The sequence below is a fragment of the Bacteroides luti genome (assembly GCF_900128905.1).
Lineage (GTDB): Bacteria > Bacteroidota > Bacteroidia > Bacteroidales > Bacteroidaceae > Bacteroides > Bacteroides luti.
In genome coordinates, this window is the sequence record NZ_FQTV01000002.1 from 173,015 (window position 1) to 288,357 (window position 115,343).

At 36.7% G+C, this 115,343-nt stretch carries 93 protein-coding genes, 2 tRNA genes and 3 pseudogenes (2 of these 98 running past the window's edge); 51 read left to right on the plus strand and 47 right to left on the minus strand.

The genetic code is table 11. The annotated features are described in order from the left end of the window. The 5 genes in view from BUC21_RS02505 to BUC21_RS02525 are tightly spaced (at most 25 nt apart) and all read right to left on the minus strand, a layout consistent with a single transcriptional unit that may run on beyond the window. Positions 1-326: the start of a rhamnogalacturonidase gene (locus tag BUC21_RS02505; protein WP_073398946.1), read on the minus strand. It extends 1,102 nt beyond the left edge of the window; 326 of the gene's 1,428 nt are visible here — the first part of the coding sequence; its start codon is at positions 324-326; the stop codon falls past the left edge of the window. Next, positions 323-1,090: a DUF4450 domain-containing protein gene (locus BUC21_RS02510; protein ID WP_083547565.1), complete on the minus strand. Its 768-nt coding sequence runs from the start codon at positions 1,088-1,090 to the stop codon at positions 323-325. The genes BUC21_RS02505 and BUC21_RS02510 overlap by 4 nt, the downstream gene beginning before the upstream one ends. Beyond that, positions 1,083-2,552: a glycoside hydrolase family 28 protein gene (locus BUC21_RS02515; RefSeq protein ID WP_073398947.1), complete on the minus strand. Its 1,470-nt coding sequence runs from the start codon at positions 2,550-2,552 to the stop codon at positions 1,083-1,085. The genes BUC21_RS02510 and BUC21_RS02515 overlap by 8 nt, the downstream gene beginning before the upstream one ends. Before the next feature lie 21 nt (positions 2,553-2,573). Then, entirely contained in the window at positions 2,574-3,845 is a 1,272-nt protein-coding gene (locus BUC21_RS02520) for a rhamnogalacturonan acetylesterase (RefSeq protein WP_073398948.1), read from the minus strand. A gap of 25 nt (positions 3,846-3,870) precedes the next feature. After that, positions 3,871-6,759, minus strand: a complete 2,889-nt coding sequence (locus tag BUC21_RS02525; RefSeq protein WP_073398949.1) for an exo-beta-1,4-galactosidase — start codon at positions 6,757-6,759, stop codon at positions 3,871-3,873. 239 nt (positions 6,760-6,998) lie between these two features. On the opposite strand from BUC21_RS02525, the pseudogene BUC21_RS02530 reads away from it, so the two are divergent. Further along, positions 6,999-7,931: pseudogene (locus BUC21_RS02530) on the plus strand (glycoside hydrolase family 43 protein); the annotation flags it as partial. Between the two features lie 25 nt (positions 7,932-7,956). Further along, positions 7,957-10,032, plus strand: a complete 2,076-nt coding sequence (locus tag BUC21_RS02535; protein ID WP_073398951.1) for a beta-galactosidase — start codon at positions 7,957-7,959, stop codon at positions 10,030-10,032. 970 nt (positions 10,033-11,002) lie between these two features. Here the strand turns inward: BUC21_RS02535 and BUC21_RS02540 are convergent. Further along, positions 11,003-12,133 carry a glycoside hydrolase family 88/105 protein gene (locus tag BUC21_RS02540; protein ID WP_073398952.1) on the minus strand — a complete coding sequence of 377 codons (1,131 nt, stop codon included), beginning with the start codon at positions 12,131-12,133 and terminating at the stop codon, positions 11,003-11,005. Positions 12,134-12,357: 224 nt separating this feature from the next. On the opposite strand from BUC21_RS02540, the gene BUC21_RS02545 reads away from it, so the two are divergent. The 12 genes and pseudogenes from BUC21_RS02545 (at position 12,358) to BUC21_RS02595 (ending at position 32,408) form a co-directional block, all read left to right on the plus strand. Beyond that, on the plus strand, positions 12,358-13,092 hold the full coding sequence (locus tag BUC21_RS02545) for a rhamnogalacturonan acetylesterase (protein WP_073398953.1): 735 nt from the start codon (positions 12,358-12,360) through the stop codon (positions 13,090-13,092). A gap of 157 nt (positions 13,093-13,249) precedes the next feature. Next, complete coding sequence (locus BUC21_RS02550; RefSeq protein ID WP_073398954.1) at positions 13,250-16,393, plus strand: SusC/RagA family TonB-linked outer membrane protein; 3,144 nt, start codon at positions 13,250-13,252, stop codon at positions 16,391-16,393. Positions 16,394-16,413: 20 nt separating this feature from the next. After that, a complete protein-coding gene (locus tag BUC21_RS02555) occupies positions 16,414-18,477 on the plus strand; it encodes a RagB/SusD family nutrient uptake outer membrane protein (RefSeq protein WP_073398955.1) in 2,064 nt (687 codons plus the stop codon). Between the two features lie 160 nt (positions 18,478-18,637). Further along, positions 18,638-21,058, plus strand: coding sequence for a glycoside hydrolase family 95 protein (locus BUC21_RS02560; protein ID WP_073398956.1), 2,421 nt, complete (start codon positions 18,638-18,640; stop codon positions 21,056-21,058). Between the two features lie 11 nt (positions 21,059-21,069). Next, complete coding sequence (locus BUC21_RS02565) at positions 21,070-22,923, plus strand: rhamnogalacturonan lyase (RefSeq protein WP_073398957.1); 1,854 nt, start codon at positions 21,070-21,072, stop codon at positions 22,921-22,923. Between the two features lie 36 nt (positions 22,924-22,959). Beyond that, positions 22,960-24,339: pseudogene (locus BUC21_RS16565) on the plus strand (glycoside hydrolase family 88/105 protein); the annotation flags it as partial. 81 nt (positions 24,340-24,420) lie between these two features. Continuing rightward, positions 24,421-26,046 (plus strand): family 43 glycosylhydrolase, encoded by a 1,626-nt coding sequence (locus BUC21_RS16570; protein WP_262483226.1) that lies wholly within the window; start codon positions 24,421-24,423, stop codon positions 26,044-26,046. A 24-nt stretch (positions 26,047-26,070) separates the two neighbouring features. Further along, on the plus strand, positions 26,071-26,382 hold the full coding sequence (gene rhaM / locus BUC21_RS02575; RefSeq protein ID WP_073398959.1) for an L-rhamnose mutarotase: 312 nt from the start codon (positions 26,071-26,073) through the stop codon (positions 26,380-26,382). Positions 26,383-26,516: 134 nt separating this feature from the next. Further along, positions 26,517-30,770: a two-component regulator propeller domain-containing protein gene (locus BUC21_RS02580; RefSeq protein ID WP_073398960.1), complete on the plus strand. Its 4,254-nt coding sequence runs from the start codon at positions 26,517-26,519 to the stop codon at positions 30,768-30,770. A 106-nt stretch (positions 30,771-30,876) separates the two neighbouring features. After that, the gene (locus BUC21_RS02585) at positions 30,877-31,296 is read left to right on the plus strand and encodes a Fur family transcriptional regulator (protein WP_073398961.1); all 420 of its coding nucleotides are present in this window, start codon (positions 30,877-30,879) and stop codon (positions 31,294-31,296) included. Between the two features lie 20 nt (positions 31,297-31,316). Further along, entirely contained in the window at positions 31,317-31,865 is a 549-nt protein-coding gene (locus tag BUC21_RS02590; RefSeq protein ID WP_073398962.1) for an NADH peroxidase, read from the plus strand. Between the two features lie 249 nt (positions 31,866-32,114). After that, a complete protein-coding gene (locus BUC21_RS02595; RefSeq protein WP_073398963.1) occupies positions 32,115-32,408 on the plus strand; it encodes a nitrous oxide-stimulated promoter family protein in 294 nt (97 codons plus the stop codon). A 27-nt stretch (positions 32,409-32,435) separates the two neighbouring features. Here BUC21_RS02595 and trxA (BUC21_RS02600) read toward each other — a convergent pair whose 3' ends face one another. From trxA (BUC21_RS02600) to BUC21_RS02615, 4 genes are all read right to left on the minus strand, one after another. Continuing rightward, positions 32,436-32,903, minus strand: coding sequence for a thioredoxin (gene trxA, locus BUC21_RS02600; RefSeq protein ID WP_073398964.1), 468 nt, complete (start codon positions 32,901-32,903; stop codon positions 32,436-32,438). A 6-nt stretch (positions 32,904-32,909) separates the two neighbouring features. Continuing rightward, positions 32,910-33,206: a thioredoxin gene (gene trxA / locus BUC21_RS02605; RefSeq protein ID WP_073398965.1), complete on the minus strand. Its 297-nt coding sequence runs from the start codon at positions 33,204-33,206 to the stop codon at positions 32,910-32,912. A gap of 159 nt (positions 33,207-33,365) precedes the next feature. Further along, positions 33,366-34,610 carry an Nramp family divalent metal transporter gene (locus BUC21_RS02610; protein ID WP_073398966.1) on the minus strand — a complete coding sequence of 415 codons (1,245 nt, stop codon included), beginning with the start codon at positions 34,608-34,610 and terminating at the stop codon, positions 33,366-33,368. 19 nt (positions 34,611-34,629) lie between these two features. Then, positions 34,630-35,895 carry a magnesium transporter MgtE N-terminal domain-containing protein gene (locus BUC21_RS02615; protein WP_073398967.1) on the minus strand — a complete coding sequence of 422 codons (1,266 nt, stop codon included), beginning with the start codon at positions 35,893-35,895 and terminating at the stop codon, positions 34,630-34,632. Positions 35,896-36,259: 364 nt separating this feature from the next. On the opposite strand from BUC21_RS02615, the gene BUC21_RS02620 reads away from it, so the two are divergent. The 6 genes from BUC21_RS02620 (at position 36,260) to BUC21_RS02645 (ending at position 41,602) form a co-directional block, all read left to right on the plus strand. Continuing rightward, positions 36,260-37,183, plus strand: coding sequence for a magnesium transporter CorA family protein (locus BUC21_RS02620; protein ID WP_073398968.1), 924 nt, complete (start codon positions 36,260-36,262; stop codon positions 37,181-37,183). 90 nt (positions 37,184-37,273) lie between these two features. After that, positions 37,274-38,032, plus strand: a complete 759-nt coding sequence (locus BUC21_RS02625) for a UDP-2,3-diacylglucosamine diphosphatase (RefSeq protein WP_073398969.1) — start codon at positions 37,274-37,276, stop codon at positions 38,030-38,032. A 185-nt stretch (positions 38,033-38,217) separates the two neighbouring features. Beyond that, positions 38,218-39,018: a UDP-2,3-diacylglucosamine diphosphatase gene (locus tag BUC21_RS02630; RefSeq protein WP_073398970.1), complete on the plus strand. Its 801-nt coding sequence runs from the start codon at positions 38,218-38,220 to the stop codon at positions 39,016-39,018. Further along, positions 39,015-40,133, plus strand: a complete 1,119-nt coding sequence (locus tag BUC21_RS02635) for a glycosyltransferase family protein (protein WP_073398971.1) — start codon at positions 39,015-39,017, stop codon at positions 40,131-40,133. The genes BUC21_RS02630 and BUC21_RS02635 overlap by 4 nt, the downstream gene beginning before the upstream one ends. A 2-nt stretch (positions 40,134-40,135) precedes the next feature. Beyond that, a complete protein-coding gene (locus tag BUC21_RS02640; protein WP_073398972.1) occupies positions 40,136-40,318 on the plus strand; it encodes a type II toxin-antitoxin system HicB family antitoxin in 183 nt (60 codons plus the stop codon). A 159-nt stretch (positions 40,319-40,477) separates the two neighbouring features. Then, positions 40,478-41,602, plus strand: coding sequence for a helix-turn-helix domain-containing protein (locus BUC21_RS02645; RefSeq protein ID WP_073398973.1), 1,125 nt, complete (start codon positions 40,478-40,480; stop codon positions 41,600-41,602). A 125-nt stretch (positions 41,603-41,727) separates the two neighbouring features. Here the strand turns inward: BUC21_RS02645 and BUC21_RS02650 are convergent, their stop codons facing one another. The 9 genes and pseudogenes from BUC21_RS02650 to coaD all read right to left on the minus strand — a co-directional run bounded on the left by BUC21_RS02650 (position 41,728) and on the right by coaD (position 49,287). Continuing rightward, the gene (locus BUC21_RS02650) at positions 41,728-42,462 is read right to left on the minus strand and encodes a hypothetical protein (RefSeq protein WP_073398974.1); all 735 of its coding nucleotides are present in this window, start codon (positions 42,460-42,462) and stop codon (positions 41,728-41,730) included. A gap of 150 nt (positions 42,463-42,612) precedes the next feature. After that, positions 42,613-43,215 (minus strand): HU family DNA-binding protein, encoded by a 603-nt coding sequence (locus tag BUC21_RS02655; RefSeq protein ID WP_073398975.1) that lies wholly within the window; start codon positions 43,213-43,215, stop codon positions 42,613-42,615. A gap of 676 nt (positions 43,216-43,891) precedes the next feature. Next, a complete protein-coding gene (locus BUC21_RS02660; RefSeq protein WP_073398976.1) occupies positions 43,892-44,947 on the minus strand; it encodes a YbjQ family protein in 1,056 nt (351 codons plus the stop codon). Between the two features lie 246 nt (positions 44,948-45,193). After that, positions 45,194-45,748, minus strand: coding sequence for a DUF4357 domain-containing protein (locus BUC21_RS02665; RefSeq protein WP_073398977.1), 555 nt, complete (start codon positions 45,746-45,748; stop codon positions 45,194-45,196). A gap of 200 nt (positions 45,749-45,948) precedes the next feature. After that, complete coding sequence (locus tag BUC21_RS02670; protein ID WP_073398978.1) at positions 45,949-46,779, minus strand: nucleotidyl transferase AbiEii/AbiGii toxin family protein; 831 nt, start codon at positions 46,777-46,779, stop codon at positions 45,949-45,951. Continuing rightward, the gene (locus BUC21_RS02675) at positions 46,766-47,404 is read right to left on the minus strand and encodes a type IV toxin-antitoxin system AbiEi family antitoxin domain-containing protein (RefSeq protein WP_073398979.1); all 639 of its coding nucleotides are present in this window, start codon (positions 47,402-47,404) and stop codon (positions 46,766-46,768) included. Before BUC21_RS02675 ends, BUC21_RS02670 begins: the two co-directional genes overlap by 14 nt. Positions 47,405-47,494: 90 nt before the next feature. Continuing rightward, positions 47,495-48,664 carry an ATP-binding protein gene (locus BUC21_RS02680; RefSeq protein ID WP_073398980.1) on the minus strand — a complete coding sequence of 390 codons (1,170 nt, stop codon included), beginning with the start codon at positions 48,662-48,664 and terminating at the stop codon, positions 47,495-47,497. 213 nt (positions 48,665-48,877) lie between these two features. Further along, positions 48,878-49,015 (minus strand): annotated as a pseudogene (locus BUC21_RS16275) (S46 family peptidase); the annotation flags it as partial. Then, positions 48,970-49,287 carry a pantetheine-phosphate adenylyltransferase gene (gene coaD / locus BUC21_RS16750; protein ID WP_073398981.1) on the minus strand — a complete coding sequence of 106 codons (318 nt, stop codon included), beginning with the start codon at positions 49,285-49,287 and terminating at the stop codon, positions 48,970-48,972. The gene coaD and the pseudogene BUC21_RS16275, both read right to left, overlap by 46 nt. 423 nt (positions 49,288-49,710) lie before the next feature. On the opposite strand from coaD, the gene BUC21_RS02695 reads away from it, so the two are divergent. Then, the gene (locus BUC21_RS02695; RefSeq protein ID WP_073398982.1) at positions 49,711-50,271 is read left to right on the plus strand and encodes a hypothetical protein; all 561 of its coding nucleotides are present in this window, start codon (positions 49,711-49,713) and stop codon (positions 50,269-50,271) included. Between the two features lie 73 nt (positions 50,272-50,344). Here the strand turns inward: BUC21_RS02695 and BUC21_RS02700 are convergent, their stop codons facing one another. The 3 genes from BUC21_RS02700 to BUC21_RS02710 form a co-directional block, all read right to left on the minus strand. Continuing rightward, the gene (locus BUC21_RS02700) at positions 50,345-51,073 is read right to left on the minus strand and encodes a hypothetical protein (RefSeq protein WP_073398983.1); all 729 of its coding nucleotides are present in this window, start codon (positions 51,071-51,073) and stop codon (positions 50,345-50,347) included. Positions 51,074-51,455: 382 nt separating this feature from the next. Then, positions 51,456-53,618, minus strand: coding sequence for a S46 family peptidase (locus tag BUC21_RS02705; protein WP_073398984.1), 2,163 nt, complete (start codon positions 53,616-53,618; stop codon positions 51,456-51,458). A 9-nt stretch (positions 53,619-53,627) separates the two neighbouring features. Beyond that, on the minus strand, positions 53,628-55,793 hold the full coding sequence (locus tag BUC21_RS02710; RefSeq protein ID WP_073398985.1) for a S46 family peptidase: 2,166 nt from the start codon (positions 55,791-55,793) through the stop codon (positions 53,628-53,630). Between the two features lie 413 nt (positions 55,794-56,206). Here BUC21_RS02710 and BUC21_RS02715 point away from each other — a divergent pair, with 413 nt between their 5' ends. Further along, positions 56,207-56,977: a DUF4369 domain-containing protein gene (locus BUC21_RS02715; protein WP_073398986.1), complete on the plus strand. Its 771-nt coding sequence runs from the start codon at positions 56,207-56,209 to the stop codon at positions 56,975-56,977. Here the strand turns inward: BUC21_RS02715 and BUC21_RS02720 are convergent. Both BUC21_RS02720 and kbl read right to left on the minus strand, forming a co-directional pair. After that, entirely contained in the window at positions 56,974-57,729 is a 756-nt protein-coding gene (locus BUC21_RS02720; RefSeq protein ID WP_073398987.1) for a lysophospholipid acyltransferase family protein, read from the minus strand. The two genes, BUC21_RS02715 and BUC21_RS02720, sit on opposite strands and share 4 nt — an antisense overlap. Before the next feature lie 5 nt (positions 57,730-57,734). Then, a complete protein-coding gene (gene kbl, locus BUC21_RS02725) occupies positions 57,735-58,922 on the minus strand; it encodes a glycine C-acetyltransferase (RefSeq protein ID WP_073399195.1) in 1,188 nt (395 codons plus the stop codon). A 178-nt stretch (positions 58,923-59,100) separates the two neighbouring features. On the opposite strand from kbl, the gene BUC21_RS02730 reads away from it, so the two are divergent. Continuing rightward, positions 59,101-60,054: an NAD-dependent epimerase/dehydratase family protein gene (locus BUC21_RS02730; protein ID WP_073398988.1), complete on the plus strand. Its 954-nt coding sequence runs from the start codon at positions 59,101-59,103 to the stop codon at positions 60,052-60,054. A gap of 103 nt (positions 60,055-60,157) precedes the next feature. Here BUC21_RS02730 and BUC21_RS02735 read toward each other — a convergent pair whose 3' ends face one another. The 6 genes from BUC21_RS02735 to BUC21_RS02760 form a co-directional block, all read right to left on the minus strand. Then, positions 60,158-60,550, minus strand: coding sequence for a Spy/CpxP family protein refolding chaperone (locus tag BUC21_RS02735; RefSeq protein ID WP_073398989.1), 393 nt, complete (start codon positions 60,548-60,550; stop codon positions 60,158-60,160). 343 nt (positions 60,551-60,893) lie between these two features. Further along, the gene (locus tag BUC21_RS02740) at positions 60,894-61,364 is read right to left on the minus strand and encodes a serine--tRNA ligase (RefSeq protein ID WP_139261209.1); all 471 of its coding nucleotides are present in this window, start codon (positions 61,362-61,364) and stop codon (positions 60,894-60,896) included. Positions 61,365-61,436: 72 nt separating this feature from the next. Continuing rightward, a complete protein-coding gene (locus tag BUC21_RS02745) occupies positions 61,437-62,198 on the minus strand; it encodes an MBL fold metallo-hydrolase (protein WP_073398991.1) in 762 nt (253 codons plus the stop codon). 4 nt (positions 62,199-62,202) lie between these two features. Beyond that, positions 62,203-63,219 carry a UDP-N-acetylmuramate dehydrogenase gene (gene murB / locus BUC21_RS02750; protein ID WP_073398992.1) on the minus strand — a complete coding sequence of 339 codons (1,017 nt, stop codon included), beginning with the start codon at positions 63,217-63,219 and terminating at the stop codon, positions 62,203-62,205. A gap of 132 nt (positions 63,220-63,351) precedes the next feature. After that, a complete protein-coding gene (locus BUC21_RS02755; protein WP_073398993.1) occupies positions 63,352-64,200 on the minus strand; it encodes a DUF4348 domain-containing protein in 849 nt (282 codons plus the stop codon). Between the two features lie 212 nt (positions 64,201-64,412). Beyond that, a complete protein-coding gene (locus BUC21_RS02760) occupies positions 64,413-64,766 on the minus strand; it encodes a DUF3127 domain-containing protein (protein WP_073398994.1) in 354 nt (117 codons plus the stop codon). 154 nt (positions 64,767-64,920) lie between these two features. On the opposite strand from BUC21_RS02760, the gene dnaN reads away from it, so the two are divergent. Genes dnaN through BUC21_RS02795 form a run of 7 tightly spaced genes read left to right on the plus strand, consistent with a single transcriptional unit; the run spans position 64,921 to position 73,110 of the window. After that, complete coding sequence (gene dnaN, locus BUC21_RS02765; RefSeq protein ID WP_073398995.1) at positions 64,921-66,045, plus strand: DNA polymerase III subunit beta; 1,125 nt, start codon at positions 64,921-64,923, stop codon at positions 66,043-66,045. Positions 66,046-66,054: 9 nt separating this feature from the next. Further along, entirely contained in the window at positions 66,055-66,825 is a 771-nt protein-coding gene (locus BUC21_RS02770; RefSeq protein WP_073398996.1) for a 3'-5' exonuclease, read from the plus strand. An 18-nt stretch (positions 66,826-66,843) separates the two neighbouring features. Beyond that, on the plus strand, positions 66,844-68,040 hold the full coding sequence (coaBC, locus tag BUC21_RS02775; protein WP_073398997.1) for a bifunctional phosphopantothenoylcysteine decarboxylase/phosphopantothenate--cysteine ligase CoaBC: 1,197 nt from the start codon (positions 66,844-66,846) through the stop codon (positions 68,038-68,040). Between the two features lie 12 nt (positions 68,041-68,052). Then, on the plus strand, positions 68,053-68,979 hold the full coding sequence (gene porD, locus BUC21_RS02780; RefSeq protein WP_073398998.1) for a type IX secretion system protein PorD: 927 nt from the start codon (positions 68,053-68,055) through the stop codon (positions 68,977-68,979). Between the two features lie 4 nt (positions 68,980-68,983). Further along, the gene (gene recN / locus BUC21_RS02785) at positions 68,984-70,654 is read left to right on the plus strand and encodes a DNA repair protein RecN (RefSeq protein ID WP_073398999.1); all 1,671 of its coding nucleotides are present in this window, start codon (positions 68,984-68,986) and stop codon (positions 70,652-70,654) included. Beyond that, positions 70,641-71,387: a 23S rRNA (guanosine(2251)-2'-O)-methyltransferase RlmB gene (gene rlmB, locus BUC21_RS02790; RefSeq protein ID WP_073399000.1), complete on the plus strand. Its 747-nt coding sequence runs from the start codon at positions 70,641-70,643 to the stop codon at positions 71,385-71,387. The genes recN and rlmB overlap by 14 nt, the downstream gene beginning before the upstream one ends. A gap of 22 nt (positions 71,388-71,409) precedes the next feature. Beyond that, complete coding sequence (locus tag BUC21_RS02795) at positions 71,410-73,110, plus strand: tetratricopeptide repeat protein (RefSeq protein WP_073399001.1); 1,701 nt, start codon at positions 71,410-71,412, stop codon at positions 73,108-73,110. 127 nt (positions 73,111-73,237) lie between these two features. Here BUC21_RS02795 and BUC21_RS02800 read toward each other — a convergent pair whose 3' ends face one another. Further along, positions 73,238-74,593 carry an outer membrane beta-barrel protein gene (locus tag BUC21_RS02800; protein WP_073399002.1) on the minus strand — a complete coding sequence of 452 codons (1,356 nt, stop codon included), beginning with the start codon at positions 74,591-74,593 and terminating at the stop codon, positions 73,238-73,240. Next, the gene (locus BUC21_RS02805) at positions 74,590-75,141 is read right to left on the minus strand and encodes an RNA polymerase sigma factor (protein ID WP_073399003.1); all 552 of its coding nucleotides are present in this window, start codon (positions 75,139-75,141) and stop codon (positions 74,590-74,592) included. Before BUC21_RS02805 ends, BUC21_RS02800 begins: the two co-directional genes overlap by 4 nt. A 460-nt stretch (positions 75,142-75,601) precedes the next feature. Between BUC21_RS02805 and BUC21_RS02810 the strand changes: the two genes are divergently transcribed. Next, positions 75,602-75,979, plus strand: a complete 378-nt coding sequence (locus BUC21_RS02810) for a RidA family protein (RefSeq protein WP_073399004.1) — start codon at positions 75,602-75,604, stop codon at positions 75,977-75,979. A gap of 97 nt (positions 75,980-76,076) precedes the next feature. Here the strand turns inward: BUC21_RS02810 and BUC21_RS02815 are convergent, their stop codons facing one another. Continuing rightward, positions 76,077-77,393: a bifunctional folylpolyglutamate synthase/dihydrofolate synthase gene (locus tag BUC21_RS02815; protein ID WP_073399005.1), complete on the minus strand. Its 1,317-nt coding sequence runs from the start codon at positions 77,391-77,393 to the stop codon at positions 76,077-76,079. A gap of 90 nt (positions 77,394-77,483) precedes the next feature. Between BUC21_RS02815 and BUC21_RS02820 the strand changes: the two genes are divergently transcribed. Continuing rightward, the gene (locus tag BUC21_RS02820; RefSeq protein ID WP_073399197.1) at positions 77,484-78,809 is read left to right on the plus strand and encodes a PhoH family protein; all 1,326 of its coding nucleotides are present in this window, start codon (positions 77,484-77,486) and stop codon (positions 78,807-78,809) included. Positions 78,810-79,040: 231 nt separating this feature from the next. Here the strand turns inward: BUC21_RS02820 and dnaJ are convergent, their stop codons facing one another. Continuing rightward, positions 79,041-80,222, minus strand: coding sequence for a molecular chaperone DnaJ (gene dnaJ, locus BUC21_RS02825; RefSeq protein WP_073399006.1), 1,182 nt, complete (start codon positions 80,220-80,222; stop codon positions 79,041-79,043). A 20-nt stretch (positions 80,223-80,242) separates the two neighbouring features. Continuing rightward, on the minus strand, positions 80,243-80,836 hold the full coding sequence (locus tag BUC21_RS02830) for a nucleotide exchange factor GrpE (protein WP_394332743.1): 594 nt from the start codon (positions 80,834-80,836) through the stop codon (positions 80,243-80,245). Between the two features lie 246 nt (positions 80,837-81,082). On the opposite strand from BUC21_RS02830, the gene BUC21_RS02835 reads away from it, so the two are divergent. Then, positions 81,083-82,705 carry an ABC-F family ATP-binding cassette domain-containing protein gene (locus BUC21_RS02835; RefSeq protein ID WP_073399008.1) on the plus strand — a complete coding sequence of 541 codons (1,623 nt, stop codon included), beginning with the start codon at positions 81,083-81,085 and terminating at the stop codon, positions 82,703-82,705. 272 nt (positions 82,706-82,977) lie between these two features. On the opposite strand, the gene BUC21_RS02840 is transcribed toward BUC21_RS02835, so the two are convergent. The 4 genes from BUC21_RS02840 to BUC21_RS02855 all read right to left on the minus strand — a co-directional run bounded on the left by BUC21_RS02840 (position 82,978) and on the right by BUC21_RS02855 (position 88,976). Further along, positions 82,978-83,673 carry a hypothetical protein gene (locus BUC21_RS02840; protein ID WP_073399009.1) on the minus strand — a complete coding sequence of 232 codons (696 nt, stop codon included), beginning with the start codon at positions 83,671-83,673 and terminating at the stop codon, positions 82,978-82,980. Further along, positions 83,673-85,541 (minus strand): hypothetical protein, encoded by a 1,869-nt coding sequence (locus BUC21_RS02845; RefSeq protein WP_073399010.1) that lies wholly within the window; start codon positions 85,539-85,541, stop codon positions 83,673-83,675. Before BUC21_RS02845 ends, BUC21_RS02840 begins: the two co-directional genes overlap by 1 nt. A gap of 241 nt (positions 85,542-85,782) precedes the next feature. Further along, entirely contained in the window at positions 85,783-86,829 is a 1,047-nt protein-coding gene (locus BUC21_RS02850; protein WP_073399011.1) for a leucine-rich repeat domain-containing protein, read from the minus strand. An 8-nt stretch (positions 86,830-86,837) separates the two neighbouring features. Beyond that, positions 86,838-88,976 (minus strand): Tex family protein, encoded by a 2,139-nt coding sequence (locus tag BUC21_RS02855; RefSeq protein WP_073399012.1) that lies wholly within the window; start codon positions 88,974-88,976, stop codon positions 86,838-86,840. 462 nt (positions 88,977-89,438) lie between these two features. Here BUC21_RS02855 and BUC21_RS02860 point away from each other — a divergent pair, with 462 nt between their 5' ends. From BUC21_RS02860 to BUC21_RS02920, 13 genes are all read left to right on the plus strand, one after another. Continuing rightward, positions 89,439-91,166 carry a bifunctional metallophosphatase/5'-nucleotidase gene (locus tag BUC21_RS02860; protein WP_073399013.1) on the plus strand — a complete coding sequence of 576 codons (1,728 nt, stop codon included), beginning with the start codon at positions 89,439-89,441 and terminating at the stop codon, positions 91,164-91,166. 1 nt (position 91,167) lies between these two features. Continuing rightward, complete coding sequence (locus BUC21_RS02865) at positions 91,168-91,662, plus strand: GAF domain-containing protein (RefSeq protein WP_073399014.1); 495 nt, start codon at positions 91,168-91,170, stop codon at positions 91,660-91,662. Positions 91,663-91,793: 131 nt separating this feature from the next. Next, on the plus strand, positions 91,794-92,942 hold the full coding sequence (locus tag BUC21_RS02870; RefSeq protein WP_073399015.1) for a carbohydrate porin: 1,149 nt from the start codon (positions 91,794-91,796) through the stop codon (positions 92,940-92,942). A gap of 30 nt (positions 92,943-92,972) precedes the next feature. Continuing rightward, on the plus strand, positions 92,973-95,441 hold the full coding sequence (gene feoB / locus BUC21_RS02875) for a ferrous iron transport protein B (RefSeq protein ID WP_073399199.1): 2,469 nt from the start codon (positions 92,973-92,975) through the stop codon (positions 95,439-95,441). Positions 95,442-95,451: 10 nt separating this feature from the next. Then, positions 95,452-95,637 (plus strand): FeoB-associated Cys-rich membrane protein, encoded by a 186-nt coding sequence (locus tag BUC21_RS02880; RefSeq protein WP_073399016.1) that lies wholly within the window; start codon positions 95,452-95,454, stop codon positions 95,635-95,637. A gap of 73 nt (positions 95,638-95,710) precedes the next feature. After that, positions 95,711-96,415: a hemerythrin domain-containing protein gene (locus BUC21_RS02885; protein ID WP_073399017.1), complete on the plus strand. Its 705-nt coding sequence runs from the start codon at positions 95,711-95,713 to the stop codon at positions 96,413-96,415. Beyond that, entirely contained in the window at positions 96,408-97,016 is a 609-nt protein-coding gene (locus BUC21_RS02890) for a response regulator transcription factor (protein ID WP_394332744.1), read from the plus strand. The genes BUC21_RS02885 and BUC21_RS02890 overlap by 8 nt, the downstream gene beginning before the upstream one ends. Before the next feature lie 293 nt (positions 97,017-97,309). Continuing rightward, complete coding sequence (gene rho / locus BUC21_RS02895; RefSeq protein ID WP_073399018.1) at positions 97,310-99,448, plus strand: transcription termination factor Rho; 2,139 nt, start codon at positions 97,310-97,312, stop codon at positions 99,446-99,448. A 155-nt stretch (positions 99,449-99,603) separates the two neighbouring features. Beyond that, positions 99,604-100,926: an MATE family efflux transporter gene (locus BUC21_RS02900; protein ID WP_073399019.1), complete on the plus strand. Its 1,323-nt coding sequence runs from the start codon at positions 99,604-99,606 to the stop codon at positions 100,924-100,926. A 60-nt stretch (positions 100,927-100,986) separates the two neighbouring features. Further along, positions 100,987-102,309 (plus strand): signal recognition particle protein, encoded by a 1,323-nt coding sequence (ffh, locus tag BUC21_RS02905; RefSeq protein ID WP_073399020.1) that lies wholly within the window; start codon positions 100,987-100,989, stop codon positions 102,307-102,309. 21 nt (positions 102,310-102,330) lie between these two features. Continuing rightward, the gene (folD, locus tag BUC21_RS02910) at positions 102,331-103,212 is read left to right on the plus strand and encodes a bifunctional methylenetetrahydrofolate dehydrogenase/methenyltetrahydrofolate cyclohydrolase FolD (RefSeq protein WP_073399021.1); all 882 of its coding nucleotides are present in this window, start codon (positions 102,331-102,333) and stop codon (positions 103,210-103,212) included. A gap of 10 nt (positions 103,213-103,222) precedes the next feature. Then, entirely contained in the window at positions 103,223-104,335 is a 1,113-nt protein-coding gene (locus BUC21_RS02915) for a CapA family protein (RefSeq protein WP_073399022.1), read from the plus strand. Between the two features lie 76 nt (positions 104,336-104,411). Then, positions 104,412-104,488 (plus strand) — tRNA-His (locus tag BUC21_RS02920). 115 nt (positions 104,489-104,603) lie between these two features. Here the strand turns inward: BUC21_RS02920 and BUC21_RS16280 are convergent. Beyond that, complete coding sequence (locus BUC21_RS16280) at positions 104,604-104,873, minus strand: transposase (RefSeq protein WP_073399023.1); 270 nt, start codon at positions 104,871-104,873, stop codon at positions 104,604-104,606. A gap of 231 nt (positions 104,874-105,104) precedes the next feature. Here BUC21_RS16280 and BUC21_RS16690 point away from each other — a divergent pair, with 231 nt between their 5' ends. Continuing rightward, on the plus strand, positions 105,105-105,236 hold the full coding sequence (locus tag BUC21_RS16690) for a hypothetical protein (protein ID WP_262483225.1): 132 nt from the start codon (positions 105,105-105,107) through the stop codon (positions 105,234-105,236). A 188-nt stretch (positions 105,237-105,424) separates the two neighbouring features. Then, positions 105,425-105,598 (plus strand): hypothetical protein, encoded by a 174-nt coding sequence (locus tag BUC21_RS16370; protein WP_175550463.1) that lies wholly within the window; start codon positions 105,425-105,427, stop codon positions 105,596-105,598. A gap of 48 nt (positions 105,599-105,646) precedes the next feature. On the opposite strand, the gene xpt is transcribed toward BUC21_RS16370, so the two are convergent. The 6 genes from xpt to BUC21_RS02955 form a co-directional block, all read right to left on the minus strand. After that, entirely contained in the window at positions 105,647-106,216 is a 570-nt protein-coding gene (xpt, locus tag BUC21_RS02930; RefSeq protein ID WP_073399024.1) for a xanthine phosphoribosyltransferase, read from the minus strand. Positions 106,217-106,227: 11 nt separating this feature from the next. After that, a complete protein-coding gene (locus tag BUC21_RS02935; protein ID WP_073399025.1) occupies positions 106,228-107,529 on the minus strand; it encodes a phenylacetate--CoA ligase family protein in 1,302 nt (433 codons plus the stop codon). A 41-nt stretch (positions 107,530-107,570) separates the two neighbouring features. After that, positions 107,571-108,152: an indolepyruvate oxidoreductase subunit beta gene (locus BUC21_RS02940; protein WP_073399026.1), complete on the minus strand. Its 582-nt coding sequence runs from the start codon at positions 108,150-108,152 to the stop codon at positions 107,571-107,573. Then, complete coding sequence (locus tag BUC21_RS02945; RefSeq protein WP_073399027.1) at positions 108,149-109,747, minus strand: thiamine pyrophosphate-dependent enzyme; 1,599 nt, start codon at positions 109,745-109,747, stop codon at positions 108,149-108,151. The genes BUC21_RS02940 and BUC21_RS02945 overlap by 4 nt, the downstream gene beginning before the upstream one ends. A gap of 86 nt (positions 109,748-109,833) precedes the next feature. Next, complete coding sequence (mltG, locus tag BUC21_RS02950) at positions 109,834-110,868, minus strand: endolytic transglycosylase MltG (protein ID WP_073399028.1); 1,035 nt, start codon at positions 110,866-110,868, stop codon at positions 109,834-109,836. Between the two features lie 202 nt (positions 110,869-111,070). Continuing rightward, positions 111,071-111,937: a DNA/RNA non-specific endonuclease gene (locus tag BUC21_RS02955; protein WP_073399029.1), complete on the minus strand. Its 867-nt coding sequence runs from the start codon at positions 111,935-111,937 to the stop codon at positions 111,071-111,073. 101 nt (positions 111,938-112,038) lie between these two features. Here BUC21_RS02955 and BUC21_RS02960 point away from each other — a divergent pair, with 101 nt between their 5' ends. The 3 genes from BUC21_RS02960 (at position 112,039) to tpx (ending at position 114,247) form a co-directional block, all read left to right on the plus strand. Continuing rightward, positions 112,039-113,322, plus strand: a complete 1,284-nt coding sequence (locus BUC21_RS02960; RefSeq protein ID WP_073399030.1) for a nucleotide sugar dehydrogenase — start codon at positions 112,039-112,041, stop codon at positions 113,320-113,322. A 78-nt stretch (positions 113,323-113,400) separates the two neighbouring features. Further along, positions 113,401-113,473 (plus strand) — tRNA-Thr (locus BUC21_RS02965). A 273-nt stretch (positions 113,474-113,746) separates the two neighbouring features. Then, positions 113,747-114,247: a thiol peroxidase gene (gene tpx, locus BUC21_RS02970; protein ID WP_073399031.1), complete on the plus strand. Its 501-nt coding sequence runs from the start codon at positions 113,747-113,749 to the stop codon at positions 114,245-114,247. 220 nt (positions 114,248-114,467) lie between these two features. Here tpx and BUC21_RS02975 read toward each other — a convergent pair whose 3' ends face one another. Beyond that, on the minus strand, positions 114,468-115,343 hold the 3' portion of the coding sequence (locus BUC21_RS02975) for a tetratricopeptide repeat protein (RefSeq protein WP_073399032.1). It continues 582 nt past the right edge of the window; 876 of the gene's 1,458 nt are visible here — the last part of the coding sequence; the start codon falls outside the window, past its right edge — the gene reads right to left on this strand; its stop codon occupies positions 114,468-114,470.

Here is a 115,343-nt window from a genome sequence, read left to right on the forward strand (position 1 = left end):
TTGTAGAATTCATTTGGCTCAGCGACATCATATCCCTGATCTTTAGTTGGAAAAGCTGCTACGATACGAGCCCCTGATTCCAGAAAAATAGTGATATGACTTTTTAAACGGATAGAATAACAGGCATATTCGCCCGAAGGTATATATACCGTTCCTCCTCCTTCATTAGAAGCATTCTCTATAGCTTGGTTGATGGAAGGAGAATCAATTGTTTTTCCGTCTGCTTTAGCACCGAAATCTTTTACATTGTAAATCTTAGCTTGAAGCTGGAAGGATCCTGCTATCATAAAGAGTGCGAACAGGAAATATATTTTAATCTGTTTCATAGCTTAAATTCTTTTTTAAAGAGTTCGGGTATAATAAAGCTGTTGTAATCGGCCTTTGCATTCTGAAGATAAAAACAGAAATAGAGTTTACCGTTTATCAGTTTGCTGGTGCCAGTTAGGGCAGGAGCATCTGTTTTCTTACCAGATTCATGAAATACAAGTGGGGAAGTCTGCTTATGTGCATCAGATAGTCTGATATCAGAGTTTTCAGGAACAACAGCCTGAACAACTTTCAGATTAAGACTTTCATCGTAATAAACGGTGAATGCACTACCTTCTACACTAAATACATTGTCTTTACAATATTCAGGTTTTAGATCACTTTCTGCTTTATTGGGAAGCACCTTTGCATAACAACCTCCAAAACTCCAGAATAAATCTATACCATCTGGTAAATTTAGTCCTTCAACTTCCATAACGAATCCGTCGCTATCTGTTAGTTTGGCAACACGGACAATTACTTTTCCATCTTTCAATAGATTATCTTCCAAAGTGTAAATCAGCTTGTTTTCCTCTTTTTTTAGCTTCACACTTTTTAGTTCGTTACCCCAAAGACTTTTCTGACCAGCAATGAGTCCTAGTTTGAAGTTTCCCGCCATTTGCGGAAAATGAAAAGAAAATTCAGGAGTTTTACATGCCAGTATCCGAGGTGCTGTTTGTGTACCGCTCAGTACATAAGAAAACTTACTCTCTCCACCGGCATAAGCGTGAATGCCAGCAAAGAGAGTAAGCAATACAAAAAATACTTTTTTAAGTTTACTCATATTGAATATTACTCTTAAGGTTTATATTCTCTTTAAGTTCTATTTTACTTTTATCTGCAACTTTTAAACGTATATTTCGCAAATTGAAATTATTAGTAAAAGTTATTTTTCCAGCATTGCCAACATCAGCTTTGATATTGTTAAGGTAAAAGTTTTCTAGCCTCAATTTTTTATTCCATCCAATTGCTGTGATAAATTGTTTTGAGTTCTTAGCTTTTACATTCCAAAAATAGACATTTTTAAAATGTGGATAACCTTTTTCAGCAGGAACTACTTGAGTAAGCATTGTTTTCCAATGCTCGGGAATCTCTTTCCCTACATATTTTTCTGGTAAGGTAGAATAGCTATAGCTCGGATTCCAGTTTAAATCGACTGCTAAGACACTACCTACACTGTCAGCTTTAACATCTGTCATATAAATATTCTCTACAGTACCGCCTCTGTTCATTGCCGATTTAATACGAAGAGCAGATGTAGTTCCGCATGCGTTCATATTATAAGCTAGAATATTTCTTATAGAGCCTGAGGTTTCACTTCCACAAGTAATTAATCCAGCTCCTTTACGGGTAGTGCAGTTACGAACTACTATATATTCAGTAGGACGATTTACACGTAATCCATCAGCATCTCTTCCCGATTTGAGACAAATATTGTCATCGTTACAGTCAATATCGCAATTCTCAATCAGAATCCTTTTAGAAGAATCAATATCAAGGCCATCGGTACTTGGTCCGTGTCCACCAATATTATTGTTTACATTTACACCATTGATGGTACAGTATGAAGAATACAATACCTGAACAGCCCAGAATCCGGTTCTCATTATATGAATATCCTTCAGAGTGATATCCGAACTATTTGAAATCAAAATACCTCTTACCCGTTTGCAGTCGTAATCTACAATCCAGCGGAGTCCTTCTTTTTCGTATTCCTTGCGCATCTCCCAATATTTATCCCAGAACACCTTTCCTTGACAATCTAGTCTGCCTTCCCCTGAAATAGCCGCATTTTTTTGGTCGGTTACATTAATAACAGCCGATGGCCATACCATTTCTATGCCGGCAACTCGTGTCTTGAACTCAGGATAATCATTAATGTTTGTACTAGCCATTAAAGTAACCCCTTTTCCGATGCAGAAATTAACTCCTTTTTTTATAAATAGAGCTCCCGTCAGATAGTTTCCTGGTTCAAAGGTTACAGTTCCTCCGCCAGCCAGACTGCATGCATCAATGGCATTTTGTATTTGCTTGGTACACATTGTCTTTCCATCGTTTATAGCCTGGTAATCTTTTACATTAAAAGTTTTACCAGCCGGGAATGTTTTTGCTCCTACATCTAAAGCCCAAGAAAGCTTATGTTTCACTTTTTCCCCAGTCCAGTTAATGGAAGGAATTGTTTTATTTTGAGCTACACATCCGGTTGTTAAAATTGTGAATAGATATATAAGTAAGCTTTTTTTCATATTTTATTTCGTTGTTATATTTTAGTTTCCGTCTGGTTTCTCAACTTCAGTAAAGGGGCTTTGGTTCCAGTGAAAAGAGGCAAGGCTATCCGGCTGTTTTGGATTAAATGGCTTGTAATCTTTTCTTAGATACTTTACGATATCCAATTTGTTGGCTTTCATTCCTTCGATAATGCATTTGGATATTTCGTATGCCCCGTAAGGATTAAAGTGTGTGTTGTCTGCTAAAGGCTGTGTTTGTCCTGGGTAAGTGTTTGCCGGATAATGTACAAATGCATTTTTAGATGGCTCTATTCCCCATGTTTCATAAAGTGTTCGTGTTGTGGCGTTGAGATCAATTAATGGTATATTTTCTTCAATAGCTAATTTTTTCATTGCATTTGGATATTCTCCATGAGTATCCATGATTTTACCTTCTTCATTAAAGCTTCTTCGTTGAGTAGGAGTAACCAGAACTGGATGTGCTCCTCTTACTTTTGCTTCCTGTATGAATGTGCGAAGACTTGATGTGAATGAAAGGTATGGACCTTTACCCGGACCTTTTTGCTTCTGATCGTTGTGACCAAATTCCATAAATATATAGTCACCTGCTTTCATTTGTGTAAGTGCTTTGGCTAATCTTCCAGCAGAGATAAATGTATTGGCCGATTCGCCAGATTCTGCATAATTAGCAAAGCATACATGTTTGTCAAAGAACCGTGGAATCATTTGCCCCCAGCTAGCCCAAGGTTCATTGTCCTGATCTACTACGGTAGAGTTTCCACAAAGGAATATTGTTGGAACGTTATTTACTTTTTCAATAGTAAGTGTCTCTAAAAGAGGTGCATCACCATTAAATTCCAAAGTTAGTTTATCATCCCAGTTAAGTTTCTTCTTCTCTCGCGCTTTAATCTGTACAAATTCGTTCTCGCTTATTTTAGTATTGCGCTTATTGATAATAAAAGTTTCTTCAATACTTTCGCCTTTTTTTGTGGGAAGATTCTCAATAAAAAGACGGCGTGATTCTCCTCTTACGGTTGTTATTCCGGCTTTATTTGCAGAACCTATTTTAACGGTTACTTTATAGTTTCCATCAGGAACCTGAACCGAAAAATAGAACGGTTTATTTTCTCCTGCAGAAGAAGGTTGCAAATCATACCCATAACCTTTTTCAGCAGAAAATCTATCCTTAGAAGTGATAGCGGTATACCCTTTTAAGGTTTTTCCTTGTTCAAAGTCAAACTTATATTCTACCTTTTGTGCTGCACAAAAAGTGCTTATTAGCAAAGTGGTAGCTAGTAACTTAAGTTTCATGTTATTTTTTATTAATCTATTATAATTATAGTCCTTTATCTCCTTTTTTCGGTTTTAGCTCATCCGGTGAATCCTTGGAATATGTATCTACCTTCTTTGCTACTTTTGTGTACAGATCTTTAATGGTTTCAAGTGAAACTTCGGTTTGTGGACGGAAGTTGTCCGAATTCATATAATCCAGAATAGCTTTATTCATCTGACGAGCAACAATTCTTTTGTCCAGATTGGAAGTAATATCCATACTTGTCATCATAAGCTTTCCGTTCAAAACTTTGGCTTCGAAAAGCATACCAATTTTGCGACTTATAAACCAAGTGTCTATGCTTTGTACCAATGGTTGGAAATCTGCAGGGAAATCAGTGAACAGCATAACTTGTGCTCTGTTAAGAAGTTCCCACCATTGCAGATTACTGTGACAATCGGTAGGGAAGTTTTTGAAAAGAGGATGATAATTGTTCACGAATATACCTGTTGTATGAGGAGGACGCATTTTAAACCATGATGTGTTCCAGAATACAGGAGTGAAATATTGCTGTACATCTTTTCCGTATGATATTTTTCCGGCAGCTGTAAGTAATACGTTTCCACCCTTTTTCAATATCTCAGTAGCTTTTGCATCAACCGTGTCGGTTACATAAACCGATCCTTTATCAATAGTAACCGTTTCAGGATATACCCAGAAGTTCCAGTCGTTCATAGCTTCGGTTCCTTCAATAGAAACTTCTAAGTTCAGTTTCTGAGCTTTTTCAATAGAATTTAGAGGGAAATTTACAGAACCAAGAGTGAAGCAGTTACCTACCGGAATGTCTTTAGTGCTAAGCAAACCTTTTGCAAGGACTTTTCCCCATTTATCTGTAATTTTATAGATTGTATTGGCATTTTTTATTGCTGTCTTTCCAAAATGAGCAACTTCTATATTTGCCTGGAATGTTTCGTTATTCTTGTATACAAACTTTTCAATTCTTGCAAGAGGTACAGTTGGGCTGCAGAAACGACGGAATTCAGGAGCATTAATATAGCCTTTTTCTTCAAAGAATACATTTAATAAACCAACTAATGCAGTTCCCTGACCCGAATAATCGTTCAGAGCTAATAATTGGAATCCGGCATAATTAGGTGTGCGGAGAGTCTTTTCTATTTCGTTTTTGTAGCATAAAGCCTGTAGTTTTCCTGATGCCATCATAAATTCATGTCCCAGATCTCCCATTTTACCATCTTCCAGCAAATCTTTGAATATTTCAAAGTTTTTAGCTTTATTTACTCCGGTATATTTCTTTATTTCGTTAAAATCGGGGAAAGCACACCATTGTCCGGTTTCATGAGATACATAAGGTTGAGAAACAGTGTCAATCATAGCACGATAGTCGGACATCGACTCCGGCATTGAGCTTGCCCAGTCCAGCCCACGTGCACCTGCTTTTACATGATATTGATTCTTTGGTTGCCATTGCCAGCTACCACCAACAGAAGCTCCCGTGTATACTCTTCGTGGATCGTTTTCTTTCCAGTAATCAACAAATTTGCTTACCCATGCTACCCAGCGTCCGGCAGGTTCATTACCACATGCAAGCATACAGAAAGATGCATAATTACCATATTCCTTAGCCATGCGGATTGTTTCATCCATCAAATAATTATCAATAGGTTGTCCCATTCCAAGTTTCGGACCATGGTTAGGCCAGCTTGGTCCTTCCGGTTGAATGTAGAATCCAACTAAGTCGGCAGCTTCAAATGCAGCCTTTGGAGGACAAAAAGAGTGAAAACGCATGTGATTTAATCCATAATTCTTGCAAATACGAAATACTCTTTCCCAGTCTTCAACTTGCATAGGAGCATATCCAGTTAGAGGGAAATCGCAGTTTTCAACAGTTCCGCGAAGCATTGTTTTATTGCCGTTTACATAGAAGTATTTTCCTTTGATTGTAAATTCACGCATACCAAACTGAACTTCCTTTTCATCGCTATTTTTACCGCATTCAATTTTGGCTTTCAATTTGTATAAAGCAGGATCAAATTCATCCCAGGTAAGCATTTTATCACCCATTGGAAGCTCCATTTCTAAAGAAAGTGTATTGTTTTTAATCACAATATCTTTTGATATGGGTAGAAGCGTATGACTCTTTTCTGTATTAAAGCTTTGAGCTGATAGTGTTACTTTTGCCGATACATTTTTTAGCTTATCTGATTTAAGCAGAATCTTAACCACGGCTTTTTTATTTGCAACATCAGGATATACCTGAATATCATCAAAATGAATGATTGAGCCGGCTGTGAGATTCATTTTGCCAACAATGCCATTCCAGTTACCTTGAGTTTGGTCGGTTACACTGTGTGAATCCGGTCCAACATTAATATCTTTCAAACGATTGTCTACCCTGATGGAAATTTTACATTTTCCCGGATGTATATAGCTGGTAAGATCGTATTCGTGAGGCACACAAAGACTATTTTGCATGCCAACCTGCTTGTCATTCACCCAAACTGTAGTTTCTATGTGAGGACGTTCAAGAAAGAGGACTACTCGTTTTCCTTTCCATGATGAAGGTATAGTAACTTCTTTCTGATACCATGCCACACCTATATAATGTTTATCCGGAGTAAGGAAAAAGGGTAGTTTAACCTTTCCATCTACTCTGTATTTTTCCATGTATGGATTATAGTAGTAAGAACTGTCGTAAAGACTGCCTGTCCATTTAGTTCGTACAGTTACATCATCTCCCTTTAATTTTTCAGGCATTGAACCTGGTAGGTTAATTTCTTCATTCAGTCGTTTTTTGAACCACTGTTCAACAACACCCGCATCTGTCCTGTCTATCTGGAAATTCCATTTTCCAGAAAGATCAATGCTATTCTGAGCAAAAATTACATGTGTGAATATTAAAGATAAAATGATTGATGAAATTATTTTTTTCATAATTTAATTGTATAGTTTACAAGTTGCTAAGATACAGGCATTCTAAATTTGTATAAATAGAAAGTAGTACATAAACCTAGAATTTCGTATAATCATGCTTTAATTTAAAGCCATTTGTACAATTTTACATCTGTTTTGCCTTTCTTTCTATGAGATTCTTATATATCTCCTTTTTCCTTTCATTTTAATAAGTGTATATTTGTACACTTATTAATTCTTACGTCTAATTTTATTGTTTTATGAAAAAATTATTCGCTTTTTCTTTTCTGTTTTTATTTGCCGTAACATTTCTTCATGCAAAGGGGAAAATATATCTATTTTCATATTTTACAGGCAATAGTGAAGATGGACTTCATTTGGCTTATAGTAATGATGGATTAACATGGAACGCTCTGAAAAATGGAAAGTCATTTTTATCGGCTACAGTTGGCAAAGATAAATTAATGAGAGATCCAAGCATTTGTCAAGCACCCGACGGAACTTTTCACATGGTGTGGACTTCAAGTTGGACAGATCGTATTATTGGTTATGCCTCTTCAAAAGATTTGATACACTGGTCGGAGCAAAAAGCTATTCCGGTAATGATGCACGAACCTACTGCACACAATTGCTGGGCTCCGGAACTATTTTATGATGAACCTTCAAAAACTTATTATATATTCTGGGCTACTACCATTCCAGGCAGGCATAAAGAAGTGCAGACCAGTGCAAGTGAAAAAGGATTGAATCACCGCATTTACTATGTTACAACCAAAGATTTTGAAACATTTTCGGAAACAAAGATGTTCTTTGATCCTGATTTTAGTGTGATTGACGCTGCTATTGTAAAGGATAAGAATAAAGAACTGATAATGGTTGTTAAGAATGAAAATTCCAATCCTCCCGAAAAGAATCTTCGTATAACTAAAACAAAAAATATTCAGGATGGATTTCCTGTTGAAGTATCGGCTCCAATTACCGGTGATTATTGGGCAGAAGGACCTTCTCCACTATTGGTAGGCGATTATTTATATGTTTACTTTGATAAATATCGCAATCATAAATATGGTGCAGTACGTACAAAAGATCGTATTCATTGGGAAGATGTGTCTGATGAAGTTACATTCCCAAAAGGAACTCGTCACGGAACTGCATTTCCGGTTAAGAAATCGGTATTAAAAAAGCTCCTTAAAGAAAATTGAATTAAATAATAATACTATGAAAAGATTTTGTTTACTTTCATTCTGTTTGTTTGCGAGCATTCTTTTCTCGTTTTCACAGAATAAAAAAGCATGGTTTTCAGACAAAGATCTGATTCAGACAGGAGTTTATTATTATCCCGAACATTGGAACGAAAGTCAGTGGGAGAAGGATTTTAAGCAAATGCACGATCTGGGCTTTGAGTTTACTCATTTTGCCGAATTTGCCTGGGCGCAACTGGAACCCGAAGAAGGAAAATACGATTTTGCTTGGCTTGACAGAGCTGTTGCTTTGGCCGCCAAGTATAAGCTTAAAGTTGTAATGTGTACTTCTACAGCAACTCCTCCGGTATGGCTCAGTAGAAAATATCCGGAAATTCTTCTCAAACAGGAAGATGGTACGGTTCTTGATCATGGTTCCCGTCAGCATGCATCTTTTGCATCTCCACTTTACAGGGAACTCTCTTTCAAGATGATTGAGAAACTTGCTCAGCATTATGGTAACGATTTGCGCATTGTAGGTTGGCAGTTGGATAATGAACCTGCTGTTCAGTTCGACTTTAATCCAAAGGCTGAACTGAGATACCGAGATTTCCTGCGTAAAAAGTATAATAATGATATCAAAGCATTGAATGATGCCTGGGGAACAGCGTTCTGGAGTGAACAATATAGTTCATTTGATGAAATTACGCTTCCTAAAATGCGTCAGATGTTTATGAATCATCACCAGATTCTCGATTATTGCCGTTTTGCTGCAGAACAAACAAACTCATTCCTGAACGAACAATGTTTGCTGATTAAGAAATACGCTAAGAATCAGTGGGTAACTACTAATTATATTCCTAATTACGAAGAGGGACATATTGGTGGAAGTAAGGATCTCGATTTTGTATCATATACCCGTTACATGGTTTATGGAGACAATGAAGGCATAGGCAGAAGAGGATACCGTGTGGGAAATCCCCTACGTATAGCTTATGCAAATGATTTTTTCCGTCCGGTAAACGGAACATACGGTGTGATGGAACTTCAGCCTGGCCAGGTAAACTGGGGAGGAATTAATCCTCAGCCACTTCCCGGTGCAGTCCGACTCTGGTTATGGAGCGTATTTGCTGGAGGTAGTGATTTTGTTTGCACTTACCGTTATCGTCAACCTTTGTATGGAACGGAGCAATATCACTACGGAATAGTTGGAACAGACGGAATAACTGTAACTCCTGGTGGAAAAGAGTACCAGCAGTTTATGCAGGAAGTAAAGCAATTGCGTAAAGAGTATTCTCCACGGGAAAATAAGCCAAAAGAGTATATCGCACGTAAGACTGCTATTCTTTACAATTATGATAATTCATGGAGCATAGAACGCCAGAAACAAAACCAGACCTGGAATACCATGGCACATGTAGAGAAATACTATCGCCAGCTGAAAGCCTTTGGTGCACCTGTTGATTTTATTACTGAAGATAAGGATTTCAGTGCATATCCGGTGATGATAGCTCCTGCATATCAGTTAGTTGATGATGCTTTGATTGCCCGCTGGACTGAATATGTAAAGAATGGTGGTAATCTGATACTTACTTGCCGCACCGGACATAAAGATCGTAGTGGAAGATTGTTTGAAGCACCATTCCGTTCTAAAATCGATAATTTAGCTGGCAATAAAATGGATTTTTATGATCTGCTTTTGCCACAAGATCCGGGAACTGTTGCGATGGACGGAAAAAGCTATCCTTGGAACACTTGGGGAGAAATGTTGATACCTGATAAAGGTACAGAAGTTTGGGCTAATTATACCGGCGAATTCTATGAGGGTAAACCTGCTGTAACTATGCGCCATCTGGGTAAAGGAACTGTAACTTACGTTGGTGTTGATTCAAAAGATGGTTCACTGGAGAAAGATGTACTCACAAAGCTTTATGCAGAGTTGAAGATTCCGGTAATGAATCTTCCTTATGGAGTGACCATGGAGTATAGAAACGGGTTGGGTATAGTGCTTAATTATTTCGATAGGCCTTATGAATTTCAGTTACCAAAAGGAAGTAAAGTCTTGATTGGTGAAACAACAATTCCTACTGCTGGTGTTTTAGTATTTAAATAGAGATACAATACATACTTGAAAAGAAGGGTGAATATCACTTATGTGATTTTCATCCTTTTTTAATTGTGTAATGCATGATTTAATATAGATCACTTTCCTACTGTAATATACAAAAAATATTTTCAACCCTCACTCCCTCAATTTTTTACACAATATTCTAAATAACAATCAATTAGAAGGTGATGGTAGCATTTTGAACCCTCATTAAACCATCACCAAAATGCATGAACCCTCACCTTTTTGAGCATAATCAGCAGATTTCAGACTTAATTTGTCTTGAGTAACAATTTCAGGTTGAGTTTTATTCTATTTGGATAAAAACTATTCGAAAAGGTGAGGGATGCCTCAAAAAGTGAGGGTCTGGTGAGGGTTCAAAACGTTACCCTCACTTTTTAATATACTATATTTAAATACATTACATGAAAGAATGATGGAGTGAGGGATGATTTTTATTTTTCTGTAAGATTGTACAAAACACAATGTAAAAACATCTCGCCTGCTTTTTCAGAAATGTAACCGGATGTTGAACAAACTCCCGCCGGCTTTTTTAAAAAGCTGGCGGGAGTTTAGGCCTTTATTGAGTTGAATTGACTTTTTCTGGATTGAGTTTACAGTTTCTATGGTTATTCCTTGAACTGATTTACAATATTTTTCTTATTCCTAAGCCGGCTTGGCATTAAATGTTTTATTTCAAAATTCGGTTTATATTATTTCAATGGGTAAAGTGGAATGGAAGTGTTGTTGTTGACCTTTCCATGAATAGGTTATTTATTCACCATTGATTTTTATTTATAGGACAATAAATATTGTTTATTGGCGAATGGATTTTTTTTATTCACCAATAAAAAAAAGAGGAAAAATCTCACGATTGTTCCTCTCTGTCATCTAATCTAAATAATCTAATAATCTAATAATCTAATAATTTAATAATCAATCACTGATTATTTCAACTTTAACACTAATGAATCTATTATTTAAGTTTGTAAACTTCAGTTCCTGCTAAAATAAAGCAACCTATACCATAATCTTCAAAATCGGGAGCGTGATCGTAGGTTACCGGTTGTCCATCTTTAGGTTCTTTACCTGTTCCCTGAACATAACCAAGGAAACCATTAGGATGAACAGCATCTTTAACCATTGCATTCCAGGCTTTTACTACTATAGGAAGATATTCGGCTCTATTCAGATAACCATTATTAATACCCCATGCCATTCCATAAACAAAGAGCGATGTTCCCGAAGTTTCTTTTCCTCCAAAGTTTGATGGATCGAGCAGACTAGCATTCCAAAATCCATCTTCGCGCTGACATTTCTTTAAAGCCTTACTCATCGCTAAAAAGTCGTTCATATAATCTTGTCGGTGAGTTTCGTTAGCCGGAATTTCATTCATTACACGCACCAACGCAGCATATACCCATCCATTACCTCTTGACCAGTAACAATTAGCTCCGTTAGGCTCTTTGTAAGGAGGAACAAAATCTTTATCTCTCCACCACAAGCCTTCTTTAGCATTATACAATCCGTTTACTCCATGTTTGTTGCGGCTATACGAATACATATCCCACATTTTATTGAAATATTTCTGTTCTTTATACGTATTGCCAAGCTTAGCTAAAATAGGCATGCCCATCTGAATGGCATCAATCCACGACCAGTCATCATTCTGTTGAGTATTAACCAGCATGTCCATTGTTATCTTTATATTTTTAATTTTCTCGGGAGAAGGGCAAATGTTATATAAATCAATATAAGTTTGTCCGCAGCACTGGTCATCAGCATTTCTGGTTGTGTTTCCATATCTTGGACTCCATTTGTGGAAAGATGCCCATGTATATGCATAATCGTAATAATCCTCGCGTGGGTATATTTTATGCAGTTCCATTAGTCCCTCATAATATACAGCACGTGTCCAAAGGTTGCTGGATCTTAATTTTCCAACATAAGTAGGAGTGGTGCAGTCTGCATATTTCTTCATGAAATAATCATTCACCAGCATTGTTGTTTTCAGAGTTTCTTTCTGATCAGGAACCGTTTGAGCAAATGCATTACCAAGATTCAAAGTAAAGAGTAGAAATAGAGCTACTATTTTTTTCTTTTTCATAAAAATGTATTTATCGTATTATTATTAACATTCTCAATTAATCAATTAGTATAGAAATATTGTTTTATATTCTGTGATATTTAGCAAAAGTATGAAATAAGATGAATAAATAAAATGGAATATTATACGTATTTATTCATTATTATACAGATGTACGAAAGTCTATTGTTTGAAATGAATTATCATCATACTTTTGTTGAACAGTTATTTTAAATGTTAGTTCTATGAAAAAAATCTTCTTATTCTTTTTTATTCCTTTTTTATTTTCTTTTCAGGTAAATCCAGATAAGATACATATATATATTGCCGGCGATTCGACTGCGCAGACGTACGATACAACAAAAACTTTGCAGAGAGGTTGGGGGCAATTCTTATCTCTCTATTTTAATGATAAAGTCGAAGTAATTAATAAGGCAAAAGCAGGAAGGAGCACAAAGTCTTTTCAGGATGAAGGACGATGGGCTGAAATTGTTTCGAATATAAGAAAAGGCGACTGGGTTATTATTCAATTTGGTCATAATGATACTTCTGACAAACCAGAACGCCATGCTTCTCCCGAAGATTTCAAAAATAATCTCATTAAGTTTATTACAGATGTTCGTCAGAAGAAGGCGAATCCAATCCTTCTTACTCCTGTAGTTATGCGTACATTCAAAGATGGAACTTTAGTAGACGATCGCCTTAAGCAATATCCTGGTATTACACGAGAAGTTGCAAAAGAATATAATGTTCCTTTGATTGATGTTAATCAAAAAACAAGAGACCTAATATTAAAATTAGGGGATGAAAAATCAAAGTCTTTATATATGTGGCTTGAACCCGGCGTAGATCCTTCAAAACCCGATGGGGCCAAGGATGATACTCATTCTTTAGAGGCAGGAGCTATGCAAATAGCAAAATTTGTGTCAGGAGGAATTAAAGATTTGAAATTAAGAGGATTATGTAAATATGTTAAGTGAGTTAAAATCATCCATTCTGTGAATATTCCATGCAAATGTACAATTGTCTATTGTATGTAATTAGTGTTTAATCTATTTTTGCAACATAATTTAATAATTAAGGTTCTTACAATTAACAAAAGTGAACTTTTTAAAAACCAGTTAAACTTATAAATTTATGGAAAACAAAAAGCAAGTAAAACAGCTGAGTCTTCTTGGATCTTATCCAAGGCTTTTGCTCGTTGTCCTATTTTCTATGGTTGCTTCATTTGCGTTTGCTCAGAATAAATCCGTATCGGGTTCTGTAGTTGATGCAAAAGGCGAACCAATCATTGGTGCCAGTGTATTAGTTAAAGGTACTTCAAATGGTACTATTTCTGATATGGATGGTAATTTCTCTCTTAAAAATGTTCCCAACAATGCAACTTTACAAGTTAGCTTCATTGGTTATGTAGCTCAAACAATATCTGTTGCTGGAAAGAATACTATTAAAGTAGTATTACAGGAAAATTCTCAGGTTTTGGAAGAAGTAGTTGTAGTAGGTTATGGTACAGCAAAGAAAAGTGATGTAACTGGCGCTATGGCACGCGTTGGTGACAAAGAACTGAAAGCAATGCCGGTTAAGGATGCTTTCCAGGCAATGCAAGGAAAAGTGGCAGGTGTTGATATCACAAGTAACCAACGTCCGGGTGAAACTGGAAGCATTAAGATTCGTGGTGTTCGTTCTTTAAGTGCAGACAATGATCCGTTATGTGTTGTTGATGGAATGGTTATCCAAAGTGGTGGTATTGATAATATTAACCCAAGCGATATAGAGTCAATTGATATATTGAAAGATGCTTCTGCAACCGCTATTTATGGTTCTCGTGGTGCTAATGGTGTTATTCTGGTAACTACAAAGCATGGTAAAGAAGGCAAAATATCTTTAAACTACTCTGGTTCAGTAACCATGGAGAAAATGTATGATGTTACTGAATATATGGATGCTGCAGAATGGCTAGATTATGCTCGTTTGGCAAAATACAATATTGGTACTTACAAATCTGCAACACCTTCTTATGCCGCAGATTATGCTGCATGGGGGTCGGTAGCTGCTTCTTTTGCTAATATAGCAAAAGCCTGGACAGATAATAATACTGTATATGATAGAACTAAAGTAGGTAATTTTGACTGGAGTAAATATGGTAAACAAACAGGTATTTCAACAGAACATACATTGAGCGCGTCTGGTGGTACTGATAAGTTCCAGGGTTATGGTTCATTTGGCTATTTACGTCAGGAAGGTACACAACCAGGTGAGCTGTTTCAACGTTATACTGCAAAGACAAGCTTTGACGCTTCTCCATTAAAATGGTTCAAAATGGGAACATCCATGAACTTATCATGGGGTGATCAGGATTATGGCTATAACTTTGCAAAATCAGTGACAGGTGCTGGTGATTTGTATTCTGCTTTGAAAGGAATGCTTCCTTGGACAGTTCCTTATGATGAAAATGGTGATTATATTCGTAACCCAGCAGCAGGTGATGTTAATATCATCAACCCTATCAATGAACTTAAATATACAGTAAATAATCGTAAGACACTTCGTGCAGCAGGTAGCTTTTATGCACAGATGGATCTTGGAGAATTATGGGCTCCTTTGAAAGGTTTAAAAGTTCGTACCCAGTTTGGACCTGAATTCAAATATTATCGTACAGGTACTTTCTATGATAAAAGAGGTATAAATGGTGATGGTAACAATACTGCTACTTACAATAATTATCAGACACTTGCCTGGACATTAGATAATTTGATGTATTACGATCGTACTATTGCTAAAGATCACAAAATTGGTCTTACTTTGATGCAGTCATCATCAGCAAGTCATTATGAATATGGAACTATGAAAGCTCTCGGTGTTGCTACTGCTTCTGAGCTATGGTACAATATGAGTTCTGTTAGTTCTTTAAATTCATTTGGTACAGGGTTAACTGAGTCTCAGATGGAATCATATATGATGCGTGCTAACTATAGCTTTAAAGATAGGTATTTATTAACAGCTTCAATTCGTTGGGATGGTGCTTCTCGATTAGCTGATGGTAACAAATGGTCTAGTTTCCCATCTTTGGCTTTAGGTTGGCGTATTGATCAGGAAAGTTTTATGAAAGACATTAAATGGGTGGATGCATTAAAACTTCGTTTAGGTGTAGGTACAACAGGTAACTCTGCAGTACCAGTTTATGGAACTAAGGGTGGTGTATCTACTTTATATTATAATTGGGGTGCTACAACATCTTCTATAGGTTATGTTGCATCTGACCCTTCACAGGCATCTCCAGCAAAAATGGCAAATCCTAAATTAGGCTGGGAAAGAACTACACAGTATAACTTAGGTTTGGATTATGGTTTTTTAAAGGGACGCATCAATGGTAATATTGATGTTTATAAAACCCAAACAAACGATTTGCTAATGGCAATGTCTATTCCTTCATTGACTGGTTATACATCTACTTATGCTAATGTTGGTAAAACTGAAGGTTGGGGTATTGATTTACAGATTAATACAGTAAATGTTAAAACGAAAGATTTTACATGGACAACAGGTTTAACATGGTCAAAAGATAAGAGTAAGATTACAGAACTTGCGAATGGAAACAAAGAAAATATAGGTAGTGCATGGTTTGTTGGCAAAGAAATTGGTGTTTTCTATGACTGGGTATATGATGGAATCTGGAAGACTTCCGAAGCTACTGAAGCTGCCAAGTATGGCCGTCAACCAGGACAAATTAAAGTGAAGGATTTAAATAAAGATGGAAAAATAGATGCCAACAATGATAAAAAAATTGTAGGTTCTATACGTCCAGCATGGTCTGGTGGTATGACCAATACATTCAATTACATGAATCTTGAGCTTTCATTCTTTATCTACACTCGTTGGGGTTCAACATTCAAGGGTGGTGCAGTAACATTGGATGGACGATATATGCAGCGTAAAGTTGATTATTGGGTAGCAGGAACAAATGAAAATGCTAAATATTATTCTCCAGGTTCAACTAAAAGTGAAAGCGCCGATACTTATAATTCTGCAATGAATTACCAGGATGGTTCATTCATTAAAGTACGTAATATCAATCTTGGATATAATTTTAGTCAAAAACAGCTGAAGAGCATAGGTTTTAGTTCTTTGAAAGTTTATGCTCAATGTATGAATCCATTCATGATTTATAAAAAATGCGATTTCTTGGATACAGATCTTTCTAGCTATGATAACAACACTGTAACTACAGGTTCTGCAACGACTACAAGAGGTCTTGTGTTTGGTGTTAATGTTGGATTCTAACTTTAAAACAGAAAATTAAGATGAAAATAAATAAATTTTTATTAGCAGCAGTGATGGCAGGTACAGTAGGTGCGTCCATCACATCTTGTAGCAGTGATTTCTTGAATGAAGATCTGACTACGCAATATAGTACTCAACGTTTCACCACTCAGGATGGTCTTGATGAGTTGGTTACAGGTACTTATCAAAAATTAAAATTCAAATTCAACTATATCTGGGGTATTGAAATGTTTAACTTGGGGGTTGATGAATTTACTGATGCCAATAACTCTATACCAAGTTTCAACTGCTACAGTGCTGACTTGAATTCTGCAGAAACTGGAGCTAATGCTCCTCTTTGGGATAATATGTATGGAGGTATTGAATCTGCTAATACTTTGATTCAGAATATTCCTCTCTATTACGATAAGAATAATGCAAATTATAATACTCGTTTAGGTGAAGGTTATTTCTTGAGAGCATTCTTCTATTTACAGTTAGTTTCTCAATATGGTGGTGTACCTTTGAAATTGCAACCTTCTACAAGTGTTGAAACTTACTTTACCCGTGCTACTGAAGAGGAATGTTTCACTCAAATTATATCGGATCTGGAACAGGCATATAGTTTATTACCTACTACTCCTGCTCAGACTGGCCGTATAACTAAATGGGCTGCAGCTCACTATTTGGCAAAAGCTCACTTAACACGTTCTAGTGAATTGCATTCATCATGGAACTCTTCATACATTTCTGACGATTTAGCAAAAGTCATTAAATATGGAACAGAAGTAGTTGCTGCCCATCCATTATGTAATGATTATGTTAATCTATGGGACTATACAAAGGCAAATAGTGCTAACGAAAAAGTATCTGAAGTAGTTTTAGCTGCTCAGTTCTCGGATGACCAAACTACATGGGGACGTTATGGTAACCAGATGCACTTGTATTATCCTTCTGTTTATCAGGATCTTGCAGGAACAAAACGTGATATCTCTGGTGATCGTGAATTCTCTTATGCATGTGCTACAAATTATTCGATGGATGTATTTGACCGTGTAAACGATTCACGTTTCTGGAAATCTTTCATTACGACTTATGGTTGTAATACCAATTCTGGTGCTCCTGCATGGACTGCTGCAAATGCTCCACTTGGTCCAACAGGAACTGTTGTCGGAGCAAAACGTTTTAAAGGTGGTGAACTGGCTATTAAATATATAGTTAATAACGCAGGTGATTCTCGTTATGCAGCTGTTTCTGGTGACCCAACTGGCGTTCTGAAAGATGGTGTTATGCAGAATACTCACACTTTTGTTCGATACTTCAAAGATGAATCACAGGCATGGGTTGGTCAACACGGAAACGAAGGATATTATGGTATACAGAAACGTTCTGTTGCTTTGTCTAAATATCGTGATGGTTATCGTAATGCTGTAGCATCTCAGTTTGGTACACGTGATGCTATTTTAGCTCGTTCTGCTGAAGATGTTTTAATGGTAGCAGAAGCTTATATCCGTCAAGGTGAATCTCAATACAGTAATGCAATTACCTGGATTAATAAACTAAGAGATCGTGCTGCATACAAGGCTGGTGAAGATCGTACTAAACACGTAGATGGTGGACAGGCTTATAAGAATAATTCATATTGTAATGGTTTAGGTGGAGGTTTCTCTGCTGATGGAGCTATCTATTGGGATAAGAATACTTATTATGAATCAAATAATATGGCTGTAACAACAGATGCTACTGCAACTGCATTGCATATTAATTCTGTTTCAGATGTATATAATTCTACTGTTGATTCTCCAATATATCAAAAATTAGGTTGCACAACCAACGCTCAAAAGATGATGTGCTTCCTTTTAAATGAACGTACTCGTGAACTTTGCGGTGAAACATTACGTTGGGAAGACTTAGCTCGCACAAAAACTCTTGAAGCTAGATGGAAAGCATTCAACGATGGTTTTGTAAGAGGTAACACGGTGTTTAATGCTTCAACTCATTATTATCGTCCAATACCTCAGTCTTTCTTAGATAACATTACCGATCAAAATGGAAAAGCATTAACTGCTGAACAAAAACAGGCAATGCAGAATCCTGGATATTAATATTTAATCTTAATTTAATAAACGCCTTGTATACAAAATGTATACAAGGCGTTTTTGCTTGTTTTTACATGTATTTGTACGTAAATACATTCCCTGATACAGTAAGATGAACTATTTTTGAATACAATAATAACTGTTACAGCTAATACTATTTTTAAAAATGAAAAATGTTTCTAGAAGATTATATTTTGTTTCATTAGTAGCTTTTTCTATAAATCTGTTTGCTCAGAAAGAGTATAGAGATATGAAACTATGGTACGAAAAACCTGCGACTCGTTTTGAAGAAGCTCTTCCTTTAGGTAATGGAAGAATAGGTGTAATGGTTTATGGTGATGTAAATCATGAAACTCTTAATTTGAATGAATCAACTTTGTGGGGAGGCGGCCCAACAAATACTAACCCAACTCCTGATGCCCCTTCTTATCTTCCAAAAGTTCGTGAACAACTGTTTAAAGAAAACTGGGATGGTGCTTCTGCAATATTAAGAAATATTCAGGGTGGAAACTGTCAGTCATTTGTTCCGATGGGTAATCTTTATATTAATCAGGATTTTACCTCCAAAGCAACTTCATATTATCGTGAACTAGATTTGAATCGTGCCATTTCTCTTACTCGTTTTACTATAGATAGTGTTGAGTATACTCGTGAAATATTTGTATCAGCAAAACAACAAGTTGCTGTTATTCATCTTACAGCTTCAAAACCTGGTAATCTGAACTTTTCTGTAAATGCTGATACTCCTTTTGAGAATGCAATGATTCGTAGTATTTCAAATAATGAATTTGTTTTATCAGGTCAACTTCCTTATCAGATTAATTCAGCTAGGAATTTCCCATTAGAATATGTTGGCCCTAATGGTGAAAAGGGAATGAGATATCAATATAGGGTAAAGGCTCTTAGCTCTGATGGATCCATAACTACTGCACCTTATCTTCAAATAAGTAAAGCATCAGATGTAACTCTTTATATTTCTGCTGCCACAAGTTTTAATGGATTTACTATGCGTCCTGATACTCAAGGAAAAGATGAAGATAGCATTGCTTCTAATTATCTTAAAAAAGCGTTAGAGGTTCCTTACGAACAGATAAAGCAAGAACATATATTAGATTATCAAAACTATTTCAATAGAGTATTTTTAAATATCGGAAGTAATAGCGCTTCAGAGTTTCCAACAGATGAGCGTCTCCTGGCTTATGCTAAAGGTAAGGCTGATCCATCTCTGGAAGCTCTTTATTTCCAGTTTGGTCGTTATTTACTTATCTCTTCTTCTCGTCCTGGTGGTACCCCAGCCAATTTACAAGGAATCTGGAATAAAAATCAACGTCCTTCTTGGGGGAGTAACTATACCACGAACATTAATCTGGAAATGAACTATTGGCCGGCAGAAACATTAGGATTAAGTGAGCTTACTCAACCTTTGATCAATTTTATCGGCAATCTGTCAGTTACAGGAAAAGAAATTGCAAAGAATTTTTATAATATGAGTGGATGGGCAGTGCATCATAATTCTGATATTTGGGCGCATGCAAATCCTGTAGGTCACCAAAAGGGGGATCCGAAATGGGCAAATTGGGCGCTGGGCTCACCTTGGTTATCTCAACATTTATATGAACATTATCGTTTTACTAAGGATGTGAATTTTCTACGAGAAACTGCTTATCCTTTGATGAAAGGTGCAGCTTCTTTTTGCAAGGATTGGCTGGTTGAAAAAGACGGTTACTTAATTACAGCTCCTTCTACTTCCCCCGAAAATGTGTTTATTGATGATAATGGTAATAAAGGTGTGGTTACCATTGCTTCAACTATGGATATGGAAATTATATGGGATTTGTTTACTAATCTTGTAGAGGCATCGGAAGTGCTGAATGTAGATAAGAGTGAACGTACTGAATGGGAAAATATTATAAAAAGGCTTTATCCATTACATATTGGAAAAGATGGAAATTTGATTGAATGGTATAAAGACTGGAAGGATGCTGAACCACAACATCGTCATGTTTCTCACTTGTTTGGTTTGCATCCGGGAAGAGAAATTTCTCCTCTTTTTACTCCAGAGTTAGCTGCTGCTTGTAAGAAGACATTAGATGTTCGTGGTGACGGAGGAACAGGCTGGAGTAAAGCTTGGAAAATTAATTTTCAGGCTCGCTTGTTTGATGGTGATCATGCATATAAAATGTATCGTGAGTTATTGTCGACTTCTACTTTACCTAATCTTTTTGATACTCATCCTCCTTTCCAAATTGATGGTAATTTTGGTAGCATCGCAGGAATAGGAGAAATGTTACTCCAAAGTCAAAATAATGAATTACATTTACTACCAGCTTTACCTTCTGCATGGTCTGTTGGCGAAGTAAAAGGTTTATGTGCACGTGGTGGTTTTGTTGTAGACTTACAATGGAAAAATCAGAAATTGACGGGAGCAACTTTACTTTCTAAAATAGGAGGTACTTGCACCTTGCGTACTTCTGTTCCATTGAAAGTTGCCGGTGTATCTGTAAAAAGTCACAAAGATGGTGCATATTATGTTACAAAACTAAATACTAAAACAGGGAAACAATATAAATTGTTACCTAAAATTTAATAGAATAAATAATGAAAAGAGTTCTAACAACACTGTTCTTATTATCCTCTTTAGTAATAGCAGCTCAGCCAAACTATAACTTTTCTACAATGAAGCGTGAAAAGCTTGGACGAGGAATTGTAGCTGTTCGTGAAAATTCAAAAGATGTATTTGTTTCGTGGAGGTATCTTTCTTCTGATCCGATGAATGTAGGATTTAATGTTTATCGTGATGGAATTAAATTAACAAAGGAACCGATTGTGAAAGGTACATTTTTCAGAGATTCGGATTCTAATTCGGAAAAGAAAAACTATACTGTAAAACCTGTAATACAGGGAAAAGAAAGTGAAGAATTATCAGGTTCATATACACTTCCAGCCAATGCTCCAGTTGGCTATATAAATATACCTCTTGATAAGCCGGCTGATGGTGTTACTCCGGATGTTCAAAAATATACTTATTCTCCGAATGATGCTAGTGTTGGCGATGTTGATGGAGATGGTCAATATGAAATTATTTTGAAATGGGATCCTTCCAATGCTCATGATAATGCACACAATGGATATACCGGCAACGTTTACTTTGATTGTTATCGCCTGAATGGAGAAAAACTTTGGAGAATTGATTTGGGAAAGAATATTCGTGCTGGAGCTCATTATACCCAGTTTATGGTCTTTGATCTGGATGGAGACAATAAAGCTGAGGTTGTAATGAAAACCTCTGATGGAACTGTTGATGGTAAAGGCCAAATTATAGGAAATGCAAATGCCGATTATCGTTCGGAGAGTGGTCGTATCCTTACTGGATCTGAGTATCTGACTGTTTTTAATGGACAGACAGGAGCTGCCATGTCTACAATTGATTATGTTCCGCAACGTGGAGATCTAATGGGATGGGGTGATGATCATGCTAACAGATCAGATCGTTACCTGGCTTGTGTAGCTTATCTGGATGGGGTTCACCCTAGTGTTGTAATGTGTCGTGGATATTACACACGTACTGTGCTTGCAGCTTTTGACTGGAATGGGAAAGAGTTGAAAAATCGTTGGACCTTTGACTCTAATATTCCAGGAAATGAAGGTTATGCCGGACAAGGAAATCATAATCTTCGTGTTGGAGACGTAGATGGTGATGGTTGTGATGAAATTATCTATGGAGCTTGTGCCATAGATAATAATGGTAAAGGACTGTACACTACTGGAATGGGGCATGGTGATGCAATGCATATGACAGCCTTTGATCCTTCCAGTAAAGAGCTTCAGGTATGGGATTGTCATGAGAATCATCGCGATGGATCTTCTTTCAGAGATGCGCGCACCGGAAAAGTTATTTTTCAGGTAAAGAGCTCTGTCGATGTGGGGCGTGCTATGGCTGCTGATATAGATCCATGGAATCCTGGAGTAGAAATGTGGTCTTTGGAAAGTGGTGGAATACGTAATTTTAAAGGTGGAGTAGTTAATCCTGATAAAAAAACTCTTCCAGTAAATTCTGCAGTGTGGTGGGATGGTGATTTATTGCGTGAGCTCCTTGATAAGATAACTATTAGTAAATATTACTGGAATGAAGGTGAATGCCGACCTCTTTTTGTTGCCGATGGCTGTTCCTGGAATAATGGAACAAAATCAACCCCTTGTTTGCAGGGAGATATTGTTGGCGACTGGAGAGAAGAAGTATTACTCAGAACTTCAGACAATACTGCTTTGAGGTTATATGTTTCAACCATTCCTACAGAATATCGTTTTCACACATTCCTTGAAGATCCGGTTTATCGAATCAGTATTGCTACACAGAATGTGGCATATAATCAACCAACTCAACCAGGGTTTTATTTTGGCCCAGATTTGAAAGGAATATTTAGAGGATATGATTTTATTTTGAATAAATAGTACTAATTTTATCCAAATAACAGCTTATACATGTATATGAAAAAAGTAATACTACTGATTGCTGCAATGCAGATAATTTCCGGATTTTCATTGTATGCTCAGAAAAAAGAAAAAATAAACGATTCCAATTCACCTCTTCATTTATTGCAACCAGCTTACAAAGTTCCATACGGTGAACTTTCAACCGGGGCAATTAAAAAAGATCTTTCCCGTATTCTTACTTATCTGGAAACTGAAACTCCAGCGCGTGTTATTGATAAAAACACGCAAAAAACGATAACCGATTATAGTAAAATTGATGAGAATGCTCAGTTAGATAAAGGAGCTTTCAGACTTGCCAGCTATGAATGGGGAGTAACTTATGCTGCAATGCTTGATGCTGGTCTGGCAACATGTGATAGTCGCTTTTCCGACTATGTTTATAATCGATTCCGCTTTTTATCAGAAGTAGCTCCATCGTTTAAAAAAGTATTGGAAAATACTGGATCAACAGATCCTCAGATGAGACAAATCCTTGCTCCTCATGCTCTTGATGATGCAGGAGCTATGTGTGCGGCTATGATTAAAGCCAGCAGACTGAATGCTTCATTACAGCTTAATCCATTGATCAACAATTACATGAATTACATAATGTATCATGAATATCGTCTTTCTGATGGAACCTTTGCACGTAATCGTCCTCTGAAAAATACTCTTTGGCTGGATGATATGTTTATGTCTGTGCCTGCTATTGCTCAGATGGGAAAACTTACAGGAGAGGAGAAATACTATAATGAAGCCGTAAAACAGATTCTGCAATTTTCATCACGAATGTTTGTCAAAGAGAAAGGACTTTATCGTCATGGTTGGGTAGAGGGCATGAAACAGCATCCTTCTTTTCATTGGGCAAGAGCTAACGGATGGGCTTTACTCACATTAGTAGAGACTCTTGATGTGTTGCCTCAGTCTCATCCTCAGTATGATGCAATAATGGAACAATTGCAAGCTCATATTGCAGGTTTGGCTGCATGTCAATCGGGTGAAGGTTTCTGGCACCAGCTTTTGGATAGAAATGATTCTTATCTGGAAACTTCAGCTACTGCAATATACGTTTATTGCATTGCACATGCAATAAATAAGGGATGGGTTGATGCTGCAGCTTATGGTCCTGTTGTTCAGCTTGGATGGCATGCTATTTCTACAAAGATTAATGCACAAGGTGAAGTTGAAGGTACTTGTGTAGGTACGGGTATGGGATTTGATCCGGCATATTATTGTTATCGTCCGGTAAATACATTCGCAGCACATGGTTACGGGCCAGTAATCTGGGCTGGAGCAGAGATGATTAAGTTATTGAATAGTCAATATCCCAGAGTGAATGATAGTGCTGTGCAATATTATTCAACTCCACAAAATACAGCATCTCCAATTTTTAGTGCAGATGCAAATGTTGGACGTCCGGAAACAATTGTTGCTGGCAGTAGCCGAAAAAATGAAATTGCTCCTGTTGTATTTGTAATTGGTGATTCAACAGCGAAAAATGGTCAGGGAAAAGGTGACGGCGACATGTGGGGATGGGCTGCTTTTTTTGATAATTTCTTTGATACAAACAAAATTACAGTTGAGAATCATGCCCTTGGTGGAATGAGTAGTCGTACTTTTCTAACAGCTGGTTTATGGGAAAAGGTTCTTTCAGGTATTAAAAAAGGAGATTATCTCATTATCCAGTTTGGTCATAATGATGGAGGCCCGTTGAATACCGGTCGTGCCCGCGCTTCTTTGAAAGGTACCGGTGAAGAATCAGAAACTGTAATAATGGAACGTACCGGAGGTCCTGAGGATGTATTTTCTTTTGGACATTATATTCGTTTGTATATTCGCCAGGCAAAAGCACATGGGGCTATACCTATTGTTCTTTCTCATACTCCAGGTAATAAATGGACAGGAGAAAAGATGGATCGTTGCGACGAAACTTATGGTAAATGGTCAAAAGAGGTTGCAGAACAAGAAGGTGCATATTATATTGACGTGAATGACCGTAGTGCCCGTAAGTTCGAGTCTCTTGGAATAGAAAAAACAAAAGCATATTATAAAGATAATGTGCATACTACTTTTGATGGAGCTATTTTAAATGCAAAGTCGGTTGTTGAAGGGTTACTTGATTTACCAAACTGCCCTTTAAATCAATACATAAATAAGTCAGCTTTATCCAAAGATTATAAAGCTGCTGATAAGCCGTTATTCAGAGATCCGATTTTTGATGGAGCAGCAGATCCTATTGTTGTATGGAATAAACAAGAACAAAAATGGTTTATGTTCTATACAAACCGACGGGCAAATATGACTAATAGCAAAGGCGTTGACTGGGTGCATGGAACTCCAATTGGAATAGCAGAATCAACAGATGGCTCTTCCTGGAAATATCGTGGAACAGCCAATATTAATTATGGCTCAAAAGATGCAACTTACTGGGCTCCGGATATTGTTGAGAACAATGGAATTTATCACATGTTCCTTACTGTTGTTCCAGGCATCTTTACTGACTGGAGTCATCCAAGAGAGATTGTTCATCTAACCAGTTCAAACCTGATAGATTGGAAGTTTGTATCTAAATTATCTTTAGCTTCGGATAAGGTGATTGATGCTTGTATTGTTAAAGCTCCTGATGGAATGTGGCGTATGTATTACAACAATGAAAAAGATCATAAATCTATTTATTACGCACAAAGTAAGGATCTGAATACATGGGAAGATAAAGGTAAAGTTATTGGCGATAGGGCAGGTGAGGGACCTAAGGTTTTTGCATGGAAAGGAAAATATTTTATGATTGTAGATAACTGGAATGGTCAGGCTGTTTATTCATCAAATGATATGGATAATTGGAGACGTCAGGAACATAATATTCTTAAAGAACCTGGTAAAGGTATCGATGATGGAACCAATGGCTTGCATGCTGATGTTGTTGTTAATAATGGGAATGCGTATATTTTCTATTTCACTCATCCGGGAAGAGTTGCTACACCATCCGGGAAATTGGATAATTACGAAACCAGACGTAGTTCTGTTCAGGTAGGAAAACTGGAATATGAAAATGGAGAGATAAAATGTGACAGAGATAAACCTGTTTACATTAACCTAAGATAAAAACAAATTAAAAAGAAAAACACAATGAAAAGAGAAGCTTTTAAAATGTATCTGAAGCCAGGTTTTGAAGAAGAGTATGAAAAAAGACATGCAGCTATTTGGCCTGAATTGAAAAAAATGCTTCAGGAAAATGGCGTTTCAGATTATTCCATATATTGGGATAAAGATACAAATATTCTTTTTGCATGTCAAAAAACAGAAGGTGGTAGTTCGCAAGATCAGGGAGATAACCCGATAGTTCAGAAATGGTGGGATTACATGGCCGATATAATGGATACAAACCCGGATAATTCTCCGGTTTCAATACCTCTGAAGGAAGTCTTTCACATGGATTGATATTGTATTTTAGATGAAGTTTGTTAATAATACGATTTAGATTTTTACTTTCTGAAAAGATTTATATTGTTAGGCAAAAGCTAATGATTATTTTTTATACTTTTGCTTAGCAATATAATCTTAATGTTTTTAACATGAAAAAGCAATCCCTTTTTTTACTTCTTTTTTTATTCTTTATACTGCGTTCTTTTGCGTCAATAGAAATACGCTCCAAACAGATTACTACAAGTAATGGCTTAGCTAACAATTCTGTCCGATATATTTTTCAGGATAGTAAAGGCTTTATTTGGATGGGTACTCTTAATGGCTTATGTCGTTATGATGGAAACTCATTTCTTACCTTTAAACCACAGTTTGGAAATAATCTCTCATTGGTTGACCATCGGATTTATGATCTGGAAGAAGATAAAAATGGTTTCCTTTGGATAAACACCTCGGCAGAGCTTTATAGTTGCTATGATTTGAAGCATGATTGTTTTGTTGATTTCACAGGAAAGGGAGAATTAAAACAAAGCTATTCAAAAAAGTATATTGCTAAAAACGGAGATGTATGGTTATGGCATTCCGGAAACGGTTGCAGGCAGGTGAAATATGAAAATGGCGCTTTCACGTCTGTTACTTATAAGAAAAAGAATGGAAACCTGACAAGTGATTTGGTTATATTTGTTTCTGAAGATTCAAGAGGAAATATATGGATTGGAACGCAACGTGGACTTACAAAAGTAACCGGAGGAAGTAGTACTATAGTAGATCGAAGTAGATCGTATTTCAAGTTGTCAACTTACAAAGGACAAACTTATTTTCTAACCGACAGAAATGAGATTCTTTGGTATAATCCGGTTAGTAATAAGTTGCAATCTATTACCTCATCTTCTCTTGTTGAAGGAATTGCAACTCCTACCGGCTGTCTAGAATTAAATAATGAATGGATAATCTTTACCAACAATGGTATCTATGTCTTTAATTTTGACACCAAAAAATTATATAAGAATAATAGTCTATTTAGTGAAACAATTCTTTCTGGTTCTACTCTGATCGATAATAAAGGTAACTGCTGGGTATATAACCATACAGGTAAAGTGTGGTATGTTAATGTTCGAACAAAAAGAGTAAAAAGCTTCCAGTTGATTCCGCAAAATAAAATAAACTATATCGATAATGAGCGATACCATTTTGTACAGGATTCCAGAAATATAATATGGATATCAACTTATGGTAATGGCTTGTTTGCTTATAATATAGCAAAGGATGAATTAGATCATTTTACTTCTAATATTAATGGCTTTAGTCATATCAGTTCTGATTTTCTTCAGTACGTTATGGAAGATAAATCTGGTGAAATCTGGGTGAGTTCTGAATTTGCTGGACTTTCTAAAATAACAGTTCTGAATGAAAGTACTAACCGTATTTATCCGGAAGATAAATCTTTATCCGACCGCTCAAATACCATTCGAATGATATCGAAGATGAATAACGGAGATATATGGATAGGTACTAGAAAAGGCTCTGTTTATGTTTACGATTCTCATTTAAACATGAAGTCGGTTATGCATAACTTTCACACAAATATCTATGCAGTAAAGGAAGATGCTTCAGGCAAAATATGGATTGGAAGTAGAGGAGATGGATTATGTATTGATAATGTGTGGTATAAACATGATTCTAGTAATCCTAATTCAATTTCTGAGAATAATATCTTTGCTATATTAAAAGACAGCAAAAACAGAATGTGGATAGCTACATTTGGAGGTGGACTTGATTTGGCTGTACCACAGAATGGCAAGTATATTTTTAAGCATTTCTTAAATCAGTTCTATGGTCAGAAGCAGGTTAGAGTACTTTTACAAGACCGAAATGGAATGATTTGGATGGGAACCAGTGCTGGCGTTTATGTTTTTAATCCCGATTTACTAATAAAAAACCCAAGTGCTTATTATACCTTTAACTATAATAATGGCAAACTGAAGAGTAATGAAATTCGTTCCATTATGGAAGATAAGAATGGACGTATATGGATTGGAACTTCGGGTGCTGGATTTAGTACTTGCCAGCTAAGTAAGGATTATCAATCGATTGTTTTTGACCATTATACAACTCAGAATGGATTGGTGAATGATGTTGTTCAGTCAATAAACGAAGATAAAAGCGGTAACTTATGGATTGCTACTGAATATGGAATGTCTAAATTTTATCCGAATTCTAAAATTTTTGAGAATTATTTTTTCTCAAGTTATGCGTTAGGCAATGTTTATGGTGAAAATAGTACCAGTACATGTGCTGATGGGAAACTTATTTTTGGAACAAATTATGGCTTATTAGTCTTTGATTCAAGAAAGATAAAAAGATCTTTTACTTCTTCACCTGTCGTCTTTACAAGTCTTAAAATTAATGGTATCAACGTTAGTCCGGAAGATCAGGATTCTCCATTGAAACAATCAATTTCTTATTCAGATAAGATAAAGTTGCACTACTCTCAAAACTCTTTTGTGCTCGATTTTTCTTCATTTAATTTCTATGAATCAGAGCTTACAAGATATTCATATAAGCTAGAAAATTATGATAAAGATTGGAGTGTTCCTACATCTTTGAACTTTGCTGCATACAAAAATCTGCCTCCGGGTGAATACGTATTAAAGGTTAAAGTATGTAATGGCTCGGGTGTGTGGGATTCACGTATAACAACGCTTGAGATTGAAATTGCTCCTCCTTTCTGGCGTACTACATGGGCTTTCCTTATTTATATTATTGTTTTTGGAGCAGCTTTATATTTTGCTTATAAAATAGCACGTGATTTTACACGGCTTCATAATAAGATTCAGGTAGAAAAGCAACTTACAGATTATAAACTGGTATTCTTTACCAATATCTCTCATGAATTCCGTACACCGCTAACTCTTATAAAAGGTGCTTTGGAGAGAATTCAGCGAATGGATCGTATTCCTAATGAATTTGAACATCCATTGCAAACTATGGAGAAAAGTACAAATCGTATGGTTCGATTAATAGATCAGTTACTTGAGTTCAGAAAGATGCAGAATAATAAACTGGCACTTTCATTGGAAAATACGGATGTTATTGCATTTATAAATGAAATATTCTTGAGTTTTAACGACACTTCGGAATCAAAGAATATGGATTTTCAGTTTAATTCTTCTGTAGATTCCTGTAAGATGTTTATAGATAAGGAAAAACTCGATAAGATAGTCTATAATCTCCTTTCAAATGCATTTAAATACACACCTTCCAAGGGAAAAGTGAGTTTGATTGTTACTGTAGATAATGAGACGAATAATCTTCTTATTCAGGTAAAAGATACCGGTGTAGGAATTCCTAAGGAGAAACGTTCGGAACTGTTCAACCGTTTTATGCAAAGTAATTTCTCAGGCAATAGTATTGGTATCGGACTACATTTGGTTCACGAGTTGGTAGGAGTACATAAAGGTACAATATGGTATGAAGAAAATGTGGGTGGCGGGTCTGTCTTTAGTGTAACTCTGCCGCTAGATGAAAAAGTTTATAATGAAGCAGACTTCCTGATTCCTAATAATGTGCTATTGAAAGAGGAGCATATTATGAATAATGTGAAGCTCACTGCTCAGGAATCTCAGGAAATGGAAGCAGTAGCTCCTTTAAATAATTATAAAATACTTATCATTGAGGATGACAACGATGTGCGTCAGTTCTTAAAAGAAGAAATCGGTGTTTATTTTGAAGTTGAAACTGCCGAAGATGGTCTTGCCGGAATTGAAAAGTTGCAGGAATATGATGCGGATTTAATTGTATGTGACGTGTTAATGCCGAGAATGAATGGTTATGAAGTAACAAAGAAACTGAAAGAAGATTTCCAAACCAGTCATATTCCTATTATTTTGCTTACAGCCTTAGGTACTCCCGAAAATCATTTAGAAGGAATTCAAAGTGGTGCTGATGCATACATATCTAAACCTTTCAGCGTAAAATTACTATTAACTCGAATCACTAAGCTGATTGAACAGCGTGAAAAACTTAGAGATAAGTTTTCAAGTGAACCGGGAGTAAAGCGTCCAGCCATCTGTTCTACAGATAGAGATAAAGAATTTATTGACAAACTGCATGAAATTCTTGAGAAAGAAATTGCTAATGCAGAGTTCTCAGTTGATGATTTTGCAGCAAAAATGGAATTAGGTAGAACTGTATTCTATAAAAAGGTAAAAGGTATCACTGGACATTCTCCGAATGAATATCTTCGAATTATTCGTATGAAGAAAGCTGCGGAATTGCTTATCTCTACAAACTTGACTGTAGCAGAAGTGTCTTATAAAGTGGGAATTAACGATCCTTTCTACTTTAGTAAATGCTTTAAATCACAGTTTGGTATGGCACCTTCTATTTATCAAAAACAAGGCTAATTAAAAAAATAATTCAAAATTCTTTGGTAGATTCAGAAATGTTTCTACCTTTGCAATTGTTATAAGATTGTAATGATTACAATTTTAGAAATAAAACTAAAAAGGAATGAATGCATACGATAAATTAATTACATATAACATTAAACCATCAGTGCAAAGAATTGCCATAATGGATTATTTGTTGAAACATCGTACGCACCCAAGTGCTGATGTTGTTTATTCAGCTCTAAGCAAATCAATACCAACTTTGTCAAAAACAACAGTATACAACACGCTGAAGCTTTTGGCAGAGCAAGGAGCTGCATTAATGCTCACAATTGATGAAAACAATGTTTGTTTCGATGGTGATACTTCACCTCATTCTCACTTTCTGTGTAAAAAATGTATGAAGATTTATGATTTACCTATATCTTCATCGGAGCAAGAGGTTAGTGGTTTGAACTCGGATGGGCATGTTATAACAGAAATACATTACTATTTTAAAGGCATTTGTAAGAATTGCCTAAACGATAAAAATATTGATTAACTCATTAAAACACAACGAAAATGAAAAAATTTAGATGTACAGTTTGCGGTTACGTTCATGAAGGTGATTCAGCTCCAGAAAAATGCCCATTATGCAAGGCTCCTGCCAGCAAGTTTGTAGAAGTAGAAGAAACTGTAGGTGCTTTAACTTTTGCTGACGAGCACGTTGTTGGTGTTGCAAAAGGTTGCGACGAAGAAATGATTAAAGACCTTAACAATCATTTCATGGGAGAATGTACTGAAGTTGGTATGTACTTGGCTATGAGTCGCCAGGCTGATCGTGAAGGATATCCTGAAATTGCCGAAGCTTTCAAAAGATATGCATGGGAAGAAGCTGAACATGCTTCAAAATTTGCTGAATTGCTAGGTGATGTTGTTTGGGATACTAAAACAAACTTACAGAAACGTAAAGATGCAGAACAAGGCGCTTGCGAAGATAAAAAACGTATTGCTACACGTGCAAAACAACTAAACTTAGATGCTATTCACGATACTGTTCATGAAATGTGTAAAGACGAAGCTCGTCATGGTAAAGGCTTTGAAGGTTTATATAACAGATACTTCAAATAATAACCAGAGCTAATAGATTGCATTATATTAGATTTGTTTTAAGGTCTACTTCTTATTTATAAAGGGAGTAGACCTTCCTGTTTTTAGATGTACACTTTTTCATGATAATCTGTACAGTCTTTATTTGTTGTATCCTGATATTTAAGTTTGGCTTAGCTCAATCATTGCACTAAAGATCTATTTCCTTGTAATTCTTAGCAGGATACTTTATTTTTGCATTTTATAAATTATTAATCAGATAGAGGTTTAATGGGTAAAATTGTTTATGAAAAGAGGATCGTAGAAAAGATGATCCGAATTTATTGCAGGTCGAATCATGATCAGGAAGAACTTTGCGATGAATGCAGAGAGTTGCTTGATTATGCTTTGTTGCGGTTAGATAAATGTAAGTATGGAGACAAAAAGAGTGCTTGCGGTAAATGTACAACCCATTGTTATAAGCCTGTGATGCGGGAAAAAATAAAGAGAGTGATGAAATTCTCCGGTCCTCGAATGCTTTTTCATCACCCTCTCGATGCTTTTCGTCATTTATTGAATAAATAAACTCTTTAATAAATTTCCGGGTACTATTTATTTAGCCGGTTTTCCAAGAAGAACCTGATCAATAGCTCTTTTAAAGGTAGACTTGTCTGCAGATCCTACAATTACTTGAGGATCACCTTTCTTTGGAATAAACAATATAGTAGGCAGATTTTTGATACCAAGAGCGCTTGCTAATTCACTTTCATTGTCAACGTTTACCTTGTAAATTACAATTTGGTCTTCGTATTCTTTTGCCAATTCTTTCATAAGCGGAGCTACCATTCTGCAAGGGCCACACCAGTCTGCATAGAAATCAATAACTACTGGTTTATCTCCTTTGAATTTCCATTCTTTAGTATCTTTGTAATCGGCTACGTTTTTCAGATATAAGTCATTGTTCATCTGAATAACGACTCCTTTTTCCGGTTTGTCTTTCTTCTCATTTTGAGGAACGGCAAAGGAATAAATAACTATAGCAATAACAGCTATAGCAGCAATTAATAGTATTTTTTTCATGTAATCTTATTTATATTTTTCTATTATTTCTTTTAGATCTTCAGCCTGCATAACTCCAGATTGCCTCCACAATGGTTCGCCGTTTTTGAATAACATTAAGGTCGGGATTGATTGAATGCGGTATTTTGCAGCGAGATCTTCATTTTGATCCACATCTATTTTAATGATTCTGGCAGAATCACCAATTTCTCTTTTCAAGTTCTCGAGAATCGGTTTCATTGTTTTGCATGGTCCGCACCATTCTGCAAAGAAATCAACTAAAACCGGATTATTGCTTTTTATTACATCGTTGAATTTTTCCATAGTTACTTTATATTTGAAATAAAAATAACTGTTTATTTTTAAATAAGAGCTTAGAACTTATAAATTATTAAGGGAAAACATCTGAAATTATTCATTTGTTCTCCCTATTAATATTTTATAAGCCTAATGGCATTTATTTTCAACGATATGGAAATTCTTTTATTTGCTGAATAACGGTAGCACCAGAAGTACTACAGACAGAACAATCAGGATGGTTATTGTACCCCATCCGATAATATTATTAAGAGGCTTGTTTACGTATTTACCCATTATCTTCTTGTTGTTTACAAGCAGAATCATACAGATAAGCACAACCGGAAGAAGCATTCCATTGATAACCTGAGACCATAACGAAATAGCTATAAGCGGTGCGTTAGGAACCAGAATTATAAGAACCGAGAAAATCAATATCCCTGTATAAAGTATATAAAATTCTTTGGCTTCATCCCATTTCTTATCTATACCAGCTTCGAAACCGAAGGCCTCGCACACATAGAATGCAGTTGCCAGTGGAAGAATAGTAGCCGAGAAGATAGATGCGACAAATAAACCAAATGCAAATAACTGAGAAGACAATTCTCCGGCAAGAGGTTTCAATGCTAGTGCCGCGTCTTTAGCTTCGTTAATCTGTACTCCATTTGTATGCAGGGTAGAGGCACACGCCACAATAATAAAGAAAGCAACAACTACGGTCGCAATACATCCTACAACAATATCGATGAGAGAATATTTGTAATTCTTCATGGTCAGTCCTTTTTCAATGACAGACGACTGCATGTAGAACTGCATCCACGGAGCGATTGTGGTACCGATAATACCGATTACCATAGCCAAACTCTGAGAATTGACCTTCAAATCAGGATGAACCATTGCATGTCCTATTTCTCCCCAATGTGGTTTACCCATGATGGCTGCAACCACGTACATTAATAGCGAAAGACTGAATATTAGGAATATCCTTTCTGCAATCTGATACGTGCCTTTTACAACAAGTACCCATACCATTATACCTACTATGGGCACAGATATATATTTGCTTACACCAAATACTTCCATACTTCCCGCTACACCGGCAAACTCAGTTGTTGTATTACCAATATCAGCTACAAGAAGACCGATAAAGATAAAGAAAGTAACCTTTACACCGGCGTTTTCGCGGATTAGGTCGGCCAATCCTTTACCGGTAACGATACCCATGCGGGCATTCATTTCCTGAATAACGATCAATACAATGAATGACGGTATAAGAGTCCAGAGAAGATTATATCCGTAAACAGCACCGGCTACAGAATAGGTGGTGATACCACCTGCGTCGTTATCTACACTTCCTGTAATAATACCTGGTCCGAGAATAGCCAGAAACATTGCAATCTGGCTGAACATATTCTTTTTATTTTTAAACATGAGAAATAGCTGTTTTTTCTTATTTGTTTGTTCTGCGTTTGTTAATTAAGTCTTCAATTACGTCGTCAATAACAACCATACCTTGCAGTACATCGGCATTATCGACAACAGGAATTGCAAGCATATTGTACTTTGATACAATTTTCGCAATCTCGTCAATATCCTGATCATCTCGCAGACAAACAGGCGAAGGCTTCATAATCTCATTGATTGTAGCCTCGGGCGAGGAAACTACTATGTCTCTTAACGACACGGTTGCAATCAATACTTCTTTTTCGTCAGTTACAAACAAATTATATAATGTGGCAGCTTCTGGCTTTTTCTCTCTCAATTCGTTGAGTACATCATTAACCGTCTTCTCCTTGCTGAAAGAAATAATTTCGGTTGCCATAAGACTACCCACAGAATCTTCAGGATAATCTAGCAATTCACGCACTTCTTCGGAAGTTTTCTTCTCCATTTCGTTAAGAAGAAGTTCGGCTTTTTCTTCCTCTAGAGCATTAAGGATATCGGCAACTTCATCGGCCGGCATCTTGTCGAGCACGTCGGCCGCCTTTTCAATGGAAAGACTTTCAATGATATGCACCTGTGCATCAGCTTCCATCTCTTCAAGTACGTCGGCAGCCCTTTCTTCATCCAATGATAAGAATACATCGGCACTGGCTTTCTTGCCTAAGTCCTCAATAATATCGGCTAAGTCCGATGGGTGAAGAGTTTGTAGTTTGGAATGGCTCTTCGATAGCTTGATATTCAGATTTGAAAAGTCGATAGCTTCAACATCTTCCCATAAAATAAATTTAGCAGGGATGCTTACTTTGAAGTAAGAAAGGAAAATCTTAAGCGGTTTGGCAATCCCGATTCTTCTTAACAGACCTTCGATACCTATATCAACCGCAACGGCAAAAGTGCCATTAGCTACAGAAACAAGACGTATGTCGTTTACACGAACCAGCTTTCTTCCGTTCAAATCAACAATCTGTTTGTCCAGAACCACACTAGCTAAATAGAGATCGTTATCAATGTTTTCCTGAGGCAATTGAATAAGTTGAGAACAGCTGACCTTGAGTTTACCATTGATTTTCTGAACTTTAAAATGCTCAAAAGAGTAAAATTCGGTTTTATCAGGGCTTTTTATTTTAATACCTGTAACAAGGGGTCTTTCTGTCTGATTCGTATTGTCTGCATTAACCAGCAGATCTTTTACGATACCAATATACTGTCCGTTTACATCAAAGATCTTTCTTCCGATTACACGGCTCAGATAGAACGTCATAAAAGAGTTCATATGCTTCTTTTCTTTTTATGATATAGATTAAGAAGCATGCACAAGCGGATGCTAACCTAACTACATCAGGTTAATAATAAACTAAATATATCCGCAGGGCCTTCGTCCATTTTTTAATGATTTTTGGTTTGCGCCGCAAAAGTAATTCTTTTAATTTAAAAAGCAAGGCTAAATAATAGAATATTCAAAGAATTTAAATTTTTATTTTTTCTTTTTTAAAGCCCGATATTCTTTATTTTTATCTATTTTTGTTGCTGTAATCATTTTAATTTCAAAATGGACGATTATCATAGTAAGGACTAAAATCTGAACAGAGGCATTTCGTGACTGAATCCCTTTGTTCATAATGAATGGAGGGTAAAGCATGAAAACTTTTCTAAGGGGAGCCTTTGGATTAGAGGTTATTTCAAAATGGGAGCCAAATTGTTGGATTAAAATTGATTGTCCCGATACTGAGGACTATAATTACTTACAAAAAACACTTAACGTTCCGGAATATTTCCTATCGGATATAGCCGATATTGACGAACGTCCGCGTGTAGAAACAGAAGATGAATGGACGTTTATTATCTTACGAATCCCTCATCGTCAGGATGATTCCAAAATGCCTTTTATTACTGTTCCATTAGGTATAATATTTAAAGATAACATCTGTATTTCCATATGTCATTATCAGACTGTGATGCTTAAGGATTTCTTGACGTATTATGAACGTAAGAACCTTGGTTTTACAGATTCGGTAGATCTTATTTTTAAACTATTTCTTTCTTCATCAGTGTGGTATCTAAAATCACTTAAAATTATAAATCAACGGATTGATGTTGTAAAACGAGAGTTGGAACGTTCCATTGAAAATAAGGAATTGCTGGCACTTTTCCATCTGGAAAACTGTCTTACCTATTTTATTACTTCTCTTAAGGGGAATGAAATATTGCTTTCAAAACTGAAATTCAAATTGCCGGTAGACGAGCTCGATGTGGAACTTATTGAAGATGTTGAGATTGAATTGAAACAGGCTCACGAATCGGCCAATATATACAGCAATATACTTAGTGGAATGATGGATGCATACTCTTCAATTATAAGTAATAATGTGAATAGCATCATGCGTATATTGACATCTATCTCTATTATTTTAATGTTTCCAACACTTATATCAAGTATGTTTGGTATGAATATTAAAAATGGTATTGAGAACTCTAACTGGGGTTTTGCTTTTGTAGTAGGATTCTCAGTTGTTGTTTGTGCCGGATTCCTTTGGATCTTTAAGAAAAAACGCTGGATGTAATTAAAAAAAAAGAAAGTTCTATAACAATAGTAATCTGATATTCAATATTATACGTAATTGCATTACCTTTGCAGTGCTAAACTAAAGCTTATGCAATTACGTACATATTACCCCACTGTGGTTCTCTCTGACATTCATTTAGGAACGCCTCATTCTAAGAAAGAGGAGGTGAGTAAATTCCTGAAATCCATAAAATGCGATAAATTGATTCTTAATGGAGACATTATTGATGGGTGGCACTTCAGTAAAGAGGGACTCAGTAACTTGAAACTAAAACATATTCAGTTCTTTAAAGACGTCATGAAAATGATGGATAGTTTTAGTACTGAAGTAATATATATCCGTGGAAACCATGATGATTTTCTGGATAATTTTATTTCGAAGACACTCGATAATATCAAAATAGTAAAGGATTACGTTTACGAAAGTCATGGTAAACGCTATTATGTTACTCACGGAGACGTATTCGACACTGTAACTTCCCGTATGAAATGGTTGGCAAAGCTTGGAGATCTGGGTTATTCGGCTCTTCTTTGGTTAAACGAAAAATACAATGCCCGTAGAATTAAGCATGGCAAACCTTATCATTCTTTTTCAAAGGTTATTAAACGGAAATTTAAGAAAGCTGTTTCTTTTATGTCTGATTTTGAAAATAAACTAGTATCTCTGGCTAGGGTTAATCAATGTAATGGCGTTATTTGTGGTCATATCCATCATCCAGAAAACAGATATTACGAAGATATTCATTATCTGAACTCCGGCGATTGGGTGGAATCTTTGTCTGCTTTGGTTGAAGACGAACACGGAAACTGGAGAGTACACCATTATTATGAAGACTCAAGAGTATAATTGAGCCAGAATAGTTGAATCTGAAAATAGCAAGATTATATTTGAACGCAGGTAATTGAATAATCAGTTGCCTGCGTTCATTTTTTTAGAGCATTTAACTGCTTAAACTTAACAGGATAGTAATATTGCATTCACTCTTCTGTAATATAATAAGATGATATTTGTAGAGCAAAAAATAAAATCTTATGCAATTACGAAACTATTACCCCACAGTAGTCCTATCAGACATTCACTTGGGAACTCCTCACTCCAAAACAGAGGAAGTAACTAAATTCCTTAAATCAATTAATTGTGATAAACTGATTCTTAACGGAGACATTATTGACGGTTGGCATTTACAAAAAGGCGGGCTGAATAAGTGGAAGCCTAAGCATACCGAGTTCTTTAAAGTAATCATGAAAATGATGGAGAACTTTGGCACGGAAGTTATTTATGTAAGAGGAAATCACGATGATTTTCTAGATAATCTGGCCCCACTGACACTCTATAATATTAGTATAGTAAAAGATTATATTTATGAAAGTCACGGCAAACGCTATTATGTTACTCACGGCGATGTTTTCGATACAGTAACCACTCAGATGAAATGGCTGGCTAAGCTGGGAGATATTGGTTATTCCATGCTTCTTTGGTTGAACAAAATCTATAATATTCGCAGAGTGAAACAGGGGAAGCCTTATTACTCACTTTCACAAACAATTAAGCAAAGAGTAAAATCTGCAGTATCTTATATTTCCGATTTTGAAAAAGAGCTGGTTGATCTTGCCCGGATAAAACGATGTAATGGCATTATTTGCGGCCACATTCATCATCCGGAAAATACCTATTATGAAGAGATACATTACCTTAATTCTGGAGACTGGGTGGAAACATTGTCTGCTTTGGTTGAGGATGAAAAAGGAAACTGGAGTGTGCGCTACTATGAAGGAGTGCTGATACAAGAGAATTTGAATGATATAACAGAAGAAATATACATAGCCTCATGAAATTCTTATTTATTGTTCAAGGAGAGGGTAGGGGGCACTTTACCCAAGCAATTACATTAGAAGAAATGTTGCTTAAAAACGGACATGAAGTGGTGGAGGTTTTAGTTGGAAAAAGTACTTCACGCTCACTTCCGGGATTCTTTAATAGAAGTGTTAAAGCGCCGGTTAAGCGATTCTTAAGTCCTAACTTCCTGCCATCTGCACAAAATAAAAGAGCCGATATTGGAAGAAGTGTAGTCTATAACTTGCTTCAGACTCCTGCTTATATTAAAAGTATGATTTATATAAAACAACGCATAGAAGAATCCGGCGCCGACGTGGTTATAAACTTCTACGAACTACTTACGGGACTTACCTACACCTTTCTGCGTCCCCGGATTCCTTATGTGTGCATTGGCCATCAGTATCTTTTTCTGCATCGTGATTTTGAATTCCCTCCCGAACAAAACTTTAGTCTTTTCCTGTTACGTTTATTTACACGACTTACAAGTATAGGAAGCTCTAAGAGATTGGCTCTCTCATTTTACAGATTGAGCGATGATAAAAGAGAAAATGTAACAGTCGTACCTCCATTGTTGCGCAGTGAAGTTTTCTCTCTTCAACCCCAAAAAGGAAGTTATATTCACGGGTATATGGTAAACTCCGGTTATGCGGATTATATTACCGAGTTTAATTCCAACCACCCGGAATTGCAGCTACATTTTTTCTGGGATAAACCCGATGCACCTGACGAGATGAAAGTAACAGATACTCTTTCTTTTCATACATTAAACGATGTCGACTTTCTGAAATATATGAGTGGTTGCAAGGCATATGCAAGTACCGCAGGGTTCGAATCTATTTGTGAAGCAATGTACATAGGCAAACCGGTAATGATGGTTCCCGTACATATAGAGCAGGATTGCAATGCTTATGATGCCGTACGCGCAGGTGCCGGTATTACTTCCGACTCTTTCGATCTTGACGAGCTTATAGAATTCTCAAAGAATTATACTCCCGACCGTTCTTTTGTTTATTGGGTGAATAGTTGTGAAAGAGTACTACTTGAGGAACTTGAAGAGAAAAAAGATAAACATACAATTTTTGCTATTCCGGCACTATCTAATTATTTTTAGCTATGAAACTTAAAAAAGAAGATTATGTTCTTGAGCATACCACTGATGGTGGGTATTACGCTTATCTTACCTGCAATATGCAATGTTGTGCTTATGGAGATACTCCAGATGAAGCATTGGAATATCTTCAGGAAGGTATAAACGAATATGTTAGTGATATGTATCTGGTGGAAGATTATGTATAACTTTACAATTGTGTATCATAAATATAATTCTTACAACCAAATAGGATTTATAAATTTAATCAAAATTTATAAATCCTATTTTTATTTTTTTATCTTTGTTCTAAGTTTAAATATAAAGAACACAAACTAAAATCATAAAATAAGGGACTTAAACTATTTATGTGGGATTTTTATTCAGATACAATTTTTGCTGCAATAATTGTTTGCTTCTTAACAGCTATTTATCTTTTTGCAAGACGGGATGAGGGTGAGCGTTCACGAATCTTTTTATCAGTTATTATCTTTTTTTCAGTATTGAATTACATTCCTCGTTATTGGGATGCTACTCATGGAATGGTTCCAATGTTAGTGGTATCTGTTCCAGTGCTTTTAATAGCCTTATTTATGATCACATCTTATATAATCTATCCCATAGAAGTTGTTTCACCCGGCTGGCTAAATTTTAAGAATATTGTTTTGCTATATACTCCTGTTGTAGCGCTATATGTAATATGGCTAATTACATTGTGGAGTGGAGTTAAGTATACTAATTATAGCTCATTGCAAGAAATGCTCCCCTATATAACGGAATTTAATGTGTGGTTTCGGTTTATATTATGCTTATTGATACTGTGTCCTGTATTCTTCATTTTTTTTGTGCCTTACACTAAAAAATATTGTAATGTAGACAATAGGTGGAAGTGGATATACATGATTATTTTTTCAATAAACACGATTGCCTTTTTATGGATATTATGGGATAGGAGTTTAATTTCCAGCACATTATATTATTATATCAGCGTAGGATGCAGTTTGCTAATAGCTTATAGAGAATTATCAACCCGCTTTATCCGAAATCCGATGTCTGAAAGTCCTTTTCCTGAAATGCCAAGTAAAGTTTTCGAGGAAGCACCATATAATTCGAGCGAAGTTGATACTCCTTATGATGAACTAGAAAATAACAATTCCGAACTTTTTTGTAGGCTGGATGAATATATGAAGAAAAATGCGGCATGGCGAGATCCGGAACTTACTTTAAACAACCTTTCATCAATAATGAATACTAACCGAACCTCTCTTTCACTGGCTATCCAGAAAAGTGAATACGGGAATTACACTACATATATAAACAAATTGCGCTTCGACGATTTTGTATATTGTGTAACATCTAATTGTTCAGGTAATTTTCAGCAGGCTTTTTACGATGCAGGTTTCCGCTCACGTGCTACTGCTTTGCGTAATTTCCGCCAAATAACAGGTATGACGCCTACAGAATATTTTATGAAAATGGGAACTGAAGATTAAAAAAAATCATCTCCCACTTGCTACTAAATATATGTTAATGGGTTGGCTTTTAATTAAATATGTTGGTGAAAGATAAATTTTTATACATTTTATCTTCCACTAATGTTTGGCATCTGCTACTTGATTTACGGTTTTTTAATGTCTTCTTGTTGTAGCGTAGGTGTCATAGCCTTTATTTCTAATTGAATTCTTGCTCTTTGTATATTGTCGTTTACTTTTTCTATTAATTTTTTGTTTCCACTTCTTTTAAGGAAGTTTATTTCGTCTTGATCCATATTTTGCCATATTATTCCAAGACTCTGATCTTCCCTAAGCATTTTACTGGTAATAAAGGTTTTCATCATAGTTAGATTGTATTCCCTGCTTAAAACTTCTCCTAATGCATATCCTTCTCTTAAAGCAGATTCTGCTATATTGTCTCTACGTGCAATTATACCATCGAAATTATTCTTGAAAAATTGGATAATCACTTCTTCTGTTGTTAATGAATTGTCTTTTAGCTGACGAGAACGATAACGGGAAAAGAAGTGTGGCGGATAGACTGTTATCAGCATATCGAATGATCCCATATCTTTTCTATAAACATATACTCCTTCGGGCGTATTTACGGTAAGCAGAATAACACAGGATGCATCATGCGCAAGTTTTTTATCAATAGCATAATACATAATTATCCAACGATTTTGTCGTTTACTAGTATAATAGACAGGATTGAAGATAATAGGAAATTTAGTCGTTTTTAGTATTGCTCTTTTAGCTCTTTTATCATACACTTTTATTAAATGTGGTAAAAGAAGATTGTTCATGTCATAAAAAAACTCTTCTTGCATTTGTTTGTATGTCATGGTATGTGTAAGCATAATATAATGTGGCTGTTTCTGTATATTAAATTAAGTTATGGTTTTCAATAGTTTATCTGAATTTGAAATGTGCATTTTTTGCACATTCCAAAGAACTAATAAAGAATGGAAAAGATTATTGATAGAGTATTTCACTATTCTTCGTCCCGCTTATTTCTTCTGAGCCCGTAGAAAAATCATCTGATTTCTGTGACCACTTGAAATGAGGATTCCCTGGTTTACAAACTCTTTTAAATCCTTCATTGCATTATTCTTTAATAGCCCTGTAAGTTTTGTGTAGTCTGTCCGGGTGATGTAAGTATTCTCATCCAGATATTTATCAAGCAAACTTCTTCGTTCTTCTTCACTAAGCTTTGCCGATGTTTGGAACCCTCTGCTAGAACGTTCCAAATCTCCACGCGTATTTTTCTTAAGCCAGGCAGAAGCGCGAAAGTTTACATTATCAAATTCAACAGAAGCCGCGCGTATTTCATCCTTCTCCATTACCGGGCGAGCTTTTAGTTTGGCCGAAAAATAGCCAATATTTCCAAGTTCCACATTATATCCATTCTTCAGATGAGTTGCCATTTTCTCAGCCAGCGCACTAATTGCGCCCTCAAGATCGGCTACAGTAAAAGTTGTTCCCGAAGAGATATCCTCTAGCAATTCGCGCGAAGTAATTGTTCCTTTCGATACGATGCGTGCGTATAATGGTTGTTTCTTTCCGTCTTTCTTAGGGTTTGGGTTCTCTCTTAAATCATAGGTTGCTGCCATAGTATTTTATTTAGTTAATTATTAGATTTTTACTTCAGAACTAAGTAAGCCTTCGGCCGAGAACCGATAAGCCCTCGGTCGAGAACTTATGGGTCTTTATTCATGAACTCATAGGCACTCTGTCGAGGGCTTACTTATATTCTTTTACAAATATAGTAAAACTATTTCATTTATGCAAATGTGTCTATAGTTGCTTATGATTCATTGCTTTAGATGAATTATATTTCCTGAAAGAAGTTGTAAAGACAATATTTGATACTGATACATGTAAGAATGTAGAATACAATAGCAGATGTAACTGTTTAGTGGTAGATAAACGAGATTTAGTAGCAGATGATTTTGTATCTGCCACTAGTTGAAAGTGCTTACTGTAAGGCTTTTTGTTTGTTTTGGTGGTAGATGTGGGAGATGATTTTGCGAAAATGTTTTTTTTCTAGGTTATTTTGATTTACCTAACCATAAATTCAACCTAGCTTCAATTTCTCTCGAAGGTAATCTGTTGTTTATGCTACTTAGCTCAGCTAGTTTTTTACCGGCAATATGCAATATTCTCCATTATACTAAGCTTAGTGACAATTTCAATTCTTGAATTGGAGCATTAAGTAATACTGATGCTTTTGATAATGAAATTCTTCTTACATCATATCTCATTCTCCAAAACCTTAAATATGATTTTCTACTTTTTTAATCCTAGCAATTCTTGTAAGGCTTCAATTTTTACAGAGAATTTATTTATGCAAGTTAGTTGCTTTTTGGTTAATCCTTTAATATTTAACCCACATTCATAACAGAATTTGGTATCTGCATCATTTTTGTGTCCATTTGGGCATAAATATTTTTCTTCTCTCTTTGAAAATAACCCTTTCACAATTTCAATTTTGCCTTTATCAGGAATATTAGTAATAGCATCAACTAAATCCTGCATCAAGACTATATCCTTATCTGTATAATAATCTTTATCAGATTCTAGTAAATTAATAGCGATATTAATTTTATAATTTCTGATAATATCAATAATACCCTTTGCATCAAATAACTTATTCCGAATGATAAGGTCAGCAACAGCTCTATCATTTGTTCCGTTTAACTTACTATATGCAAGATCTATTTGGAGTTTTTTATTTAGTCTGATATAGTATTGCGGGAAGTTTTTAAAAAGTGATTTTTCTTCTTCTGTCATCATCTCGGCTGATTTTTTACCTGTTAAAAGAAATAAATCAAATAGTTTCTCTGAAATTTCCGGAACATCATATACTGCTAATAAATTCCATTCTTCTTCAGATGGGAATGCACCTTTAGTTATATTACTGGTAAGTATTTTTTTAAGATATTCTTTATTTAGTGCATCAGCAGATATTTGCCCTATAGATTTTATGTTTGTTGCATCAGTCTCAGCTATATCAATTTGGGCTGCTGTACCAATTGCAGAAATCATAAACATTGATTTACTCTTACCTGATATTTCATCAAAGTCAATGTTTAATCCTATTATGCAATTTGCTCCAAGACTTACAGCCTTTTTAGATAATTCATCAATTGCTTCTTTATATATTATTTGAAGTTTGTTTTGATATGTGTTAGAGAATCCTCCAAAAAAATCAGTAAATGATGCTGCAAAGTCAGAAAAAAAATTCGTACCAAGTACTACATTGGTAGATATTATACCCATATATTCTTTAATGTTAGCATTTTCTACTGTGTTAGTAGTAGTTATTAAAATATTTCTGTTCATATATTAGTTTTTAAGATTTCAATTAATACAAACCATTCTTTGTTTATGAGCAAAGTTTTAATAAATTTGACGGTAATCTTCTTTGTTAACAAATATATATGTTTTATTTTAATAGTAAATCATAAGGACTGTTTTTCTGTTACTTCTAAAGTGTGTTTTCTAATCCTTTATTGATTTGTTGGCAGTTATCCACATTTATTGGATAACTGGATACTTGATATTTGTTACATTATTTATTTTGTAAAGTTAGTTGTTTGATTCAATAGATTTTAAGATCCTTCCATCTTCCGTTTTCCATTCAGTCAATCCGTTAGCGCTTCTACCCATAACAATTGCTGCTGCAGAAGAGGGGCTACTAAATAGGTAATCTTTAGTAAATACGTTCTGCTCTATGATCTTATTTTTAATCAAAGTACTTCTTAACTTTTCCCAATTTTGAGGAAATGAGTTTGTAGTAGAGTCTGCAATAGCAGAATCTTTGAACACAACAAAACCGTCAGAAGTACTTTGTCCGGTAGCATTTGCACCTCTTGCTGCTTTTATATAAAATGTATTCTTTTCTTCTTCTTCTTTATTGATACTAGCTTTTCTTAGTGGTTCAAATATTTTAAAACCTAAAGAATTTACCAGAAGCTTAATATTCTCAATAAATTCCTCCATTTCTGATTGGTCTGATTCAGATATACTAGATTTCGTTGGTGAATTTGAATTGGTTAAATTATATCTATCAGTGTCTTTTGCTATTTCATATAATCTGCTTTCTAAGTATTTTACATGAGCTTTATTAAGATTATTATCCATGCTTATAAAAGTAATAGCTTCGTTCCAGAAATCTTTTTGTGCGAGATGGTTTTCCAATCTATTTCTTATACCTTCAGCTTCACCAATATAGGCAAGATCTTTTTCTTCTATATTGTCAGTTCTTCCAAATAAGATGTATACTCAAGTGTTGTCTAGGTCTGGCCTATTTGCTGATTCTTTAATAAGTTTTCTTGGTAACTTTACTCAAACCGAATCATATTCACTAATTGCATAAAATAGTCTGCAGACCAGATATCCATTTCTTGAGGATTCTTTATAAAAGGTTTCACATCAGCCTTTACCATTTCAATGTTAGTATGGGCAATCTTTTCATTGAGTAATGATTTAAAATTGTCTTGCGTCAATTCACCCTCCTTTAGTGAACCAAATTGATCTGTTCGTTCGCAGAGATGTTTGAAGTCCAGTGTAACATTGTTACGGACATACCATTCAAAGTCATACCAGTCACGTCCCTTTACCCGGTTTTTCCAGTTACGGAAAAGAAGTGCGTGCATCTTGCCCGCATACAGATTGGGCAATGTGTAGCAACGAGTCATAAATGAATAGGGTAGAAGTAACAGTTTGGACTCAGTTGAGAAACCCAACGGGGGATTTATATCTACCTCTATTTTAATCTTTATAGCATGTTCTGTTGTAAACTGTAAATTGTATATAGCGGTATCGTCCTTTAGAAAAGCCGATTCAACATTGCTTTCATTTTTCTTTATCTTTCTATTGATTACCACATTTCGCCCCAAAGCTTTGAATTCATTAATGATAGATTCAAAGTAGTTTTCAAGCATAAAACTTTCATCTGATTGCAATAATGAGAAGTCCATATCTTCTGAAAACCGTTGAACTCCGTGAAAGATACGTAAACAAGTGCCACCATAAAATGCTGCTTTATCAAAGAATCCGCCTCGATGTAATCCTGCAAGTGTAACCTGTTGCATTACTTCGTGTAGTGCATTGGTATAGTCGTTATTGGTTTGTATCTCGTAACGAGACATCATTTGATCAAATAGATTCATTGCTTAATAGGTTATATAATAGCATTAATTCGGGTTTCCTTTTGTTGCTGATAGTTGCACATGCTTTGATGATCTCTAGATTTGCATTTTCCAGGGCAGATAAATCAACTCTTAAATCTTCTTCCAAAAAGATCTGCATTGCTTTAACGGATTGTATTCTTATTCCCTTTGTGGAAATAATCATATCGCACAATGCTTTTTCGGGTGTGGCTATAACAAACGCATATTTGTTTTCATAAATCTCTTGTCGCAATCCAATAGAATAATAACTGGGGTTTATCTGTATATAATCAAAATGGCCTAGTGGGGTAGCAAAGTTTTTACTTCGCTTTAAAGATGCTGATTTTACAGTGTAAACTCTCTCGGGGATTATTTTATAAAAGGACAAGGCGCTTTCAAAAGATACATAAGATGGGCCATAAAGATGGTTTGCAATTAGTTCAGTAGATAAAGGTTGCCCATGTACTTTAGGTGTTACTACAAACATTCCTCTCTTTAACCTTACCAGATATCCGGCTTCTTCCATACGCATAACCTTATCCTTGGGTGATTTGTAATCTCCCAAAGTAGAGATCAGTGTACTGAAGTCTATCGGTATGATGCCAAATTGCTTTAGAATATCCATACGAACTTTGTTTTATAGGCTGTAAATATAGTAATTTCTGCATATATAATAGACTTTTTGTCGATTATCTGTGCAAAAATTGCTATAATCTTAGTAACTCATACCAAACTGCCAAAGCGGAATAACATTAGTATAGCCAAACTCAATATCATCCTTTACTACAAAACTATTTTCTATTCCTTGAATCTGCTTCTGCCCTTTGTTTTTGCCCCCAATTTCAAAAGTTATATTATCTATCAGAAAATCGGATATGGGAGATGTTATTACATCGTAGTTTACCTTGGTCTGATTAAAGAAAAAAGTTTCTCTTATATTACCAATATTGGGTGTGTCTTGGGCCAGATTATAAATCAGGTTTGTATTATCTAAATAAATCTTATCAACTTTTCCTAATCCTCGGATACCTCCGGTGCTGTCACGTAGCTGTGCTATAAGTCCGGCTTCTTCAATGTAAAGGCAATAATCAGCAATACTATTGCGACTTGCTCCAAGCATTGTGGCAATACTGCTTATATTTGGTTTAAAAGGTACACTCTTAGAAATGATTGCAAGCAATTGTTTTAGTTTCCGCCCTGTAGATACATTCATATCCGCGTATTGAGGAATATCCGATTCCAATGTTTGATTGATGATTTGCTGAATACGCAAGTCAAATTCATCTTCTTTTGCAAACGGATAATAACCTTTTTTCAAATAGTCTTCGAAGAGAGGGAGTGGATGGTCAACACCAGGTATTTTTACTTTGTGAGTTAAAATATCCTGTAAGGTATATACATCTGCTGTAATGCCATGAAATAGTTGCAGGTATTCTCGAAAAGATAATCCTTGCATCTGGTACATTACAGCCCGACGGCTTAAATCAGATGCACCTTTATTTATATCCAACACGGATGAGCCGGTAAAAACAATCTTTAGTTCGGGGTGATAGTCATAAATAAGTTTCAGTTCTTTTGACCAATCCTTATATTTATGAATTTCGTCAATGAATAGATATTTAATCCCCCTTTTTGTAAGCAGGTCTGCTAAATCAGTTAGCTTACTATCTGCAAAATAAAAATCTTCTGCAGTAACATACAAAGATTGGTCAGGATTCAGATCTTTTTTGATATGTTGCAGCACAAGGGTTGTTTTACCAACACCTCTTGGTCCGGTTAGCCCAATCATTCTGCTATTCCAGTTGATTCTTGAATAGATATAGCGATGGAAATCTGTGTTCAGTTCTCGCAATAACTTGTGGAAGTGTTCGAATAGTTTATCCATGTCTTATAAATTTAGAGAACAAATATATAAATAATTGCACTATGATAGTGCAAAAAACAACAATAATTGCACTATCATAGTGCAATTGGACTAAATAGTATAAAAATAATTAGCTGTTATATAATAATATAGGTTTTAAATCAGAATAAAATCTCTATAAAAACAAAAAAGGAGAAGATTAACTCTTCCCCTTTAATATTGTTGGCTTTTTTAGCGTCCGAAGTCCTTGTGGTTATATAATTCTTTCAGTTTAGTCGGAACAACAAACTCGAAGTTATTTGGATCTTCTTTCTGCATCACACCTTTCAGTGTTGTATAGTAATTGTATACAGCACCATCGGCAGGTTCGAAGGCAGTGTATACCTTAAGCATTTCTTTGCGCCTTTTTCTTTTGCGTATTGTACCGTCAAACCTTCAAAGGCATCCACTTCTACGTTTTCGATGTCGGATACGCAGGCTTTTATAAGGTCCACACGCTCTTCTACTGTCAAAAACCCTTGCTTTGCGCTATTTTTGGATACAGCAATGATTACCTTGTCAAAAATTCCCGCGCCTGTTTTCAGCACGTCTAAATGGCCTTTTGTTATCGGATCAAAACTCCCGGGGTATATAGCAATTTTCATTTTATTTCCTTGTGATTTTAGATATTAAACCTGTTTATAATTATAATACAAAAAGAAATAAAAAAGGAGACCGCTACACAAGTCCAAAATTTATAATTTTGAGACTTTGTAGGGGGCGACGTTTCAAAGGTGAGAACAGGCGGGAAATCACACTTTTCCGCCTGTTTGACACTAGATGTCAGAGACTTTGCACAAGAGCATTTTTGCAAGAAAATGGGCTTGTGCATTAGTCTCTAAAGAAAGATGAGTGGCTTCACCATCCCCCGACAGTGGGTACTTTTCATTACAAATCGTAACAAAGATTGATTTGTCCTGAAAAAACGGTTAAAATGAATAATCAACTAACATCGAGGGGCTTTATATGGACAAGATTAAAAAAATAATTCACGCAAAAAAGGCGGCGTCTCAATCGAATTTTCTCTGATGATTGTCTTCGGGGTCGCAGTTTTAATACTTATTTTGGGGCTTTTCAGCGATAACATCGCTGGAGTCAGCGGAATGAGCGGGATTAACAATATATTCAAAAGGGACAAATTAACCGCATTCGACAGCAAATCACCCGATTACAAGGTCGAAACCGGCAAATACACTCAATCCACAGAAACCGTGACAGCGGCGGGTTCCGAAGGGGTTACTACTGTTGACGACTATATTAAATTGGCAAAAGGCAAACTTGATGCCATTTTGAATAACCCAAGACCTTTGACGCAAGCGCAAATGCAAGATTTGGCAAAATGGTTGACCATATATTCATTGGGAATGCAAAAAAATGGAGTGATGGCTGAAGGCACTTTTTATGGCTTTTTAAAAGCGCACAACTTGACTTCAGCAATGGCAATAATGCCGACCGAGGGACTAACAAAGGTCGGGGACAATCAATTTGATTGGAGTAACCCAAACATGAACTTTAATAATATTGAAGAAGGTTCCCTGTTTAAATCACTCGATTACGTATATAATAGTCTGTTTCCAAAAACAAAGTAACCAACTGAATAAAAGCTTCAACAAAAAAGACTCTGGTTTTATTCCAGAGTCTTTTTTTGTTAATGTTTAATAATTAGTCTTTTAACACCGCTAAAACATTCGTCAATTTTGATTCCCCCAAGCCTGGCAAAATACGCGTTATAGAAGAATTTGAAGAAGCTTTGTATGTACAGTAAAGCTCTTCAGAACCATCATCTTTAACCAATTTTTGGTCTACTGTTTTGTCTGAATTGGCGGTAAGCTTGTACGTTTTATCTCTAACTATAGAGCCATCGCTTTTGAGCCTTGATTTTTCAAGAATCAAACTTTCACCTGAAGACGTTACGTCATACAAAATATTTATTGCAGAACCATCACCTATTGTTTGAGTTCCTTTGTAGCGGGTTTTTGTCGCAGTTGAATTTTCTGCGTCATATTTTACGGATGTTGATGAATATTTGGCATCATCATTGAACGAAAACTCAACCAAGTCACCCTTAACCGCAGGTGTTGATTTTGTATTCAAAGTAACTGGGATAATTCCCAATTTAGTAAGCATTGATACAACTTGTTTTTGTTGAGGAGCTTGCTTAACCGTATCAACCGGTATAACAATAGGTGGAACATCCGGCTCGTCAGAAGGGGAACAGCTGGTCATTAAAGGTCCGCCGACTGCAGCTGCCAAAAGCGCCGCATAAACTGCCTTTGGAATTGTAACCGTTGATGTTTTTGCAGCTTCTTGGCCGCATTCGCTGCAACATTCTTTTCTTCCGAAGCTTGTTGCCTTAACTGAATTTTGAACTCCTATCGCATTAACGTTCATGATGTCTCCTATTCTTTAGTTAGTTAATAATTTACTAATCTTGTAATACATCTATAATAAACCAGCATAAAATCTAATTATTCAAAGAATTCAAGCAAGTAAAGATAAGCCAATATTCCTAACGGAGCAAACACGATTTCAGCAATACGAGCATATCATGCAATATCATGTGGATAAATAGCAAAAAATGCGTTTATTGTGCCATTATTTTTTCTTCAATGCTTCGGCGAAATAATAGCTATATATAGTCCGGTTAGCAATATAGGTTTTAAATCAGAACAGAACCTCCATAAAAACAAAAAAGGAGAAGATCAACTCTTCCCCTTTTATATTGTTGGTTTTTTTGCCAGATAGCTCAATGCTAAGCTAATAAAGCAAAAAACTATTCATTAATCGTCATTTCCTTAATTAAGTGTGAAGCTCCGGCAAACTTATCGATGATGAATAGAGTGTATCGGATATCAACAACTGCTGCACGCTGTGATGAAGGGCGGAAAGCAATGTCGCCTGTCAGTCCTTCATAGTTACGGTCGAATGCTGTACCAATGAGCTCGCCTTTACCATTAAACACCGGACTGCCGGAATTTCCTCCGGTATTGTCTGTATTTACAATAAAGCAGACTGGCATTTCGCCATTCTTCATTGCATAGCGTCCGAAGTCTTTATTGTTATATAACTCTTTCAACTTAGCCGGAACAACAAACTCGAAGTTATTAGGATCTTCTTTCTGCATCACACCTTTCAGTGTTGTATAGTAATTGTATACAGCACCATCTGCAGGTTCGTAAGGCAGCACTTGTCCATAAGTGAGGCGCAAAGTTGAATTTGCATCTGGATAAACGGCTTGTCCTTCAGATTTCTTCATATCCATCATTCCTTTTACCCATGTTTTGTGAGCTGCATCATAAGCCTTATTTATTTCCTTCATTTCCGATGCAGTCTGTTCCAGACCATTAACTACCGAAATGCCATAAAGTACCATCCAGTCTTTCTCTATTTTATAGATACTTGGCTTTTCGATGAACTTGTTGAAGTTCTCTTTAGATCCAAAGATAGAATTGTCGAAACAAGCATCTACGAATGCAGAAGTGTTTCCTTTAAAGCGATCTTTTATGATGCTGAAAATAGAGATTCTTTTTCCTTCAGGAATTAATGCAGCGTATACCTTAAGCATCTCTTTTGATACTTTTCTGTCTACTGCCGGATTATAATCCTTATCGAAATATTTATCAGCAGCTTTTATCAAAGCTTCTTTTTCTGTATTGATCTTCTCTTTATCCTTACTCTTCAGTGCATTAAGAAGTGCTGAGGTAGAAGGCACTTTTGCAAATTCGGTACCTCGTGACAATGCTTCGGTAAGAATTTGCTGGTGATACATGGCATCTCTGCGTTGAGCTACAATTTTACGAATCAGATCGAAGGCTTTCTGGTAAGAATCATCATTGTGAGATTTGCCGAATGCAAGAAGCTTTTCTTGCTGCGCTTTCTTTGTATCGAGTACCTTTAGGCGAACAAGTCCTTCGTTCATGCCGATGGCATTTTTCCAGTAGTTGGCAGAAGAAGCATATTTGCTGGCATACTGTATACGTACGGCAGGATCTTTTTGCATTTCTTCCATCATTACTGTCTGACGAACACCACGTATAGTGTCTCGTGCAAAGTTGGTTGTCTGCATGCGTTCTTCCACTTCGTCGGAAATCATGTAGCGCCAGTTACTTCCCGGAAATCCCATAGTCATAACATAGTCTTTCTCTTTCACGCCACTGATGTTAAGCTTAAAGTACTTCTTAACCTTCAATGGTACGTTATCTTTAGAGTATTCGGCAGATTTTCCATTTTTGTCTGCATAAATACGGAACATAGAGAAATCTCCGGTTTGACGAGGCCACATCCAGTTATCGGTATCGGCACCAAATTTACCAATGGAAGAAGGAGGAGCACCAACCATACGAATGTCTTTATAAACAGTCTTTATAAAGAGGTAATACTTGTTTCCTCCGTAAAAAGCTTTTAGTTCAAGAACGGTAGCAGGAGTAAGCTCAACTTTGTTTTCTTTTGCAAACTTATCGGCTACGGTTTTCAGGTATTTAGGTGAAAGATAGTTCAACCCTTCAGGGTCTTCATCTTTCTTCAGACGATCTTGTACGTAAGAAGTTACATCCAGAATCTGATCAATGAATGTTACAGTCAGATCTTTGCAGGGAAGTTCCTGTTCACGACTCATAGCCCAGAATCCATCAGTAAGATAATCATGTTTCACAGAGCTGTGTTGCTGTATATAACTATATCCGCAGTGATGGTTTGTTAAGATAAGGCCTTCGGATGAAATGATTTCACCAGTACATCCTCCACCAAAGTGAACAACTGCGTCTTTTATACTAATGCCGTTGGGGCTATAAATGGAATCAATAGGAACTTGTAGCCCCAGCTCATACATTGCTACGGCATTTTGTTCTTTCAAATCGGGAAGCATCCACATGCCTTCATGAGCATAACTGCCCATGAAGTACACAAATGCTGTAGCTGCTAATAAAATTTTCTTCATATATCTATTTTATTCTACAATAGTCATTTCGTCAATCAAATGTTTGCTGTTACCTAGTTTATCTACAATAAACAGAATGTAACGGATGTCTACGCAGATGCATCTTTGAAGATCATTGTCGAAGTTGATATCTCCGCTTAATGATTCCCAGTTGCCATCAAATGCTGCACCAATTAACTGACCTTTGCCGTTGATAACCGGACTTCCGGAATTACCTCCGGTGATGTCGTTTGTAGAAAGGAAACAAACTGGCATTTCACCATTCTTTAAAGCATAACGTCCGAAGTCTTTATTGTTATACAATTCTTTAAGCTTTGCAGGAACTACAAACTCTGAATTGTTTGGATCTTCTTTCTCCATGATACCTTTCATGGTAGTGAAGTAGTTATAGTGTACTCCATCTTTTGGATTGTATGATTTTACATTTCCATAAGTTAGACGAATGGTAAAGTTAGCATCAGGGTAGGATGGGGTAGGTTCTTTCATTTCGCCCAATCCACGTACATAAGTCTTGTGTAGCAATGTAAGTGGTTCAGTTACTGTGTTGCGCTCGTCGCTTAATTTACTATTCATTTCGTATTTAGAACGCACGAACTTTGTCATTAAGTCTTTGTCTAAAGCTTTAATAGATGGGCTCTTAACAAAATTGTCGAAGTTTGTTTGGTTGGCAAAAATAGAATTGTCATAACAAGCATCAATAAATTTATTATAGTCACCTTTGAACTCTTTCTCAATTACAGAATAGATTGATGGACGTTGTTCGGCAGGAACCATTTCTGCATATAATGGAAGAAGAGCTTTTGCTACTTTTCTGTCTACTTCATGGTCGTAATCTTTGTTATGGATTTCAGCAAATACTTTCTTCATATCTGTAATAACAGAATCAGCTTTTGCTTTATCCTTATTTTTTAATGCATCTTTTAGTTTGTCGCACAATAAATATGGAGTACCGAATTCGATTCCTCCAATGAATACTTCTCTGAAGCAAGTCCATTGATAATTGATAGCAGATGTTTTAGCAACCGCATCATCAATCTCTTTAACTACATTCATGTAATCCTGATTGCCTTTTGTTTTTGCAAATTCCTGGAATCTTTTTTCCTGAGCTAATTTTGTTTCAATAACTTTATTATCAACAATAGCTTTATTCATTCCGATAGAGTTTTTCCAGTAATTACTTGAACTGGCAAATTTGCTTGCGTACTGGATACGAACTTTGTCGCTTTTAGCCATTTCTGCTCTTAAAACATTCTGGCGAGCTTCCCTCACACGGATTCTTGGAGCATTCAGAGCTTCCATACGTTCTTTTACCTCAGAAGCAGTAAGGTAACGTGAAGTACTTCCTGGGAAACCCATAATCATGGCATAATCTCCCTCTTCAATTCCTTTTAAAGAAATGCTTAAGTGCTTTTTACATTTTAAAGGAACATTTTTTTCGCTGTATTCAGCAGGTTCACCGTTGGCATCAGCATAAATACGGAACATAGAGAAATCTCCGGTATGGCGAGGCCACATCCAGTTGTCTGTCTCTCCACCAAATTTACCAATGGATGAAGGAGGTGCAGCAACCATACGTACATCGCTGTATTTTTTCTTATATAATAAGTAGAACTTATTCCCTGCATAAAATGGAAGAGCCTGAGCACTGATACCAGGTTTGCCTTTCAAATCGCTCTTAGCTAATAGCTCATCTGCTAATTTTGTCAGATAAGGAGTTGTATAGGAATATATTTCTGAGATTTTTCCTTCCTTAACCTGAGCATTAACTATATCTGTAATGTTTTCAATTCTTTCTATGAATGTGAAAGCTAGTCCTGGAGTTGGAATTTCTTCTTTACGATTTTTAGCCCAGAAACCGTTAGTCAGATAGTCATGTTCCACCGAACTGTGTTGTTGGATAGCGCCATAACCACAATGGTGATTAGTAAGAATCAATCCTTCAGAGGAAATAATCTCTCCGGTACATCCACCACCAAAAATACCTACAGCATCTTTAAGTGAAATGCCATTTGGATTGTACACGTCGTCGGCCTCAAGCAATAAGCCTTGCTTTTTCATCATTTCAATAGAATGCTGTTCCTTCATTAACTGAAGTAACCACATGCCTTCGTCGGCTTTTGCAGATACAAATGTAAGTACTAATAGTACGAACAATGAACTTTTTAGTTTATTCATGCAATTTATATTTAGTATTTATATTGAAATACAAAGATATAATTAAATGTTTATTCATTCTTCAAACATTTTTATAACATCTTCAATATAATGAATATTTTATAATTCTTTATGCTTTTTGGGATTACGGTTATAAATTGCTTGCTTAATGGATCTATAGAATTAATTTCATAATAATGAAACAAAATGATTTCAATTATATAATATTATGAAATATAGTTTAGTTTATTGTTTTTGTTCGAAAACTTCGTCTAAATGGAGTAAACGAATCCATTTTTCAGTTAATATTTAGTTTGATTTCCGGAAATTTGTCCGTAAAAGTTTTAAATATTAATAAAATGTTTCTCTGACTAAATTATTGGTGTTACATTTGCCTTGAATTATTAATAACGAATTATATATTCAGGCAAAATATGATCAAATTTTACTCTTCATTACTCCTCATTTTGTTCGCGTTGACTTCTTGCAGCAAAAGCTATAAAATTAAAGGTGTATCTTCTGTGTCTAGTTTAGATGGGAAGATGTTGTTTCTTAAAGTTGCTAAAGAAGGAAAATGGGTCAATGTTGACTCTGCTGAGGTTGTTCATGGAGAGTTTTCAATGAAAGGAAGTGTAGACTCTGTTCAGATGGTATCTCTTTTCATGGATGATGAAAATATTATGCCAATGGTATTGGAAGGTGGAAGTATAGAGATTAATATTTCCAATACAAAGTTGACGGTGAAAGGTACTCCTTTAAATGATAAATTATATGCATTTGTAGAAAAGAAAGCATCTATGGATGCCCGCAGCGAAGAGTTGGGACACAAGGAAGCAAAAATGATTCTCGACGGAGTTGATCCAGCAGAGATTAATGTGATTCTTACAAAAGAAAGTGATCAGCTATCTAATGAAATGAATAGTTATGTAAAATCATTTATTGCTGAGAATTATGAAAATGTTTTAGGTCCTGGAGTCTTTTTGATGATGTGCAGCAATTTTCCTTATCCATTGATGACTCCTGCTATGGAAGATATAGTAAAGAATGCTCCTGATTCTTTTAAAAATAATCCATTGATTAAAGAGTATGTAAGTAAGGCACATGATAATATGCAGTCGATACAAGAACATCAGATGATGCAGCAAAATGAACAGCAAGCTGCTATGATTTCTCAAAAACAGCCTGCTGCAAGTATTGCTCATTAATTTTGATCTGGATTGTAGACCATTCCTTTAAGTTTTTCTGGAAGTGCACTTTCTACAATCTTGTATGATTCATCTAACGTTTCCTGGATATTTTTTAATCCTTTTCCTTTTGGGAGAATTGGTTGATGGATAGTTAGCGTCATATTGTGGCGGTGAATCCACTTTCCGGTGCGAGGCAAAATTTCGAATGATCCTTCAATTGTTAAAGGTACTACTGCAAGTTGTAAATCGTCAGCCAGCTGAAAGGCTCCTTTCTTAAAATAGCCCATATGTCCAGTGAAGCTTCTTGCTCCTTCAGGGAATACAACTACGGATGTACCTTCTGTAAGGCTTTCTTTCGCTTTTTTGATTGTTTCCAAAACTTTCTTTGGACCACTTCGGTCAACGAATATATGACCAGCTTCTTCGCAAGCTCTTCCAACAAAAGGAATTTTTCGTATTCCTTTTTTCATCATCCACTTAAAGTTTCGTCCTAGATAACCATATATAAGGAAAATATCAAATGATCCTTGATGGTTTGCTACAAATACATAAGATGTTTTTCCTTTAAGATTTTCCCGTCCTTTAACTCTTACGCGTATCAATAAAAAGAAGCATATAAGTCGAGACCATATTTTACCCGGATGATACCCCCAAAAATGTGCACTTCCTAACATACATCCCACGGTTGTTACTAATGCGGTAAGTATAGTTAATACTAGTAATAAAGGAAGTGCAATACAAATTTGGTAGATATAATATAAAATCTTCATTAGAATTATTTCAAAACACCTAATTCTTCTCCTACTTTAACAAACGCATTAATACATCTGTCCAGATGAACCTTTTCATGTCCTGCTGAGATCTGAACGCGGATACGTGCCTGATCTTTTGGCACTACAGGATAATAGAAACCTGTTACATAAATACCTTCTTCCAATAATTTGGCTGCATATTGCTGTGACAGTTTTGCGTCGTAAAGCATTACAGCGCAAATAGCACTTTGAGTAGGCTTAATATCAAATCCGGCTTCGATCATTTTAGTACGGAAGTAAGTTACATTGTCAGCCAATTTATCGTGCAGCTCATTACTTTCTTTCAGCATTTTAAATACTTCCAGACTGGCGCCGATAACTGCAGGAGGTATTGAGTTAGAAAATAAATATGGGCGAGAGCGCTGACGAAGCAGATCGATGATTTCTTTACGACCAGTAGTAAACCCTCCAATTGCACCACCAAATGCCTTTCCTAGAGTTCCGGTCATGATGTCAATTCTACCGTAAGTATTAAATTGTTCGTTTACTCCGTGTCCGGTCTTACCAACAACACCTGCAGAGTGGCATTCGTCAACCATAACAAGAGCATCATATTTATCGGCTAAATCACATATTTTATCCATAGGTGCTACATTACCATCCATTGAGAATACACCATCGGTAACAATAATACGGAAACGCTGTTCCTGAGCTTCAATTAAACATCTTTCCAGATCTTCCATATCTGCATTGTCATAACGATAACGTTTTGCCTTGCAAAGTCTTACCCCGTCAATGATTGAAGCATGGTTTAATGAATCCGAAATAATAGCATCCTCTTGTCCCAAAAGAGGTTCAAACACTCCACCATTAGCATCAAAACATGCAGCATAAAGAATTGTGTCTTCTGTTTTGAAATAATCGGAGATTGCAGCTTCCAGTTCTTTATGAATATCTTGTGTACCACAGATAAAACGTACTGAAGACATTCCATAGCCACGTCTGTCCATCATTTCTTTTCCGGCAGCTATTAATCGAGGATTGTTTGATAATCCAAGGTAATTGTTAGCACAAAAGTTCAGCACTTCTTTTCCTTTTACAGTAATAGCAGCTTGTTGTGCACTCTCAATTAATCGCTCTTCTTTGTAAAGCCCTGCTTCTTTAATTTCAGCAATTGTATTGCTGAGGTATTCTTTCATTTTGCTGTACATAATTCGTTTATTATTAGTTAGTTTTATATATCTATGCTTAATGTCTATTGTATTTATACTTGTTTGCTTTACAAAAGTCATTATTATTTTTTGAATAAACAACGTCTTATAAGTATTTATTAAAAAAAAATGTGCTTACTTTGCAGCCTAATTCTAACAAATTTAAATAATTAACACAATGAAAAATATTTTGGTAGTTGGAGCTACCGGGCAGATTGGTTCGGAATTAACTATGGAATTGCGAACGCGTTATGGCAACGATCATGTGGTTGCCGGATATATTCCAACTGCAGCACCTCAAGGAGAATTGCGTGATTCGGGACCATCAGAGGTGGCTGATGTTACAGATCCGAATATGATTTTGGAGATTGTAAAAAAATATAAGATTGACACTATTTACAATCTTGCTGCACTTCTTTCTGTTGTAGCAGAAAGCAAACCAATGCTGGCATGGAATGTCGGTATTAATGGATTACTAAACATACTCGAAATTGCTCGCCAAAACAACTGTTCAGTTTTTACCCCTAGTTCAATCGGTTCTTTTGGTCCATCAACTCCACACATTAAAACTCCTCAGGATACTATTCAACGTCCATGTACTATGTACGGCGTAACAAAAGTGACCACTGAATTACTTAGTGATTATTATTTTAATAAGTATGGGGTTGATACCCGTGCTGTTCGTTTCCCAGGAATAATATCGAATGTAACTCCTCCTGGAGGTGGAACAACTGATTATGCAGTTGATATCTATTATTCTGCCGTAAAAGGTGAGAAATTTATTTGTCCAATAAAAGAAGGAACTTTTATGGATATGATGTATATGCCTGATGCTTTGAATGCTGCAATTTCACTATTGGAAGCTGATCCTTCAAGATTGGTTCACAGAAATGCATTCAATATTGCGTCAATGAGTTTTGCACCAGAAAATATATATGCTGAAATTAAGAAAAATATCCCAAATTTCGAAATGGTCTATGATGTTGATCCATTGAAACAGGCTATTGCTGATAGTTGGCCGGATAGTTTGGATGATACTTGCGCTCGTCAGGAATGGGATTGGAAGCCTCAGTTCAATTTGGAAAGTATGACAACAGATATGATTGAAAAGCTTAAAGCAAGAAATCTCTAATGTGTTCCATTATTAGATAGATTCGAATAATAAAAAAGACTTCTGCTTTTTGCGTAATGCAATCAAGCAGAAGTCTTTTTTTTATATAATTCTTCTATTTTTGTTATTCAGTAGGTGCATTACCTTGTGGTCCTCTACCTTCAGGTCTTGGTCCTCTGTTTTTAGCATTATTTTTTTCGAACTCAACATAAGCTTTGTATTGTTCGTCAGTAAGATTCTTCTTCATTATTTCGTCACGAGCTGCTCTCATTTTATCCATCATTGCTTTCATGTCTTCTCTAGAGAACTCTTTATTCTCTCTGGAAGCTCTCATTTGCGCTCTAAGTTCTTCATTATCTTTTTTGATGTTTGCCACTTGAGCGTCAGTAAGCTTCAATTCTTTAATCAGTCTTTCGCTTGGAAATTCAGGACCTCTTCTTCCTTGTCCTGGTTGAGCTTGCAAAGAACACATACCCATTAAAACCAAGACTAATGTCATAAAAAATTTTGTTTTCATATTACATACATTTTATAAATAAAACAATTACGTAAGTTTTATAATTCCGGTCGAATTTTTAAATTTGACTGAAATGAACAAATAAGGTTTAATTTATGATAGATATTTTTTTAAAAGTAACAGTTGAAATTTTATGCCGTTTAGCATTAATCTTTTTATCTTATTACGTTATTTAATAATAAGGGCAAAAATAATAGTTCTATAAAGCAGAAATGAAATTGTAGAAAAGTAAATTTAAGCCTCTAAGAATAGAATATATTAAAACAGTCTCAGAGAAGACTGAAAGAAAAAGAAAAGGGAATGTTCTAAATAGAACAATCCCTTTTTCTGAGAAATAAATACCTTATTTATTATCAGACTCTGGTGCGTTTTCAAAATTAGGAGCACCTTGTGGAGCTTGATTTCTGTGCATAAATCTGTGTTTTGATCCTCTTGGCCCTTTAAATCCAAATTGCTTTTGATTTTTCTTCATATTCATTTTCTGAAGTCTGTCAATCTGCATTTCAAGATAAGAAATATACTGATCTTTACTCATACTGTTTCTTATCATTTCTTTACGGGCAGCCTTTAGATCTTTAATTGATTGTTTCATCTCTTTTTTTGATTGCATTTCTTTTTCATGAAGCGCCTTCATTTGAGATTTCAGATCAGCATCTCCTTCTTTAAGCTTTGCAACTTGCTTATCTGTGAGATTTAACTCTTTAATCATCTTTTCGTTAGGAAATACACGTTCTTTTTTTACTTCTTGGGCTTTAAGTGAAGAACAGACACTCATTAACACTATAGCTAGCGTCATAAATAATTTTGTTTTCATATCATGTCTTTTTTAATTAAACTAAATATAAGTTCGGCCGGAACTTCTATTTTGTTAGACGCAAAAAGAATGCTAAGGTTTAATCACAAGTCTATCATATGCTAGATGCATATTAGGTGGAAGTTTCTTTTCGACCTCGGTATGTAATCCCATGTGATGACTCATATGGATAAACCAGGTTTGCTTAGCCCCAATTCGTTTAGCATTCTCAATAGCCTGATCTAAAGTTTGATGTGTAAGGTGAGGCTCTATTCTTAAGGCATTCATAATGAGACAATCAAGACCTTTTAGCTTGCTGTATTCTTCCTGAGGCATAGTTAGCATATCAGTGATGTATGCCATATTTTCAATTTTATATCCTAAAATTGGACTCTTTCCGTGGTAGATTCTTAAAGGTAATATCTCAACATCTCCAATATGAAAAGGAGATTCAGTACTAACAGTAGTTATTGAAATCTGAGGAATTCCAGGATATTTATGCTCTGAAAAACAATAAGGCATACGTGTTCTCAATCGTTGAGCGGTATTTTCCTCAGTATAGAGAGGAACCTCTCCAAAGCGGCAAAAAGGACGCAAGTCATCTATACCACCTACATGATCGTAATGCTCATGAGTGATAAGTACGCCATCTAAGCGTCCATAATTGGAGTGTAATAGCATCTGCTCCCTAAAATCAGGACCACAATCTATCAGAATGTTTGTTCCTTTTGTCTTGACTAAGGCAGAAGCTCTGAGTCTATTATCATGTGGATCAGAAGAGGTACATACAGAACAAGTACAGCCAACTTCTGGTATTCCTGTAGATGTGCCGCTTCCTAAAATTGTAATTTCCATTATATTATGAGATAAAATTCACTTCCGGATGAATTTCTATATTGAATAAATCTTTTACTGATTTTTGAATTTCACGTGAGAGGTTTATTATTTCCTCTCCTGTAGCATTCCCTCTATTAACAAGAACTAATGCTTGTTGACTGTGAACTCCGGCATGACCTAATGTTTTTCCTTTCCATCCGCATTTGTCAATCATCCATGCAGCTGGTACCTTTACAAGATCCTGGCTTACTTCATAATGAGGTATTTCAGGGTATTTAGTTTGCAACTCCAGAAATTGTGACCGAGGGATTATTGGATTCATAAAAAAACTGCCTGCATTTCCTTCTACTTTAGGATCTGGTAATTTACTGTTGCGAATATCAATAATAGCTTGACGGATTGTAGCCAAAGACACTTCGGGATATTTTTCTAATTCAGCCTTTATATTACCATATTCGAGATTGTATACTGGATGTTTACTTAGCTTATAAGTAACATAAGTGACAATGTATTTATTTTTTAAATCAGATTTAAATATACTCTGTCGATAAGAGTATTTACACTCTTCATTTGTGAATATGCGATCGTTTCCTGTTGCAATTTCTACAGTCTCTACCTGATGAATAAGATCTTTAGCTTCTACTCCGTATGCTCCGATATTTTGTACAGCACTGGCGCCTACTTCTCCGGGTATAAGTGATAGATTTTCTGCTCCTGCCCATCCCTGAGAAACGCAGTAAGCAACAAAGCTATCCCAGTCCATGCCAGCTCCAACTTTTACTAAGATATAATCGTCAGTGTTTTCTATTAATGTAATATCCTGTATTTGGGAATGAAGAATTGTACCTTTGTAATCGGATGTGAATAACAAATTACTTCCACTCCCTATGTGAAGGCAAGGTCCGTTTATAAGTTCTTTGTCGTTTAGGATTTGCTTTAAATCATCAGTACATGAATACTCAACGAAAGTCTCTGTTTTTATATCAAGTCTGAAGGTGTTGTGAGAAAGTAACGAATATTGTTTTTTTGCTGTAATCATCTTGTTATCTATTTGCTGGCAAATATACAAAATTTCGATTACACACTATGTGACATTCCTGAAATCTTTAAAATAGTGATAAAGATTGGGGCAGATTATTTGTCAAATAGATATAGCTGAATATTCATTCAATTAGTTACTTAAATCTTCGAACTTGTAGAATTCCCAGAATTTACCTTGTCGTTTGAAATACAAAGTGTTCGAAAAACCATTGCCAAGTCCTTTCAATGTGAGGATTTTTGTGTTTGAAGATTCTGAATTACTTTGCCCGTAGTTTATATTTGAAAATTTTTCTTTTGGGAGTCTGGGAGCAAAGGCAAACCATTGATTAACTTCCATAGTAGTTTCCAGAATAGAGAAATCATCATCAGGGTCTGTTGTTACGAAAGTAAGAGGTTCGCGAGTGCGTGAACGTTGAAAAATACTATCTGTAGCAAATTTATGAAAGAATTCTATAAAGTTTTCATTTTCATCATTCTTAATGTCGCTTATGACTATAGAGTTTAGTATCCATGCCCCTTTTTCGCGGTTGAAATTGTACTTTTTTATTTTTTTTGTTTTCATGTAGTACCACTCAAACTGCGCCGACTTCAGAGAGGTGGTAGTCATTAAATCCATGTCACCTTCTTTGTCAAAGAGCATAGTGTAATAATCTTGTCTTGTAAACAAGTGGTCTGTTTTCCAGAAACGTTTTTCTATTTTGCTTGTTGAATTTCCATTGATAAAAGTAAGCGGGAAATGAATTCTTTGTTGTTGCATCTTTTTATTGGATGCAAAGCTGTAAATAAAGTCGTCGAAGGTTTCGTCAGCTTTTGTGGCCTTGGGAGTTTCTTCTACTGAATCGATAGCTGTTGAGTCTGTTTCTGCTGAAGCAGAATCAACTAAATTTGTAAGTGATTCAAAAGGATCTATCTTTGGTTTCTTACCGTTACAAGAAGTAAGTAAAAACAGTGTGATAGCACCTAAAATTATCTTTTTCATTTATTCTGCAATACTTGCGAACCTAATAATAAAACGTCTCAATTAAAAAACGTGCAAAGGTATATCTTTTATTCCAAATAGAACAATCTTCTTTGTCTTTTTTTGAATTAATTTCAATAACGACAATTAAGATTGCAATCAGAGCCGATTTCCTTAAAGTTTAAGGAAATCGGCTCTGATTATGTATGTAATCTCTTTTATGAAATCTCTCATTAAAATGGAAGATCGTCTTTTGCGTCTGTTGAGGTAAATTCTACCGGTGCTGCTTGTTGGAAAGGTTGAGCATCCATACTGGCGCCAGAATTACGATCAATTTTCCATGCACGGATATCATTAAACCATTTACCATTCCATTCACGGCAATCAATATCAAAAGAAACTGTAACTTCTTCACCCATTTGAACTGCGAATTGATCAATTCTATCTCCCCATAAGTTGAAACACATTTTCTTTGGGTATTGATCGTGGGTTTCAACAACATAATCTTGTTTTTTCCATTCAGATCCATTTCTACCGGTACCGCTTTGCAGAGGTAGAATAGCAATTATTTTTCCACTAATTTCCATAATCTTGTTTTATAATTCGGGCTGCGAAAATAACATTTTAAGTTTTACAAAGCTAATGTTTTACTTTTTTTCTTTATTCTTTTATTTGGTTAGAGAATCTTTTTATTTATCTTTGTCTTTCATAATAAGTATAATAATTTAAACTGATATAAGTATGAAATTCGTCGTTTCGAGTACGGCTCTGTCTAGTCATCTACAAGCTATTAGCCGTGTAATTAACTCTAAAAATGCATTACCTATTTTAGATTGTTTTCTTTTTGAACTGGAAGATGGAAAGCTTTCTGTAACTGTGTCAGACAGTGAAACGACAATGGTAACTTCATTAGAAGTGAATGAAAGTGATGCAAACGGCTCGTTTGCTGTTGGTGCAAAAACAATATTAGATGCATTGAAGGAAATTCCGGAACAACCTCTGAGCTTTGAAGTTAATGTTGAAACTTATGAGATTTCTGTTCAATACCAAAACGGTAAATATAGTTTGGTAGGTCAAAATGCTGATGAATACCCTCAATCTCCATCACTGGGAGATAATGCTGTTCGCCTTGAAATGAATGCAGATTTAGTGTTGACGGGTATAAATCGTGCGCTTTTTGCTACTGCTGATGATGAACTTCGTCCGGTAATGAATGGTATTTACTTTGATATCACCACAGAAGATATTACGTTTGTTGCGTCTGATGGACATAAACTTGCCCGTAGCAAGACTTTTGCAGCAAAAGGTAGCGAAAGAGCTGCTTTTATTTTACCGAAAAAACCAGCCAGCTTATTAAAGAATCTTTTGCCTAAAGAATCGGGCTCTGTAACAATAGAATTTGATGACAGAAATGCAGTCTTCACTCTTGAAAACTACCGCATGGTTTGTCGTTTAATTGAAGGACGTTTTCCAAATTATAATTCAGTAATTCCTCAGAATAATCCTCATAAAGTAACTATAGATCGCTTACAGTTGATCAGTGCACTAAAACGTGTTTCAATTTTCTCTTCACAGGCAAGCAGCTTAATAAAACTTCGTATGCAGGAAAATCTGGTTGTTATTTCAGCACAGGATATTGACTTCTCAACTTCGGCTGAGGAATCTTTAGTTTGTCAATATCAAGGTGCTCCAATGAGCATTGGTTTTAAATCAACTTTCCTGATTGATATTTTAAATAATATTTCATCTACAGATGTAATAATAGAGCTGGCTGATCCTTCTCGTGCAGGTGTTATTGTTCCATTGGAACAGGAAGAAGATGATGACTTGCTGATGCTGTTGATGCCTATGATGTTAAATGACTAATTTTATAAAATGAACTTGAACTTAAAAAATCCGGTTGTTTTCTTTGATTTGGAAACAACCGGTACTAATATAAACTCTGATAGAATTGTCGAAATTTGCTATTTGAAAGTATATCCAAACGGAAATGAAGAGTCTAAAACTCTTCGCATAAATCCGGAAATGCATATCCCGGAAGAATCTTCAAGTATACATGGTATCTATGATGAAGATGTGGCTAATTGTCCTACTTTTAAAGAAGTGGCAAAGAACATAGCACGAGATATTGAAGGTGCCGATCTTGCCGGATTTAATTCCAATCGTTTCGATATTCCAGTGCTTGCTGAAGAATTTCTTCGTGCTGGAGTGGATATTGATATGAGCAAGCGTAAATTTATTGATGTTCAGGTTATTTTCCACAAAATGGAACAAAGAACTCTTTCCGCTGCTTATAAATTTTATTGTGAAAAGAATCTTGATGATGCTCATACAGCTGAAGCAGATACCCGTGCAACATACGAGGTGCTTAAAGCTCAGCTCGATCGCTATCCTGAATTGCAGAATGATATGGCTTTCCTGGCAGATTTTTCTTCTTATAGTAAGAATGTAGATTTTGCCGGAAGAGTGGTTTATGACGATAATGATGTAGAAGTATTCAATTTCGGAAAGTACAAAGGTGTTCCTGTATCTGATGTCTTTAAGAAAGATCCAGGATACTATTCATGGATGCTGAACAGTGATTTTACTTTGAACACAAAAGCTGTTCTTACTAAAATCAAGTTACGTGAATTTAACGGTAAATAGTTTACTTAGGATAGGTATATGTTGAAAGGGAAAAAAATAGTTTTAGGAATTACCGGAAGTATTGCAGCCTATAAAGCTGCTTATATTATTCGTGGTCTTATAAAGAAGGGTGCTGAAGTTCAGGTTGTGATTACCCCTGCAGGAAAAGAATTTATTACTCCCATTACTTTATCTGCACTAACAAGTAAACCAGTAATCAGTGAGTTCTTTTCTGGAAGAGATGGCACTTGGAATAGTCATGTAGACTTAGGACTTTGGGCTGATGCTATGTTGATTGCTCCGGCTACCGCTTCTACAATAGGGAAGATGGCAAATGGAATAGCAGATAATATGCTTATTACAACCTATCTTTCTGCAAAGGCTCCGGTTTTCGTTGCTCCTGCAATGGATCTGGATATGTTTGCTCATCCTTCTACTCAAAAAAATATAGAGACACTTCGCTCATACGGAAATCATATAATTGAACCGGGAGAAGGTGAACTCGCCAGTCATTTGGTTGGTAAAGGTAGGATGGAAGAGCCTGATGCTATTATTCGTGTAATTGAGGAGTTCTTTGCCAATCAACAAGATCTTTCAAAAAAAAAAATACTGATAACTGCGGGGCCAACTTATGAGAAGATTGATCCTGTAAGGTTTATAGGTAATTATTCTTCAGGAAAGATGGGCTTTGCCTTAGCTGAAGAATGTGCTGCCAGAGGTGCTGAAGTTACTTTGATTGCAGGACCGGTTCAGATTAAAACAGTTCATCCTAATATTCACCGTATAGATGTTGAGTCGGCTAAGGAAATGTATGAGGCATCTGTTGCCAATTATCCATCATCTGATGCTGGAATTTTATGTGCGGCAGTAGCAGACTTTACTCCTGAGTTGGTAGCTGATAAGAAAATAAAACGTAAAGGTGACGAGCTTACCGTCGTTTTAAAACCGACTCACGATATTGCTGCTTCGCTAGGCGAAATGAAGCGAGATGATCAGTTGTTAGCTGGTTTTGCTTTGGAAACGAATGATGAACTACAGAATGCTCAAAGCAAATTAGAACGAAAGAACTTTGATTTCATTGTTCTTAATTCATTGAATGACGAAGGTGCCGGTTTCCGTCATGATACAAATAAAATATCAATTATAGATAAAAACGGAAAAACAGATTATCCGTTGAAGAGTAAACGTGAAGTAGCGACAGATATCATTGACCGATTGGTTCAACTGATTAAATAACCAGGAAGTAAAATGAATAATAGGATCATTCATAATATATTCCGTTTCACTTGTTTTACTTTTCTGTTGCTGGCATTTTCGTTAGCAGGAAAAGCACAGGAACTGAATTGCAAGGTGAATATCAATTATTCAAAGATTCAGGGAACAAACACTCAGGTCTTTAAAACATTAGAGACTGCTTTAACGGAATTTATCAATGATCGTAAATGGACTTCCGCCCAATATACTGTTGCAGAGAAGATATCCTGTAGCATGAATATCACGGTGAAAGAACATACAGACGATGGAGCTTTTAAATGCGAGCTCCTGGTTCAGGCTAATCGTCCGGTTTACAATTCTAGCTATAACACTACGCTTTTTAATTTCAAGGATGTGAATTTTAATTTCACTTACCTGGAATTTGATCCTTTGGAGCTTCGTGAAAATCAGATAGACAGTAACCTTACCGCAGTTATTGCATACTATGCTTATCTGATAATTGGTATGGATATGGATTCCATGGCTCCACTGGGAGGAACAGATGTTTTACGCACAGCCGAAAGTATTGTAACGGCTGCTCAGACGATGTCTGAAGCTGGCTGGAAAGCGTTTGATGACAGTCGTAACCGTCATGGAATAATAACCGATTATCTGGATGAGCAAATGAAACCTTACCGACAAATGGTTTATGATTATCATCGCATGGGTTTAGATGAAATGGCTCAGAATGCAGATAGGGGAAGGGCTAAGATTACTGTGGCTCTGGAAGAACTTAAAAAAGCAAAGGAAAATAAGCCAATGTCTGTTCTTCCACAATTGTTTACTGAAATAAAGAAAGATGAATTGGTCAATGTTTACTCAAAAGGTACACAAGCCGAGAAAGAACAAGTATATACAATGTTAGTTGATATCAATCCCGCACTTAGTACCGAATGGGATAAAATAAAGTCTTCGAAATAAAATTATGTTGCAATCTATATCAATTCAAAACTATGCGCTGATTGACACTCTTGATATCACTTTCGATAAAGGTTTTTCTGTTATTACCGGTGAAACGGGAGCGGGAAAATCTATTATTCTAGGTGCTATAGGTTTGCTATTAGGGCAGAGAGCAGATGTAAAAGCTATAAAGAATGGTGCTTCGAAATGTGTAATCGAAGCTCATTTTAATATATCATCCTATCAGATGAAGGCTTTCTTTGAGGAAAACGAGTTGGAGTACGATTCCAACGAATGTATTCTGAGAAGAGAACTGCAGTCTTCCGGTAAATCGCGTGCATTTATAAATGATTCTCCGGCTCCGCTTACCTTGATGAAGGAGTTGGGCGAACAGTTAATTGATGTGCACTCTCAGCATCAGAACTTATTATTGAGCAAAGAAGATTTCCAATTGAATGTTCTGGATGCATTGGCTAATGACGAGAAAGAACTTTCCAATTATAAAGAAGCATATCACAATTACCGAAAGGTTGTTGAAGAGCTGGATAAACTTATAGCACTCGAAGAACAAAGCAAGGCCGATGAAGATTATGTCCGTTTTCAGCTCGATCAGTTTGATGAAGCTAAACTCGTTGAAGGAGAAGATGCTGAACTGGAAAAGGAAGAAGAACTTCTTAGTCATGCCGAAGAGATAAAGGAAGCACTGTTCAGTGCCGACCAGCTTCTTTATGAAGATGAAGGTGGATTGCTGAGCAACATGAAAAGAGTTTCCGGTATATTGCGTTCTCTGAAAGAACGTTATAATACAGCCGGAGAATTATATGATAGAATTGAGGGCTTGTCTATCGAACTGAAAGAGGTTGCCAGGGATTTGACAAGAGAGGAAGATAATATAACTGTTGATCCGGCTCGACTGGAATTTGTGAATGAACGGCTCAACTTAATTTATTCTCTAGAAAAGAAACATCATGTAAGTACCCTTGAGGAACTAATAAAAGTTCAGGAAGATTTTCGTGCACGCCTCAATGCTATCAGTTCTTTTGAAGAACAGATTGAAGCGCTTCAGAAACAAAAAGATGAGTTGCTTGATAAAGTTAAAAAAGCAATGTCGCTGCTTACTGATAAACGTACGAAAGCTGCCAAAAAAGTAGAGCATGAGATGCAGAGCAAACTTATTCCGCTTGGGATGCCTAATGTGCGCTTTCAGGTTCAGATTACTCCGAAGACAAATTTCGATGCAAGTGGCGGAGACAATGTGGGCTTCCTTTTCTCTGCCAATAAGAATGCTACATTGCAAACTATATCTTCGGTAGCATCGGGTGGTGAAATAGCTCGTGTTATGCTTTCTATAAAAGCAATGATTGCCGGAGCTACTCAGTTGCCAACTATTATTTTTGATGAAATAGATACCGGAGTATCCGGTGAGATAGCCGATAAGATGGCAGAAATTATGAAGGAAATGGGACAATGCATGCAGGTTCTCAGCATTACCCACTTGCCTCAGATTGCGGCCAAAGGAAAAGTACACTATAAAGTATATAAACAAGATAACGAAACATCGACCAGTAGTAATATCCGCCGATTGGAACAAGAGGAGAGGATTGATGAGATAGCTCACATGCTGAGTGGGGCTACTTTGACGGAAGCTGCGATGAATAACGCAAAAGAATTATTAAAACAGCATGGAAAAAAATGAAATGATATTTGGCGTACGCGCCGTGATTGAAGCCATTGAGGCGGGTAAGGAAATTGATAAAATCCTGGTAAAGAAAGATATTCAAAGTGATCTTTCAAAAGAACTTTTTGCTGCAGTAAAGGGCACAAATATATTTGTTCAGCGTGTACCGGTAGAGCGCATCAACAGAATAACAACTAAAAACCATCAGGGAGTTCTTGCTTTTGTTTCTGCAGTGACATACTATAAGGTAGAGGATGTTGTTCCTACTCTTTTCGAAGAAGGAAAGGTTCCTTTCTTTGTTATGCTTGATGGGGTAACAGATGTACGTAACTTTGGAGCTATTGCCCGTACTTGCGATTGCGCTGGTGTGGATGCAATTATTATTCCTTCCAGAAATAGTGTGAGTGTTAATGCAGATGCCATGAAAACTTCAGCAGGAGCTCTTCATACGCTGCCTGTTTGCAAGGAACAAAGTCTGACTACTGCTATTAAATATTTAAAAGATAGCGGATTCAAGATTGTAGCTGCTACCGAAAAGGGAGATTACGATTACACAAAGGCAAATTATAAAGATCCTCTCTGTATTATTATGGGAGCTGAAGATACCGGTGTGTCTTATGATCACCTTGCATTGTGTGATGAATGGGTTAAGATTCCTTTGTTTGGTAAGATTGAGTCATTAAATGTTTCCGTTGCAGCCGGAGTGTTGATTTACGAGGCTGTGAAACAACGTGGCTTTGAAAAAGAATGATATTTTAATATAACCTATAATCATGAAAAAGAAAATACTATTTATAGTCCTTTGTCTGCTTTCTCAGTGGACAATGGCGCAGAAGGAGGCACCCAAATGGGTTGATAAAGCCAAAAAGGCTGTCTTTTCTGTGGTGACTTACGACACTAACGGCAAATTACTCAATACCGGCAACGGTTTCTTTGTATCGGAAAATGGAGTGGCGCTGTCCGACTATTCTTTGTTTAAAGGTGCAGCACGTGCAGATGTTATTAACTCGGAAGGTAAGCAGATGCCGGTTAAAACTATTCTGGGTATGAATTCTATGTACGATGTTATTAAGTTTAGTGTGGATTTGGGAAAGAAGAGCACTGCCGCGCTGACTCTGGCAACTGCTATTCCTGCAAAAGATGCCGAAGTGGTAATGCTTCCTTATTCTACAAAGAAAGATCGTTCATGTACCTTTGGAAAAGTAGAAGAAGTGTCTAATCTTTCCGGTCCTCATAAATACTTTAAGCTTATTATTTCTGTGAAAGACAAAATGGTAAGCTGTCCGGTTATGAATGCAGAAGGCGAGGTCTTTGGTTTGGTACAGAAAGCTGCATCTAATGACACAACTCATTGTTATGCCATTAGTGCTCCTTATGTTAACGCATTGACTATTAATGCTCTCGATTTTAATAATCCCGACCTGAATAGTATTGGTATTAAAAAAGCTCTTCCTAATACAGAGGAACAGGCTTTAGTTGCTCTTTATATGGCTTCTTCTGTTAGTAAGGAAAAATATCTCTCATTGCTGGATACTTTTGTAGAACAGTTCCCTAACAGTTCCGAAGGATATATCCGCAGGGCTAACTTCTATGTAACCAGTTATACTGATGCAGAACATCTGGCTTTGGGTGAGGCTGACCTTGAAAAAGCATTGAAAACTGCTGATAAAAAAGATAATGCCTTCTTTAATCGCTCACGACTGATGTATTATGTTGCTCTTCGTGGCAAAGATGGTGCTTATAAAGACTGGACATTCGAAAAATCACTGGAGGAAATTCAGAAAGCTATCGATATTAATCCGCTTCCAATTTATATCCAGCACCAAGGCGATATCTATTTTGCAGCTACAAAATATGATAAAGCTTTTGAATGTTACGATAAGATAAACCACTCTCCACAGGCTTCTTCAGAAACATACTATAGTGCTGCAAAGACAAAGCAAATGATGAATGGTGATTTAGGAGAAATTCTTGCTTTACTTGATAGTGCAGTAAACAAATATGCTGCCCCATATCCAAGAGAAGCTGCTAATTATCTTTCTGAACGTGCTTTGGTTAAGACTCAGAAAGAGATGTATAAAGAAGCAGTTATTGATTACGACTACTTTGAACAGGCCATGGGTGGTAATGTAAGTTCTACATTCTTCTATCTTCGCGAACAAGCAAACTATAAAGCAAAGAATTTTAAACGTGCATTGGAAGATATTCAAAAAGCGGTAACACTCGATCCTTCCAATAAAGATTATCTGGCAGAATATGGAGCGGTTAATCTTCGTATTGCCCGTTATGATGAAGCTATAAAGAATCTGAAAGATGCTTTGGTAATTGATCCTAAATTCGCAGCTTGCTATCGTTTGATTGGTTTCTGCCAGATGCAACAAGGAAAGAAAAACGAAGCTTGTGAAAACTTTAATAAAGCCAAAGAATTGGGAGACGAAGCTGTTATTCCAATGATTGAAAAGAACTGTAAGTAATAAGTAAGTTCTTATAAAATAGAAAAAAGGATTGCCTCACGGTAATCCTTTTTTTTTGAGTTAACTACTTTGTAAAATAGCTAAGTGTGTCTATTAATTTATGACTCGTTTTTTAATTTCAGATTCACTAATAACTAATTCGTAATCCCAGTTGCAGGTTAAAGTTGAAAGGCGTTTCCTTGCGAATTGTCTCTACTTTAGAACCATCATTGAAAAAGTAAACAATTCCGGGTTCTGCAAATATTCCCATTTTAGGAGTAATGTTATATTGTGCTCCCAAAGCTCCGTTAAGCGACCACTGCAATGGTTTTACACTTACATCTTCTGATATATCCTTTCCTGAAAGCTCCTTTGTATTTAATTTACCTGATATACATTTTTCGGCCATTCCTCCGCCAGAAAGATAAAGCGTGAAATAACGACTATCAACTAGCATATAGTTCAACTTTACAGGAATACCAATATAATCCAACGTTTGTCTGTGACTTTTGCTACCGGATGATTCTGATTCCAATCGGGTATAAATCAATCCGCTTTCTATAGCAAGTCTTTGCGTTAGATATTTACGGACAGAAAGTCCAAACGAAACCGGTTGTTTATGATTCCATTTAACCGGTGTATTTGTCAATAAATTCGATACAATTGTTTCCTCAACATTTATATAGCTTAAATAGTCGTTACTTGGGCTCATTGCATAATCCATAAGACCACCTTCGGAACTATATGAAAGAGTGTTCCCTGCAGAAACTCCGATTGAAAGATTCTTCTGTTTTTTCTTTCTTGGACGTTCCCAAAGTTCGGTTACTCTTTCAGCTTTTCTGGGAGATGTTTTAAGGGCCTGCTTCTTTGATTTGTTATTTTCTCCTTGTTGAGGGACATTCCTTTTCTCGCCACTATTATCATTCAACTTTTGCTCTTCAATAGCTTTCTGTTCATTAGAACGCTCTAAGTCCGATGCATTATTCTTGCTTAAAGTCACATATTCATTGCTGTTTTCAGCATCTTTACCAGCTTCGTTCTTTACTAAATTCTTTTTATCACCCGAAAGGGCAGATGGTTGGTTAGCCGAAGCGCTATTGGCTAAAGCAAGCTTATTACCAGAAAGCACACTGCTCTTACTGGCCGATTTGTTTAATGCAGATCTATCGTTCTTGTTAACGTCGTTAATCAATGGTTCAATCACATCTTTCAAAGGCTTCTTATCAGTAATAGTCTCAATTTCGGCAGGAAGCTGAGATGTTTCAAAATACTTATCCGATGAATTATCAAATAAATAGATTGCTGTTGCCGAAGCAATTAACAACAATATAATTGCAGCCGCAGCCGAATAGTACATAATGTATGAACGCTTAGGTTTGGCAACAGGAACAACAGAGAGTTCCTTTTCCAGCCTTTCCCAGTCATTGAATAACGGTGGTTCGGAATAATCTTCTAAACTTTCCCGAAAGGCAGTGATCCATTTTTCTTTGTCTTCCTGTTTCATTGATTATTTTCCTTTAAATAGTTATTTATCTCTTTTGCCAAAACTTTTTTTGCCCGAAATAATTGCGAGGACGAGGACTTTTCGTTGATGCCCAATTTCTCAGCAATTTCTTTATGCGAAAGTTGTTCCATGACATATAAATTGAATACGGTTCGATATCCGGACGGTAATTCTGCTATAAATTTCATCAGAACCTTGTGCGGAACCTGAGTAATATCTTCCTCACGAGGCTCTTCAATGCTCTCTGGAATCTGATCGAGCGGCAACATTTGCCGGGCCGGATCATTTTTCCGCAGATAGTCGAGCGATATGTTTACCATTACTCTGCTGAGCCATGCTTTCAGTGAGCCTTCTCCGCGATAGGTAAACTTATCAAAAGAGCAATAAGCTTTCAAAAAACCGTCGTGAAGGAGGTCTTGAGCAATCTCCCGATCACCGGCATACCTATAGCATATGCCGAACATTTGTCCTGCATATTGCTCATAAAGCTCCTTGCGAGCTGTATTATCTCCAACCCGGCAACGTTCTGTCAATTCGGTTTCACTCATTAAATCTGACACGTGTTTACTTATAAATGCACGAATATATAATATACTGCTTAAAGCATGACTCTTTTTTCTAAAAAATATTTTTATTTGAGAAATTGTGCTTGTATAATTCTTATTTTTAGTTGTACACGGAAGAGGCTAAGAGAGTTTAAAAAACGTTTTAAGCTCATATAATTCTTATTTCAATTTGCATTTTATTGTATCAATTATTTTATTTTCAAGAGAAATTCCTTTCTCTTTCCGGTGAAGTTCTTTAGAAAAACCGATGAGATTATACTCGCGAGCTGCGCAGCTCGTTTCTGCGACTTGCGCAGCTCGATATAATGAGCTGCGCAGGCTGTTTTAACGAGTTGCGCAGCTCGCTAAAAATATGAAACGAGAATTAGAAAAAAGTTGCAGTTATTTGCAATTATGTTTAACTTGCAAACAAAATAGTATTAACTAATAAATAGCTGAAATAATGAAAAAAGTAATTTCTAGTGAAAAGGCACCAGGTGCTATCGGACCTTACAGTCAGGCTATAGAAGCCGGAGGCATGGTGTTTGTTTCAGGACAGTTACCAGTAGATGCGGCTACCGGTGAATTTGCTCCGGGTGGAGTGGCTGAACAGACTAAGCAATCTTTTGAGAACATTAAACATATTCTGGCTGAAGCCGGACTTACTACTGCCAACATTGTAAAGACTACCGTTTTCCTTTCAGATATGTCTCTGTTTGCAGATATGAATGCTGTTTATGCAACCTATTTTGATGGTGCATTCCCGGCTCGTTCTGCAGTAGCTGTAAAGGCTTTGCCTAAAAATGCAATGGTGGAAATTGAATGTATTGCTGTGAAGTAAGTTTGTTCGAGTAAAATTTCCGTTGAAAGAAATAAAGAAGAGAGATAACTTAAATGATATCTCTCTTCATTATATAATACAATCTTGCTTTTTTCTTTTATACAGTGCCTTCTTCCTGCTTTTTATTCTTTTCCAGATAGGTGAGGAGATCAGCTACAACAAAACTACTTCCTCCTACAAATATAAAATCTTTATTAGAGGCATTAGCCTTTGCAGCTTCAAATGCTTTGGATACATCAGCGTAAGTCTTTCCATATAACCCGGCTTTACTTGCCAGAAACTTTAGGTCGGCTTCGTGAAGTGCACGCTTCACACTTGCTTTGGTAAAGTAATATTCAGCATCTTTGGGTAATAAAGCCAATACACCACTAATATCTTTATCGTTTACCATTCCTATTACAACGTGCAGTTTCTTGTATTTTTGCTTGCTTAGTTGTTCGGAAATATAAGTTATACCACCAACATTATGTCCGGTGTCACAAACTATCGACGGATTAATTCCCAGTTTTTGCCAGCGCCCCATTAATCCGGTAAGTTCGCAAACCTTCTCAAATCCTTTTTCTACAGCTGCATCAGGAATGTTATAACCGACTTTTTTCAATAATCTTAAAGCTAAAAGAATAGTATTGGTGTTTTTAATCTGGCAGAATCCACCAAGTTCACCTTTCAGATGAGGATAATCAGCCGTGAAGTAGTTCCAGCGTCCTCTTTTGTTCATTTCCCATCGCCACAGTAACTGTTCCTCTTCAGCAAAGAAAATAGGAGCTTTCTCTTCGTCAGCTTTCTGTATAAACACAGGTTTTGTTTCTTCGTTTGTTTCGCCAATAATTACAGGTACATTCTTCTTTATAATACCGGCTTTCTCACCAGCAATAAGCGCCTTAGTCTTTCCGAGAAACTGAGTATGATCGAAACTTATATTAGTTATAATGCATAAATCCGGATGAATAATATTGGTACAATCCAATCGCCCGCCCAAACCAACTTCTATAACAGCTACGTCTACTTTCTGATCTGCAAAGTATTTAAAGGCCATCGCAGTAGTAAGTTCAAAGAACGACGGTTGAAGCGGTTCGAAGAACTTACGTTCCTTCTCAACAAAGTTAATCACATATTCTTCAGTAATAGGTTTTCCGTTTACACGGATTCTTTCTCTGAAATCAATAAGATGAGGAGAGGTGTAGAGTCCTACTTTATATCCGGCAGATTGCAGAATAGCTGCAAGTGTGTGAGAGCAGGATCCCTTGCCGTTTGTTCCTGCCACATGGATAGTCTTGAAATTTTTGTGTGGATGTTTGAAATGTTTATCCAGCTCATAAGTGTTACTAAGTCCCTCTTTATATGCCGATTTCCCAATCTGCTGAAATAAAGGAGCGCTTTCGTATAAATAGTTTAGAGTCTCTTTATAATTCATTTATTCAAAAATTTTAGTCTTTTAGTGATATATCGTAATCTTTTAATTACTATATTAGGTGCAAATATCAACATTTTAAATCTAAAAATTATGGGAACTAAGAAAAATTTCGTGTTAGATACTAATGTTATTCTTCACGACCATGATTGTTTGAGAAATTTTCAGGAAAATGACATCTATCTTCCTATTATTGTCTTAGAGGAATTAGATAAATTTAAAAAAGGAAGTGGGGAAATAAATTATAATGCAAGAGAATTTGTTCGCGAACTTGATTTGATTACTGACGATAACCTTTTCACTAAGGGAGCATCGCTGGGCGAGGGTATGGGAAAGCTCTTTATTCTCACCGGCGGGATGGAGTCCGAAACAGTGCGGAAATCTTTTCCGGAGCGACAAGTCGACCATGAAATTCTCTCCACGGCAGATGTTTTGGCAAAGAAATATCCAAAAACTAAGACTGTTCTGGTTACTAAGGATGTGAATTTACGCATGAAGGCCCGTTCCATAGGAGTGCTGTCCGAAGACTACATTACCGACAAGGTTACTAATGTGGATATATTCGAGAAGGCCAATGAAGTTTACGACGGAGTATCTTCAGAACTCATTGATAAAGTTTATTCTTCTAAGGAAGGGGTAGATATTAGTGATATTGAGTTCAGAAATGTTCTGCAACCAAACGAGTGCTTTGTGATGAAGAGCGAACGTAATAGCGTGCTTGCCAGGTATAATCCATTTACGCATACAGTTCATAGGGTGACAAAAGCCAAAAATTACGGCATCGAACCACGTAACGCTGAACAGAGCTTTGCTTTCGAGATTCTGAACGATCCCGATATTAAACTAGTAGCTCTAACCGGAAAAGCTGGAACTGGTAAAACATTGCTTGCCCTTGCATCAGCATTAAGCAATATGAACGATTACAAACAAATATTGTTGGCTCGTCCTATTGTGGCTCTTTCCAATAAAGACCTTGGTTTTCTTCCCGGAGATGCAGCTGCCAAAGTTGCACCTTATATGCAACCGCTTTTCGATAACCTGAACGTTATCAAACACCAGTTTTCTCCAACTTCAACAGAGCTGAGACGTCTGGACGATATGCAGAAAAGTGGTCAGCTGGTTATCGAGGCGCTGGCTTTTATCCGTGGACGAAGCTTGTCGGAAACTTACTGCATTATCGATGAGGCTCAGAACCTTACACCTCACGAGATTAAAACAATTATCACCCGAGCCGGAGAAGGAACAAAGATGGTCTTCACCGGAGATATTCAACAGATTGACCAACCTTATCTGGATAGCGAGTCCAATGGTTTAGTCTATATGATTGACCGTATGAAGGGCCAGAATATCTTTGCTCATGTTAATCTGGTAAAAGGAGAGCGTAGTATGCTGAGTGAGTTGGCTAGTAATTTGATGTAGAGTTCGAATAGAAACTATATTGAATAAATGATTCTCTTTTATAAGATAATCTATGATTATTTTTAAGATAAGAATTGATGATAAAGATTTTGGAAGACAATATAATATAAAGAGTACATCAAGAGAGTTATCTGAAATAGAGGATGAACCTAAATAAAATAGCATAAAATAAAATCTCCTCAATTACTGAGTGCAATTGAGGAGATTATAATATCTAAATAAGCTTTTGAATTAATCGAAGAAACTTTTGAATTTCCTGAAAATCTTTTCTTTAACCGAACTGTTTGGCTTGAAACTATCTGATGATTCCAGTTTCTCCAAAGTCTCTTTTTCATCTCTGGTTAATGTTTCAGGAACGTAGATGCTTACGTTTACAAGTAGATCTCCTGTTCCGTAACCATTCACGCTTGGTAAACCTTTGCCACGCAGACGAAGAACTTTGCCCGGTTGTGTTCCCGCTTCGATCTTAACCTTTACTTTATTGTCGATAGTTGGTATTTCTACGGCTCCACCCAAAGCAGCGGTTGGGAAGCTAAGCAATAAGTTATAGATCAAATCGTTTTCGTCACGAACTAAGTCTGGATGTGCTTCTTCTTCCACCTGAATAAGTAAATCGCCAGGAACTCCGTTGTGCTTTCCAGCGTTTCCTTTTCCGCTCATGGACAGTTGCATTCCTTCAGCTACACCAGCAGGGATATTTACGCTTACAACTTCTTCACCATATACGATACCTTCTCCGGCACACTCTTTACACTTATCTTTGATGATTTTACCTTCACCACCACAAGTAGGACAAGTAACGCGAGTCTGCATGGTTCCTAGAATGGTCTGTTGGTTACGGATTACCGAACCGCTACCTTTACAGGTAGAACAAGTTTCAGAACCACTGCTTCCTTCAGCTCCTGTACCGTGACAGTGCGAACAAGAAACATATTTCTTTAGTTTGAATTTCTTTTCTACACCGGTAGAAATTTCTTTCAGATTTAGTTTAACCTTTACACGAAGATCCGATCCACGGAAACGTCTTTGCTGTTGGCCGCCTCCGCCGCCAAAACCTCCGAAGCCACCAAAGCCTCCGCCGCCGTGTCCACCGAAAATATCACCAAACATAGAGAAAATGTCGTCCATTGACATTCCGGCACCTCCGCCAAATCCTCCGCCAAACGGGCCGCCGTTACCTGCTGCACCGCTCATGCCAGCATGTCCGAACTGGTCGTAACGAGCACGCTTATCTGGATTGCTTAAAACATCATAAGCTTCGGCTGCTTCTTTAAATTTCTCTTCTGCAGTTTTATCTCCCGGATTTTTATCAGGGTGAAATTGAATTGCTTTCTTACGATAAGCTTTCTTTATCTGATCGGCTGTTGCAGATTTCTCAACGCCCAGCACCTCATAGTAATCTCTTTTTGCCATTGTTCGTTATCCTTTATTAATTATTCGCCAACTACAACTTTGGCATGACGAATTACTTTTCCATTAAGTGTATAGCCTGTTTGTACGCAATCTATGATTTTTCCTTTAAGATCTTCACTTGGAGCAGCAAATGTTGTGATTGCTTCGTGGAAATCTGTATTGAATTCGCTTGAGGCATCAATTGCTTCAACGCCATTTTGTCCCATTACGCTCATAAATTTAGTGTAAACCAACTCAAGTCCTTCGCGGATAGCAGCAACATCAGTAGCTGTTTCCGTTGTTTTCAGAGCTCTCTCAAAGTCATCAATAACAGGAAGAATACTGCTGATACACTTTTCGCCGCCATTCTTAATCAGTTCGGCTTTTTCTTTCATTGTGCGCTTGCGGTAATTGTCAAACTCAGCCGAAAGACGCAGATATTTATCGTTCTGATCTTCTATTTTAGCATTAGCTTCTTCCAGCTTCTTAGCCAATTCTTGTTCAGGAGTAAGAACTTCTTCTTCCTGAGCAGGAGCTTCTTGTTCAGCTGCAGATGCTTCTGTTTCCTGATCAACTTGCTGAGTGTTATCTACTAATTCTTCTTCTTTAACTGTTTCTTTTTTCTTTGGATCCATATATGTTTTCTTTTTATTCTTCTTCCAAAATGATTGCACCATACAATTGGGTAGGTTTGATTTATAATCCATGCTACAAATTCTTTGCCAAAGTCCTATCTTTAGCGAAAGAACATGCAAAAGTACTGTTTTTTAGTGAATAATAAATAACGATGTGTTAACTATCTGCCAGAATGGCGATTTTATTCATAAAAAAAGACTACCTTTGTGGCCGATTTTAAATACAAGGTATAAAGATTAAATATAATGATTACAGTTTCGAACGTTTCAGTTCAGTTTGGTAAGAGAATTTTGTTCAATGATGTAAATCTCAAGTTTACGAATGGTAATTGCTACGGGATTATTGGTGCTAACGGTGCAGGTAAATCTACTTTCCTTCGCACAATTTATGGTGATTTAGATCCAACTACAGGTTCTATTGCTTTAGGTCCGGGCGAACGTCTTTCCGTGTTAAGTCAGGATCACTTTAAATGGGATGCCTATACAGTTATGGATACTGTTATGATGGGACATACCGTTCTTTGGGATATTATGAAGCAACGTGATGTTCTTTATTCAAAAACAGATTTTTCTGATGAAGACGGATTGAAGGTTGCTGAATTGGAAGAAAAATTTGCCGAACTTGACGGATGGAATGCTGAGAGTGATGCAGCTATGCTGTTAAGCGGACTTGGCGTAAAGGAAGACAAACATTATACTTTAATGAGCGAGCTTAGTGGTAAAGAAAAGGTGCGTGTTTTACTGGCACAAGCTCTTTACGGTAATCCTGATAACTTGCTGCTCGATGAGCCTACCAATGACCTTGATATGGAGACTGTAACATGGTTGGAAGAATATCTTTCTAACTTTGAACATACAGTATTGGTGGTAAGTCACGACCGTCACTTCCTTGACTCAGTATGTACTCACACTGTTGATATTGATTATGGCAAGATTAACCTCTTTGCCGGTAACTATAGTTTCTGGTACGAATCCAGCCAGTTGGCTCTTCGTCAGCAACAAAACCAAAAGGCTAAAGCTGATGAAAAGAAGAAAGAACTGGAAGAATTTATTCGCCGATTTAGTGCCAATGTGGCAAAAAGTAAGCAGACAACCAGTCGTAAGAAGATGTTGGAGAAACTTAATGTGGAAGAAATTAAACCATCTTCACGTAAATATCCGGGAATCATCTTTACTCCTGATCGTGAGCCGGGTAACCGTATCCTCGAAGTTTCGGGCTTAAGTAAAAAGACCGATGACGGTGAAGTGTTGTTTAATGATATAAACTTCAATGTAGAGAAAGATGATAAGATTGTATTCCTGTCACGTAACCCACGTGCCATGACTGCTCTCTTTGAGATTATAAATGGTAACTTGAAAGCTGATGCCGGACATTATGACTGGGGTGTAACTATTACTACTGCTTACCTTCCTTTGGATAATACAGACTTCTTTAATACAGACTTGAATTTGGTAGACTGGTTAGGTCAGTATGGTGAAGGTAATGAAGTCTATATGAAAGGATTCCTTGGACGTATGCTTTTCTCGGGCGAAGAAGTGCTTAAGAAAGTTAGTGTCCTTTCAGGAGGTGAGAAAATGCGTTGTATGATTGCTCGTATGCAACTTAGAAATGCAAACTGCTTGATTCTTGATACTCCAACCAATCACCTTGATCTGGAATCTATTCAGTCATTCAATAATAACCTGAAGACTTATAAAGGTAACATTCTCTTCTCTTCTCATGACCACGAGTTTATTGAAACTGTTGCAAATCGTGTGATAGAGCTTACTCCAAACGGAATTATTGATAAGATGATGAATTATGATGAATACATCACTTCTGATCATATCAAAGAACTTCGTAAGAAGATGTACGGAGATAAAGACTAAAAGATACTAAATATGAAAATGGGGTTGCTCTGATATGAGCAACCCCATTTTTTATGCCTTTATTCTTCAGACTTCTATCTAATACTGTTTTTAATATTCAAATCATTGAAACTTAACTTTTACTTTTAAAACAGGCTATTCTTTCCGATGGATACTAATTTTATAACGTTTTTCTATTTAAAATATACTAGAAAAGTTTATCTCTTTATTGTACTGGTTCCTGGAATAATCAGATGACTTCTCTTTATTGTATAAGATCTAAATAATTTTGATTAAAACGAATAAATTACACCTCCATTCAAGCGAAAGCCCGACCAGTCTGCACGATATCTATTGTCCGTTGTCGATAGCTTTGATCCTAATTCAAAATCATAGCCCAAACTTGCACTGAAGGAGATATTGCGGGTAACATCAAGTCTGCCACCAAACATAGGTTGAATGCTAAATCCAGCTGCATTGGTACTAATATTATCATTGCCTTCCTGATGAATGTTTTGCTCGTAAATATCCAACGTTGCTTTGTATCCCAGGTGGGTAAACATGATGGCAGGCGAAACTTCTCCAAAGAATGACAATGTGCACTTGCCTAATTTACTTTCGTCAGTGTATACACGATACAGGGTTCCTATTCTATAACCCGTGAATGTAAGCTTTTCAATATACTTTCCGGAATAGTCAGAGTAGGCAATCTTACCTCCTGTAGTCAGAAAAGAACCACTCAGTCCAAATTCATTGCGATTCCTTTTTATGGAAGCATTAATTGTATGTGTTATATACGGAGGGAAGTTGTCTACAATAGCTAACCCTTTGGGCATAGACGGACGCATTGACTGAAATGCATAATCAAGCAAATCTTTCATGTCATTCATTTTGTAAGTTCCATATCCAACAGAGTAACTTATATTATATTGAGCGTTTGCTCCCAATGCAAATAGTAAAAGCAGTGTCGTGATTATATTCTTTTTCATTATTTTGTCAGTTTAGCGAGATTCAGATAATATCCATTAAAAATCAGATTATTGTTATAAAGCCCTGCGTCTGAATAAGGGTTGATATTTGCCAAAGGGATTTTCATAAATAAGGTCTTGTAGTCGCTCGCTAATACATATACGTTATATTGACTATTTGCATACTCAGGACCTTTATATAGCAGATTTCCTGTAAAAGGATCAATGTTCTGGAAAGCTCCGTCTATTGTGATAGTACTTCCGGTTGATAAATCTACAATGGCAAATTTGTTATCATTATATTGTATTATAGCTTCAGAATCTTTAATCGGATTAAATTCAATGCTTTTAATATTTACATTGCTTTGAGTCTGGATAAGATGTAGCGTGTTGTCGCTTTGCAGTTCATATAGTTCTGCCCAATGCTTTTCGGGAAGATACTCTGCGCATAGTGCATAAATATATTTTCCATTGGCCGAAATTCTAGTCTTTACACTAATATCGTTAATTGGATTTTCGGGAGTCCATCGCTTAGAACAGATTTTTTTTCCTGAAGTAATATTGTAGAGATCAAATCCTGTATATTGTTCAATGAGCAGCTGATTGGCATTATTAAGATAAAAGTAATTCCCCTGAGTATTGGTGAAAAATATCTCTTTACTTAATGTGTTGTCGCTGTAAATGTGAACATAATTACTTAAATCACTAATTGCAACCAATCCTTTGTTTGAGACCTTCACTTTACAACCGGTATGCAAGGTGAGGTTGTGTTTAACAGAACTTTGTATGCTAAAATCGGAAGTATTGTATTTAACCAGATTGTCAAAGCCGAGACCAAGTAATAGATTGTTTGCCAGATCTGCTCCATATGTAATTCCATAATTAAACTGATTGTCGGAGAAGTATCCGTATGTGTACGGATAGGTTTGATACTGGGTAACGTCTGCGTTTGCCGGTAAAATATAAAGCGAGTAGGAAACGCTCCAAGCTGGGAATTTATCAACAGGAATAGTAACCTCGTTAGTTCCCTCAATAACCTTGCTCTCATTGTTGTTCCCATATTTCAGAACATATTTGCATGGGTATGGATTAGGGTTAGTCCATTTTATCTTCATTTCGTTTGTAGAAATGCGTTCGGTTTTGAAATTGTTTTCTGTAATATCGAAGTGGCGTGCGGTGAATCTGTCAGTAAGTGATACCTGCTGACCATTTTTCAGTATGGCACTGATGGTGTAGAACTTGTAACCATAAACATAATCTTTGTCTACATAATAGCTCTGATCCGGATTGTTGATGGTTGCTACAAGGTTGTCCGCCATATAATCACCTTTATACACCTTATAGCATTCCACATCATAATCTTTTGGCTTGTCCCATTCCACTTTATAATAATTGTTCTCGTCTACAGATTCTCTGATATTCAGATTAACATCCGGACTTGAAACGAATTTAACCTTAAAATTTAATTCGCCCACATACATTTCGTAACCTGCATATTCGGCTAGACTACCTGTTCCTGTTGGTAATCCCATAATTAACTTCAGGTCATGAATCTGGTTATCAGCAATTCCTGTACTTAGGTATGTACCGCCATCCTGGGGATTTGTATTTAATTCTTTTCCATCCAGATAAAACTTCTGTGCTATGATATTTTTACCTCCGGCATTAATTGTGTAGTAAAAATAGGCATTCTGGTACAGATAAATAGTTTGACTTTGATTTACTCCGGCCAGGTCAATGCTGATATTTACATTCCCGTCCGGTTTCTTAATATCGATATAATTATCATCGCTACTATCGTATGCACAACTATGGAGAGTGAAAGATAATAATGCGGAGATGGAATAGAGTAATAGTTTATTCCTGAAGAGATTTTTAGATAGATACATATAGGCAGATTTTATTTTTACAGATCGCAAATATAGCCTTATTATCCTGAAATAAAAATATGTAAATAATATTTTTGTAGTTTGTAAGTAGAAATATCTATATGCCGATATATATGATGCTATTATGGTGTTTTCTTAAGTAGCGGATAAATAATAAAGGAACGGACACAAAGAAAGTCTTCATATCCGTCCCTTTATTAAGTAGATTATTTATTGATTCAGAAAAACTGAATTCAGTTTGTTATTTAGTAAATACAAGCTTTTGCTTATTGGTATCTCTGAAAATATCTTTTCCCAAAACAGAAATATTACCTTGTACAATCACTCTTGATAGTTTGTCGCAATCAAGAAATGCTCCATCTTTTATTTTCTTTACGGTAGGAGGGAGTACCAAGTCGCCAGCCAAATGAATACATCCGCTAAATGCACGTTCGCCAATGCTAACAAGCTTATTAGGTAGATGAACAGTCATCAGATACTTCTTTTGAGTAAAGGTAAAGTCAGGTATATCTGTTGCCGTAGTTTCCGATAAGTCAATTGAAACAAGATCGGGCATAAAATCGCGTATCATCTTAAAGTCGTCTTCGTTAATATTACCTTTGATGGTGAGATAGTTCACCTCACTAGGCTGATGACCAGCTTTCATAATTTCGTTTCCCAGTTCGCCTGGCTTAGTTATGTTGATAGTAAGAGATTCGGGAGCGCCTTCCAGAATAGCAAATTTATCCCATCCTTTTTTTCTTTTGTAATCGTCTTTACATCCAAGAGGGATGAATACAGCAGTAAGGCTATCGTTAAGCGCTTCTTCCTGAAGATTTGGAGGCGTCTTTTTGTTCACCTGCAGAATTGTCAGGTTATTGCAATTCTTAAATGCAAACTTGTCAATATTCAGAATTGAAGGAGGAAGAATAACTCTTTTTAGTGTACTCTTGCCGCGAAGTGTACCATCTTCTGCATTGCAAAAAGCATAAGCCGGAATGAAGTAGGGCAGATAGGTAAATCTTTTTAATGGATAAGTCCCTTCTTTTCCCATGTATACGGTTACAGATGCATTAGATATGTCGAGTACTTCCAGTTTAGTCATACTGTCGCGCATCAGCTTAAAGTCAATGGCGTTAATCTTTCCGGTTATTGTTAGATGAGTTATACTTTTAGCTTCGGCTTCAGTTATTTGTTCTTTCAGTGCTCCAGCTTTAGGAACGAAAAGTGTTTTGCTTACTGTTTGTGCCGACAGGCCACATACAATGAGGCATAGTAGAAAAAATATTCCTAATTGTTTCTTTTTCATGATTCTTATTAATTAAGTTTTTGATCAATTCCTTTCATACTTAGCTGTACCCGTTTTCTGCCCATGTCCACGCTATCTACGCGTACCATTACGTGCTGATGGATGGATACTATCTCGGTTGGGTCGCTAATAAACTTGTCGGCCAGCTGTGATATGTGTACCAGCCCGTTTTCTTTGATACCCACATCCACAAAACAACCAAAGTTGGTGATGTTGGTAACGATTCCCGGAAGAATCATTCCTTCCTGCAAATCGGCTATGCTCTTCACGTTTTTGTCGAACTCAAATACCTGAATGGTTGAGCGTGGGTCTCTTCCCGGCTTCTCAAGTTCCTGCATTATGTCGTTCAGTGTAGGCATACCTACGGTTGGTGTAACATACTTCTCCAGTTTTATTTTAGCCCTAAGTTCTTTGCTTTTGATAAGCTCCTCAACGGTACATTGCAAATCCTTTGCCATTTGTTCCACAATGTGATAACTTTCCGGGTGAACGGCCGAGTTATCCAGAGGATTGTCAGCTTTAGGAATACGCAAAAATCCGGCACATTGCTCAAAAGCTTTGGCTCCCATGCGAGGAACCTTCAATAGTTGTTTGCGAGAGCTGAAAGCTCCATTCTCTGCCCGATAATTAACAATATTCTGAGCCAGTTGAGGTCCAAGGCCGGATATATAAGTCAGCAGGTGAGTGCTGGCTGTGTTCAGGTTTACACCTACCGAGTTTACACAGTTTTCTACAGTCTGATCCAGCGATTTTTTCAGTTTTCCCTGATCTACATCGTGCTGATATTGCCCCACACCAATCGATTTTGGGTCTATCTTTACCAATTCGGCAAGAGGGTCCATTAATCGTCGGCCGATAGAAACAGCACCACGAACCGTTACATCGTATTCCGGAAACTCATCGCGGGCTATTTTAGATGCCGAATAGATAGACGCACCGTTTTCGCTCACCACGAATACCTGCACTTCACGGTCGAAACGCAATGAAGTGATAAATGCTTCCGTTTCACGGCTTGCCGTTCCATTGCCAATAGCAATAGCTTGAATGTCATAAGCTTCAACTAGCTTTGTAACTTTCTTTGCAGCCATCAGTTTTTCATTCTGAGGCGGGTGAGGGTAGATGGCTTCGTTATGAAGCAAGTTTCCCTGCGCATCCAGGCACACCAACTTACAACCGGTTCTGTATCCCGGATCCAATCCCAATACCCTTTTTTGTCCCAACGGAGCAGCAAGGAGTAATTGGCGCAGATTCTCGGCAAAAACACGGATAGCTTCCTGGTCGGCAGCCTCTTTAGAAGATGCAGAGAACTCAGTTTCAATAGATGGCTTCAATAATCGTTTGTATCCATCCTTTACAGCCTCTGCCACCTGCGTTCCGCATTCGTTATTGCTGCGTACGTACAAGCGTTCCAGGCGTTCGGTGCATTCCTCATCGTCGGGAGAAATGCTCACTTTTAGCAACCCTTCTGCTTCGCCCCGGCGGATAGCCAAAAGGCGGTGTGAAGTGCATTTCTTAAGTGGCTCCGAAAAATCGAAATAATCCTGATATTTAGCTGCTTCCTCTTCCTTGCCCTTAACAACCTTAGCCGAGATAATAGCCTGTCTGCCAAAAAGATTACGAACCTGATTACGTGCACGTTCGTCTTCATTAACCTGTTCGGCAATAATGTCTCGTGCGCCTTTTAAAGCATCATCCGCATCCTTCACATCTCCCTTTACAAAAGCTTCTGCTCTTGCAGAGAGGTTGTTTTCCCTTTGCAGCATCAATAGCGTAGCCAATGGCTCAAGTCCCTTCTGACGGGCCACTTCTGCACGGGTTTTCCGTTTAGGTTTGTAAGGCAAGTAAATATCTTCAAGCTCCGTACTGTCCCAGCAGGCTTCAATTCTGCTTTTAAGCTCAGGAGTTAGTTTTCCTTGTTCTTCGATCGTGCTTAGTATGGTTTCCTTGCGCTTGTTAAGATCGCAAAGTTTATCGTATTGTTCTTTGATGTTTCCTATCTGAACCTCGTCCAAACCGCCGGTGGCTTCCTTACGATACCGACTGATGAAAGGAATTGTAGCTCCATCGTTTAGAAGTGACAATGTGCTACTTATTTGTTTCACGGCAATGTTAAGTGCCGAAGAAATCATTTTGTGAAATAACTCCATTTTATCGCATTTTGCTATAGTTTCTAAATAACAAAGATACCAATTTTTAGTGGAAAAATAGTGACCCTTTAACATAAATAAACGGGCCACCCAAAGGGCCACCCTAAAAAAGGGCTTAAACTACTTACTGCTAGATGGATAAGTGACACTTAAAAAATGTAAAGGGCCACCCAAAGGGCCACGAATAAATAAAAGATTAAATATATTGTTTATAATAAATTATAAACTGCACAATTTGCTCTTTTTTAATCAGAAAAACCAGACTATAACAGGTATTCTAAAATAATAGTTATTTACATCTGAATAGATTATATTTATTGGCCAATAATTATTATTTATTAACCAATGGTTGCTTGTTTATTGGGCAATAAATTTCTTTTATTGGTTAATGCTTTTTTAGAATAATTATACAAAAATTGTATTTATATTTATTAAATTTGCGTTGAATTTAAAAAGCTAATAATGAAAAGACTGATTGTCTGTTTTTTACTAACTATATTTTTTATCGGAATAATCTTTGCACAGTCTCGTGACGTAGTAATAAAGCTAATTCACACATCAGACGTCCATGGACATTTAACTCCTTACGACTTTACTAATGACAAAGTGCGGTGCGGCAGTTTAGCTCGGGTAAGCTCTTTTGTTAACGAACAGCGACAAAAGTTTCCTGGTCGTGTGCTTTTGTTTGATGGAGGCGATGTTCTTCAAGGTCAGCCCAGTGTATATTATTACAATTACATAGATACTATTTCGCCTCATATAGTTTCCGAAGTGCAGAATTACATGAAATACGATGCTTTGGCATTTGGAAATCATGATGTGGAAACCGGTCATCCAATTTATGATCGTTGGATTAAGCAATGCAATGCTCCGGTTCTATCGGCAAATACATTGCGTAAAGATGGCAGCAATTATCTGCAGCCATATAAAATATTCGTTGTCGATGGAGTGAAAATAGCTGTCCTTGGATTAATAACTCCTTCGATCCCTGCATGGGTAAATGAAAGAATGTGGAGTGGTCTGTGGTTTGAAGATATGGAAGTATCTGCTAAAAAATGGATGAAAATAATCCGTGAAAAAGAAAATCCGGATATTGTAGTTGGACTCTTTCACTCGGGTATAGAGCCTTATAAATTAAATGGGCTGTACAATGAAAATGCATCACTTGAAGTAGCAAAGAATGTTCCGGGATTTGATGTAGTATTTGCCGGCCATGATCATACTTACTATAGTCATAAAGTGGCTAATATTGCTGGGGATTCAGTTTTGGTTATAGATCCGGCAAACGATGCAGAACGTGTTTCTGATGTTATGTTGAAGGTGAAAATGGAAAACGGTAAAGTGATAAGTAAAAGCTGTTCAGGCAAATTGAAAAGAATGTCTAATTATACAGCCGATGAAGCATTTATCAGTTACTTTTCTTCTCAGTTCGAAGCAGTGAAAACCTTTGTTAGCCGACCTATTGGTAAATTCGATAAAACAATAAGCAGCCGTGATGCTCTTTTTAAATCGTCGGAATTTTTAGATATAATACATTCAATTCAGTTGGGAGTAACTCAGGCAGATATTTCCTTTACTGCGCCATTAACGGGAGCTACTTATATTTATAAAGGGGATGTATATATGCGTGACCTTTTTAAGTTATATGCCTATGAAAATATGATTTATACCATGGAACTTACGGGGAAAGAGGTTAAGGATTATATAGAGCAATCGTATGCAATGTGGACTAATCAGATGAAAAGTGCCGACGATCATTTATTGTTGCTTAAACAAGATGATGGAGGAAAGTATGACCTGGTTAATTACAGCTATAATTTTGATACTGCAGCAGGCGTGGTTTATACTGTTGACGTAACGAAACCGGCTGGGGAGAAGGTACGGATTCTGCGAATGAGCAATGGTAAACCTTTTGATTTAAGTAAAAAATATAAAGTAGCTATAAACTCATACCGTGCTAATGGAGGAGGTGAACTGCTGACTAAAGGGGCCGGTATTCCACTGGACTCTTTGAAAAGCCGTATACTTGTTACATACCCAAACGATTTACGTTTCTATCTCATGAAGTATATAGAATCGAAAGGAGTTGTATCTCCAAAACCAATGAATCAATGGAAATTTATTCCTGCTAAATGGGCAAAAACTGCAGCAAAACGAGATAGAGAATTATTGTTTAATAAAGAAGATTAAAATGGCCGAATCACTTAAAATAGTAGAAGGAACTAAGGACGAAAAATATAAATCGCTGATATCTCAGATAAAGGCGTTGATTGAAGATGAAGAAGATCTGATTGCTAATCTGTCGAATACAGTTGCCGCATTAAAGCATGCTTTTGACTTCTTTTGGGTTGGCGTGTATTTTGTAAAAGGTGACGATTTAGTATTAGGCCCATTCCAGGGACCGATAGCCTGTACACGTATCAGATACGGTAAAGGCGTTTGCGGAACAGCTTGGAAAGAAGCGCGTACTCAGTTAGTGCCCGACGTTGATGCATTTCCAGGGCATATAGCCTGCAGTTCTCTTTCTCGTTCCGAGATTGTGATTCCGTTGGCTAAAGATGGAGTTATATGGGGAGTACTCGATATAGACAGCGCCGAACTAAATACTTTCGATGAGGTAGATAAACAACATTTGGAGCATCTTTCTTCTTTGCTAAATAACTTATTTTTATCAATCATTATTTAGAGGTTTTCTTAATAAAATAGCTGTTTAGTACTCACTTATTGCTATTAGTAGCTTATTTATAACGATTTCTAGGTATTTCGTAAGGCTTGGAGTAGCCTTAATTTTGCAGTGTTAATTTAAACACTGTAAAAATGAAAAGAAATAAATCGTTATTAGTTCTGTCATTAGCAATCCTTTCATCTTTCACTACTTCCCTTTTTGCTCAAGAGGCTGCAAAGGAAAAAGAAGAGGCGTTTAGTTTCGAAGCATCCTATGTTGGCGATCTTATAAATAATCTTTCGGGAGGAATAAAAACCGGATCGTCTTACCTGGGAATGGCTAATATTCGTTTAGGTTTTGATACAGAAAAGGCCGAATTATGGAATGGTGGGCAGTTTTATGTAAATGCTGCAAATACTCATGGAGCAACTCCTTCAGCCGATATGCTCGGCGATATACAGGTTATATCGAATATAGAGGCCGGGAATCATTCTTATCTTCAGGAACTATGGTATAAGCAAGTATTGAATAAAGTTGAGCTTACTGTTGGTTTGCAGGATTTAAATGTGGAGTTTGCCAATTCACAGTACGGATCTCTTTTTATGAATAGTTCGTTTGGCATTTTACCGGTTATCTCAACTAATTTTTCAGCACCAATCTTTCCGCTTACTACTTTGGGAGTAACTGCTAAATGGAATCCTTCAGAGAAAATATCTATATTGGGTGCAGTATATGATGGTAATCCTACCGATTTTGCATTTAATCCATATAACGTTAAATGGCGCTTGTCTTCGGGTGATGGTGTTCTAGCCATCACAGAACTTCAGTATAATACAACTGTAAATTCACTTCCGGGTACTTATAAACTGGGTGCTTATTCACACAGACATAGATTTAAAAAGAATGGAGTAATTAATTCTCCCGATTATAACTTGGTAGGTTTTTATGCTTATGGTGATCAGGAAGTATGGAAGCGTAATAATAAAGCCCTTGGATTATTTGCACAATTGGGATACAGTCCTTCGGACGTAAGTACCAATAATTATTATATAGGACTTGGAACCAATTATACAGGATTATTCTCTGAAAAAGGTTCAGATATTCTGGGATTAGCCATTGCTCATCAACACTTTACTGATGGATTAAGTAGCGAAACAACTATAGAACTTACTTATCACTATCTATTAACAAAGAATATATTTATTCAGCCGGATATTCAATATGTAATTAACCCGGCAGGAACTGGTGAGACGTTAGATAACTGCTTTACTTGTAACATGCGGTTTGGTATTAGTTTTTAAATAGTAAGTGATATGGAAAAAGATAAAAGTATGCATTTATCAGGATTACAGAATGGTGAAACAGGGGTAATAGTCAATGTAAAAGGTCGCGGAGCCTTCCGTAAAAGAATCACAGAAATGGGATTTGTGAAAGGTAAAACGGTAAAAGTTATTAAGAATGCTCCTTTGCAGGATCCTGTGGAGTATGAAATAATGGGCTATAATGTTTCGTTGAGGCGTAGTGAAGCTGCGCTAATTGAAGTAACTTCAGTAAATAATGCAGGACAGGTAGAGCAACCGGCTTTTGAAGGTACTTTTATGGACGATATACAGAAAACGGTAGAAAAGGAAAAAGGTCGTTTAATAAATATAGCTTTGGTTGGTAATCCGAATTGTGGTAAAACAACCTTGTTTAACTATGCCTCCGGTTCGCACGAAAGGGTAGGAAACTATGGTGGTGTTACGGTAGATTCTAAAGAAGCTTATGTGAAACAAGATGGTTACGAACTAAAGATTGTCGATCTGCCCGGAACTTATTCTATTACTGAATACACTCCGGAGGAATTGTATGTCCGTTCTCATATTATCGAAAACAAACCCGATGTTGTGGTTAATGTGATTGATGCTTCCAATCTGGAACGTAATCTATTTCTTACAACTCAGCTTATCGACATGAATATTAAAGTGGTGATTGCTTTGAATATGTATGACGAGCTTGAAGCAAAAGGGGTAAAACTGGATTATCAGACATTGGGTAAGATGATGGGCATTCCCATTGTTCCTACTGTTGCCGTAAAAGGTTTAGGTATAACCGAACTGATGAGTAAGATTATAGATGTTTACGAGGGAAAAGACTCAACGGTGAGGAATGTGAATATCAATTATGGAAATACCATTGAGAGTTCCATCTCTAAAATTCAGTCACTTATTCAGCAGGATAAAGCTGCTGCAAATGTCTATTCTACCAGATATGTAGCCATCAAGCTACTCGAAAATGATAAAACAACTTTGTCGACTTTGAGCAAGAGCAATAATTTTAATATGATATCAGAAAAAGTTAGTGTTGAAATTCAAAGGCTGGAAAAGGAATATGGAGAGAATTCGGAAACAATAATCACCGATGCAAAATATGGATTTATTGCCGGAGCTTTAGGCGAAACAATGGTAGAGGGCAAGGTGGATAAGCGTAAAAAAAGTCGGGAGATAGATAATTTGCTAACGCATAAAATTCTGGGTTTCCCTATCTTCTTTTTCTTTATGTGGCTTATGTTTCAGACAACCTTTACCTTAGGTAGTTATCCTATGGATTGGATAGATGCCGGAGTAGGGTATATAGGTGAGTTTGTAAGTAGCGTAATGCCCGAAGGTGCTCTGAGAGACTTGTTAGTAGACGGAGTTATAGCCGGTGTGGGTGGTGTAATTGTATTCCTTCCTAATATTCTTATTCTATTCTTCTTTATTTCATTAATGGAAGATACCGGGTACATGGCAAGAGTATCTTTTATTATGGATAAACTAATGCATAAAATAGGATTGCATGGAAAATCTTTTATTCCATTATTAATGGGTTTTGGATGTAACGTACCTGCAATTATGGCAACACGCACGCTGGAGAACCGTAAGGATAGAATGCTTACAATGCTTATCACTCCTTTTATGTCGTGTAGTGCCAGGTTACCGGTATATATCTTGTTGATCTCAGCCTTCTTTCCTAAGAATCAAGGATTGGTGCTGTTCTCTGTTTATATTATCGGGATTATAATTGCCATATTGGTTGCTTTAGTATTTAAGAATACTATATTCTCTAAACAAGATGTACCATTTGTGATGGAATTGCCTCCTTACAGAATTCCGACTCTTAAAAATACAACTATTCACATGTGGCATAAAGGGTCTCAGTATCTGCGTAAAATGGGAACGGTGATTCTGCTTGCTTCTATATTTATCTGGGCCTTGAGTTATTATCCTCGCGAAGTGAAATATTCAAGTGATTATGATGCGAAGATAGAATCTGTAAATGCAAATACAGTTTTGCCCGATTCGGTAAAACAATCAAAGACGGCTGAGCTGGAACTGTTGAAGGTGTCAGAGCATCAAGAACTATCTTATATTGGTCGTTTAGGACATTTCATTGAACCTGCAATCAAGCCTCTTGGGTTTGACTGGAAAATAGGTGTTAGTATCATTACCGGACTTGCGGCTAAAGAGATTGTGGTTGGTTCTATGGGTATTCTATATCATGCAGATTTGGCAGCTGATGAAAATTCTGGTAGTCTTATTGAAAAGCTTCAGCAGCAGGAATACACAAGTGGTGCATTGGTAGGTCAGAAAGTATTCACTCCTTTGGTAGCCTTTGGATTTATGCTTTTTGTGTTGATCTATTTTCCTTGTATGGCGGTTGTTGCAGCAATAAAAAAGGAATCGGACTGGAAGTGGGCTGTATTTACTATTGTATATACAACGGCGATAGCCTGGATTGTAGCTTTCCTTACTTATCAGATTGGAAGTCTAATTATTTAATTTATAAATTATGGTACAAAATATTATAGCATTAACAATTGTTTTCGTAGCGTTGGGTTATGTGGTGTTCTCAATTTTTAGAAAACGTGAAGCAGGAAATCAATCGAAATGTGGTAGTTGTTCGGGCTGTTCCGGTTGTGAACTTAAGAATATGATAAAAAATAAAAGTGGCAGCAAAATGAGCAGTTGTCATTAAAATACCTATATTTAGTGATTGATTACATTATAGATAAAGTCGTAAATTTGCGGCATATTAAAATAGGATAAATATGGATAAGCAATTAAAATATAAAGAAACGGATAAGATGAGCGATCTCATCTGTGAGAATTATACACTGTTGCAGGTAATGAGCAGGTTTGGCCTGTCATTGGGCTTTGGTGATAAAACAGTGAAAGAGTTTTGTTTGCTTAACCAGGTAGATTATCGCACCTTTTTAGCTGTGGTCAATTTTATTGATGAAGGATATCTGCGGATGGATGATACATTTAAAGAGTTATCCGTTGCCTCAATCATGAATTATCTGAAACAGGCCCATTCCTATTTTCTTGATTTTAATTTCCCGTCTATTCGCCTGAAGCTAATGGAAGCAATTGGGTATTCTGAAGATAATGTTACGTCTTTGATTATGAAGTTCTATGATGATTATGTGGATGAAGTTCGTAAGCATATGGAATATGAAGACAAAGTTGTATTTAAGTATGTTGAAGCATTGTTGAGAGGAGAATTGCCTACTAACTATTCTATTAGTGTTTATGCAAAGAAACATACTCAGGTGGAAACCAAGCTGACAGAGCTGAAGAATATTATCATTAAGTATTATCCGGCAAAGTCGAACAATAATTTACTTAATGCTGCTCTATTTGATATTTTTTCATGTGAACAGGATCTTGAATCTCACAGTAGAGTGGAAGATTACTTGTTTGTTCCCGAAGTTCTGAAACTTGTTAAGAAGTTATCGAATAGTGATGAGTAACATAACATTAAAGATAGTCGTAGCAGAAAATTCTGTAATTATCCGGAATGGGATTACAGCTACATTGAAGCGCCTTCCCGATTTAAGGATTCAGCCGATAGAGGTTCACTCCATAGAATCTCTTAAGGAGTGTGTCAGGATGGATAATATAAATATAGTAATTGTCAATCCGGCATTTGGAGGTTACTTTGATGTAGCAAAGTTTAAAGCAGAGACTTCGGCTACATCTAAGGTTGTTGCACTAGTCAGTTCCTTTGTTGATAAGATAACATTGAGCAAATATGACGATACAATATCTATTTACGATGACCAGGAAACTTTATACGGTAAAATCAATTCTTTGCAGAGTTTACCTAAAAAGAAGAGTGAAGAAGACGATGAAATGCTGAGCAGTCGTGAAAAAGAGATAGTAGTATGCGTAGTGAAGGGTATGACCAACAAGGAGATTGCAGATAATTTATTTATTTCTGTACATACGGTTATAACGCATCGAAGAAATATCGCTAAAAAATTACAGATACATAGTCCGGCCGGACTAACGATCTATGCCATTGTAAACAATCTGATTGAGATAAGTGAAGTAAAAAAGAATCTTATATAATAAGTTATTATACCGCGTTATACATCTCGTTATCTTTATAAAGACAATGAGATGTATTTTTTATGCAAAAAATATAGTCATGTTGATGCTTATTTAAAATAAATGTAGTATCTTTGCGTCTGTTGAAACATTCAATAACACTCCTACGGTGAGCTAGAATGTACTCCAAAATCAATAATATCCCAAATACTCATTTTATTTACGTCCCAACTTTAAGATGAATAAGCTCGTTTATCGTGTGCATTTATTTGTGTGTCGGGCTAATAATAGATTAAATAACTTATTTTATACGTATGTATAACATTATCCAATTGAACGACAAAAACCTGTCGGAACTACAAACCATTGCACAAGAATTAGGAATCAAAAAACCGGAATCTTTTAAGAAAGAGGAACTTGTGTATAAAATACTTGATGAACAAGCTATAGCGAGTGCTACAAAAAAAGTTGCAGCAGACAAGGAGAAGGAAGATCGCCGAGATGATAAAAAGAAACGCTCGCGTATCGTTAAAAAGGACTCACCTGATAAAGTGTACACTGCAAACAAAGATAAAGCAGAGAGAATTGAATCTGCTCCGGTTGCAGCGCCTGCTGCTAAACCAGTTGCAGCAAAAAATGAAGCTCCTGCAGTTGCAGCACAACCTGCCCCAGAGAAAAAGGAACCGGCAGAAAGACCTGCTAAGAAAAAAGCTCCAAAGGTTAAACAACCTGTTGCTAAAAATATTGAAACGGCTGCAGCAATTGCTGATACTATTCAGGCTCCAGCTGCTGCTATTCAGGCTCCGACTGTTACTCCTGTGGTAACGCCTGCTCCCAAAGTGGCTCCAAAAGTTGAAGCTCCTAAAGAACAACCTGCTGCGGTTGCACCAAAAAGCGAAGAAACCGCTCCTGCTCCTAAAAAGATAATTAAGAAACCTATCCCTGCTTCTCAAAAGAAAGAAGAGACACCGGTAGAAAAAGTAGAAATAAAAGAAGAGGCTCCACGTGTTCGCGAGGAAGTTATATTACCAGAAGTAGAACTCCCATTTGAAAGTGATGACGATTTTATTCCAATTGAGGATATGCCTTCTGAAAAGATAGAACTTCCTTCTGAACTTTTAGGAAAGTTTGAGTCTACGAAAGTTGTTCCTCCGGCTCCTCAGCAGCAGAAGCCACGCGTTCGTCTTCGTGAAAATGAACAAAGAACTCCAAATAAGCCACAACAGGCAAATGCTCCTAAAGTAAATCGCCCGAATCGTCCTGCAGAAGGAGAAGCTGAAGCTCCTAAAGCTCCTGAACGAAAAGTGATTGAGCGTGAAAAATCTTATGAATTTGATGGGATTTTAACCGGAACAGGTGTATTGGAAATTATGCAGGATGGTTACGGATTCCTTCGCTCTTCAGATTATAACTACCTTTCTTCACCAGATGATATTTATGTTTCTCAGTCACAAATTAAGTTATTCGGACTGAAAACCGGTGATGTGGTTGATGGTGCTATCCGTCCTCCAAAAGAAGGTGAAAAATATTTCCCACTTGTAAAGGTTGAAAAGATTAATGGTCGTGATCCGGCATTTGTTCGTGATCGTGTTCCTTTTGAACATCTAACTCCGCTTTTCCCTGATGAGAAATTTAAACTTTGCAAAGGTGACCGCAGAGATAATCTGTCAGCTCGTGTAGTAGATTTATTCTCGCCAATTGGTAAAGGACAACGTGGCTTGATCGTTGCTCAGCCAAAGACCGGTAAGACTATCCTTTTAAAAGATATTGCAAATTCAATTGCAGCAAATCATCCTGAAGTTTACATGATTGTTTTGCTTATTGACGAACGTCCGGAAGAAGTAACAGACATGGCCCGCAGTGTAAATGCCGAGGTTATTGCTTCTACTTTCGATGAACCTGCAGAGCGCCACGTAAAGGTTGCAAGTATTGTACTCGAAAAAGCAAAACGTATGGTAGAATGCGGTCACGATGTAGTGATTCTGCTCGACTCTATTACTCGTCTGGCTCGTGCTTATAATACTGTTTCTCCAGCATCAGGTAAAGTATTGTCGGGTGGTGTGGATGCTAATGCACTTCACAAACCAAAACGTTTCTTTGGTGCGGCACGTAATATTGAAAACGGTGGTTCACTTACTATTCTTGCAACTGCCTTGATTGATACCGGTTCTAAGATGGACGAAGTTATCTTTGAAGAATTCAAGGGTACAGGTAACATGGAATTGCAATTAGATCGTAATCTATCCAACAAACGTATCTTCCCAGCTGTTAATATTGTGGCATCCAGCACTCGTCGTGACGACTTGTTACTCGATAAGCAAACACTCGACCGTATGTGGATATTACGCAAGTATCTGTCGGATATGAATCCTATTGAAGCTATGGACTTTGTGAAAGATCGCTTAGAAAAGACTAGAGATAACGATGAATTCCTGATGAGTATGAACTCATAAATTTGGAATATAAAATACAAATGAAGAGTGGGGAATGCAACTGGTAATTCCTCACTCTTTTTTATTGATAAAAACTAAACTTAGAGATCAGTATAAAAAGTGGTGGGAATGTTAAAAGTTTCCTCCATTTATGCATAACAACTTAATTATAACAGATGTATACTAACAAACAGATTTGGAATGTAAGTTCACCTATTTTTTTAAGTTTGCTGGCTCAGACTATTATTGGTGTAACCGATACCGCTTTTCTTGGTAGAGTAGGGGAAGTGGAGCTTGGTGCATCGGCAATGGGGAGCTTGTTTTATATCTGCGTTTTTACAATTGCTTTCGGATTTAGTACGGGCTCTCAGATTATTATTGCAAGAAGAAATGGTGAAGGAAACTATAAAGATGTGGGACCTGTAATGATTCAGGGAACTTTTTTCCTGTTGGGGATGGCTTTTATACTTTTCTGCTTGTCCAAACTTATGGCTCCCGGAATTATGCGATTCCTAGTTTCTTCCGACAAAATATTCGATTCAACTATGATATTCCTGAATTGGCGTATCATAGGTTTCTTTTTTGCATTTGTCAATGTAATGTTTCGTGCACTGTATATTGGTATAACCCGCACCAGGGTGCTTACCATCAGTGCAGCCGTAATGGCTTTGGTAAATGTTATACTTGCATATACTTTGATCTTTGGACATTTTGGTTTTCCCAGAATGGGTATCAAAGGAGCTGCAATTGCATCCGTCATAGCTGAGGCTTCTTCTGTTCTGTTTTTCTTAGTCTACACAAAGATAACGGTTGATTTTAAGAAGTACGGACTTAACCAGTTCAGGTCTTTTGAAATTCAGTTACTGGTTCGTGTGTTAAGAATATCCAGCTTTACCATGATGCAATATTTTCTTTCCATGGCCACCTGGTTTGTATTTTTTGTAGCAGTGGAACGTCTGGGACAAAGACAACTGGCAGTTGCCAATATTGTAAGAAGCATTTATGTGGTAATGCTTATTCCTGTAAATGCGCTCTCCACAACATCTAATACATTAGTCAGCAATGCCATTGGGGCAGGAGGTGTTAATCAGGTTATACAGATAATGAATAAAATTGCCCGATTCTCTTTTCTTATTGTCTTTTCGGTTGTAGCATTAGTCGTACTTTTTCCGGAAGCTGTTTTGTCAGTCTATACCAACGAATCCGCTCTGATAGCAGAATCTGTGAATTCTGTTTATGTAATCTCTTTTGCAATGCTTATAGCTTCAGTATCAAATGTTTATTTTAATGGTATATCAGGAACTGGTAATACGAGTTCGGCACTAATGCTGGAGACTATTACCCTTGTTTTCTATACCGGATATATCTTTTTGGTAGGAGTTTATCTCAAGGCTCCGGTAGCTATCTGTTTTTTTATTGAGGCACTTTATTATCTGTTGTTATTGACGGGAAGCTTTATTTATCTGAAAAAAGCAAATTGGCAGAGTAAAAAGCTCTGAAATATCCAATTATTTCGTATTTTTGCGGACCTAAATTAGTAATAATAACAATAATAAGATATGTTCGATAATTTAAGCGAGAGACTGGATAGGTCTTTTAAGATTTTAAAGGGTGAAGGAAAGATCACCGAAATCAATGTAGCGGAAACACTGAAAGATGTGCGTAAAGCCCTCTTGGATGCCGACGTAAACTATAAAGTTGCTAAGACTTTTACAGATACAGTCAAGGAAAAAGCTTTGGGACAGAATGTGCTTACTGCCGTTAAACCAAGCCAGTTGATGGTTAAGATTGTTCACGATGAGCTTACCGAATTAATGGGTGGCGAGACTGTGGATGTTAACCTGAAAGGTGCTCCCGCTGTTATCTTGATGTCTGGTTTACAAGGTTCCGGTAAAACTACATTCTCCGGAAAACTTGCAAAAATGTTGAAGACTAAACGTAACAAGAAACCTCTTTTGGTTGCCTGTGATGTTTATCGACCTGCGGCTATTGAGCAGTTACATGTGCTGGGACAACAAATAGAGGTTCCTGTTTATAGTGAAATAGATAGCAAAAGTCCTGTTCAGATTGCTCAGAACGCAATCAAGGAAGCTAAGGCAAAAGGTTATGATCTGGTAATTGTCGATACTGCCGGACGTTTGGCTATTGACGAGCAGATGATGAACGAAATTGCTGCTATCAAGAATGCTATCAACCCAGATGAAATCTTGTTCGTTGTTGACTCAATGACTGGTCAGGATGCTGTAAATACTGCTAAGGAATTTAACGACCGTCTCGACTTCAATGGTGTTGTTCTTACTAAGTTGGATGGTGATACCCGTGGTGGTGCTGCCCTTTCTATCCGCTCTGTGGTTAACAAACCAATCAAATTTGTGGGTACAGGTGAAAAGATGGAAGCTATCGATCAGTTCCACCCTTCACGTATGGCCGACCGTATTTTGGGAATGGGTGATATCGTTTCGTTGGTGGAACGTGCTCAGGAACAATATGACGAAGAAGAAGCTAAACGTCTTCAGAAGAAAATCTCAAAGAATCAGTTCGATTTTAACGACTTCCTTTCTCAGATAGCTCAGATTAAGAAGATGGGTAACCTGAAAGATCTTGCATCTATGATTCCGGGTGTTGGTAAAGCGATTAAAGATATCGATATTGACGATAACGCATTCAAGAGTATTGAAGCTATTATCTATTCAATGACTCCGAAAGAAAGAAGTAATCCGGAAATCATTAACGGATCACGCCGTACACGTATTGCTAAAGGTAGTGGTACAAATATTCAAGAGGTAAACCGCCTGATGAAGCAATTTGACCAGACTCGCAAGATGATGAAGATGGTTACCAGTAGCAAGATGGGCAAGATGATGCCTAAAATGAGAAAATAAGAATAAAAAAGATACAGTACTATGCAATTAATTGATGGAAAAGCAATATCGGAACAAGTAAAGCAAGAGATTGCTGCTGAAGTTGCCGAACTAGTTGCAAAAGGTGGTAAAAGACCTCATCTGGCAGCTATCCTTGTAGGACACGATGGAGGAAGTGAAACTTATGTTGCTGCAAAAGTAAAAGCTTGTGAAGTTTGTGGTTTTAAGTCTTCTTTGATTCGTTTCGAATCTGATGTTACAGAAGAAGATTTATTGAACAAGGTAAAAGAGCTTAATGAAGATGTTGATGTAGACGGATTTATTGTTCAGCTACCTTTGCCTAAACACATCTCTGAACAAAAAGTTATTGAAACTATTGATTACCGCAAGGATGTGGATGGATTCCATCCAATTAACGTAGGGCGTATGTCTATCGGTTTGCCTTGCTATGTATCGGCTACTCCTAACGGAATTCTTGAGTTGTTAAAACGTTATAATATCGAGACTAGCGGAAAGAAATGTGTAGTATTGGGACGTAGTAATATTGTAGGTAAACCAATGGCTTCTTTGATGATGCAGAAAGCTTATCCGGGCGATGCTACAGTAACTGTTTGCCACAGCCGTTCTAAAGACTTGGTTAAGGAATGTCAGGAAGCAGATATTATTATCGCAGCACTTGGTCAGCCAAACTTCCTAAAAGGTTCAATGGTAAAAGATGGTGCGGTAGTTATCGACGTAGGTACTACTCGTGTTCCTTCTGATAAAACAAAATCGGGATTCAAGCTTACAGGAGATGTTCTTTTTGAAGAAGTGGCTCCTAAATGCTCATTCATAACTCCTGTTCCGGGTGGAGTAGGACCAATGACTATTGTTTCGCTGATGAAAAATACTCTTTTGGCAGGAAAGAAAGAAATATATAAGTAAACTTTCTGTAATGAAACATCTGATCCTTTTGGTGACTGCTGTTTTATCTTTCTCATGTACTTCCCATTCTCAGAAGAAGGAGGCTCATGATAGGGATGAGATGGCTGCCACTAAAAGGATCACTCTTTTATTTGCAGGTGATTTTATGCAGCATCAGCGACAGATAGATGCAGCAGTAACTGATAATGGGTACAATTACGACGATTGCTTTAGTCAGATAAAAGAGGAAGTAAGTAAGGCTGATGTTGCTATTGGTAATCTGGAAGTAACGCTGGGCGGAGAACCTTATGGTGGATATCCCGGATTCAGTGCTCCCGATGAATATATGTATGCCATTCAGAATGCTGGTTTCGATGTGATGACTACTGCAAATAATCACTGCCACGACAAAGGCCGAAAAGGGCTCGAACGAACTATCCATATACTCGATTCACTTAAAGTTCCTCATCTTGGAACATATCTCGATATAGACGATCGGGAAAATAGATATCCCTTATTTATTGAAAAGAACGGCTTCTCTATTGCCTTATTAAACTACACTTATGCTACTAATGGTCTGAAGACTAAAAAGCCTAATGTGGTTAATTATATAGGTAAGAACCTTATGTTACGTGATATTGTAAAAGCACGTGCAAAGAATCCCGATGTTATCATAGCTTGTATGCATTGGGGAACGGAATACCAGTCCACTCCAGATAAGAACCAGATAGAATTGGCCGACTGGCTCTTTGCTCACGGAGTAGATCATGTGATTGGTTCTCATCCTCACGTGGTGCAACCAATGGAGATACGTTATGATCCTGTTAAGAAGCAACAGCATATTCTGGTTTATTCATTAGGAAATTATATTTCGGATATGTCGGCATTAAAAACCGATGGGGGAGTAATGTTTAAAATGGAATTGAGTAAAAAAGATACGGTTAAAGTAGAAAATTGTGGTTATAGTTTAGTGTGGACCTATCGTCCTAAGTTTAGCGGCGAAAAAAATTATAAAATAATTCCGGCTGCAAGCCCACGCGATAAGTTACCTGTAAATGTAGCTAACCGTCTGAATATCTTTGTAAAAGACTCTAGAAACCTTTTTACCACGCACAATAAAGAAATTAAAGAATACTTTTTTTGATAATTTTTTCCTGCAAACGCTTGCAGATTTAAATAAAAAGCGTACCTTTGCAACGCATTAGGAAATAAACAACATGGTGGACGTAGCTCAGCTGGTTAGAGCGTCGGATTGTGGTTCCGAAGGTCGTGGGTTCGAACCCCATCTTCCACCCCAAAATGCAAAAAGGTCTTGAATGAAAATTCAAGACCTTTTTTTATTCTTAAGTTATTAGGAGGGCCAACTGGGGATCAGTCCATAATTTTGTGGGAATGTTAAAAGTTTCCTCCATTTATGCATAAATTTTAGTCACTCTATAAAGAAAGAATTTCATATCACTCACTCCTCTAAAAGATGCTCTAAAAGCCTTTAGTTTTGCATTAAAAGATTCTGCTGCAGCGTTAGCACTTCGATTCTCAAAATAGTTTAATATTCTTTCCGAGTGATTCTCAAACATAAATATTATTTCTGAGAAGTTAGGGATCAGTCCATAAATTTTATAGAATCTGATAAAAAGTTTGCAAAACACCAGAAATAAAAGGCTTAATATAATATCTTGCACCTAAAGTGACGAAGAATCATATTTTCACGGCACACTCCCTCGCTCCCTCACAAAGTCTGTTCAATACACAATAAATCAGTTACTTATTAGGTAAGGGTAGTATTTAGAACCCTCACTTTACCCTCACAAAAAGTGCCTACCCTCACTTTTCCGATACATTTTAGAGCATTATCTGAATAATAAAAGAAATAAGTTGATAAAAAGTCTATCTTTGTTTTTTAGATAAATTGTATGGAAACAATAGATATTCTCAATGCTTTTTTACCGAGTTGGCTATTTGATTACGTTTATGCAATAAAAATAAATGATAGCATAGATCAAATTGATAGTTATTTAAATGCGAAGAAACAAATTGTAGATTAATTTTAAAATCCAATTAGGACTTATTTTATGCAAATATCATTTCTAGCCTATAAATAAAGATGATGTATCTCAAACTACTCTAAACTGTGAATAAATAGCTTTAACTTTAACATTTAAAGACTCAGCAGAAATATTTGTAGCTTTATTCTTAAAATTGTTGGTTATGATTTAGTTTTAAAAAGAAAAAGATGGATGATTATGAAATAGAAGAATGGAATGATTGGCACAAAGATTTAAATAATTGGGAAAAAAATCAAGATGAGCTAGAATTGATTACTTCAGAACTATCTCACGAAGAATATTGGAATCCTGTGCCTGATTGGTTGCAGGAATGGAAAGATTGGTATAAAAAGTCTGATTAATTTCCATTCCTGAAGGAATCTATATAGTGAATGATAAACTCAGTTCAGCTATTCTTTAATTTTGATGTTTCTATTTGATAAGCTTTCAATAATGGCGAGTGATTCTACTTTTATTCCTTTTGATTCGAGCAATAAACGTCCATTTTGAAATTCTTTTTCGATGATAAACCCCATACCAACCATATTTGCTCCTGCCTGTTCTACTAAATCAAGAATGCCGGATGCTGCATTTCCATAAGCTAAAAAGTCGTCAATGAAGAGTATATTGTCGTCCGGACCTATAAATTCAGTACTTATAACTATTTCGTAGTCGCGATCTTTTGTGAAAGAATGTACTGTTGTAGATAAATAGTTCTTCATTGTATTTGGCCGTTTTTTCTTGGCAAATATAACCGGCAAGTCCATAAGGAACCCTGTCATAATAGCTGGAGCAATACCGCTGGCCTCGATAGTTATAATCTTATTTACCTTAGTATTGGCAAAGCGACGTACAAATTCAATCCCAATAGCTTTCATTAGCGTTGGGTCCATTTGGTGATTAATAAAACTATCAACTTTCAAGATTCCGCCTTCGAAGCATTTTCCATCTTGAAGTATCTTTTCTTTTAACAGTTTCATGACCTTGATAATTATCGGTTATTCCTCAGATCTTTTACCCGTACTGCTTTGCCTTCACTTTGAGGTAGTGATCCTTTATTTACTAATTTCAGTTTTGGAGTAAGCAATATTTCATCTTTTAATTGACGTGTTATTTCCTTTGCCAGGCCTTGCAGCTCAACATAGTTGTCGGTTGAAAGATCGCCTAGTTCTACTTCAACAATCATCTCGTCCTGATTGTTCTTAGTTTCTAATGTAATCAGATAATTACTGCCTAACTGAGGGAACTGAACCAGAATTTTTTCAATCTGCATTGGGAATATATTCACTCCTTTAATAATGAACATATCATCGCTTCTGCCTTTTATTCTGTCAATTCGGATATGAGTGCGACCGCATGGACATTTACCCGGTAATATACGTGTTAAGTCGCGAGTGCGGTAGCGGATAAGAGGCATTTGCTCACGATCAAGAGTAGTAAGAACAAGTTCGCCTATTTCACCCTCCGGAACATGCTCACCAGTTTCCGGATCTATTATTTCAACTAAATAACAATCTTCCCAGAAGTGCATTCCGTTTTGTTCCTTGCATTCGAAAGCCACACCGGGGCCATTCATCTCTGTCATGCCAAAACAGTTGTATGCTTTAACGCCCAGAAGTTTTTCTATCTTTCTTCGCTGCTCGTTTGTATGCGGTTCGGCGCCAATTACCAGCGTTTTAAGTTTTGTGCTTTTGGGATCAATACCTTCTTCCTGGAATACTTCAGCCAGACGGATGGCATAACTTGGAATAGCATGAAGGGCTGTTGTTCCAAAATCTTTTATAAATTTGATTTGTCGCTTACTGTTTCCCGCTGCTGCAGGAACAGTAAGCGCACCAAGTTTTTCTGCGCCATACTGAAAACCTAGTCCTCCTGTAAACATTCCATAGCCAGAACTATTCTGAAAAACATCAGTCTTTCTCAGTCCAACCATGTATAAACAGCGAGCAACCAGGTTTGCCCATGAATCAAGATCGTGTTGTGAGTGTACAATTACGGTAGGATTACCGGTTGTACCGCTGGAAGAATGGACTCTTACTGCATTGCTCATATCTCCTGCTACTAACCCGAAAGGATAGTTTTTGCGCATATCTGCTTTTGTGGTGAAAGGAATCTTTTTGATATCTTCCAATGACTGTATAGAATCTGCGTTTATGCCGTGTTGAGTGAAAACGTTTTTATAGTAAGGTGCGTTAGAAGCGATATTTATTGTTTTTCTTAGTCTTTGAAGCTGAAGTTCGTTCAACTTCTCTCTACTCATCGTTTCTATATCTTCTTCCCAATATTGATTCATGGTTTGAATAAATTAGTAAGGCGTTCTGTCTTTTTGTGGTTTTACATCATTTTTTCAGCAATCTCTTTTCCGGCAGCTAAAGCTTTAAGATTCATTTCTACGATAGCTTCTCCTTTTCTTTCGAAGATATCGCGGATACTTTCTTGAATCTTACTATATTCAATTCCCAGGAAAGGAATTGTAGCGCCAAGTAATACTATGTTTGATACACGGGGAGAGCCTAACTCTTTTGCAACCTTATCTACATCCAGAATTATCTTGTGAGGTAGTTTATTAATCTCATTCATTATATCAGCTTCTGCCGGATAATTTGGGATATTGATAAACGGAACTTCATTAGTTACCAACCAGCCATCATTACTAAGGTAGGGGAGGTAGCGCAAGCTTTCCATTGGCTCGAGTGAGATAATCAAGTCGCACTTGCCTGTTGGTATTAAATCTGAAGCAATTGGCTTATCGCTTATACGAAGATTAGATTGCACATCGCCTCCTCTTTGGCTCATTCCGTGAACTTCTGCCTGCTTCATGTAAAGTCCTTCTTTTAAGGCTGCCTCACCAATTACGGTAGCGATGGAAAGAATTCCCTGACCGCCTACACCTGATAAAATTATATCTTTTTTCATTTTTTGCTACTTCTTTTCTTTCTTGCTAATGTTTGTACACACTCTCTGCGAGGAATAATAACCGATACACCACGATATTCAATCTCTTCGCGGATAATTTGTTCCATTTCCTCATAATTCTTCTTTAAAGGAACAACTACACGAAGATGTGCAGGATCAACTCCAAGTCCGAGACAGATAGCTTCAATCTTTCCGGTACCGGCCGAATCTTGTCCACCAGTCATGGCTGTTGTTTCATTATCGGAGATTATGATGGTTACACTGGCATTTTCGTTTATGCAATCAAGTAAACCTGTCATTCCTGAGTGAGTAAATGTAGAATCACCAATAACAGCTACCGAAGGGAATAAGCCTGCATCTGCAGCACCTTTAGCCATGGTGATGGAAGCTCCCATATCCACGCAAGAGTGAATAGCGTTGAATGGTGCACCGGCGCCTAAAGTATAGCAACCAATATCACTGAATACTTTATGTGCAGGGTAATCTGCTTTTAATACTGCTGTTAAAATAGTATACATATCGCGGTGGCCGCAACCTTCGCAAAGAGCTGGCGGACGCATTTCAACTACGTTTGGAGTAACGAATGTAGATTTGTTTTCTTTGCCTACAGCTTTGGCTACGCTATCAGGATTTAATTCTCCATCGCGTGAAAGAGTTCCGTCTAAGCGTCCTTTAACTTTAACTGCATTTCCAAGGTAACCGCCGATGAGTCTTTCAACAAATGGCTGTCCGTCTTCCAATACCAGAATTTCATCGCATTCAGAAATCAGTTGGGTTAATTGCTTTTTAGGAAGTGGGTATTGACCAATTTTCAATACCGGATATTCGCATCCATCAGGATAGTTTTCCATTAGGTAATTGAATCCGATACCGCACGCCACGATACCTAACTTTTTGTTAGGACCGTCAATATACTTATTATAAGGAGATTCTTCTGATGCTTTAACAAAGTCTTCTTGTTTGGCAATTAATCCTTTGTAGCGGCGGCGAGCGTTTCCCGGAAGGAGAATGAATTGTTTCGGATCATCACTGAAAGACATTTCATTTTGTTGTTTTAAAGCTTTAGTTTCAACGCCCGAACGAGAGTGAGCCAATCGGGTAACCATTCTCAGAAGAATTGGTTCGCCTATTTGTTCAGAGAACTCGAATCCGCTGTAAACCATGTCATAAGTTTCCTGCTGATTGGAAGGCTCTAGCATAGGGATTAATGAAAAGTCGCCATAGAAACGGCTGTCTTGTTCATTTTGTGAAGAGTGCATGCTGGGATCGTCGGCAGCAACAACCAGTAGTCCTCCGTTAACTCCCGTCATGGCAGAATTGATAAAGCAATCTGCTGCTACGTTCATACCAACGTGCTTCATGCATACCAAAGCACGTTTGCCGGAAAAGGACATTCCCAAAGCGGTTTCCATAGCCGTTTTTTCGTTTGTACTCCAACGGCTATGGATATTTCTTTCTTTCGCCAGCGGCGATTGCTGAATGTATTCTGTTATTTCAGTAGAAGGTGTGCCCGGATAGGCATAAACGCCGGAAAGTCCGGCGTCAATAGCTGCTTGCGCAATGGCTTCATCGCCCAATAAGAGTTGTTTGCTCATATCTTTGTATCTTAAATGTGTTTTTAGCGTTAGTTAATAACTAAAAACAAAGATAGGCAATAAAGCGCTAAATTAATAGTAAATATTTAGAAAATCTTCCGTTTATTTAGCTCTTCCTGATATTTTCTGGCATTAGCCTGATGCTCTTCCCAGGTTGCTGCAAAGTTGTGAGTACCCGAAAAATCTTCCTTTGCGCACATATATACAAAGTTATGTTTTGTATAATTTAGTACCGCATCAATCCCTTTAATAGAAGGAATACGTATAGGGCCCGGAGGTAGTCCTTCGAACTTATAAGTATTGTATGGAGAAGTTGAGCGAAGGTGCGTACCTGTGACTCTTTTAATGGTAAAATCCTGCACGGCAAACTTAACCGTTGGATCTGCCTGAAGTTTCATCCCTTTATGAAGGCGGTTGATGTAAAGACCGGCAACCATTGGTTTTTCTTCATTATTGTTAGTTTCTTCTTCTACGATAGAAGCAATGGTAGTAACTTCGGCCGGAGTATAACCAATTGATTTAGCTTTAGCAAGGCGGTCGCTTGTCCAGAATAGGTTATACTCTTTCTTCATTCTTTTGAAAAGATCGGCAGTAGAAATGTTCCAGTAAAGCTCGTAAGTATTTGGAATGAAAATACTAACAATATTTTCCTTCTTGAAGCCTAATTTAGAACAAAAAGTAGAGTCGTTCAATCGGGTAGCTACTTCTGCAGAGTCTATCATCAGTTGGTTTCCAATTTTTTTTGCCAACTGTCCGCTTGTGCGAACATCGTTGATTGAGAACTCCAAAGGAGCTTGCTGACCTCTGGTTAAACGGCGAAATACCGGATAATTACCGTCTCCCGGTTTTATTGCATATCGTCCGGTATGAATACTTTTGGCATCATCTAGGTTATTCATCAACCATCGGAATGTTTTCATACCGCGGGGCATACCAGCCTGCTCTACTTTAACCATGATTGAATCGGCGGTGTCGTCACGGTCAATATACACGTATGCTTTTTTATCTGTTTGGAATTCTGCCGCAAAAAAAGTAAAGTAAACAAATATTGCAGCAATTAAAGCGATGGCGCCAATGCTGATTGCAGCGATGACCCATTTATTCTGTTTTTTAAAGTCCATAGTGGGGTGTGAATGCTTAATTGTTTAATTTCGCCGCAAAGATAGTTATTAATCTTTTACGTTATACCTAAGCATATCTAATTATTTTAGTTTATGTATAGCAGTAAGCTTTTTATTAGAAAGGTGTACACCTATTAAGAAGAAAGTCTACACTATAAATAACTAAAGTGTAGACCTTTTAGAAAATGTTACTTGAATAAATTTATAAGTTCCAGCCGTATGTTGAGTTAGAACTCTCTATACTATTCTCAACATCATCGGGCAATGCAGAAAAGAAATCCAGACCAGTGATTTTTTCCACCCTGTCAACAGAAACCGCATAACTGCTAAGCGGTAATTCTTCCTTTTCATTCTTCATAATAAAGCCAATAGCTCTCGGTTTCTTGAGAAAAGGAGCCAGAATAACTTTGAAGAATCTTTGTGGAACGGCAACTCGTGCATTGCCAATTGTGTTGTATCCCTTGTCTACAATAGGTCCGCAAACAATTACAATGGCACTGTCTTGCTGTGCCCAGTCGCGCACTTTTTCTTCCAGCGTTTTCCAGCGTCCGGCATTCAGAGAATGTTTTTGCGGACACATGTTGCTATAATAAAAACATTCCTTCATTGCAGTTGAGTTCCACTTCATATCTGCCGCCGGAGCCATGTGCCCGCGATCATATCCCGAACGTTTATAATCTTCGTTCGACGGACAAACTCCTTTAACTTTAGGGTCAATTACGAATTTATCCGAACGATCCAGCTTTCCTTCTGTTTCATCGCGGGTTAATTCATAAGAAACCCAGTTGGGAATGCGCCACTCCGGATTGTATGACACGGTATATCCTGCGTGAGTGATGATTTGTTCGGGTCGCTTAGTTGTTGATTCCGGAATTTCAAGGTCACCGAAAGTTTCTTCTTTCTCGGGCAGCATAATTTCTTCCGTCTCATATTTTACATTATTTGCGGCATGTAATATCGGACTACGGAAGTGTTCGTAAACAAATATAGAGACTAAAGATATAGCAATTGCTAAAAATATAAATCTCAGTCTGTTGTTTTGTCTGTTCTTTTTCTTTCTTTTTGCCATGTTCTTTTTTTATTCTTTTAGCGACTGCAAACATACTAAGTTTTTTTCTTTTGCGTTATCTATTCAATGTTTTTATCATTTTAAATACATACATTTGTTATATGGAAAAAGCACGAATAGCAGTTATCGGACTTGGGTATGTTGGCTTGCCACTGGCCCGTCTTTTTGCAACAAAATATCCGGTTATCGGATTCGATATAAATGCCGATCGCATTAAAGAACTTAATAATGGAAAAGACTCTACGCTCGAAGTAACAGATGGGCTCTTGCAATCGGTTTTAAAAAGTAATCCTCTCTCTGAAGCCGGATTGTTTTGTACTGCCGATGCCGAATTTCTTGCCGATTGTACCTATTATATAGTAACTGTTCCTACGCCGGTTGATAAAACCAATCGTCCAAATCTCGATCCGTTGCTTTCTGCAAGCCAAACAGTGGGTAAGTTTATATCAAAAAACGACATTGTAATCTACGAGTCTACTGTATCGCCGGGAATTACCGAAGATGTTTGCATCCCCATTGTAGAAAAGTTTTCGGGGCTTACCTTAAACAAAGATTTCTTTGCCGGCTATTCTCCCGAACGAATCAATCCGGGTGACAAACTACACACGGTGGAAACCATATTGAAGATCACATCCGGCTCAACTCCCGAGGCAGCCCAGCGAGTTGATGAGCTTTATCGCTCAGTAATTACCGCCGGAACTTATCTGGCTCCATCAATCAGGGTAGCCGAAGCCGCAAAGGTTATAGAAAATACCCAACGCGATATTAATATTGCCTTCATTAACGAGCTGGCAAAGATATTTAACAGGATGGGGATAGATACCCGCAGTGTACTTCAGGCGGCTGCCACGAAATGGAATTTCCTTCCGTTTTATCCGGGATTGGTGGGCGGACACTGTATTGGTGTTGATCCCTATTATCTGGCACAACGGGCAAAAGAATATGGCTTTCGTCCGGAAATAATTCTTTCGGGAAGACGAATGAATGACGGGATGGGAGAGTATGTTGCTCAGGAAGTAGTTCGTTGCATGATAAAGAATGAAATACTCATTAAAAACAGCCGTGTGCTGATTCTAGGAATTACCTTTAAAGAAAACTGCCCCGATGTGCGCAATACAAAAGTTATAGATGTAATTCATGAACTTCAGAATTATGATATAAACGTATCAGTTTATGATCCTATAGCTTCTCCTGTTGATGTAAAAAGTGAATATGGAATAGATATAAAGTCGGCTCTTCCCTCAGAAAAATATGATGCCGTTATAGCTGCTGTGGCTCATAAAGAATTTATCTCCCTGAATATTCGATCGTTAGTTAAAACAAACGGCGTGATATACGATGTAAAGGGAATTTATCCCTTGGAATATGTTGATGCCCGACTTTGATTTTTAGAAAAAAATACTAAAAAACTCTTTTTTATATTGGAATAATGGTGTAAGTTTGCACGTCATAAGCCGAAAAATGCCGCCATAGCTCAGTTGGTAGAGCGTTTCACTCGTAATGAAAAGGTCCTCGGTTCAAGTCCGGGTTGCGGCTCATTTTTAAATAAATGGTTTAATTATATAAGAAGCTTTGCTTATTCAGTGAAGCTTCTTTTGTTTATACACTTCATTTTTGCTTTTCCAAATGTATACATCCGGTTTTAGTCTTTAGATATTATTTTAATGAAAATGTATCAGTGGTTTAGATAATTTCTTTCTCGATAAATAATTCTACTCTTTTTTTGATTGAAATAAATTTATTTTGATTAATATTGAACTCATTTCTATTTGGTTTGTTTTATTATGATATAAAAAAGGAGATGTAAATATGGCAAATGTAACATTTAAAGGGCAACCTATCAGATTGTTTGGGGAGTTAATTCAGATTAATGATTATGCTCCTAATTTTCACTTGGTAAGAAATGATTTAAGTGATTATTATCTTGATTACGCAAAAGGGAAAAATGTTGTTTTAAATATATTTCCTAGTCTGGATACAAGCGTTTGTGCTACATCGGTAAGACACTTTAATAAGATTGCTGCTCAATTACCAAATACAGTTGTGTTAGCCATCTCTAAAGATTTGCCGTTTGCTCAGGGACGCTTTTGTACAACGGAAGGAATTGATAATGTAATTGCATTATCAGATTTTCGTTCGCCTGAATTTGCTACAGAATATGGTTTGCTAATTGAAGATGGTCCGTTAAGAGGACTGTTGGCAAGAGCTGTTGTTGTTATCAATCCCGATGGTAAGGTTATTTACACAGAAATAGTAACTGAAATAACAACAGAACCTAATTATAATGCTGTAATTGAATTGCTAAAATAGACTTACTCTAGAAGAAAATTGTCTGCTTTAAAATAGAAAATAAGAAAGTCTCACTGTAATTCAAGTTTCAACTATAAAAATTCCCCTTGTATTAGCTTATTCTATTAATGAACAAAACTAATATAAGGGGAATTCTTTATAAAGAAGTTTCAATTGATGAGATTTTCAATTTTGAATTTCTATTTCGATAATAAACTCTTTTTATGCAAATAACTTTTCTTTAATTAAAATCTGAATTAGAGATATTCGGCTGATCTCCTTCAATTACCTTTTTAACATCAGCTATTAATTGTTTCAATCCCGGGTTATCTTCAGCCAATTCGCTTGGAAGCTTAGCAAGAACACAATTCGGATCTTGTTCTACTGCTTTTGTGAAATATTTATTGAAATTCTCAATGTTGCACAATCCCCCATAAGCATAAGCCAAATTTAAATAGTTGTTTTCGTATTCCGGAGAGAAGAGCTCAACTTTGTGGAAGTATTTCAAAGCTAAATCAAATATCTTATTCTCAAGGTAGACAAGTCCTATTTCTGAAAAAGTTGTGGGATCATGAGGATCAAGCTTGATTGCTTCATCAAAACATTCCTGAGCTTTGTCGTTTTCTTTATTAATTAAATAAATGCGTCCTTTAGTTAGGTATGGATCAAAGCATGATGGGTCATTTTGTATTGCTAAATCTGAATATTCGATAGCTTTATCAAGTTGCTTAAGTCCATTATAGCACAGTGAAATATGAGAGTATATATCTGATTTAGGTGGTGTAAATCCATTCTCTATATCTAGTACGCTATTAAAATTAATAATAGCTTTTTCATATTCCTTTAGGTTATAGTTACATAGGCCTATGAAAAAGATGGTCATTCCCATTGAAGGTTCTATTTGATCGTATTTTTCATAATACTCACGTGATTTTTCGTAGTTCTTCAATTGATAATAACCATGAGCTGTCATTAATATCGAGCCTGGATGATTTGTGTCAATAGCAAGAGCAAACTCGTAAGCTTCCAGTGATTTGTTATATTCTTCAATAGAATAGTAGAATCTACCCAACTCAAACCAGTTCAAAATTGAGTAGGGATCTTTATCGATCAACTG

Excerpts from the sequence above, each read along its gene's own strand:
- BUC21_RS02900 (WP_073399019.1), top strand. The coding sequence starts at position 99,604 with ATGTATACTAACAAACAGATTTGGAATGTAAGTTCACCTATTTTTTTA.
- BUC21_RS02710 (WP_073398985.1), bottom strand. The coding sequence starts at position 55,793 with ATGAATAAACTAAAAAGTTCATTGTTCGTACTATTAGTACTTACATTT.
- BUC21_RS02610 (WP_073398966.1), bottom strand. The coding sequence starts at position 34,610 with ATGTTTAAAAATAAAAAGAATATGTTCAGCCAGATTGCAATGTTTCTG.
- BUC21_RS02555 (WP_073398955.1), top strand. The coding sequence starts at position 16,414 with ATGAAAATAAATAAATTTTTATTAGCAGCAGTGATGGCAGGTACAGTA.
- BUC21_RS02730 (WP_073398988.1), top strand. The coding sequence starts at position 59,101 with ATGAAAAATATTTTGGTAGTTGGAGCTACCGGGCAGATTGGTTCGGAA.
- dnaJ (WP_073399006.1), bottom strand. The coding sequence starts at position 80,222 with ATGGCAAAAAGAGATTACTATGAGGTGCTGGGCGTTGAGAAATCTGCA.
- BUC21_RS02715 (WP_073398986.1), top strand. The coding sequence starts at position 56,207 with ATGATCAAATTTTACTCTTCATTACTCCTCATTTTGTTCGCGTTGACT.
- BUC21_RS02945 (WP_073399027.1), bottom strand. The coding sequence starts at position 109,747 with ATGAGCAAACAACTCTTATTGGGCGATGAAGCCATTGCGCAAGCAGCT.
- BUC21_RS02695 (WP_073398982.1), top strand. The coding sequence starts at position 49,711 with ATGATTGTCTTCGGGGTCGCAGTTTTAATACTTATTTTGGGGCTTTTC.
- BUC21_RS02545 (WP_073398953.1), top strand. The coding sequence starts at position 12,358 with ATGAAAAAAATCTTCTTATTCTTTTTTATTCCTTTTTTATTTTCTTTT.
- BUC21_RS02935 (WP_073399025.1), bottom strand. The coding sequence starts at position 107,529 with ATGAATCAATATTGGGAAGAAGATATAGAAACGATGAGTAGAGAGAAG.
- BUC21_RS02645 (WP_073398973.1), top strand. The coding sequence starts at position 40,478 with ATGTGGGATTTTTATTCAGATACAATTTTTGCTGCAATAATTGTTTGC.
- BUC21_RS02540 (WP_073398952.1), bottom strand. The coding sequence starts at position 12,133 with ATGAAAAAGAAAAAAATAGTAGCTCTATTTCTACTCTTTACTTTGAAT.
- BUC21_RS02820 (WP_073399197.1), top strand. The coding sequence starts at position 77,484 with ATGGGAACTAAGAAAAATTTCGTGTTAGATACTAATGTTATTCTTCAC.
- BUC21_RS02960 (WP_073399030.1), top strand. The coding sequence starts at position 112,039 with ATGGAAAAAGCACGAATAGCAGTTATCGGACTTGGGTATGTTGGCTTG.
- BUC21_RS02940 (WP_073399026.1), bottom strand. The coding sequence starts at position 108,152 with ATGAAAAAAGATATAATTTTATCAGGTGTAGGCGGTCAGGGAATTCTT.
- BUC21_RS02915 (WP_073399022.1), top strand. The coding sequence starts at position 103,223 with ATGAAACATCTGATCCTTTTGGTGACTGCTGTTTTATCTTTCTCATGT.
- BUC21_RS02745 (WP_073398991.1), bottom strand. The coding sequence starts at position 62,198 with ATGGAAATTACAATTTTAGGAAGCGGCACATCTACAGGAATACCAGAA.
- BUC21_RS02590 (WP_073398962.1), top strand. The coding sequence starts at position 31,317 with ATGAAAAAATTTAGATGTACAGTTTGCGGTTACGTTCATGAAGGTGAT.
- BUC21_RS02615 (WP_073398967.1), bottom strand. The coding sequence starts at position 35,895 with ATGAACTCTTTTATGACGTTCTATCTGAGCCGTGTAATCGGAAGAAAG.
- xpt (WP_073399024.1), bottom strand. The coding sequence starts at position 106,216 with ATGAAACTGTTAAAAGAAAAGATACTTCAAGATGGAAAATGCTTCGAA.
- BUC21_RS02795 (WP_073399001.1), top strand. The coding sequence starts at position 71,410 with ATGAAAAAGAAAATACTATTTATAGTCCTTTGTCTGCTTTCTCAGTGG.
- porD (WP_073398998.1), top strand. The coding sequence starts at position 68,053 with ATGAATAATAGGATCATTCATAATATATTCCGTTTCACTTGTTTTACT.
- BUC21_RS02520 (WP_073398948.1), bottom strand. The coding sequence starts at position 3,845 with ATGAAACTTAAGTTACTAGCTACCACTTTGCTAATAAGCACTTTTTGT.
- BUC21_RS02720 (WP_073398987.1), bottom strand. The coding sequence starts at position 57,729 with ATGAAGATTTTATATTATATCTACCAAATTTGTATTGCACTTCCTTTA.
- coaD (WP_073398981.1), bottom strand. The coding sequence starts at position 49,287 with ATGAAAATTGCTATATACCCCGGGAGTTTTGATCCGATAACAAAAGGC.
- BUC21_RS02830 (WP_394332743.1), bottom strand. The coding sequence starts at position 80,836 with ATGGATCCAAAGAAAAAAGAAACAGTTAAAGAAGAAGAATTAGTAGAT.
- BUC21_RS02510 (WP_083547565.1), bottom strand. The coding sequence starts at position 1,090 with ATGAGTAAACTTAAAAAAGTATTTTTTGTATTGCTTACTCTCTTTGCT.
- murB (WP_073398992.1), bottom strand. The coding sequence starts at position 63,219 with ATGATTACAGCAAAAAAACAATATTCGTTACTTTCTCACAACACCTTC.
- BUC21_RS02705 (WP_073398984.1), bottom strand. The coding sequence starts at position 53,618 with ATGAAGAAAATTTTATTAGCAGCTACAGCATTTGTGTACTTCATGGGC.
- BUC21_RS02885 (WP_073399017.1), top strand. The coding sequence starts at position 95,711 with ATGGATAAGCAATTAAAATATAAAGAAACGGATAAGATGAGCGATCTC.
- BUC21_RS02635 (WP_073398971.1), top strand. The coding sequence starts at position 39,015 with ATGAAATTCTTATTTATTGTTCAAGGAGAGGGTAGGGGGCACTTTACC.
- BUC21_RS02880 (WP_073399016.1), top strand. The coding sequence starts at position 95,452 with ATGGTACAAAATATTATAGCATTAACAATTGTTTTCGTAGCGTTGGGT.
- BUC21_RS02630 (WP_073398970.1), top strand. The coding sequence starts at position 38,218 with ATGCAATTACGAAACTATTACCCCACAGTAGTCCTATCAGACATTCAC.
- BUC21_RS02860 (WP_073399013.1), top strand. The coding sequence starts at position 89,439 with ATGAAAAGACTGATTGTCTGTTTTTTACTAACTATATTTTTTATCGGA.
- folD (WP_073399021.1), top strand. The coding sequence starts at position 102,331 with ATGCAATTAATTGATGGAAAAGCAATATCGGAACAAGTAAAGCAAGAG.
- BUC21_RS02660 (WP_073398976.1), bottom strand. The coding sequence starts at position 44,947 with ATGAACAGAAATATTTTAATAACTACTACTAACACAGTAGAAAATGCT.
- BUC21_RS02840 (WP_073399009.1), bottom strand. The coding sequence starts at position 83,673 with ATGAAAAAGAATATAATCACGACACTGCTTTTACTATTTGCATTGGGA.
- dnaN (WP_073398995.1), top strand. The coding sequence starts at position 64,921 with ATGAAATTCGTCGTTTCGAGTACGGCTCTGTCTAGTCATCTACAAGCT.
- BUC21_RS02815 (WP_073399005.1), bottom strand. The coding sequence starts at position 77,393 with ATGAATTATAAAGAGACTCTAAACTATTTATACGAAAGCGCTCCTTTA.
- BUC21_RS02625 (WP_073398969.1), top strand. The coding sequence starts at position 37,274 with ATGCAATTACGTACATATTACCCCACTGTGGTTCTCTCTGACATTCAT.
- BUC21_RS02680 (WP_073398980.1), bottom strand. The coding sequence starts at position 48,664 with ATGGATAAACTATTCGAACACTTCCACAAGTTATTGCGAGAACTGAAC.
- BUC21_RS02640 (WP_073398972.1), top strand. The coding sequence starts at position 40,136 with ATGAAACTTAAAAAAGAAGATTATGTTCTTGAGCATACCACTGATGGT.
- BUC21_RS02535 (WP_073398951.1), top strand. The coding sequence starts at position 7,957 with ATGAAAAGATTTTGTTTACTTTCATTCTGTTTGTTTGCGAGCATTCTT.
- BUC21_RS02800 (WP_073399002.1), bottom strand. The coding sequence starts at position 74,593 with ATGAAACAGGAAGACAAAGAAAAATGGATCACTGCCTTTCGGGAAAGT.
- BUC21_RS02755 (WP_073398993.1), bottom strand. The coding sequence starts at position 64,200 with ATGAAAAAGATAATTTTAGGTGCTATCACACTGTTTTTACTTACTTCT.
- BUC21_RS02870 (WP_073399015.1), top strand. The coding sequence starts at position 91,794 with ATGAAAAGAAATAAATCGTTATTAGTTCTGTCATTAGCAATCCTTTCA.
- BUC21_RS02770 (WP_073398996.1), top strand. The coding sequence starts at position 66,055 with ATGAACTTGAACTTAAAAAATCCGGTTGTTTTCTTTGATTTGGAAACA.
- kbl (WP_073399195.1), bottom strand. The coding sequence starts at position 58,922 with ATGTACAGCAAAATGAAAGAATACCTCAGCAATACAATTGCTGAAATT.
- BUC21_RS02655 (WP_073398975.1), bottom strand. The coding sequence starts at position 43,215 with ATGGCAGCAACCTATGATTTAAGAGAGAACCCAAACCCTAAGAAAGAC.
- BUC21_RS02580 (WP_073398960.1), top strand. The coding sequence starts at position 26,517 with ATGAAAAAGCAATCCCTTTTTTTACTTCTTTTTTTATTCTTTATACTG.
- BUC21_RS02740 (WP_139261209.1), bottom strand. The coding sequence starts at position 61,364 with ATGAAAACAAAATTATTTATGACGCTAGCTATAGTGTTAATGAGTGTC.
- BUC21_RS02735 (WP_073398989.1), bottom strand. The coding sequence starts at position 60,550 with ATGAAAACAAAATTTTTTATGACATTAGTCTTGGTTTTAATGGGTATG.
- BUC21_RS02620 (WP_073398968.1), top strand. The coding sequence starts at position 36,260 with ATGAAAACTTTTCTAAGGGGAGCCTTTGGATTAGAGGTTATTTCAAAA.
- mltG (WP_073399028.1), bottom strand. The coding sequence starts at position 110,868 with ATGGACTTTAAAAAACAGAATAAATGGGTCATCGCTGCAATCAGCATT.
- BUC21_RS02760 (WP_073398994.1), bottom strand. The coding sequence starts at position 64,766 with ATGGAAATTAGTGGAAAAATAATTGCTATTCTACCTCTGCAAAGCGGT.
- BUC21_RS02805 (WP_073399003.1), bottom strand. The coding sequence starts at position 75,141 with ATGAGTGAAACCGAATTGACAGAACGTTGCCGGGTTGGAGATAATACA.
- BUC21_RS02665 (WP_073398977.1), bottom strand. The coding sequence starts at position 45,748 with ATGGATAATAATCTTAATAAAGCTCATGTAAAATACTTAGAAAGCAGA.
- BUC21_RS02675 (WP_073398979.1), bottom strand. The coding sequence starts at position 47,404 with ATGGATATTCTAAAGCAATTTGGCATCATACCGATAGACTTCAGTACA.
- tpx (WP_073399031.1), top strand. The coding sequence starts at position 113,747 with ATGGCAAATGTAACATTTAAAGGGCAACCTATCAGATTGTTTGGGGAG.
- coaBC (WP_073398997.1), top strand. The coding sequence starts at position 66,844 with ATGTTGAAAGGGAAAAAAATAGTTTTAGGAATTACCGGAAGTATTGCA.
- trxA (WP_073398965.1), bottom strand. The coding sequence starts at position 33,206 with ATGGAAAAATTCAACGATGTAATAAAAAGCAATAATCCGGTTTTAGTT.
- BUC21_RS02890 (WP_394332744.1), top strand. The coding sequence starts at position 96,408 with ATGAGTAACATAACATTAAAGATAGTCGTAGCAGAAAATTCTGTAATT.
- BUC21_RS02565 (WP_073398957.1), top strand. The coding sequence starts at position 21,070 with ATGAAAAGAGTTCTAACAACACTGTTCTTATTATCCTCTTTAGTAATA.
- recN (WP_073398999.1), top strand. The coding sequence starts at position 68,984 with ATGTTGCAATCTATATCAATTCAAAACTATGCGCTGATTGACACTCTT.
- rhaM (WP_073398959.1), top strand. The coding sequence starts at position 26,071 with ATGAAAAGAGAAGCTTTTAAAATGTATCTGAAGCCAGGTTTTGAAGAA.
- BUC21_RS02845 (WP_073399010.1), bottom strand. The coding sequence starts at position 85,541 with ATGTATCTATCTAAAAATCTCTTCAGGAATAAACTATTACTCTATTCC.
- BUC21_RS02670 (WP_073398978.1), bottom strand. The coding sequence starts at position 46,779 with ATGAATCTATTTGATCAAATGATGTCTCGTTACGAGATACAAACCAAT.
- BUC21_RS02855 (WP_073399012.1), bottom strand. The coding sequence starts at position 88,976 with ATGGAGTTATTTCACAAAATGATTTCTTCGGCACTTAACATTGCCGTG.
- BUC21_RS02810 (WP_073399004.1), top strand. The coding sequence starts at position 75,602 with ATGAAAAAAGTAATTTCTAGTGAAAAGGCACCAGGTGCTATCGGACCT.
- BUC21_RS02515 (WP_073398947.1), bottom strand. The coding sequence starts at position 2,552 with ATGAAAAAAAGCTTACTTATATATCTATTCACAATTTTAACAACCGGA.
- ffh (WP_073399020.1), top strand. The coding sequence starts at position 100,987 with ATGTTCGATAATTTAAGCGAGAGACTGGATAGGTCTTTTAAGATTTTA.
- BUC21_RS02560 (WP_073398956.1), top strand. The coding sequence starts at position 18,638 with ATGAAAAATGTTTCTAGAAGATTATATTTTGTTTCATTAGTAGCTTTT.
- BUC21_RS02585 (WP_073398961.1), top strand. The coding sequence starts at position 30,877 with ATGAATGCATACGATAAATTAATTACATATAACATTAAACCATCAGTG.
- BUC21_RS02550 (WP_073398954.1), top strand. The coding sequence starts at position 13,250 with ATGGAAAACAAAAAGCAAGTAAAACAGCTGAGTCTTCTTGGATCTTAT.
- BUC21_RS02525 (WP_073398949.1), bottom strand. The coding sequence starts at position 6,759 with ATGAAAAAAATAATTTCATCAATCATTTTATCTTTAATATTCACACAT.
- BUC21_RS02650 (WP_073398974.1), bottom strand. The coding sequence starts at position 42,462 with ATGCTTACACATACCATGACATACAAACAAATGCAAGAAGAGTTTTTT.
- feoB (WP_073399199.1), top strand. The coding sequence starts at position 92,973 with ATGCATTTATCAGGATTACAGAATGGTGAAACAGGGGTAATAGTCAAT.
- BUC21_RS02700 (WP_073398983.1), bottom strand. The coding sequence starts at position 51,073 with ATGAACGTTAATGCGATAGGAGTTCAAAATTCAGTTAAGGCAACAAGC.
- BUC21_RS16370 (WP_175550463.1), top strand. The coding sequence starts at position 105,425 with ATGGATGATTATGAAATAGAAGAATGGAATGATTGGCACAAAGATTTA.
- BUC21_RS02835 (WP_073399008.1), top strand. The coding sequence starts at position 81,083 with ATGATTACAGTTTCGAACGTTTCAGTTCAGTTTGGTAAGAGAATTTTG.
- BUC21_RS02865 (WP_073399014.1), top strand. The coding sequence starts at position 91,168 with ATGGCCGAATCACTTAAAATAGTAGAAGGAACTAAGGACGAAAAATAT.
- trxA (WP_073398964.1), bottom strand. The coding sequence starts at position 32,903 with ATGAAAAAAATACTATTAATTGCTGCTATAGCTGTTATTGCTATAGTT.
- BUC21_RS16690 (WP_262483225.1), top strand. The coding sequence starts at position 105,105 with ATGGAAACAATAGATATTCTCAATGCTTTTTTACCGAGTTGGCTATTT.
- BUC21_RS02850 (WP_073399011.1), bottom strand. The coding sequence starts at position 86,829 with ATGAAAAAGAAACAATTAGGAATATTTTTTCTACTATGCCTCATTGTA.
- BUC21_RS02955 (WP_073399029.1), bottom strand. The coding sequence starts at position 111,937 with ATGGCAAAAAGAAAGAAAAAGAACAGACAAAACAACAGACTGAGATTT.
- rho (WP_073399018.1), top strand. The coding sequence starts at position 97,310 with ATGTATAACATTATCCAATTGAACGACAAAAACCTGTCGGAACTACAA.
- rlmB (WP_073399000.1), top strand. The coding sequence starts at position 70,641 with ATGGAAAAAAATGAAATGATATTTGGCGTACGCGCCGTGATTGAAGCC.
- BUC21_RS02595 (WP_073398963.1), top strand. The coding sequence starts at position 32,115 with ATGGGTAAAATTGTTTATGAAAAGAGGATCGTAGAAAAGATGATCCGA.